This is a genomic window from Arundinibacter roseus, assembly GCF_004348825.1.
Lineage (GTDB): Bacteria > Bacteroidota > Bacteroidia > Cytophagales > Spirosomataceae > Arundinibacter > Arundinibacter roseus.
In genome coordinates, this window is sequence record NZ_SMJU01000010.1 from 1 (window position 1) to 115,343 (window position 115,343).

The 115,343-nt window shown below is 46.0% G+C and carries 97 protein-coding genes, 1 tRNA gene and 2 pseudogenes; 51 read left to right on the forward strand and 49 right to left on the reverse strand.

The genetic code is table 11. The features are described 5' to 3' along the window. Window positions 1-78: 78 nt before the first annotated feature. From EZE20_RS16105 to EZE20_RS16185, 17 genes are all read left to right on the forward strand, one after another. Window positions 79-1,860 carry a hypothetical protein gene (locus EZE20_RS16105; RefSeq protein WP_132119530.1) on the forward strand — a complete coding sequence of 594 codons (1,782 nt, stop codon included), beginning with the start codon at window positions 79-81 and terminating at the stop codon, window positions 1,858-1,860. A 4-nt stretch (window positions 1,861-1,864) separates the two neighbouring features. Beyond that, window positions 1,865-2,251: a hypothetical protein gene (locus EZE20_RS16110; RefSeq protein ID WP_132119532.1), complete on the forward strand. Its 387-nt coding sequence runs from the start codon at window positions 1,865-1,867 to the stop codon at window positions 2,249-2,251. Then, the gene (locus EZE20_RS16115) at window positions 2,248-2,976 is read left to right on the forward strand and encodes a hypothetical protein (protein WP_132119534.1); all 729 of its coding nucleotides are present in this window, start codon (window positions 2,248-2,250) and stop codon (window positions 2,974-2,976) included. The genes EZE20_RS16110 and EZE20_RS16115 overlap by 4 nt, the downstream gene beginning before the upstream one ends. Before the next feature lie 39 nt (window positions 2,977-3,015). Beyond that, window positions 3,016-3,501, forward strand: coding sequence for a DUF5675 family protein (locus EZE20_RS16120; RefSeq protein ID WP_132119536.1), 486 nt, complete (start codon window positions 3,016-3,018; stop codon window positions 3,499-3,501). After that, window positions 3,464-4,261 carry a hypothetical protein gene (locus EZE20_RS16125; RefSeq protein ID WP_132119538.1) on the forward strand — a complete coding sequence of 266 codons (798 nt, stop codon included), beginning with the start codon at window positions 3,464-3,466 and terminating at the stop codon, window positions 4,259-4,261. The genes EZE20_RS16120 and EZE20_RS16125 overlap by 38 nt, the downstream gene beginning before the upstream one ends. Before the next feature lie 48 nt (window positions 4,262-4,309). Continuing rightward, a complete protein-coding gene (locus tag EZE20_RS16130; protein WP_132119540.1) occupies window positions 4,310-6,136 on the forward strand; it encodes an ATP-binding protein in 1,827 nt (608 codons plus the stop codon). Window positions 6,137-6,216: 80 nt separating this feature from the next. Further along, a complete protein-coding gene (locus EZE20_RS16135; RefSeq protein ID WP_132117829.1) occupies window positions 6,217-6,684 on the forward strand; it encodes a hypothetical protein in 468 nt (155 codons plus the stop codon). Next, window positions 6,668-8,674 carry a DUF5977 domain-containing protein gene (locus EZE20_RS16140; RefSeq protein ID WP_132119542.1) on the forward strand — a complete coding sequence of 669 codons (2,007 nt, stop codon included), beginning with the start codon at window positions 6,668-6,670 and terminating at the stop codon, window positions 8,672-8,674. Before EZE20_RS16135 ends, EZE20_RS16140 begins: the two co-directional genes overlap by 17 nt. 2 nt (window positions 8,675-8,676) lie before the next feature. Then, window positions 8,677-9,207, forward strand: coding sequence for a hypothetical protein (locus tag EZE20_RS16145; RefSeq protein ID WP_132119544.1), 531 nt, complete (start codon window positions 8,677-8,679; stop codon window positions 9,205-9,207). Between the two features lie 304 nt (window positions 9,208-9,511). Further along, the gene (locus EZE20_RS16150; protein ID WP_165933495.1) at window positions 9,512-10,495 is read left to right on the forward strand and encodes a 3-oxoacyl-ACP synthase III family protein; all 984 of its coding nucleotides are present in this window, start codon (window positions 9,512-9,514) and stop codon (window positions 10,493-10,495) included. Then, window positions 10,492-11,085, forward strand: a complete 594-nt coding sequence (locus tag EZE20_RS16155) for a GNAT family N-acetyltransferase (RefSeq protein ID WP_132119548.1) — start codon at window positions 10,492-10,494, stop codon at window positions 11,083-11,085. Before EZE20_RS16150 ends, EZE20_RS16155 begins: the two co-directional genes overlap by 4 nt. 194 nt (window positions 11,086-11,279) lie before the next feature. Beyond that, window positions 11,280-12,458, forward strand: a complete 1,179-nt coding sequence (locus tag EZE20_RS16160; protein ID WP_132119550.1) for a putative phage abortive infection protein — start codon at window positions 11,280-11,282, stop codon at window positions 12,456-12,458. A 177-nt stretch (window positions 12,459-12,635) separates the two neighbouring features. Then, window positions 12,636-13,799: an ATP-binding protein gene (locus EZE20_RS16165; protein ID WP_132119552.1), complete on the forward strand. Its 1,164-nt coding sequence runs from the start codon at window positions 12,636-12,638 to the stop codon at window positions 13,797-13,799. An 882-nt stretch (window positions 13,800-14,681) separates the two neighbouring features. Further along, window positions 14,682-15,728 carry a DUF2806 domain-containing protein gene (locus EZE20_RS16170; RefSeq protein WP_132119554.1) on the forward strand — a complete coding sequence of 349 codons (1,047 nt, stop codon included), beginning with the start codon at window positions 14,682-14,684 and terminating at the stop codon, window positions 15,726-15,728. Between the two features lie 177 nt (window positions 15,729-15,905). Next, window positions 15,906-16,772 carry a hypothetical protein gene (locus EZE20_RS16175; protein WP_132119556.1) on the forward strand — a complete coding sequence of 289 codons (867 nt, stop codon included), beginning with the start codon at window positions 15,906-15,908 and terminating at the stop codon, window positions 16,770-16,772. A gap of 512 nt (window positions 16,773-17,284) precedes the next feature. Beyond that, complete coding sequence (locus EZE20_RS16180) at window positions 17,285-17,662, forward strand: hypothetical protein (RefSeq protein WP_199879910.1); 378 nt, start codon at window positions 17,285-17,287, stop codon at window positions 17,660-17,662. A 145-nt stretch (window positions 17,663-17,807) separates the two neighbouring features. Continuing rightward, on the forward strand, window positions 17,808-18,371 hold the full coding sequence (locus EZE20_RS16185; RefSeq protein ID WP_132119558.1) for a recombinase family protein: 564 nt from the start codon (window positions 17,808-17,810) through the stop codon (window positions 18,369-18,371). 125 nt (window positions 18,372-18,496) lie between these two features. Here EZE20_RS16185 and EZE20_RS16190 read toward each other — a convergent pair whose 3' ends face one another. Further along, window positions 18,497-18,943, reverse strand: a complete 447-nt coding sequence (locus EZE20_RS16190; RefSeq protein WP_132119560.1) for a peptidase associated/transthyretin-like domain-containing protein — start codon at window positions 18,941-18,943, stop codon at window positions 18,497-18,499. Window positions 18,944-19,034: 91 nt separating this feature from the next. Next, the gene (locus tag EZE20_RS16195) at window positions 19,035-19,460 is read right to left on the reverse strand and encodes a hypothetical protein (protein ID WP_132119562.1); all 426 of its coding nucleotides are present in this window, start codon (window positions 19,458-19,460) and stop codon (window positions 19,035-19,037) included. A 169-nt stretch (window positions 19,461-19,629) separates the two neighbouring features. Between EZE20_RS16195 and EZE20_RS16200 the strand changes: the two genes are divergently transcribed. Further along, entirely contained in the window at window positions 19,630-23,682 is a 4,053-nt protein-coding gene (locus EZE20_RS16200) for a phage tail tape measure protein (RefSeq protein WP_132119564.1), read from the forward strand. Between the two features lie 13 nt (window positions 23,683-23,695). Further along, window positions 23,696-25,105, forward strand: coding sequence for a hypothetical protein (locus EZE20_RS16205; RefSeq protein ID WP_132119565.1), 1,410 nt, complete (start codon window positions 23,696-23,698; stop codon window positions 25,103-25,105). A 61-nt stretch (window positions 25,106-25,166) separates the two neighbouring features. On the opposite strand, the gene EZE20_RS16210 is transcribed toward EZE20_RS16205, so the two are convergent. The 5 genes from EZE20_RS16210 to rpoN form a co-directional block, all read right to left on the reverse strand. Further along, window positions 25,167-26,345, reverse strand: a complete 1,179-nt coding sequence (locus tag EZE20_RS16210; protein WP_132119567.1) for a site-specific integrase — start codon at window positions 26,343-26,345, stop codon at window positions 25,167-25,169. A gap of 180 nt (window positions 26,346-26,525) precedes the next feature. Continuing rightward, a tRNA-Arg gene (locus EZE20_RS16215) sits at window positions 26,526-26,599 on the reverse strand. Window positions 26,600-26,690: 91 nt separating this feature from the next. After that, entirely contained in the window at window positions 26,691-27,470 is a 780-nt protein-coding gene (locus EZE20_RS16220) for an enoyl-CoA hydratase/isomerase family protein (protein ID WP_132119569.1), read from the reverse strand. 40 nt (window positions 27,471-27,510) lie between these two features. Further along, entirely contained in the window at window positions 27,511-28,149 is a 639-nt protein-coding gene (locus EZE20_RS16225) for a hypothetical protein (RefSeq protein WP_132119571.1), read from the reverse strand. Between the two features lie 89 nt (window positions 28,150-28,238). Beyond that, a complete protein-coding gene (rpoN, locus tag EZE20_RS16230; protein WP_132119573.1) occupies window positions 28,239-29,690 on the reverse strand; it encodes an RNA polymerase factor sigma-54 in 1,452 nt (483 codons plus the stop codon). Window positions 29,691-30,008: 318 nt separating this feature from the next. On the opposite strand from rpoN, the gene asnS reads away from it, so the two are divergent. The 5 genes from asnS to EZE20_RS16255 all read left to right on the forward strand — a co-directional run bounded on the left by asnS (window position 30,009) and on the right by EZE20_RS16255 (window position 35,330). Then, window positions 30,009-31,445, forward strand: coding sequence for an asparagine--tRNA ligase (gene asnS, locus EZE20_RS16235; RefSeq protein ID WP_132119575.1), 1,437 nt, complete (start codon window positions 30,009-30,011; stop codon window positions 31,443-31,445). An 11-nt stretch (window positions 31,446-31,456) separates the two neighbouring features. Continuing rightward, complete coding sequence (locus EZE20_RS16240; RefSeq protein ID WP_132119577.1) at window positions 31,457-32,542, forward strand: complex I subunit 1/NuoH family protein; 1,086 nt, start codon at window positions 31,457-31,459, stop codon at window positions 32,540-32,542. Between the two features lie 109 nt (window positions 32,543-32,651). Beyond that, complete coding sequence (locus tag EZE20_RS16245; protein WP_132119579.1) at window positions 32,652-33,419, forward strand: hypothetical protein; 768 nt, start codon at window positions 32,652-32,654, stop codon at window positions 33,417-33,419. A gap of 167 nt (window positions 33,420-33,586) precedes the next feature. After that, entirely contained in the window at window positions 33,587-34,651 is a 1,065-nt protein-coding gene (gene hemH / locus EZE20_RS16250) for a ferrochelatase (protein WP_132119581.1), read from the forward strand. 94 nt (window positions 34,652-34,745) lie between these two features. Further along, a complete protein-coding gene (locus EZE20_RS16255; RefSeq protein ID WP_132119583.1) occupies window positions 34,746-35,330 on the forward strand; it encodes an NADPH-dependent FMN reductase in 585 nt (194 codons plus the stop codon). A 15-nt stretch (window positions 35,331-35,345) separates the two neighbouring features. On the opposite strand, the gene EZE20_RS16260 is transcribed toward EZE20_RS16255, so the two are convergent. The 5 genes from EZE20_RS16260 to EZE20_RS16280 form a co-directional block, all read right to left on the reverse strand. Continuing rightward, window positions 35,346-36,494 (reverse strand): cysteine desulfurase family protein, encoded by a 1,149-nt coding sequence (locus tag EZE20_RS16260; protein WP_132119585.1) that lies wholly within the window; start codon window positions 36,492-36,494, stop codon window positions 35,346-35,348. Window positions 36,495-36,677: 183 nt separating this feature from the next. After that, window positions 36,678-38,078: a phosphoglucosamine mutase gene (gene glmM, locus EZE20_RS16265; protein ID WP_132119587.1), complete on the reverse strand. Its 1,401-nt coding sequence runs from the start codon at window positions 38,076-38,078 to the stop codon at window positions 36,678-36,680. Window positions 38,079-38,133: 55 nt separating this feature from the next. Further along, on the reverse strand, window positions 38,134-38,985 hold the full coding sequence (locus EZE20_RS16270) for a transglutaminase family protein (RefSeq protein ID WP_132119589.1): 852 nt from the start codon (window positions 38,983-38,985) through the stop codon (window positions 38,134-38,136). Continuing rightward, window positions 38,982-39,716 (reverse strand): peptidase, encoded by a 735-nt coding sequence (locus EZE20_RS16275; RefSeq protein WP_132119591.1) that lies wholly within the window; start codon window positions 39,714-39,716, stop codon window positions 38,982-38,984. Before EZE20_RS16275 ends, EZE20_RS16270 begins: the two co-directional genes overlap by 4 nt. 142 nt (window positions 39,717-39,858) lie before the next feature. Next, window positions 39,859-40,887 (reverse strand): alpha-E domain-containing protein, encoded by a 1,029-nt coding sequence (locus tag EZE20_RS16280; protein WP_132119593.1) that lies wholly within the window; start codon window positions 40,885-40,887, stop codon window positions 39,859-39,861. Window positions 40,888-41,185: 298 nt separating this feature from the next. On the opposite strand from EZE20_RS16280, the gene EZE20_RS16285 reads away from it, so the two are divergent. Next, window positions 41,186-42,760, forward strand: a complete 1,575-nt coding sequence (locus tag EZE20_RS16285; protein ID WP_132119595.1) for a helicase HerA-like domain-containing protein — start codon at window positions 41,186-41,188, stop codon at window positions 42,758-42,760. A 181-nt stretch (window positions 42,761-42,941) separates the two neighbouring features. On the opposite strand, the gene EZE20_RS16290 is transcribed toward EZE20_RS16285, so the two are convergent. The 5 genes from EZE20_RS16290 to EZE20_RS16310 form a co-directional block, all read right to left on the reverse strand. Further along, window positions 42,942-43,970, reverse strand: a complete 1,029-nt coding sequence (locus tag EZE20_RS16290; RefSeq protein ID WP_132119597.1) for a methionine synthase — start codon at window positions 43,968-43,970, stop codon at window positions 42,942-42,944. 43 nt (window positions 43,971-44,013) lie between these two features. Further along, window positions 44,014-44,793, reverse strand: coding sequence for a sugar isomerase domain-containing protein (locus EZE20_RS16295; protein ID WP_132119599.1), 780 nt, complete (start codon window positions 44,791-44,793; stop codon window positions 44,014-44,016). 9 nt (window positions 44,794-44,802) lie between these two features. Beyond that, on the reverse strand, window positions 44,803-45,600 hold the full coding sequence (gene blaOXA, locus EZE20_RS16300) for a class D beta-lactamase (RefSeq protein WP_132119601.1): 798 nt from the start codon (window positions 45,598-45,600) through the stop codon (window positions 44,803-44,805). A gap of 106 nt (window positions 45,601-45,706) precedes the next feature. Next, the gene (locus EZE20_RS16305) at window positions 45,707-46,594 is read right to left on the reverse strand and encodes an ROK family protein (RefSeq protein ID WP_132119603.1); all 888 of its coding nucleotides are present in this window, start codon (window positions 46,592-46,594) and stop codon (window positions 45,707-45,709) included. Between the two features lie 178 nt (window positions 46,595-46,772). Next, on the reverse strand, window positions 46,773-47,561 hold the full coding sequence (locus EZE20_RS16310; protein WP_132119605.1) for an SDR family NAD(P)-dependent oxidoreductase: 789 nt from the start codon (window positions 47,559-47,561) through the stop codon (window positions 46,773-46,775). 67 nt (window positions 47,562-47,628) lie between these two features. Between EZE20_RS16310 and EZE20_RS24545 the strand changes: the two genes are divergently transcribed. The 3 genes from EZE20_RS24545 to EZE20_RS16320 all read left to right on the forward strand — a co-directional run bounded on the left by EZE20_RS24545 (window position 47,629) and on the right by EZE20_RS16320 (window position 49,529). Then, a complete protein-coding gene (locus EZE20_RS24545; RefSeq protein ID WP_262709659.1) occupies window positions 47,629-47,754 on the forward strand; it encodes a hypothetical protein in 126 nt (41 codons plus the stop codon). Window positions 47,755-47,948: 194 nt separating this feature from the next. Beyond that, the gene (locus EZE20_RS16315) at window positions 47,949-48,977 is read left to right on the forward strand and encodes a DUF6268 family outer membrane beta-barrel protein (RefSeq protein WP_132119607.1); all 1,029 of its coding nucleotides are present in this window, start codon (window positions 47,949-47,951) and stop codon (window positions 48,975-48,977) included. A 48-nt stretch (window positions 48,978-49,025) separates the two neighbouring features. Further along, window positions 49,026-49,529 (forward strand): DUF2147 domain-containing protein, encoded by a 504-nt coding sequence (locus EZE20_RS16320; protein ID WP_132119609.1) that lies wholly within the window; start codon window positions 49,026-49,028, stop codon window positions 49,527-49,529. Window positions 49,530-49,616: 87 nt separating this feature from the next. Here EZE20_RS16320 and EZE20_RS16325 read toward each other — a convergent pair whose 3' ends face one another. From EZE20_RS16325 to uvrA, 3 genes are all read right to left on the reverse strand, one after another. Next, window positions 49,617-50,096 (reverse strand): hypothetical protein, encoded by a 480-nt coding sequence (locus EZE20_RS16325; RefSeq protein WP_132119611.1) that lies wholly within the window; start codon window positions 50,094-50,096, stop codon window positions 49,617-49,619. A gap of 130 nt (window positions 50,097-50,226) precedes the next feature. After that, window positions 50,227-51,063, reverse strand: a complete 837-nt coding sequence (locus tag EZE20_RS16330) for a fumarylacetoacetate hydrolase family protein (protein WP_132119613.1) — start codon at window positions 51,061-51,063, stop codon at window positions 50,227-50,229. Window positions 51,064-51,136: 73 nt separating this feature from the next. Next, the gene (gene uvrA / locus EZE20_RS16335; protein ID WP_132119615.1) at window positions 51,137-53,992 is read right to left on the reverse strand and encodes an excinuclease ABC subunit UvrA; all 2,856 of its coding nucleotides are present in this window, start codon (window positions 53,990-53,992) and stop codon (window positions 51,137-51,139) included. Window positions 53,993-54,243: 251 nt separating this feature from the next. Here uvrA and rpmH point away from each other — a divergent pair, with 251 nt between their 5' ends. The 6 genes from rpmH (at window position 54,244) to EZE20_RS16365 (ending at window position 58,563) form a co-directional block, all read left to right on the forward strand. Continuing rightward, window positions 54,244-54,402, forward strand: coding sequence for a 50S ribosomal protein L34 (rpmH, locus tag EZE20_RS16340; protein ID WP_132119617.1), 159 nt, complete (start codon window positions 54,244-54,246; stop codon window positions 54,400-54,402). An 88-nt stretch (window positions 54,403-54,490) separates the two neighbouring features. Then, window positions 54,491-54,901: a ribonuclease P protein component gene (gene rnpA, locus EZE20_RS16345; RefSeq protein ID WP_132119619.1), complete on the forward strand. Its 411-nt coding sequence runs from the start codon at window positions 54,491-54,493 to the stop codon at window positions 54,899-54,901. 42 nt (window positions 54,902-54,943) lie between these two features. After that, window positions 54,944-56,599 carry a S41 family peptidase gene (locus EZE20_RS16350; RefSeq protein ID WP_132119621.1) on the forward strand — a complete coding sequence of 552 codons (1,656 nt, stop codon included), beginning with the start codon at window positions 54,944-54,946 and terminating at the stop codon, window positions 56,597-56,599. Between the two features lie 55 nt (window positions 56,600-56,654). Then, window positions 56,655-57,356 carry a tRNA (adenosine(37)-N6)-threonylcarbamoyltransferase complex dimerization subunit type 1 TsaB gene (gene tsaB / locus EZE20_RS16355; RefSeq protein WP_132119623.1) on the forward strand — a complete coding sequence of 234 codons (702 nt, stop codon included), beginning with the start codon at window positions 56,655-56,657 and terminating at the stop codon, window positions 57,354-57,356. A gap of 101 nt (window positions 57,357-57,457) precedes the next feature. Next, window positions 57,458-57,973, forward strand: coding sequence for a DUF2480 family protein (locus tag EZE20_RS16360; protein WP_132119625.1), 516 nt, complete (start codon window positions 57,458-57,460; stop codon window positions 57,971-57,973). Window positions 57,974-58,071: 98 nt separating this feature from the next. After that, window positions 58,072-58,563, forward strand: a complete 492-nt coding sequence (locus tag EZE20_RS16365) for a DUF1440 domain-containing protein (protein WP_132119627.1) — start codon at window positions 58,072-58,074, stop codon at window positions 58,561-58,563. On the opposite strand, the gene EZE20_RS16370 is transcribed toward EZE20_RS16365, so the two are convergent. The 4 genes from EZE20_RS16370 to EZE20_RS16385 form a co-directional block, all read right to left on the reverse strand. Further along, complete coding sequence (locus EZE20_RS16370) at window positions 58,532-59,131, reverse strand: ribonuclease HII (RefSeq protein ID WP_132119629.1); 600 nt, start codon at window positions 59,129-59,131, stop codon at window positions 58,532-58,534. The two genes, EZE20_RS16365 and EZE20_RS16370, sit on opposite strands and share 32 nt — an antisense overlap. Further along, window positions 59,131-60,150 carry a vWA domain-containing protein gene (locus tag EZE20_RS16375; protein ID WP_132119631.1) on the reverse strand — a complete coding sequence of 340 codons (1,020 nt, stop codon included), beginning with the start codon at window positions 60,148-60,150 and terminating at the stop codon, window positions 59,131-59,133. The genes EZE20_RS16370 and EZE20_RS16375 overlap by 1 nt, the downstream gene beginning before the upstream one ends. An 11-nt stretch (window positions 60,151-60,161) precedes the next feature. Then, a complete protein-coding gene (locus EZE20_RS16380; RefSeq protein ID WP_228713812.1) occupies window positions 60,162-61,106 on the reverse strand; it encodes a hypothetical protein in 945 nt (314 codons plus the stop codon). Window positions 61,107-61,173: 67 nt separating this feature from the next. Continuing rightward, a complete protein-coding gene (locus EZE20_RS16385; protein ID WP_132119633.1) occupies window positions 61,174-62,061 on the reverse strand; it encodes a DUF58 domain-containing protein in 888 nt (295 codons plus the stop codon). Window positions 62,062-62,142: 81 nt separating this feature from the next. Between EZE20_RS16385 and EZE20_RS16390 the strand changes: the two genes are divergently transcribed. The 3 genes from EZE20_RS16390 to EZE20_RS16400 all read left to right on the forward strand — a co-directional run bounded on the left by EZE20_RS16390 (window position 62,143) and on the right by EZE20_RS16400 (window position 66,656). Next, window positions 62,143-62,514, forward strand: a complete 372-nt coding sequence (locus EZE20_RS16390) for a DUF4296 domain-containing protein (RefSeq protein ID WP_132119635.1) — start codon at window positions 62,143-62,145, stop codon at window positions 62,512-62,514. Window positions 62,515-62,638: 124 nt separating this feature from the next. Further along, window positions 62,639-63,424 carry a polyprenol monophosphomannose synthase gene (locus EZE20_RS16395; RefSeq protein ID WP_132119637.1) on the forward strand — a complete coding sequence of 262 codons (786 nt, stop codon included), beginning with the start codon at window positions 62,639-62,641 and terminating at the stop codon, window positions 63,422-63,424. A 217-nt stretch (window positions 63,425-63,641) separates the two neighbouring features. After that, the gene (locus EZE20_RS16400; protein ID WP_132119639.1) at window positions 63,642-66,656 is read left to right on the forward strand and encodes a S8 family serine peptidase; all 3,015 of its coding nucleotides are present in this window, start codon (window positions 63,642-63,644) and stop codon (window positions 66,654-66,656) included. A 20-nt stretch (window positions 66,657-66,676) separates the two neighbouring features. On the opposite strand, the gene EZE20_RS16405 is transcribed toward EZE20_RS16400, so the two are convergent. From EZE20_RS16405 to EZE20_RS16420, 4 genes are all read right to left on the reverse strand, one after another. Continuing rightward, a complete protein-coding gene (locus tag EZE20_RS16405) occupies window positions 66,677-69,376 on the reverse strand; it encodes a TonB-dependent receptor (protein ID WP_165933496.1) in 2,700 nt (899 codons plus the stop codon). Between the two features lie 401 nt (window positions 69,377-69,777). Beyond that, window positions 69,778-71,247 carry a M48 family metalloprotease gene (locus EZE20_RS16410; protein ID WP_132119643.1) on the reverse strand — a complete coding sequence of 490 codons (1,470 nt, stop codon included), beginning with the start codon at window positions 71,245-71,247 and terminating at the stop codon, window positions 69,778-69,780. Window positions 71,248-71,302: 55 nt separating this feature from the next. Beyond that, window positions 71,303-72,520: a serine hydrolase domain-containing protein gene (locus EZE20_RS16415; RefSeq protein ID WP_132119645.1), complete on the reverse strand. Its 1,218-nt coding sequence runs from the start codon at window positions 72,518-72,520 to the stop codon at window positions 71,303-71,305. 107 nt (window positions 72,521-72,627) lie between these two features. Next, window positions 72,628-73,317: a porin family protein gene (locus tag EZE20_RS16420; protein ID WP_165933497.1), complete on the reverse strand. Its 690-nt coding sequence runs from the start codon at window positions 73,315-73,317 to the stop codon at window positions 72,628-72,630. A 227-nt stretch (window positions 73,318-73,544) separates the two neighbouring features. Here EZE20_RS16420 and EZE20_RS16425 point away from each other — a divergent pair, with 227 nt between their 5' ends. The 8 genes from EZE20_RS16425 to EZE20_RS16460 all read left to right on the forward strand — a co-directional run bounded on the left by EZE20_RS16425 (window position 73,545) and on the right by EZE20_RS16460 (window position 84,120). Continuing rightward, a complete protein-coding gene (locus EZE20_RS16425) occupies window positions 73,545-74,366 on the forward strand; it encodes a lysophospholipid acyltransferase family protein (RefSeq protein ID WP_132119649.1) in 822 nt (273 codons plus the stop codon). Between the two features lie 85 nt (window positions 74,367-74,451). Beyond that, window positions 74,452-76,791: a penicillin-binding protein 1A gene (locus EZE20_RS16430; RefSeq protein WP_132119651.1), complete on the forward strand. Its 2,340-nt coding sequence runs from the start codon at window positions 74,452-74,454 to the stop codon at window positions 76,789-76,791. A gap of 141 nt (window positions 76,792-76,932) precedes the next feature. Then, window positions 76,933-77,394 (forward strand): (2Fe-2S)-binding protein, encoded by a 462-nt coding sequence (locus EZE20_RS16435; RefSeq protein WP_132119653.1) that lies wholly within the window; start codon window positions 76,933-76,935, stop codon window positions 77,392-77,394. A 2-nt stretch (window positions 77,395-77,396) separates the two neighbouring features. Continuing rightward, window positions 77,397-79,562 carry a xanthine dehydrogenase family protein molybdopterin-binding subunit gene (locus tag EZE20_RS16440; RefSeq protein WP_132119655.1) on the forward strand — a complete coding sequence of 722 codons (2,166 nt, stop codon included), beginning with the start codon at window positions 77,397-77,399 and terminating at the stop codon, window positions 79,560-79,562. A gap of 138 nt (window positions 79,563-79,700) precedes the next feature. Next, complete coding sequence (locus EZE20_RS16445) at window positions 79,701-80,681, forward strand: NAD(P)H-quinone oxidoreductase (RefSeq protein ID WP_132119657.1); 981 nt, start codon at window positions 79,701-79,703, stop codon at window positions 80,679-80,681. 90 nt (window positions 80,682-80,771) lie between these two features. Further along, window positions 80,772-81,968, forward strand: coding sequence for a M20 metallopeptidase family protein (locus EZE20_RS16450; protein WP_132119659.1), 1,197 nt, complete (start codon window positions 80,772-80,774; stop codon window positions 81,966-81,968). Continuing rightward, entirely contained in the window at window positions 81,965-82,852 is an 888-nt protein-coding gene (locus EZE20_RS16455) for a hypothetical protein (RefSeq protein ID WP_132119661.1), read from the forward strand. The genes EZE20_RS16450 and EZE20_RS16455 overlap by 4 nt, the downstream gene beginning before the upstream one ends. A gap of 125 nt (window positions 82,853-82,977) precedes the next feature. Then, window positions 82,978-84,120 carry a DEAD/DEAH box helicase gene (locus tag EZE20_RS16460; RefSeq protein ID WP_132119663.1) on the forward strand — a complete coding sequence of 381 codons (1,143 nt, stop codon included), beginning with the start codon at window positions 82,978-82,980 and terminating at the stop codon, window positions 84,118-84,120. A gap of 206 nt (window positions 84,121-84,326) precedes the next feature. On the opposite strand, the gene EZE20_RS16465 is transcribed toward EZE20_RS16460, so the two are convergent. Both EZE20_RS16465 and EZE20_RS16470 read right to left on the reverse strand, forming a co-directional pair. Next, window positions 84,327-86,399 carry a protein-disulfide reductase DsbD family protein gene (locus tag EZE20_RS16465; RefSeq protein ID WP_132119665.1) on the reverse strand — a complete coding sequence of 691 codons (2,073 nt, stop codon included), beginning with the start codon at window positions 86,397-86,399 and terminating at the stop codon, window positions 84,327-84,329. Window positions 86,400-86,558: 159 nt separating this feature from the next. Next, window positions 86,559-87,374: a phytanoyl-CoA dioxygenase family protein gene (locus tag EZE20_RS16470; RefSeq protein WP_132119667.1), complete on the reverse strand. Its 816-nt coding sequence runs from the start codon at window positions 87,372-87,374 to the stop codon at window positions 86,559-86,561. Between the two features lie 144 nt (window positions 87,375-87,518). Here EZE20_RS16470 and EZE20_RS16475 point away from each other — a divergent pair, with 144 nt between their 5' ends. The 3 genes and pseudogenes from EZE20_RS16475 to tnpA all read left to right on the forward strand — a co-directional run bounded on the left by EZE20_RS16475 (window position 87,519) and on the right by tnpA (window position 89,352). Continuing rightward, window positions 87,519-88,400, forward strand: coding sequence for a helix-turn-helix domain-containing protein (locus tag EZE20_RS16475; protein ID WP_132119669.1), 882 nt, complete (start codon window positions 87,519-87,521; stop codon window positions 88,398-88,400). A gap of 119 nt (window positions 88,401-88,519) precedes the next feature. Beyond that, a complete protein-coding gene (locus tag EZE20_RS16480; protein ID WP_132119671.1) occupies window positions 88,520-88,762 on the forward strand; it encodes a hypothetical protein in 243 nt (80 codons plus the stop codon). A gap of 128 nt (window positions 88,763-88,890) precedes the next feature. After that, window positions 88,891-89,352 (forward strand): annotated as a pseudogene (tnpA, locus tag EZE20_RS24725) (IS200/IS605 family transposase). A 465-nt stretch (window positions 89,353-89,817) separates the two neighbouring features. Here tnpA and EZE20_RS16490 read toward each other — a convergent pair. The 4 genes from EZE20_RS16490 to EZE20_RS16500 form a co-directional block, all read right to left on the reverse strand. Then, entirely contained in the window at window positions 89,818-90,147 is a 330-nt protein-coding gene (locus EZE20_RS16490) for a hypothetical protein (RefSeq protein WP_132119673.1), read from the reverse strand. A 118-nt stretch (window positions 90,148-90,265) separates the two neighbouring features. After that, entirely contained in the window at window positions 90,266-91,381 is a 1,116-nt protein-coding gene (locus tag EZE20_RS24420) for a YjbH domain-containing protein (protein ID WP_228713814.1), read from the reverse strand. Beyond that, window positions 91,365-92,168 (reverse strand): YjbH domain-containing protein, encoded by an 804-nt coding sequence (locus EZE20_RS24425; RefSeq protein WP_228713817.1) that lies wholly within the window; start codon window positions 92,166-92,168, stop codon window positions 91,365-91,367. Before EZE20_RS24425 ends, EZE20_RS24420 begins: the two co-directional genes overlap by 17 nt. Before the next feature lie 119 nt (window positions 92,169-92,287). Beyond that, window positions 92,288-93,316, reverse strand: a complete 1,029-nt coding sequence (locus EZE20_RS16500) for a RodZ family helix-turn-helix domain-containing protein (RefSeq protein WP_132119675.1) — start codon at window positions 93,314-93,316, stop codon at window positions 92,288-92,290. Window positions 93,317-93,423: 107 nt separating this feature from the next. Between EZE20_RS16500 and EZE20_RS16505 the strand changes: the two genes are divergently transcribed. Further along, entirely contained in the window at window positions 93,424-93,681 is a 258-nt protein-coding gene (locus EZE20_RS16505) for a hypothetical protein (RefSeq protein WP_132119677.1), read from the forward strand. Here the strand turns inward: EZE20_RS16505 and EZE20_RS16510 are convergent. The 10 genes and pseudogenes from EZE20_RS16510 to EZE20_RS16555 form a co-directional block, all read right to left on the reverse strand. Continuing rightward, entirely contained in the window at window positions 93,663-95,030 is a 1,368-nt protein-coding gene (locus EZE20_RS16510; RefSeq protein WP_132119679.1) for a sugar transferase, read from the reverse strand. The two genes, EZE20_RS16505 and EZE20_RS16510, sit on opposite strands and share 19 nt — an antisense overlap. A gap of 846 nt (window positions 95,031-95,876) precedes the next feature. After that, entirely contained in the window at window positions 95,877-96,974 is a 1,098-nt protein-coding gene (locus EZE20_RS16515) for a glycosyltransferase (protein WP_132119681.1), read from the reverse strand. A gap of 141 nt (window positions 96,975-97,115) precedes the next feature. Beyond that, complete coding sequence (locus EZE20_RS16520; protein ID WP_132119683.1) at window positions 97,116-98,282, reverse strand: glycosyltransferase family 4 protein; 1,167 nt, start codon at window positions 98,280-98,282, stop codon at window positions 97,116-97,118. A 14-nt stretch (window positions 98,283-98,296) separates the two neighbouring features. Beyond that, a complete protein-coding gene (locus tag EZE20_RS16525; RefSeq protein WP_132119685.1) occupies window positions 98,297-99,403 on the reverse strand; it encodes a glycosyltransferase in 1,107 nt (368 codons plus the stop codon). Next, the gene (locus tag EZE20_RS24650; protein WP_132119687.1) at window positions 99,400-100,509 is read right to left on the reverse strand and encodes an EpsG family protein; all 1,110 of its coding nucleotides are present in this window, start codon (window positions 100,507-100,509) and stop codon (window positions 99,400-99,402) included. Before EZE20_RS24650 ends, EZE20_RS16525 begins: the two co-directional genes overlap by 4 nt. Before the next feature lie 65 nt (window positions 100,510-100,574). Next, the gene (locus EZE20_RS16535; RefSeq protein WP_207104705.1) at window positions 100,575-101,756 is read right to left on the reverse strand and encodes a polysaccharide pyruvyl transferase family protein; all 1,182 of its coding nucleotides are present in this window, start codon (window positions 101,754-101,756) and stop codon (window positions 100,575-100,577) included. Window positions 101,757-101,869: 113 nt separating this feature from the next. After that, window positions 101,870-103,438: a lipopolysaccharide biosynthesis protein gene (locus EZE20_RS16540; RefSeq protein ID WP_199879911.1), complete on the reverse strand. Its 1,569-nt coding sequence runs from the start codon at window positions 103,436-103,438 to the stop codon at window positions 101,870-101,872. 103 nt (window positions 103,439-103,541) lie between these two features. Further along, a complete protein-coding gene (locus EZE20_RS16545) occupies window positions 103,542-105,074 on the reverse strand; it encodes a Coenzyme F420 hydrogenase/dehydrogenase, beta subunit C-terminal domain (protein WP_199879912.1) in 1,533 nt (510 codons plus the stop codon). Between the two features lie 927 nt (window positions 105,075-106,001). After that, window positions 106,002-106,693, reverse strand: a pseudogene (gmd, locus tag EZE20_RS16550) (GDP-mannose 4,6-dehydratase); the annotation flags it as partial. Between the two features lie 451 nt (window positions 106,694-107,144). Next, on the reverse strand, window positions 107,145-108,149 hold the full coding sequence (locus tag EZE20_RS16555) for a mannose-1-phosphate guanylyltransferase (protein WP_132119691.1): 1,005 nt from the start codon (window positions 108,147-108,149) through the stop codon (window positions 107,145-107,147). Window positions 108,150-108,411: 262 nt separating this feature from the next. Here EZE20_RS16555 and EZE20_RS24075 point away from each other — a divergent pair, with 262 nt between their 5' ends. Both EZE20_RS24075 and EZE20_RS16560 read left to right on the forward strand, forming a co-directional pair. Next, complete coding sequence (locus tag EZE20_RS24075) at window positions 108,412-108,570, forward strand: hypothetical protein (RefSeq protein WP_165933498.1); 159 nt, start codon at window positions 108,412-108,414, stop codon at window positions 108,568-108,570. Window positions 108,571-108,954: 384 nt separating this feature from the next. Then, the gene (locus EZE20_RS16560; protein WP_132119693.1) at window positions 108,955-109,170 is read left to right on the forward strand and encodes a hypothetical protein; all 216 of its coding nucleotides are present in this window, start codon (window positions 108,955-108,957) and stop codon (window positions 109,168-109,170) included. Window positions 109,171-109,353: 183 nt separating this feature from the next. Here the strand turns inward: EZE20_RS16560 and EZE20_RS16565 are convergent, their stop codons facing one another. The 5 genes from EZE20_RS16565 to EZE20_RS16585 all read right to left on the reverse strand — a co-directional run bounded on the left by EZE20_RS16565 (window position 109,354) and on the right by EZE20_RS16585 (window position 115,281). Continuing rightward, window positions 109,354-111,717, reverse strand: a complete 2,364-nt coding sequence (locus tag EZE20_RS16565) for a GumC family protein (RefSeq protein ID WP_132119695.1) — start codon at window positions 111,715-111,717, stop codon at window positions 109,354-109,356. Between the two features lie 79 nt (window positions 111,718-111,796). Next, the gene (locus EZE20_RS16570) at window positions 111,797-112,615 is read right to left on the reverse strand and encodes a polysaccharide biosynthesis/export family protein (RefSeq protein ID WP_132119697.1); all 819 of its coding nucleotides are present in this window, start codon (window positions 112,613-112,615) and stop codon (window positions 111,797-111,799) included. Window positions 112,616-112,853: 238 nt separating this feature from the next. Continuing rightward, window positions 112,854-113,588 carry a tyrosine-protein phosphatase gene (locus EZE20_RS16575; protein WP_132119699.1) on the reverse strand — a complete coding sequence of 245 codons (735 nt, stop codon included), beginning with the start codon at window positions 113,586-113,588 and terminating at the stop codon, window positions 112,854-112,856. A 183-nt stretch (window positions 113,589-113,771) separates the two neighbouring features. Beyond that, complete coding sequence (locus tag EZE20_RS16580; protein WP_132119701.1) at window positions 113,772-114,662, reverse strand: trypsin-like peptidase domain-containing protein; 891 nt, start codon at window positions 114,660-114,662, stop codon at window positions 113,772-113,774. A gap of 70 nt (window positions 114,663-114,732) precedes the next feature. After that, window positions 114,733-115,281, reverse strand: a complete 549-nt coding sequence (locus EZE20_RS16585; protein ID WP_132119703.1) for a DUF2911 domain-containing protein — start codon at window positions 115,279-115,281, stop codon at window positions 114,733-114,735. Window positions 115,282-115,343 lie beyond the last annotated feature (62 nt).

Below are 115,343 nucleotides of genomic sequence, written 5' to 3' on the forward strand. Positions count from 1 at the left end.
ACCGGAAACGAAACGGCAGTAGAATCAACAATAGCCCCGAAAAAAAGTACTACGGATTTTAATTTTTAACTACTAGCTATGAAAAAAATGTTGTGGGGGCTACTGCTCCTGTTGGGCCCTGTGGCCGGTCATTCTCAAACCACGCTGACTTTCCCCAAGGGTAAAATTGCCAGTCAGGACTGGGTGAAAACTTATGTGGATTCTGTCCTGAATCGTCCGGGCTTACCGCCTACTATTCCCGTAACGCCTCCGGTGATCACGGATCCTGACTTGCTGCCCTGTGAAGCCGGTCCCGAAATCAGAAGCATTTTTGAAATCAGTCAAACCACGGCACGGATCCAGTTTCACGGAAAGAATGTGTTCGGCCTGAATTTTCAGATTAGCAAGGCGGGCCAGCTCGTCCGCTCCGGACAGATCAAGCCCAGCTCGAGCGTAATTCAGGTTCAGTACTCCCGACTTGAACCGGGGATTTACACCCTTACCCTATCGGGCAGTACCTGCACAGGTTCAGATCAAAAAGATTTTTTGATTCCCGCAAAAGAAACCGGCGTAGTGATTCCTGACAGAGTGGTTCCACCGGTCTCTGCGGAGCGTGGAACCTACGAATTATTCATGAACCTCACCGGCTTTGGCTACGAGCCTTCTGCCCAGAATGGTCTTCATCACGACTGGCCTGAGCGTATCGACGCCTTTCAGTACGAATGGGGCTATGGCATCACCGGCATCAGGCTCAATATCCGGTGGAATGAGTGGGAACCGACTCAGGGCAATTTTACCAGGCAGGGCTTGCAAAAAGTGATTGCCTATTGCCGCGCGCGCGGGCTAAAACTATCCGTCCTGTTTTGGCCATGGAGAAAAGAAGGCGACAATTTTATTCCGGAAGGTCACTACGTCACCGGTCACAGGGGGAAACAACACGAATTTGAGACAGATAAGCGCATGGGCTCATTGGCTTCCGGGCTGATGAATGCAAAAATTTATACCGCCGTCCGGGAGTTATCCGCTGAACTAAATACTTATGAAGGAGCCTACTACCTAAGCATTGGAACGGCAAGTGCCGAAGAATTCACCAATCCGGTTGTCGGTGAAGGCTATGGCGGTGCCAAAGAAATCACTGGTTTTGAGCCCGTATTTCAGGAAGGATTCCGAAAATTCAGGCAGGCAAAAAATTTGCCCTACGCCCGGCCCTACATCGTGGAATGGGAAAATGGTGCGGCACTGGACATGGGCACGGACCTTGGAAAAGACTTTGCCCGGTTTATATCCCTGACGCTCACCCGGTATTTTGAGAACTTCACCAAAGCTGTGAAGGATGGATCCTCAGGAAAAATTCTTTCGGTGTATTCGTATCCGGACGCCGGATCCCCTCAGAACGCCTGGTACCTGCATGCTAATTTTGCCAGCCAGGCCGCTAGTGCCGATGGAATGTTTGGCACGGATGGAAATGACCGCTGGGATAATTCCCGCAAGCTGCTGGTCAATGCGGTTAATCTGGGTATGGGAAAAATCAGCATGAATGAATTTGATCCCTTTGATCTTTCAAGCGACGGCTACTGCACCGGTATCAATCTGGGACAGCTTGAACGGGAGTTTGAGAAAAGCTACGTGGCCGGCGTTCAGGTCATTCACCTGAGCATGTCCTTCTGTCCGGCTGAAATTCGTGGGATGGAGCCGCACCTGCGCTATTTGTCTGAAAAGTATATCGGTAAACCTTACGTTCGTCCGGACCGGCCCGTAACGGAAGTTTCCATAACTCCTGCCTACTGGCAGGGGAAAGATATTTTTGCCCCCGCCTGGACGGGCACGAATTACCTGCGGCCGGTGGATGATGAATTTTGGGGAGAAGCCCGCAAAGACTGAGCACATGAACACAGCTCGAATAGCCGCCATTCTTCTAACCGTCCTTACTATGGCTTTGAGTATAGCCCTTTACAAAGCGTGCAGGAAAACAACTTCCAAAACCCCGCTTGAACAATCGGCCGACAGCCTGACCCACTATTCCAATAAAGCACGTATTGCACATGATTCCGTCAACTATTATGATCAGAAGTATGCAGCCGCCAGGATTTCTCACGATAGTCTGGCGCAGCTTATTTTTCGTGGCAGTCCTGCTCTGGCTTTCAAACGGGACAGTCTGCGGGCAGTTATCGAAGCCCGTATCCGGGCAGCAGATTCAGGACGCGCTTCTGGACAGCCTGATCCTGTACGAAAGTCTGAAACCCATGCACCGCATTCAAACCAGGGCCAATGAGAACCTTAGAGAAGAAAACCGTAGCCTGCGAAACGAGCTGCGATTTACAAACCTGTTGCGACTGCTGGAAAAACGCGCCTTTGAAGGTGCCCTTGAAAATGAAAAAAAGAAACGAAAATGGATACTATGGCGGGGCAGAGCGGAAGGATTTGCGGCAGGCCTATTGGTCCCCTTTCCTTAACCGCAATTTTTTTATGAAAAACTACCTTGAAAGTATCGCCCTGGCGGGTAAGAATTACTGCATTTTTTTGATCGATAATCCATGGACAACCTTTGCTGCTCTGTTTTTAGGCCTGGGTATTTGGCTGGTGGAATTTGTGGAGATCTACATCTTCGCCGATTTCCGGTATTTAACCTCCCTGTTTTTGATGATTGCCTACGATACCATGGCAGGCATTAAACGGGTGAAGTATCTGCATAACCTAAACCCGGGAGTGAATCCCGCGCCAAATTCAAAAGTATTCAAGGATAAGACGTTCTCAAAAATCACGTACTACCTGATCATGCTTGGCTCCCTGCATGGGCTGGCTCACTTCCAGGTCAAAGATCAGGAGGTGACCGTATTTCATGCATTTGAATATGCTGCGCTGGTGGCCATGATGGTCGCAGAATTTTGGTCGGTGCAGGAAAACTACGCGGCCATTGGCAAAAAGACCATCTTTCTTCTGGCCTGGCAGAAGCTTGCCGAGTACCTACCCAGCGGCACCAAAAAGCCGGAAGTGTAAGAATTTTTCCATGTATCGTATTTTATTTTCCAAAAGTGTATGGAAATTTTCCAAAAGCGAATCTTAAAAAAAGAGAACAGTACCCTTTCCAAATACTGGGTGAATGGTGTTTGGAAAGGCTACATTCTTGAAGACAAGGACCGGGGACTAAAGTCCACCATGACACTGGTTGAACTGCTGAAAATCAAGGTCCATAGTCAAACGGCAATTCCGACCGGACGGTTTGAAGTGAAGCTGCGAACCTCACCGGCCTTCAAAAGAAAATTGCCCTGGCTTCAAAACGTGCCGGCCTTCGAGTACATCTATGCTCACAAGGGAAACTGGATCCGGGACACCCGGGGATGTTTGATTGTAGGTTTGTCCTACGGGCAGGAGGATGGGGAGTACTGCGTACGGGATAGCAAAAAAGCCTTTGACCCGCTGTTTGATGAAATAGTGGCGGCATTGGACAGAAAAGAAAAAGTGTGGTGGGAAATCGTTGAAGCCTATGAAGAAGAGAAAAAACCTGCCGAAATGCTGGTCTGATTGCAACCGGAATCAGATTTTAAAGGCACTGCCAATAGTGCTGACTATCAAAGCCAATGAAGATCCTGCGGCTATCCTGCGCCTGATGGATCATTTGGCAGAAATCCTGAGCGGTATTTCAGAAGTAGGCTCACTCCCCGTGCTGGCCCGGCAGGATCTGTATTCCAGTCTTGTCTGGGCTATTTCCGAGCCGCTTAAACAAAAGCCCTTTGACTATCTAAGGGTCGGACATCGCCGGTACTATTTGCCAGAGCCCAATTATGCCGACAGCTCAACGATTGAAGTAGCCATGGCCAACATTCAGTACCTGGCTTTTAGTAATCCGAAGACTCCAAATCCACAAGCACTCTTTGAATTTTTGGGCACCATCCTGCGCCCACGCCGACTGGGCTGGCGGATCCGGCAATGGCTTCCCTCCTACAACGGTGAGAACCGGGAGGTCTTCAATTCGCTGCGAGCGCAGCAGCGCGCCAAACGATTCAGGAAGCTGAATTTTCAGCACATCATACCGGTACTGCTTTACTGGCAGGAAATGAATAATGCCTTTATCCAGCGTTATGAGAAGCTTTACGAATCGGATGAAAGCACCCGGCAGCTCTTTCAAAATGGAGAAGGCTGGCTTTCAACCATTGAAGATGTGGCCGAAAACCGCGTTCACGGCAATTTTGACGCCGTGTGTGAAACCAATATTCATACCATTTGGCTATATTTATCGCACAAGAAGGTGAAGATGGATGAGAGGTCAAGATTAGAAAAATAAAATCAAATTTAAAAAGTAATTCAATCTTCCAACAATTATAAATTCATTATGAAATTAAAACTCTCCAGAAAATTTAAATCTCTTGAACCATTTGAAATAGAGTGCCCTGATTTAACTATCATTACTGGGATAAATGGTTCTGGGAAAAGTCAATTACTTGAAGGGATCTTAAATAAAGAAATAAAAATATTAGGTTGTGATGAAAAAGATTTTTTACCAATTAAACTATTTAAAAATTATGATTTCACAATGGTCATTGAGGATAAAAATTTTAACTCAGATAATTTACATTTCAGAGCAAAAGATTTATATTCATTATATTCTAGGCATTTGAATATTTATGAATTTTCATATAACTCACCTGATGCAGAAGTTAAGAAAAATTTAATTGAAACATTTCCAGAAAACGAAAAAATAATTGAAATCGCAGATAAGGCCAAAAAAAATATAATTGAATTAACTGAACAAGACTTTATAAATTTTCTTCCATTAAATGCAAATAATGACCTTGAAGATATATTTAATAAAGGATTAAATTATATATTTCAAAAATATTATTATTTTTTAGAACAAAATCATTACGCTGAATTTTTGAGCAATAAAAATACTTCAGATGAAATAAAATTTTTATCTGATGATGATTTCTCACGAATATATGGAGAAAAGCCTTGGGATATAGTAAATAAATTATTATCAAATTCAAGATTAAATCTACAAGTTAATTACCCAAAATATCCAGACAAAATAAGTTCATTTAGTGCCAAATTCGTAAACAAATCAGGAGTCGAAATTAATTCAAATGAACTTTCATCTGGCGAAAAGGTACTTATTTCTTTCTATTTGGCTGTGTTTAACTCCAACCTTGACTTACCGTATCCCAAACTACTTCTTTTAGATGAGCCAGATTCTTCACTTCATCCTGAAATGTCAAAAATTTTCCTAAATTTAATAATTGAAGATATCGTGGCGAGAAAAGGAATTAAAGTAATAATTGCAACTCATTCTGCATCAACGGTTGCTTTTGCTCCTGAAGATTCAATTTTTTCAATTAATAAAGATCTTCGTTCAATTGAAAAAATTTCAAAGAGCAAAGCCTTAAAAAATCTAACTTATGGGGTCCCTTCATTTAGTATAAATTACGAAAATAGAAGGCAAGTATTTGTGGAAAGCGAAAATGATGTCAAATACTTTGAAAAAATTTATGAATGTCTAAGAAAAATATTAGAACCTGAAATTTCACTAGGTTTTATCTCTTCTGGGAATAGTAAAATCAATTCAAACGGGATTGGAATTGCAAATTGTGATCAAGTAAAAAATATAACTAACCTTTTAAGGAGCTATGGGAATAGTCAAATTTGGGGAATAATTGATTCAGACAATAAATTACACAAACCTGAAATCGGTATAGTAATTCTTGGAAAAGGTAAAAGATATAGTATTGAAAATTATATTTTAGATCCTATCTTAATAGCTATTTTTTTACTTAAACAAAACATTGTAACAAACATTGAATTAGGATTACATGAGGTTGATAAATACGGGGAGGTTAAATACTTCGATAGTATAAAATTGCAGAAAATAGCAAATTTTGTAATTGAATCTATTGTACCAATGATTAAATCAAGTGATTCTTCTATATCAACTTGTAAATTAATTAATGGAATGGAAATTGAAATTCCAAATTGGTATTTAAAATATCAAGGGCATGATTTAGAAAAAATAATTAGATCAACATTTGCACCATTAAATGAATTTTGTAAAAACAAAGAAGATGCACTAAAATTACAAATTTTAAATCATATAGTTAATGAATTCCCTCAATTTCTTTCCAGTGATGTATTAGAAACATTTAAGGATGTTCAATCGTTAGATTAAAATAAAACCTTCATTTTTTCTGTCCTACTCCCACTCCTTTCTACTCCCTACGTTTGTAGCCTACCAAATCCCATGGAGGTATGCTACGCAGTGCTGATTTTGAATCCTATATCAATTATTTCAAGCAGTTTGCCCAGCTCAGCCCGGACATAGAGTACTTTCTCTATGGAGGTGTTGAGTTGGGTATACAGTACGCCACCGGAGCGGATGGCTTCAATTACCCTTTTATGTGGCTTGAACAGCCTGAAATTATTTCGGATGACAACGATGCCAGTCAGCTGACCGAGATTTACTACGGCGGCGTGAGTATCATCTTCGCTCCGCCACTTGACAGGCCACAGGAGCAAATTCAGGCTGAGATTGATTCGATCCGGATCATTTACAAACTCCAAAAGCAAATGCGGGCCGACAACCGGTCCAAAGGCTTTGTGCATTGCAACCTAGCCAAAATGCGGAAGTCGGCCGTCGATCGTGCCTGGGCAAATAACCACCATGGGTGGAGACTCGAATTTGAACTTCACCTGAACGCAAATGGATTACTTAGCTAGTATTACGCCCAAAGATCTGGCGCTCTCGAAAAACCCGATCATCATCAATGTGGATCCGGCCAATCCGGCGACCTTTCCCGTTCGGGCCGCCCTTCGCTATTTGCTGGACGTCTACACGCCGAAATTTTTTCAGGCGTCGGAATACGCCCTGCTCACTACGCTCGAAGCCTCGGAAGAACCCCCCAAAAACTTTGCCGATGTGGTTACCTACGCAGGTGCCTACTTTGATCTGGCCGAGCTGCTTCACTCTCAGCTGATGAGCTGCCCGCCAATGTTTGGTCAGCAGGTGATTTCGGTCTGCGATACGCTGACTTCATCTTTTTATACAAAAGCCCGAAGGTTTGAGGGTGAAACGCTGATTGATGAGTCTCTTTTCCCAACCGGCACCGTTTTCAGGGCCGGTATCGGCCCTGCGGACTACGCCGATTTTCAGGCTACCTTTTTCACCCGCTACACCCAGGGGCGGAAATTTCTGACCTATAAACCCAATGGTCTGGGTATCCGACCGGATCAACCTGAATTCCTGACATTCCTGACCAATTTCAGTCCAACCCCAACTGAACTGCATCTTCGGGTTCAGGTACAATTTGAAGATTTTACCCGGCAGACGTTTACAGCCAAAACCTTGTCCGGCATCACAGCCATGACGGCCTATTGCATTCCGGTGGGGGTACAAGCACTTGGAATCATGAATCTGGCCAAACCAGTCCTACGATATGAGGTCTGGCTATCCAATGAAAATGAAGAACGGCTTTCAGAAACCCGGACTTATACCCTGGATACTACGCACCATCGACAGGTCCGTTACATGATTTTTGAAAATAGCTTAGGAGCATTTGACACGATCGCCTTTACCGGCAGCGGCAGTGAAACCCTGATTGTCGCGCGCCAACTCGCCGACCGGTTCACAGGCTTTGACTTTCTGCCCACATCGAGCGAGCAGGTGATCAACCGGGTTACGGGTGAACGGCAGCTGTCAGTAGCCTTTGGCTATCCGGCCCATCAGGCCAAGGCTCAGCGGGAGTGGTGGCAGGAGCTATATTTTTCAGAGCAGTTTTATCTGATCACCGATCGGGAAATGATTCCGCTACTGCCCATGACAGAATCGTATCTGCCGCTGGATGACGCTGAAACCCTTATCAACCGGTCCATTACGTTTCGGTACACCAACGCCGAGCGTTCGTACAGCAAATTGCCGATACTGCCCCCGGTACCGGCCCGGCCAACCTCATGGCGTGGGGATGCCCCGGCGTGTGAAACAAACGCAGTTTCGGGTCTTCGAACCAATCTGAAAAGGTATGGTTTACTGGTGAAATACTACTTGGATACGGGCGAAGATGTAAAGCCTTATACCCAAAAGCCCAACAATCCCGGAACGGAAGGCTACATAGGATCCTGGATCAGTGCCGATTGTGCGCCTGGTTTAACCACATTTCTAAGTGAAGAAATCAGCGGAATGTCTTCCTTTATGAAAGTGGTTTGTCCAGACGGCTACGTAGGTACCCGCTGGCTGATCACAATTCCGGCCGGTGTGTACGGTTCGGAGAGCAGTCAGACAGACGCCAATGCCAGGGCTCAGGCAGCCTGGACAGCATTGGACACGCAAAGCAACGCCAATTTGTACGGAAGCTGCGTGTTGGCAACTCCGATCCCGCTTGGACTCAGGAATGATTGCCCCGGCGATGGAATCGGTTTTACGGGTGCAGCCTATAATCCGATAGCAGCTGTCCGCAACAATGAGGTGGAAGTAATCGCCAATACAGCTTACAGCATCGATGTACGCTACGCGGCTGGTGGTCTCGTAGCAGGCACCTACACGCTGGACATCAAGGCCTCTTTTGCGTCGGCTCCTACCCTGCCCTACAAGATCAGGATCCCGACTAAAAATCTGACCAGTCCGGTCCTGAATGGAAATCAGACGTTTCGTTTTGCCAATGTTCCGGTAGCCTGGGGCGATGATGAACTAATAATAGTAATTGAACCCGCCTGAGCATGATTGCAGATGACTTGAATCAGGAGATCATTGACCTGGCCACGGAAATAACCCGTGATGCCGTAGGCTATTTTGAAAAAGCCATTGAGCGAAGCGGGTTACTATTGACCTCGGAGCTCAGAAATAGCTTTGAGTACCAGATCAACCATCAGGCCGGGCAGCTGGCCGTCTCCGGAGACATCTACTTTAAAGGCTATGGCCGGATGAAGGACATGCGCTCGCTTACGTACCTGAACATGCCGTCAGTCGATGTACTGGAAGAGTATGTGGAAAAGGTAGGGCTGGACAAATTTGCCTTTGTGAACCGGTTTGGGCAACGAAAAATCCCAACCAAGCAATCAGACGCCCGGCATATTGCCTGGGCCATTGCCATGCACAAAAAACGAATCGGCACCGTCCGTAGAAAACGCAACTCTACCTGGTACAATCGTACGAAAGTGGATTTTATGAATGTAATGCGGCGGCGAATGATAGAACGGACGCAGGTACTGGTAATGAAGGCTTTGAAAAAGCAGGCAGAAAGTGAGTAGATGTGTGGAGCTTCTTCCTTAGAATGGTTCTAAATTTCTACAATAGTATCTGTATACAAGGCTGTTGTGTTATCTTGTCACCGTATGAGATTCATTCAAAACGTTGGTCTAGTTGGCTGAAATATAGCTAAGTCATGTAATAGAATCATATTCCATATTATTCAACCAATTTACCTAATCTTTTGCGGTTATACCTCGATTTTGAGGTATAACCGCAATTGAGTTTCGTATATATAGATTTTAGCGGCAAGCATTTCGACCGTGCTACACGTATAAACTGATAGACAAAAAAGACAAACAACCAGTGGGAGTAAAAATTACAAGTTGGGGACATTTCATACCGCAGACAAGTCTGACAAATTCCGAGTTGTCAAAACGTTTTAACGTAACCACTGACTGGATACTTGAACGGACAGGAATTGAAGAACGAAAATATTTTTCAGACGGAGCTACATCTGATATGATTGTAAAAGCTGCTTTAAGTTGCTTACAACAAACCAACCTATCAGCAACTGACATTGACTGCATAATAGTTGCAACCATGACACCTGACCACTACTGTCCATCGACAGCGACTTTTGTTCACCAAAAACTTGGGACAAATAACGCTTGGGGTTTTGATTTAATGGCGGCTTGTAGTGGTTATTTATATGCCTTACAGCTTGCGACTTCACTTATCAATTCCAATAGCTACAAAACAGTATTGGTTTGTGGTGCTGACAAAATGAGTAGTTGCATTGACCCTAGCGACAGGAAAACAGTTCTAGTTCTTGCTGACGGTGCAGGTGTTTCATTACTCCAACAATCTTCAAACGACAACGACATAGTTGACACAATATGCAAGTTAGATAGTTCTCACTCCTCTGACATTACAATGATTGCAAGCGGTAGCAAAGTTCCATCAACTATTGAAAACATTTCACAAGGCAAACACTATTTACGTTTTGAAAGGAAAACGATTTTTGACACAGCAATATCATTAATGCTAAGTGTAGCAGAAGAGGTTTTAAGCAAAAACAGATTAAAATTTGAGGACATTGATTTCATTGTTCCACATCAAGCTAACAAGCGTATAATTGAAACTTTGGCAAAGAAATTTGATTTGCCAATTGAGAAATTTATAATAAATGTTGAACAAATTGGCAACACAAGTGCAGCTACAATACCAATTGCAATTTCCCAAGCATTAGAAGACAAAAAACTAAAAGGCAATGAAAAATTGCTTTTAGTTTCTGTTGGTGCAGGATATACCTATTCAGCAAGTTTAATAAACCTAAACCATGTATGAAAAAAATTGACTTCAAATTACATCAGTCAATCAATGAAGAAATGATTGAAACACGATTTAATTGTTTTAATGAGATATTACACTACTATAAAAACATCGAAAGTTCAAGAGAAACTTACGACAAAAATAGTACTCATCTTGGGTTTTACATTGATGGAAATTTTGCAGGCTATACAAGATTTACAGAATGCCCTAATAATTACATGGCTTTGGAAAAACTATCTGATATCAAACTTTCCAATGATAAAAACACACTAGAAATGGGTAGAACATTTGTTCTTCCAGATTACAGAGAATTTAAGTTACTGAACGTAATTCTCGGCATTGGTTTGAATATATGCAGACAAATCGGTTACAAAAAAGTAATTGGGAATGTTTCATTTGAAAATCACATAAAAATGCCATCGACATTAGGTTTTGAATTCACTAATGAATTAGCAGACTTCAGAATGCAATTTAGTGACAAAGGAAAACACACTTTTTATTTATTAGAGTGTGACTTGGAAAAAACAAATGCAATGAGACAAAGTGAGTTACAAAGACTTCAGAAAATCTTATTAACAAAAGATTATGAGTTTGAAATTTACTAATGAGGGCAGTATGCAAGCCGCTAACATAGGTTTGGCAATATTGCGGTTGAAGTGCTTCTATGAAACATTTGTACAAGGTTCAACATTAGGAATTCTTATAAAATTTTTTGCTAAACATCCGTCACATCTCCAAGCCCAAAAAAGTTCGATCCAATGCATAGAAAACTCACCTCAAAAATATTTATTTGAAATTAATGAATAAACTAATAATTAGAATTTCCTGGATTTTAATAATTTTAGGAGGACTTATATCTTTTATTTTTATTTATTACACAAAGACTGATGGATATGTTTTTTGGGGTAATGAAAAAATAGATTTTGCCACAACAGGACAATTTGGAGATTTTTTAGGTGGCGTAGTTGGAACTGCATTTTCCTTAGCAGGTACTTTTTTAATATACTTGTCTTTTAAAGAACAAACAACTTCCAATAAAAAAGAAGGATTTGAAACTACTTTTTTTGAATTAGTCAATTTACACCGTGAAAATGTAAATCAGATTAATTATACCAAGTATGACAATGGAACATTAAGAAAAGCTGAACACAGGAAGGTTTTTAGGCTAATATTTCAAGAATTCTTAGAGTGTTTTAAAGAAGTTAAGAAATTTTCAAATTCAAAAAATATTGAAGATTATATTAAACCGAAATACAATTTAACTCTTAAAGAAATAATTAAAAAAAACAACCTGAAATGCGATTTAATTGAAATTGCATTAATTGACATTGCATATTCAATTGTATTTTTTGGAGTTGGAGAAGATGGTGAAATAATACTTAAAGACAGATTTAAAAGAAAGTACAATTCGTTATTTTTCTATCAACTATTAAAGTATATTAAGCTGAAACCAAAAAAAGAAAATGAAAAAAGATATGAAATTTGGGAAAATTTGTTGAAGTTAAATTTTAAAGAATATAAATCTGTTAATTTGGAATATTATAAATATAGACAACATAATACAATTGAAACTTTATCTGAAGAAGCCAAAAAGTTAATATATAAAACAGAATTCAATAAATATTACGGTGGACATCAACATAGACTTGGACATTATTTCAGGCACTTATTCCAATGCTATAAATATCTAAATTATGATAGTGATTTAACTGAAAATGAGAAATACTTCTATGGAAAGACTTTAAGAGCTCAATTATCAACTTATGAACAAGCACTCATTTTCATTAACAGCATTTCCTCATTAGGACAAAAATGGGAACTTACACCTGAAATTGATTTATTAAAAAAGCATTCTGATATTGCAAATAGTAAGCTAATCACGAAATATAATATTATTAAGAATTTACCAGGACACCATTTACTTGGAATAAGATATAAAAGTTATTATCCAGAAGTTAAATATGAAACAGAAGAATAGTACAAATAAAAGCACTGACAACAAACAAGGGTTTAAACGTAAGGCAGGCAGAAGTACTAAATCCAATCTTGGTGCATCTAATGAAGTTTTATGCTGAAAATCTTGCCTTCGCTAAGAGATTAAACATAAGCTGATAAATTTTCTGAACAACAGGACCAAAAATTTTGAATATTTTTTATGAATTTAAAGGAACTAAAAGAACAAATTTCCACAACTATTCAAAATTTAAAAGACCATGGAAAATTTCCAAAAGAAAATAATCTATATGATTATAAAATGGAACTAAATTTTTATGGATTGACAGAATGTGTGGAAGTTTTTATGAGGAATTTTGCAAAAGATATTTTATCTTTTGCAAACTCAAATGGTGGAATAATTTTACTCGGAATAAAAGAAGATAAAAGGACTGGAACTTTGGAAGATATTGGATTAGATGTAAACAATATTGAACTTCTTAACCAAATAGATTTGAGTTTAGTTTCCCAGAAATTCAACAAGGTTGCTAAAGTCGGGGTAGATTTAGATTTGCAATCATTTCAAATAGGGACAAGAAATTTTTTTTACCTTTTAATTGAAAAACAAAATCAAATAATAATCCCAATTAATGATTATAAAGATTATAATATAAAGAAAGGAGAAATAATTTACAGAGTTTCTGGAAATAATGAAATTGCAAACTCAACTACTCAAGATTTCAATAAATTCATACAAATCAAAGCAAACGAAAAAAACAAGGAGTTTATGGAAATATGGTCGAAACTTCTACCAGAAATGTTTGATATAAACCCAAGAGAAGTTTTAATTCTTAATCCAAAGAATAATACTGTTTACGGATATAACTCAAAAGAAAATTTGCTTTCAAGTAGCGAAATTGAAATTGATCAAACGGAGAACGGCATATTTAACATAATTCTTAATGCAATTTCTGCGGGTGATATTGGGAAGATTTCAAATGACGAAGGCAAGCCAATTTATAAAATCGTAGGAGAGTTAAGGAGCAAAACACCAAGAGACTTTATATATTTTTCTTCTTTATTGGACAAAATAAAGGCCAAATCAAATTACAATATATCTTCAATTCAATTAAAATGTGTATTTAAATATTTTAATTGGATTGCAGATGAGAAACTTCCAATTGAAAATCCCGACGAAACTCAAATAAACAATGAATTTAATCAGCTTATTTGGGTTGAAGTACTTGATAAGACTCATAAAATTGTTTTTTCTAAAAATGCAATTAATCCAATTATTGAAGCTATAAATGACAATAAAAAGCATAATTCGATTTTTGGAAAATCATTAGGAATCAAAACAGTGAAATCAAAATCAAAGACCAAATAATATGTCAGCTTACAAGAATTTTGTGTTAGAAGGGTTGAAGTTCAAAATTCAAGTTTTGAACCTCTATTAAAATTTGTATATCCGCTTATCCTTTGGGCTATAAAATCCAGCCTGAACGAAAAGCACGAGAACGTAAGTAGTTGTTTCAAAACTACAATTTGAACAACTCCTAACACCAATCAAAGTTCAATAATAACTTTGAATACCATTTTCACTTTCAGACCGGACAGCATGCCGACTCCAGAGACATCTATAATGATGGCAATGTTTGGCCGAAGCACATGTTTTACCTTGCCTGAATATACCTTCCTGCGATGTATCGGAGGATTATGAGGATAAGTTGGATTGGATAGATTTGCATTTGCAATCCGGTGTAGGCATTGGAAGATCTCGACCAAACTATTAGACGCCTGGTAAATTACCTGGGTCATTGGCATGCACAAAAAGCGAATCGGCACCATCTGGAGAAAACCGAACTCTACCTAGTACAACCGTACGAAAGTGGATTTTATGTATATGATGCAGCGGTAGATGATGGAACTGTCGCAGGTGTTGGTACTGAGGGCTTTGAAGGTGAAGGCGGAAGGTGAATATAAGTAAGCATTATTCTTCTTAGACAATTTCTAAATTGTCACAATGGCATCAGGATATAAGACTATTGTGTTATCTTGTAACTGTGTAAGAACCAATCAAAACTTAAACTGTATTTGGCAAAATTTGTGTAAAAAATGCAATGGTTTCATACCGTAATATTACGTTCCAACCCTAAATGATAGAGGTTATTCCTCAAACTTGATGTGTAACCGTAAACGAGTTTCGTATAAATGGATGTTACATTCAACCTCCTGACGACAACAACAATGACAACTAAAAAATTAAACAATGAAATTAAACGACATTTTAGGACTTGGGAAAGTATTACCTATTGACAAACTAATTGACATTGTCTCAAATTCGTTTGGAAAAATATCAAAATCATATTTCGACAAAAAGGATGTCGACACCAAAGCATACGAAATTGAAAAGCTTGCAGAAGCAAGAGCAAAAGAAATGAAAATAATAGCGACTGCAATAAAGGCGAATTTTCAGTTGACAGGCGGTATTGAGTATAAAGAAGAAAAACTCGAAATTAGTTCGCAAAAAGTATTGCCAATCGAACATCAACAAACTATTTTAGTTAATCCTCAGCTTGAGGATAGAACTTCTGAAAGGGTAAACTTTCAAGAAGCAAAAAAGCAACTTAACATTGAAAACGTGACAACATATGCTGCTGAAGAGCTAAAGAACGAACAACCTGTAACAGATGAGCCTGTAGACGAAGATTGGAGTACAAGGTTTTTTCGAATTGTTGAAGACGTTTCAAATGAAGAAATGCAAGCATTATGGGGTAAAATACTGGCAGGAGAAATTAAACAACCAAAATCCTATTCATTACGAACTCTTGAACTGATTCGAAATTTATCAAAAAATGAAGCTGATATTTTTATGAAAGTAGCTAATTTTGCAGTTAAATGTGGAAATGAAAATTACATATTTAAAGGTAAAGATAGTAAACTTCTAAAAGAAAAATATAATATTTCATATAGAGATACCGCTTTATTAACTGAGATAGGCATTTTACAACCTGGGAGTTTTGTAAATTATCAATTATTCCAACATCCTGCAAATAGTCAGCACATTTTTACTTCTGGAAATATTGTTATTATTGCAAAAATCAAAGCTAATACTCCTACAATAAAAATGCCTGTAAATGTTTTTAGTAATGCAGGTAATGAACTTTTAAAACTGATTAATTCAAATCCGCCAATGGACTATTTAACTTCAATTGCAAATTCAATAAAAAATGAAAATACGGATGTGAAGTATGCTTATATTTTAGCATTTGAAGGAGACGGCATAACACATACCCAACCATTACAAGATTTTTAATAATTAACAGATAAAGGTCTGCAGGGAGCATCGGTTTAGCAATATGGCAGCAAAAGTATTACCATAAAACATTTATCCTATGTTCAATAGCAGTAATTCTATTGAACTTTTGTGCTAAATATACCCCACATCACTAGGTCGAAAATCGACCAATAGGCGCATTTATAAAAATACACAATGGAGACATTTGGAGATAAATTATATAGACGAGTTATTGTAGCAAAAAACAATCTCTTTCTGCAAGGAGAAATTGCTCAATTGACATATCAATCCTTTCACAGGTACGTTCAATTAATAAATGAAACAGAAGAAACAGAGATAGAAATTACCTATCCAATTGGTTACAGTCCAGACAACACTCCTATTCACACTACTGTAAACTATTCAAAAGAACACTTAATTGATCGATACCAATTTCTTGGGCTCAATCAGTTGCCAATTAATGGACTTTATCAATTGGTGACTACAATTGAAGCATTATTAGGTGATATACTAAGAAATACATTAGTTGAGTTCCCAGTTAAGATTTCCAATAAACGTAAGTTGGACTTTGAATTGGTACTTGAAGCAAAATCGCTTGACGAGATAAAAACAGCACTTGTTAACTCGATTATTAATGAACTATCTTATAAATCCCCAAAGGATTTTGCAGAAGAATTTACAAAATACGTAGGAATTAATCTTTTAGAAAAACCGACTTTTCATAAATATATTGAACTGAAAGCTACAAGAGACATTTACATTCATAATCAAGGTGTAGCTAATGAAATTTATTTATCAAAGGCAGACTCTTTCGCAAGAGTAAAATCAGGACAATATTTACCAGTAGATATTCAGTATTTTTTACAATCATACGAATGTTGTTTACAGATCACAGAAATACTAGAAGATACATTAAATAAAATTTGGCCAAGCTTAGAATACAATAAAAACAAAACACAGAATTTAGAAGTCCAAAAATCAACTGCAATTGAACAAGCAATTGAACGGGTAGAACTTATCGAAAACCAAGAAGAACCTAAATTGAACAAAAAAAGAAAGTAGGGCAGGTGATTCAAAAGAAAAAATAACTTTACCTAACCGGCCTTTGGCGGCATTAGTAGTTTCGTGATTATGGGAATATTCTACATTGGATCAACATTTGGAATGCTTTGACACATTTGCACTAAGAAACCGCCGTCAGCTCCAAGTGCCAAAACGTTAGTAACAATACTGAAACAGCATATGGTAAATAACCTGAACTCAGGATTAACTTTGAATATCAGGTAAATTATCAAGCCGGGCATTTAGCCGTCACCATGGTCATATACTTTAAAGGCTGCCGGATGAAAGATATTTGCTCCCTATTACAAATGGTAATGATCATTTCAATTAGATAGTCAAGCAAAGGTTCATCTCGGTAACATTTGGGCTGGATAAGAATTCCGATATTACTGCTCTTCTAAAAACAGTATCGACGGAGCCTACACCTGGTTGAGGTTTAAAGAGCTGATATAAGGATTGTGAGAAAAGTAATATGTAAATCCAATTAAATTTCAACTTAAATCAAATTTAAAATGACCATTATTCAGTTCAAAAAGATTACTCTTTTCAGCTTGTTACTATTTGCTTACTCAATTACAGGCGCAACGGCGCAAACAGTCAATGATGTTCCTATTTCTGAAATTAATGTCGAGTACATTCAGATTGTAGGCACATCCAGACTATTTAGTAACAAGGCTACAATTGAAATTGATTTTGGGCAGCGCAATAAGGCATTAGTTCTTAAGGATACGCAGGTTAGAGACTCCGATAATAAATTGGTCGAATTTAACTCAATGATTGATGCACTTAATTTTATGAGCGCTAACGGGTATGAGTTTGTACAGGCCTTTGCGATTACCGTAAATAATCAAAATGTTTATCATTATTTGATGAAGAAAAAGAAGGCATAGTTTCGGTCCATAAAGCCATACCTTTCTGAACCCTGCCCACCGGCAGGGTTCTTTGTTTCTGTGGCCTGCCAAAGTAGGGTTCAAAAAGTAGGTTCAGTTCAAAAAGAAAAGTTAACTTTATGAACCCTACTAAATGACACTACTCATGAACCAAATCTTTGGATACGCACGCGTATCCACGGCAGACCAAAACACAGACACACAAATTGAAGCCCTCCAAAATTTCGGCTGCCATCGCATCTTTCAGGAAAAAATTTCCGGACTCGCCACCCAGCGCCCCGCCCTGGACGAAATGCTTTCCCTGCTCCGCGAAGGTGATACCGTTGTAGTCTCCCGTTTTTCCCGCCTCGGGAGAAGTCGGGATCACCTCATAAATCTGATTGGTGAGTTTGCCCAGCGAGGCATAATTTTCAAAGCCCTTGATTTGGGCATAGATTCCAGCACCGCAGCAGGCAAATTGGTCATAGGCATCTTTGCCGCCCTGGCAGAATATGATCGGGAGATGATTCTTGAAAAGACCCGCGCCGGCCAAATACTGGCCAAGGCAAAAGGCAAGCACATTGGCCGGCCATCCGGAGCAAATCAAGAGAACTACATCAAAGTAAAGAAAGCCATCGACAAAGGTCTGTCCGTATCCGAAATCGTACAGCTGACCGGCATCAGCATTTCCAGCGTAAAACGATACCGAAAAGAAATTTCCAGACCCTAAGTTTTTGAATTTTTCTGTATCATGAAGCTGTTTGGAGCTGTATCGTATTTTGCAGTTACTTATTCCTAATCTGGTGGGCGCAGCTACTCACCAAATGTAATGGCCGAAAGAATTAAGGTATGGGTTTACCTAAAAATTAAGGTAAAATCGTACGTTGTTTTAGATCCAATCTTAACAGGACAGCAAGTTGAGCCTGTATTCATATCTCTTTGATTATAGGTATAATCCTTGTACTTATTAGAAAAGGCAAGACTATGATTAAAAGAAATACCCACTGAGACACGTTTATACTCTTTAGGTACATCAACAACAAGTTCAAAATTGCCATCGGCGTCTGTATAAGTAACATCACCTATTGGAATTCCACCTCGAATAAATCCGATAGATGTCATAAATACCCTTGCACTATCAACTGGCTCTTCTGCCTCATTGATAACGCGACCCGTAACGGTAGTGACGCGCTTTCCGGGACCACCAAGTTGGCACTCAGTAAGGCCTAGTATCATCATTGACATCAACAGCAAGTTTACTTTGTTACTCCAATTCATTCGTCTTTTCATCAATGCTTTCATAGTTGATTTGATTGGCGGGTAGGAAAGTTTCTTGTAGCTAATTGATCTTTCTCGGCTAAGCTCCTGTAACCGGGAACACGTTTCTTCCAAATTATTTATTGATCAGTAGAAAGTCGTAATGAGTCTTTGAGCCGATCGCGGCCGAACAACAACTGTTTGTTTGCTGGCTATTTTCAAAAACTTTCATACCGGAATAATTTTCTGTGAATTTAGGATTTTGATCATAAGGAATGCCTACTGTTACAGCGCCATACCCCTTTGGCACATCAAGAGTGAAGGAATAATTACCGTCTTGATCCGAGAACGTTTCTGCCAAAGTAATTCCAGCTTTTGAAAAACCAGAGGAACCTAGAAAAATCAAAATACTATCTACCGGTTGTTTTGCTTCATCAATTACCCTACCATACACCGTAGTAACTCTGCGTAACCTAATTTCGCAACTGGTGGAAAAGGTCGATAGTATAATCAGTAAAATATAGAAAATAAGCGATAAGCCCTGGGTCTGTTTCAATTTCATACTGGGTGGATTTTAGAAACTTTGTAAATGTAAAAAATTGGTAACTTAGAAAGGCAACCTTATCAAAAATTTGGCACCAGATTTTTCTCATTCCTGAGCTCAGTTTTTCTGTCCTTCCCTCCCCCGTTTCCTACATTGATATTCGTACACTACCTAGTGTACGATAGCCATGAATTTAGAGGAAGTAGCCCGCCTGAGGCTCGAAATCCTGGGTGACGAAGCCCAAAAGACCGTTCAGAACCTGGAATCAGGCCTTAAAGATGTTAACTCCGAGCTCCGTCTTATGGAGCTAAATGGGGAAAAGGGCTCTGAGGCCTGGAAAGAACTCAAAAAGGTTCAGGCGGATGTGAAGGATGAAATTAAAGACCTCACCAAAGCTCTTGACATCAATGATGCCTCCTGGCGGGAGCTTTCCAGCCTTAGTAAACAGCTTGGGCGAGATCTTGCCAACCTGAAAATCGGCTCGGAAGAATGGGTCGATAAGCTCAAAGAGATTGCCCAGGTTGAAGACCGCATGAAAGACGTGCGGACTGAAATGCGGAAGATCAAGGACGAAGGGGAAGACCAAAAAGGCTTCTGGGACACTTTCAAAGGCACCTTTTTTGGAGCCTTTGCCGCAGACATACTCATGCAGGCAGGGCAAGCTATCTGGGATTTTGGTAAAAAAGCCATTCAAACTGCCGCCGAATACTCCGACTCTTTTGCGGATATTCAAAAAACCACCGGTCAAACCAACGCCGAAGTTCGTGAGCTCAACCAGCAGCTTCAAGGCATCAATACCCGAACCGCTCAGCTCGACCTTTTGAATATTGCTCAGGTAGGTGGGCAAATCGGCATTGCGAAAGAAGAAATGTTTGGCTTCGTCGATGCGATCGACAAAGCGGTGGTTGCCCTGGGTGATGAATTCAGCGGGGGTGCTGAGCAGGTAGCCAAAGAAATGGGTGTGCTGGCTAACCTGTTCAAAGAAACCAAAGATTTGGAAGCCGGCGAAGCGATTCTCCGGATCGGCTCCGCAGTCAACGAACTTGGCGCGGCCGGCCTGGCCACCGGTCCCTATTTATCAGATTTCACCGCCCGCCTTGGAGCATTAGGTGATTTAGCTCCGAAAGTTACTGAGTCACTTGCCTTCGGTTCCATCTTCGAGGAGCTGGGCTTAACCTCCGAAATCGCCGCGTCCGGATTAACCAAGGTGCTGACCGTTGGAGCTACCGAATCGGAGAAATTTGCCCGGGGCATGAACCTGGCCAAAAGTGAGGTAGAAAACCTGATCAATACCAATCCAAACGAATTTATCCTGAAACTTGCCGAAAGCTTTGAGGGGCTTTCGACCACCGAGGTAGCCGCCAAGATGAAAGATCTTGGGCTGAACTCTCAGGAAGCTATCAAAGTGATGGGCGTTCTGGCTGAAAACACGGATCTGGTCCGGGAAAAGCAAGAGCTTTCAAGTAAAGCCTTTCAGGAAGCTACGTCCCTTACCGATGAATTCAACATCAAAAATGATACGCTGGCGGCTAAACTTGATAAAGCGGACAAGGCTATTGAAGAAATTAGCTTTGGTCTTGGCGATGGGCTCTCCCCCATTGTAGGCCGGATAGTCGATGGGTTCATGGGTTTTCTAACCGTCATGGAAGACGTCATACTTGGTACCATTCCGATTCTGGATGTATTCGTCAGCCTTGGTGAAGTACTTTTCAGTACGGTTGGCTCCATTTTTCAGACTGTTGGCGCATTTCTGGGTTTGAAATCAGAAGGCATGAGTACCATTTCCGTCATGGAAGGCCTGGCCATTGTCTTTAAACTAATCGGTACCGTACTTGGCGGCGGACTAGCCATAATTCAAGCTGTCATGGATGGATTGCGTGGATTGGCAAGCATGGATTTCACCGACCTGACCACCAATCTGGAAGCTAATTTTAAGCGCATAGGTTCAATGTGGGAAACCAGCCAGAAAGACATCGAAAAATCTTCAGAAAAGACTCAGACAACCATCACCAAAAATTCAACCAAGGCAGAAACGGATATTACCAAAGGGGTAATCAAAGAAGTTGATACCAGGGCAGCCTATTCCTCCAATGCTTCCAAAAAAACTGCCGATGATCGTGTAAAGGCCAATGAGGATGCCTTGAAAAACATTGCCAAACTGGAAGTAACGGCTATTGCTGATGATTTGAAAAGGAATATAGCCAATGAAAATGCCAAGTACGCCGAAGAGAAAAAGCGTATCGAGAAGTCAAAGGCGGACGCCGGACTGAAAGCCAAGTGGCTGGAAGCCCTTGAAAAAGAGCATACCGCTAAAATTGAGAAAATCAATGGCGATTTTCGGACAAAGAAAGAAAAGGCTGATCAGCAAACGGCTCAGAAGATTGACGCCATGGAAGCCAAATATCAGGCCGATGATCTGAAAAGAAAGATTGCCTCCATCGAAGCTTCGGCCAAAAAAGATCTGGAAGAAGCCCAAAAGCTGGTGAAGGATAAGGATCAGCTGGCCAAACTGGAAGTTGCCATCAATACAAAAAAAGAACAGGATATTGCCGCTACCCGCGACAAGTTCCGGAAGGAAACGGAAGTTAAAGAAAAAGCGGCCCGTGATCTTAAACTGAAAGAGGAAAAATCGCTCTTTGATTCAGAATTTAAAGCTTTTCAGGCCAAGACCGAAGCACAGCTGGCCAATACCCAGGAAGGATCCAACGCTCAATTACAGGTCAAGATCAACTCCCTGACGCAGGAGTACGAGTATCGAAAGCGGAAGCTTTTGATGGAAGCTGCGGACGAAAAGGCTCGTCTGGCTGAAAGTATCAAGGATTCGGATGCCAGGGCAGCGGCTATCAAGAATATTGATGATCGGCTGACTTCGCAGCTAAAAACCAATGATGCCAATCTGCAGGCAGAAAAGACCAGGCTCCTGGCTGAACAGCACCAGAACCGGCTAACCAATACCACGCAGTTCTTTACTGCTCTGGAAGGTTTGGCCAAAGGGGACTTTAATTCTTTTACAAATTTTCTGTTACAAAAGGTCTCGAACGAACAGGCTGCCAACCAAACCAGGCTGAGAGACTTTGCCACAAAAGGAGCTGAAACGCTGGAAATAGCCGGCCAGGTGGTGCAGGGTATGCAGCAGCTGAACCAAGCATTTCTTGAATCGCAGCTGAGAAAGATTGAGCGTGAAAAAAACTCTCAACTGGCCAGCTGGGAGGAGCAGTACAAATCGGGCAAAATTTCCAAAATCGAATACCAGGTAGGCGTTGACCGGATCAATGCTCAGGCAGCTGAAAAAGAACGAGCCGAGAAGCTGAAAGCCTGGAAACGCGATCAGGCGATGCAAATCGGGATGGCCATTATTAATGCGGCAGCGGCAGCATTGAAATCTCTGGCTACCATGGGCTGGCCATTGGGGCTTATCGGCGTAGCCGCTTCGGCCGTGACTGCTGGGATCCAGATTGCCATGATCAAAAAACAACAGCCTCCCAGTTTTGCGGAAGGTGGTACGCTTCCTGGGAAAAAATATGTTCGTAACGCCGGTGTTCCGGAAGGTCCGGGACATGGATCCAGTTACGGAAAATCGGGTATTGCTTTGATCAGACGCGATACCCAGCAGGAAGTAGGTGAAATGGAAGGGGATGAACCAATTATGATCCTTTCCCGAAATACCTATAAGAACAACCGAGGGACAATTGACAAATTACTGCACAGCTCGTTGCACCGCAATGGCGCTCCCATCTTTGCCCGGGATGGAGCATGGCTTGGCGAAGCTCCTATTGAGCCGCTAAGCTATGGTCAGAGCTACCTTTTTGGAAGCAAGAAAAAGAAAAAAGCCTATGATGCCCAGATGCAGGCCCAATACGATGCGGATCAGGCCGCCAAGAATGGTACAACTGCCAGTGGATATGAGGACTATGCCTACGAGGAATATAATTATGACGATGGTGGCGCCGGTGGCGATTACGGGGATTATGGAGACTATGGTGGAAGCGCCGACTATGGAGATGCCAGTGCCACCAATGCGACCACGAGCGCCCAAATCAGGGAAAGTCAGCTGATGATGGAGAATATTGCCAAAAACACCGCTCAAACGGTTGGTGCGATCAAGGAGCTGGCCGGCAAAATTGATCAATCCAATTCCCTTTTGAACGACATACGAAACAAGCCAACCGGACCGAGCCTGCATGAAATTCAGGGTGCCGTGGCGTCGGCCACCGCCAATTCTGCTAAATCTGACCTCTAATCGAATTTTATCAATGCTTCAAATACGAATAAATGGCCACCGGCTGGATCTTAATCCACAGCAAACTATTGTGCTGGAACGCTACAATCCGATTTTTGATTTTGATGTAGTGCGTGGATCCAAGGTTCTGGACTTCATGGTCCCTTTCAGTACGGTGAATGACCGGATTTTTGGCTACGCCCGGTTGCCTCAGGTACGATTTACAAATGAGGTTTTTTTCTGCGAAAAGTATGAAGGATCCGAGCTCCTGGAACGTGGCTACGTCTATCTTTTGGGAGTTTCCGAAACCGGATACTCCATTTCGTACAGTCAAAATCTGGGTGAAATATTCGGAGATTACCAGCGAACGCCACTCAATCAAATTGATTTGGGGGAGGAATCAATTCCGGAAGAATTCACAGCGTCCGCAAATCACCTTACTGATGCTTACTGTTTGCCGGTCATCTCTAATCCGGCATTTTATGGTACCACCCTCCCACCCGATTTTGCTGGCACTATAAATACTTATGAAACTGGCTCATATTTGGCCAATACTCCGAAAGTCCCGATGCTATTTTTGCGGTGGGTCTTCAAACAGATTGAGATTCTATGCAATTTCAAGATCAAGGGTCAGTTCGTGGATGATCCGGTCATGCAGCGCCTGATTCTGGTCAATACTTTCTCATTGGATTCTGCAACGGTTATTAATTACAGCAATCACCTTCCGGAGCTGACGATTCCTGACCTTTTGAAAGAGCTGCGGAAGCTCTTTAACCTGGCTTTGTTTTTCGATGTACGAAACAGGATCCTGACGATTCAGTATGTAGACAACTTGATTCAACAGGAGCCAATATTAGACTGGTCTCGAAAGTTTGCACCGGTGGCCACGCGCGCACCAGAAAGCGCCCGGCGCCTGGAACTGGACTGGGAAGTCGATAGTAATGACGGACGAATGAAAGTGCGGCCGGAAGATTTTCAGCTGTATCAATCGGCTGGCGACTCAGCACTTTTTGCCATTAAATCCAAATTCAGTACCCTCGACCCGGACCCGATCAGCGGCCGGCCGACCATGGAGCAGCCGGGGATCAGCCCCATCAACAACCAAATGAACAACAAGTTTGCGCCCCGGCTCCTATTCTGGAAGGGAGTCATTGAAGGTGAGCCAACGGCTGGAAACGCAGAAGGCGAGTACCGACTTGCCTGGCACGGTTCTTCAAATTTGGCAACAACCTTTTGGTCGGAATATGAAAGTTTCCGGGCCCGGACAGATCGGCGACTGCTCTACGGTGATCTGACGTCATCAGATGTGGCCAGGATCGATCTGCATCGAACGGCTGGCGAACCCATGAAGGTCTATATTCAAGGCAGAAATTATCTCATCGGGGCGCAGCGGATTGGGCTGCCCCTGCGGGGGCTTTCGGAGGTGGAGCTTTGGGGGGTGTAGATTAACAAAAATAATTGATTTTATGCCCGTTACGAAAACCGTAACGGGCATAAAATTTAAACTAAAACTGCATCTCAGCATCTACGCTTTCATCTGTAATTTCCGCATAATGCTTGACAAACTCCGTAGACGTGTGTCCCAGGAGCGTAGCCACTGTTTCATACCTCATTCGGAGTACATTCAGGCAATAATTTGCAAAAGTCTTTCGAGCGATCTTTGTGCTTAGGTAAACATTAAGTCCTACATAGGCGCCGATAGTTTTGATTACAAGATTTCGTTTGGCATTATTACGGGTTGGCAGACCTTCTAACCCTCCATACTTCTGAAGTATTGCCACCGCAATTGGGTGGAGTGGCATCGAATAACGCTTATCCTTTTTGCCTCCAACGGACTTTACCCGATAACCCGTAAGCCACAAACGACCATTTCGTTCCTCGATTGTGAATTCTTTATTGGTATAATCGGTATGATGCTGACCGGTGTAGCAACAAAAGACAAAAGCATCACGCTCCGTTTCAAGCAACTCTTTGGTATTTTCCCGAAGGGGTAAATTGGAAAAATCAAACTGTATCAATTTTGCTACTTGCTCTTGGGTAAGGTGAGTTGTATCATAAGTAGTATCTTTTTTGAGTGGAATTTTTTCGAGTGGATTCTTTTCAATTACACCTTTGGCATCAGCATATTTAACGAGCGTTTTGAGAAGTTGAGCATTCTTTACGGCATAATTGGTGCTGTACTGATTCTTGAGCCATCGTAAGAAGCGAAGAAAAACTTCATCAGAGATGTCTTCTACCAATGGGTCCGATTGACCAATTTCCTTGAAAAATCGCATTATGTTGTTTTTATACTTCCGGTCTGCTTTCTCTGAATTTTCAGATACCACTTGAATAGTTTTTTTCTCCTGTATATATCTTTCAAAAAGCTCTGATAAATTTTGAAGGCTCTTAGCACCAAAGACGAGTGACACGAGCTTGCGAGCAGTGATTGATTCTTCATCTCTACGCAATTCAAGATACGCTGCATCAAAATCTTGCTTAACCTGGGTGAGTCGGGCATTAGAAATTTGACTGGATTCATTATTTGGTGTAACTCGTTGTCTCTTAGAGTCCCAGTCTTTTTTTTGGATCCTTATTGCCAGTGACTTTTCAGGAGCACGTACCCCATTGACCGTCACACGGCAATAAATGGCCCCCATACTCTTGTCACGCTTTGAGGTACGAAGGCGGAAAAGGATTTCCATCCGATAGTGTTTTTTTAGTAGTCATTTGAGCAAAATGTTTGGTTTATGTAGTCAATAGTAACCAAACTAAACTTAAAAACGTAGGTGTACCCGCAAAAAAAAAGGTGTACCCGAATGGGTACACCTTACACCACCTAACGTGGAAAAAACGGTCTTTCTGCTCATTTAGCAGGTATTCTGTGGTCTCGTAGGGATTCGAACCCCAAACCTCCTGATCCGTAGTCAGGTGCTCTATCCAATTGAGCTACGAAACCTTCCGTGTTGAATCGGACTGCAAAAATAGGGGATGAGTTGTGTTTTACCAAATACTAATCCCTACTATTTTGAAAAAAGTTGCAGTTTTTTTTAGATCCCCTGATAGTCAGGCTTTCTTTTTTGCAAAAAAGCCATAATTCCTTCACCCGCATCCTTAGTTTCGCTGAGTCGGTCCTGTTCTACGGCTTCCAGATTGAGCATTGTTTCCAAATCTGAGGCCATCGAACGGTTCATGGCAAGTTTCATCGCACCAATTGCCTGCGTGGGTGCCTGCCGGTAGTAGGCTACGCTTTCGGCCACAGCGGCGTCAAGTTCGGCAGCCGATACTGCTCGGTGAATTAACCCCAGCTGTGCGGCCTCTGCGGCATAGACCCGACGCCCGGTTGAGGCTATTTCAAACGCCCGGCTCATACCGATCAGACGAGGCAGGAAAAAAGTCGAGCCGGCATCGGGCATCAGGCCAATATTGACAAAAATCTGACTTAAATACGCTTCTTCGGACGCAATCACGAGGTCGCAGGCCAGCGCCAGCGAACAACCCGCACCAGCCGCCAGGCCGTTGAGTCGGCACAATACCGGTTTGGGAAGGTTGCGCAAGGCCAAAATCATAGGATTATAGCGGCTCCGCAGAGCATCGCCCAGGCTCGTTGCCTCGCCCATACCGGCTTTCAGGTCGGCACCGGAGCAAAATGCCTTGTCGCCCGCCCCGGTCAGCACCACCACCCGAACGGTAGAATCCTGCCCGGCCGCAAGTACAGCCGTGGTGATATCCTGGATTAGGCCCGGGCTCAGCGCATTGTGTACCTGTGGGCGATTCAGGAGAAGAGTTGCTACGCCATCACTGACGGTATATTTTATATTTTCGTACATAATGCCTGGTTTTTTGCGAGAAAAAAATTGGGTGAAATCCTTAAAAGAAAAGAAGTATACCTGCTATACTGACAACAAGTCCTACGCCCAGCCCCGCACCAATTTGCCCGGGCGTGTGGGCATTCAGGCGCAGACGTGCGCTCATGAGCAACCCCGTGAGCAGTACCGCTACGAGCAACGGATAAAACAGCGCCGCGTCGCCGAAGCGCGTCAGGATTCCTCCCAATGCGCCCAAACAGCCCCCCATTCCGGTAGCGTGGGCGCTGATTTTCCAGCTCAAACTAACCAGAGCGACTACCCCCAAAGAGAAAGTTATGCAACCCAGCACGACCGCAATTTGGGGTGCCAGCTCACTAATTGGCTGAAATCGCCAGCCGAAAAGGTAGGTACTCAGCGTGTAAATCAGCAAGGTGGCCAGGTACGGCAGGCGGCGATCTTTGAGTGTTTCGAGATGAAGACTTTCGATGTATCCGAGCCGGTAAAAATAAAAAACCAGCAGTGAGGGAGCCAAGAACGTATTCAGAAAAAGGAGAAGCAGTAGGCTCATTTGAGCAGGAAAGCCCAAAGCACTGACGCCCAAAAGCTCCGGTACTAACAGGATGAGTGTTCCAAATAAATAGGTCGGAAGAAGTAGCGGATGCAGCAAAACCGATAAGACGGTAGCAAGACGGGTGTTCAAATGATCGGGTACTTTTTAGATTTCAGACCATAAAATTAATCCGAATTGCCAACAAGACCAACGAACACCACTATATCTCTGCAAAAGGTTCAAATTTGTTTTCGTAAACGAGCGACCGGAATGTTGAGCTGCTCGCGGTACTTGGCTACCGTACGGCGGGCAATATTGTAGCCTTTTTCATTCAAAAGCTTTTCCAGTTTATCATCCGAAAACGGCTTCCGTTTGGGCTCATGATCAATCAGTTCCTTCAAAATAGTTTTAACTTCCCGGCTGCTGACGTCCTCGCCCGAGTCGGTTGCAATGCCTTCCGAAAAGAAGTATTTGAGAGGATATAAGCCAAATTCCGTTTGCACGCACTTGCTGCTTGCCACGCGCGACACCGTTGACACGTCCATATCGATGATTGTCGCAATGTCTTTCAATATCATCGGGCGCAGTTTGCCTTCATCTCCTTCCCGAAAAAACTCATACTGATAGTTCAAAATCGCCGTCATTGTGCGCATCAGCGTGGCTTGCCGCTGCTTGATGGCATCAATAAACCATTTGGCCGAGTCCAGTTTCTGTTTTACGAAAGTTGCCGTTTCGCGTACATTTTTATTGGTTTTATCACTCTTGGAATACGTATCAAGCATCTCGGCGAAGGAACGATTCACCCGCAGTTCGGGGGCATTGCGGGAATTAAGACTGACTTCCAGCCGTCCGTTGTTATTGATCAGAATAAAATCAGGAGTTAAGTAGTGCGAGCGGTCGTCGTCTCCCTCAACTGAGCCGGGTTTGGGGTTCAGGCGTGTAATGAGCGTGAGCACATCGAAGGCTTCCTGTTGGCTCATGCCCAGCCTTTTCTGAATTTTTTCGTAATGTTTTTTAGAAAATTCTTCAAAATAATGCTCAATCACCTGCAACGCCAGCTGAACGATGAGATCAGACTGATTTTTTCGGCGCAACTGCAATAGCAGACATTCCTGCAAATTACTTGCTCCAATCCCGGCCGGTTCGAGGCTTTGGATCTTTTTCAAGACGCATTTGAGCTCCGTTTCAGTAGTATATACTCCCTGCGTAAAGGCGAGGTCGCTCACAATTGATTTGAGCGGTCGGCGCAGGTAGCCGTCATTTTCAATACTCCCTAACAGGTGCAGACCGAGCATTCGCTCCTGTTCCTGCAAATTCATGAATCCAAACTGCTGATAAAGGCTATCGTGCAGGGTCAGACGGGTAGCCACCGGAAACTCCCGATCTTCTTCGTTGCCAAAGGCACCGTCGCCGTACATTTTATAGCCGCCCAGTTCATCATGATTGATATAACTTTCCAGCTCCAATTCCTCATGCGAATGTTCTCCAAATTCCCCGTCATCGCCTCTTTCATCGTCATATTCCGATGCAGTATTCTCTTCCTGTCCTTCTTCAAGGGCAGGATTTACCTCCATTTCTTCTTTGATCCGGGTATCTAGCTCGGCCGTAGGAATCTGCAATAGCTTTATAAACTGAATCTGCTGAGGAGACAGTTTTTGCAGGAGTCCCTGATTAATGATCAGCTTTTGCATGAATTAGTAGTTGTTGGTCATACGCATTTTTAGGTGTTCGTCCACTTTCCTTCCCCTCAATATCCTTTTTCCTAGTTAAGAGCCTTATCAATAGCTATGCCAATTTAGACTATAATGTTATAAATAAGTATTAAAAAAAATTAAAAAGTATACATTTTATTGACAATCAATGAATTAAATAACTAAATTTTTTAAATAAATAGGGAGATCTAGTCTTCAATCAACCTAAAGCACTTCGTACGATTCCCGGCGATAGCCGTAGGTTTTCGGCATGTAATTCGTAATTTTGCGCCCTGATTAATTGAAAAAAGTATACGTATGGGTCCTGTACAGATCAAACAGATTTTACAAAGCACCGAAATCGGTCAAACCGTTGAAGTCAAAGCGTGGGTACGCACCAAGCGCGAAAGCAAGAATGCCATTTTTATAGCGCTCAACGACGGCTCCACGATTCATAATTTACAGGCCGTCGCCGAACCCGGTCAACTGCCCGACGACACCCTCCGCCTCATCACCACGGGATCCTGCCTGCGAATCGAAGGAACACTCGTAGCCTCTCAGGGCTCCGGTCAGGCAGTAGAGGTAAAAATTGAGCATGTGCAGGTCTATGGCACAGCCGACCCGGACGAATATCCGCTGCAACCCAAAAAACATTCGCTCGAATTTTTACGGGAAATTGCTCACCTGCGCCCCCGAACCAACACGTTCAGCGCTATTTTGAGGGTGCGGCATGCCCTCGCTTTTGCGGTGCATAAATACTATAACGACAACGGATTCTTTTATCTGCATACGCCAATCATTACGGCTTCTGACGCCGAAGGCGCCGGGGAAATGTTCCGCGTTACAACGCTGGATATGAACAAACCACCCCGTACGGAAGACGGCGCAATTGACTACAAGGAAGATTTCTTTGGTCGCGAAACCAACCTCACCGTTTCAGGACAGCTTGAAGGAGAACTTGGGGCAATGGCCCTTTCCAAAATCTATACGTTTGGTCCGACGTTTCGTGCCGAAAATTCAAATACGACCCGCCACCTCGCTGAATTTTGGATGATTGAGCCCGAAATGGCCTTTTTTGAGCTGAAAGACAACATGGATCTGGCCGAAGATTTTGTCAAATCGGTTATTTCTACGGCACTCGAACAATGCGCTGATGACCTGGCTTTTTTACAAAATCGCCTGGCAGAAGAAGAAAAAAACAAGCCTCAGAACGAACGTTCCATGCCTTTGCTGGAAAAGTTAAAATTTGTGGTTGAAAATCCGTTTGAGCGCCTGACCTACACAGAAGCAATTGATATTCTGGTTAAATCAAAACCACATAAAGAGAAGAAGTTTCAGTATCACGTCGAATGGGGCATTGACCTCCAAAGCGAACACGAGCGTTATTTGGTAGAAAAGCATTTTAAAAAACCAGTAATTCTGACCAACTACCCCCGTGCGATCAAGGCATTTTACATGAAACTCGACGAAGATGGCAAAACCGTACGTGCCATGGACGTGCTGTTTCCCGGAATCGGCGAAATCATTGGCGGCAGTCAGCGGGAAGAAAATTATGACATTTTGCTCGAACGCGTGCAGGAAGTGGGCATTGAGCCCGAAAGCCTGTGGTGGTACCTCGAAACCCGCAAATTTGGCACGGCTCCGCACGCTGGTTTTGGCCTCGGTTTTGAGCGTCTCGTGCAGTTTGTGACGGGCATGGGCAACATCCGCGACGTAATTCCTTTCCCACGTTTCCCTAAAAGCGCTGAATTTTAATCGTAGTCCGCATGTTTGCAACACTCCTTATTTTTTTACTGATGGTACCGGGTTTTGTGGTGGTTGGCGTATACCTTGAACGCAAGGTATCGGCTTTCATTCAGGACCGGATGGGACCTATGGAGGTAGGAAAATGGGGATTGTTGCAGCTGATTGCTGATCTTCTCAAACTATTACAAAAAGAAGATATTGTACCCAAAGCCGCCGACAAATGGCTGTTTCTGGCGGCGCCTTTCGTGATTTTTGCGGCCGTTTTTGCGGCCTATGCCGTGTTGCCGCTTGCCCCCGGCCTGAGCGGTTCGGGTGCTGCGGTTGGTGTTTTTTACCTGCTCACGATTTTGTCGGTCGATGTCATCGGAATCCTGATGGCGGGCTGGGGCTCCAATAATAAATATTCACTTTTTGGCGCAATGCGCTCGGTGGCGCAGATTGTTTCCTACGAAATTCCGTTGGGACTGGCCATTTTGTGCGTCGTGATGCTATCCCAAACCCTTGATTTACAGGAAATCAGTTTTCAGCAAGGCATTTATTCTCCTGACCCTATCTATCTTTTTGGATTACGCGACCTGGGCATTGATGTGACACAAACGGGTGGAGTTTTATCCTGGAATATTGTTCGCAATCCATTTCTTTTACTGGCATACGTTGTTTTTTTTATTGCCTCACTCGCCGAATGCAACCGGGCTCCTTTTGATTTGCCCGAGGGCGAATCGGAGCTCGTGGGTGGCTTTCATACCGAATATTCCGGCATGCGCTACGCCCTGCTGATGCTGTCCGAATATGGCATGATGCTGCTGGTTTCACTGTTGGGCGCTATTCTGTTTTTGGGCAGCTGGAACACTCCCTTTCCAAATATCGGAGCTATTCGCCTGGCCGATTGGACAAGCGGCGAGCCGGGTACCTGGATGGGCTATTTGTCGGGTGCGTTCTGGCTTCTGACCAAAGCGTTACTGGCAGTGCTGGTACAGATGTGGGTGCGCTGGACACTCCCGCGACTGCGCGTAGACCAACTGATGTATCTGGGCTGGAAAGTACTCACGCCCGTCGGGTTGGTGCTGTTCTTCGTCTCGGGTGTCTGGCGATTGCTGGGTGTTTAAACAACATGCTGTACGCTTTCTAACTTTCTTTTGCACAAAATGCACCGTTCACTGGTTATAGGAAAGTACCATATGCTCTTTTGAAACCAAAATCACCAAATCGTTCGTCATGAAAACATTCTCCTTCTTTGTTCTGCTGTTGCTGAGCAGCCTGAGTTTTTCGGCCTCAGCCCAAAAAAATGCAAATCCACCCGCCGATGGCTTCAACCTCAGTGGGTCTGACGCCAAAGCCGTAGCCCTGGCTGATGACGTAATGGAAGCGCTCGGCGGGCGTAAAAATTGGGATAAAACCCGGTTCATTACCTGGAATTTTTTCGGAAACCGTCGCCTCACCTGGGATAAATGGACGGGCGATGTGCGCATTGATTATCTCAAAACCGATCAGATCACGCTGGTGAATATTAATACAAAAGCAGGAAAAGTGATGAAAAACGGACAGGAATTGACTCAACCCGATTCCGTGGCGAAGTATCTCAGCCAAGGCCACAGCGCCTGGATCAACGATGCATATTGGCTGGTGATGCCCTATAAATTAAAAGACTCGGGTGTTACGCTGAAATACGTAGGTCCAGAAAAAACCGAAGACGGAGCCGATGCCGAAAAAATTCAACTGACTTTTGAGCGTGTGGGCGATACTCCCCAAAATAAATACCACGTCTGGATTAGTCCGGAATCGAATTTGGTAACTCAGTGGGCTTATTTTGCGAAGGCTGACAGTGAAAAACCAAATTTTGTTTTGCCCTGGAAAAACTATAAACAGCACGGAAAAATCATGCTTTCCGGAGATCGTGGGCAGCGTCAACTGACGGATATTCAGGTGTTCAGCAAGTTGCCGTCTACTGTTTTTACTTCTTTTGAAAAACCTTCTCTTAACTAATCAGGTATTATAAGAGCTGTTTGCTGCTAGGCTATTAGATGTTAGTTTTGACAAAATACTGATTTAAAGATAGTTACCTGTATTTTTAAAGAACAAATTGTAAACTAACTTTGCCTCCTGATTACTTATTTTATACATATTTGTATACTAATGTTTGACTAACATCCATGACTACTGATTCACTTACTAGTACCTCTCCTGCTTTGCACACGTCCATTGGAAAAACGGGGGTTTTGATTGTCAATTTAGGTACACCCGATAGCCCCAATACGCCGGATGTCCGCAAGTATCTGCGTGAATTTCTGATGGATGGTCGGGTAATCGACATTCCATTTATTCCGCGATGGATGCTCGTTAACCTAATTATTGCTCCTTTTCGCGCCCCAAAGTCGGCCAAAATCTATAAAGAACTGTGGACCGAAGATGGCTCACCTCTAAAGACCTACGGCTATTCGGTTGAAAAAATGCTTCAGCAAATGCTGGGCGATCAATATGTAGTCAAATTGGCGATGCGGTATCAGAGTCCGGGTATCGAGGACGGCCTGAAAGAGTTTCAGCAAATGGGGCTTTCGTCGCTGACGGTTATCCCATTTTTTCCGCAGTATGCCTCGGCCACCACGGGTTCGGTGTATGAAGAGGTGATGCGCGTCCTAAAAGGCTGGCAGATTATGCCCGAACTACGGTTTGTAAATCGGTTCCTGGATCACCCTAAATTTATTGAAGGATTTGCACGTCCGGCCAGAAAATACATGGCTGAGCATACCTACGACCACTTTTTGTTTAGCTACCACGGTGTTCCCGAGCGTCAGATCAGAAAAGGCGATCCTACCAAGGCACAGTGTAAATTGGGTAGCTGCTGCGATACGCTCAACCAACACAATCAGTTTTGTTACCGGGCACAGTGCTTCGAAACTACCCGTTTGCTCGTCAAAGCGCTTGACCTGAAAGAAGGTACGTACACGACCTGTTTTCAGTCGCGGCTGGGAAGCGATCCCTGGATTAAGCCATACTCAGACGATGTAATCAAGGATTTGGCCAAACGCGGCGTCAAAAGCGTACTGGCGTTTTCGCCTGCGTTTGTGTCTGACTGCCTCGAAACAACCATTGAAGTGGGCGATGAATACCGCGAATTATTTGAAGAAAACGGCGGTGAACACTGGCAATTGGTCGAAAGCCTGAACGATAGTCAGCTTTGGGTAGAAGTACTTGCCGATCTTGTTCAGAAGAACTGACGTATCAATCGGCTCGGCGGCTGGCACTGTTTTTATACTTTCTGTTGGAAACGTACCAACAGAAAGTTCTTTTTTTTAACCTAACTTATTTCTTGTGAAAATAGCCTTAATTTCAACCTCACCCCGTAAAGAAAGCAGTTCACTAAAAGTAGCCCGATATTTACAGACACAATTTCCTGAATCAAAAGCAGAAGACATACAACTGGTTGATTTTGAAGAAATTGATATCCCGATGGTTGGTCGGGGCAGTTTGGATAAAAATCAATTGACCCCATTTCAGGAACGATTACTTAGCACCTGGGGAAAAGCAGATCTCGTCATTTTTACGATTCCCGAATACAACTGGATCACAAGCGGAGAGCTCATCAATGCGCTGCATCAGGTAAGCGGCAAGCCTTTTGCAGAGCTTTTTCAAAACAAAGTGTTCGGCCTTGTGGGTGTGTCCTCGGGCCGGGGTGGACGCCGTCCCTGCCTGGAAATCAACGTAGTACTAAATAAGCTGATTAGTTTTCAGAATCAATATTCGGTTATTTCTCCAAAAATATATGAATCGCACGACACGGGTAAAAACCTGGACGAAAACGGGAAATCAACCGGAAACGAGATTTACGAAAAAGGTATAGCTGATTTTGTCAACTATACCCTTGGAATTGCCAAAAAATGGCACGGAATTCAATAAATCTGAGGCAGGAATTTACCCCAAAATAACTTCTTTTTTATACAAATCGGCGAGCGTAGCCACGGCGTAGTCAACCTCTGCGCGGGTATTGTATTTTCCAAAAGAAAATCGAACATTGCCCCGCTCAGGAGCGACGTTCAGGGCACCCAACACGTGCGAGCCAACGTCTGAACCGCTCGAACAGGCACTTCCGCCTGAAACCGAAATTCCGGCAATATCAAGGTTAAACAGCAGCATATCATTGAGTTCGGACGGAGGAAGGCTCACGCTTAGTACTGTATACAGACTTTGGTCGGCAGTAGTCGAAAGACCATTGAAACGAACATCCGGAATGGAAGCCCGCAACTGCCCGATCATGTATTGTTTGAGTTCCTGAATATGTTGTTGGTGCTGATCCATGTCGCGGTAGGCAATTTCGAGCGCCCGCGCCATGCCCACAATGCCGTACACGTTTTCGGTTCCGCCGCGCATGTTCCGTTCCTGCGAGCCGCCGTGTACAAAAGGCATGATGCGCATACCCGGACGAACGTAAAGAAAACCCACCCCTTTGGGGCCGTGAAATTTGTGGGCCGCTCCCACCAGAAAATGCGTTTTAAGTTCCTGCACGTTGTGACGGTAGTGGCCCATTGTCTGTACCGTATCGCTGTGAAAAATAGCGTTGTACGTTTCACAAAGCTCCCCTACTGCCTGTAAATCAAGCAAATTTCCGATTTCATTATTCCCGTGCATGAGCGATACCAACGAGCGGGGTTTGGTCCGTAGCAATTCTTCGAGGTGTTCCAGATCGACGCAACCGTCCGCATCAAGCCTAACCATACTTAGCTCAATGTGTCCGAGTTTCTGCAAATGTTCGAGGGTATGCAGCACGGCATGATGCTCCACCGGCGACGTAATGGCGTGCGTAAGTCCGAAGGTATCAATGCTGCACCGAATGGCCGTATTGTCCGCTTCGGTCCCACCCGAAGTGAAGAATATTTCGGCAGGCGCTGCGCCTAGCAGTCCGGCAATGGACTTACGGGCCCGCTCAATAGCCGACCGGACCGTACGCCCATGTCCATGAATAGACGACGGGTTTCCGAAGTTGTCGGTCAAAAGGGGCATCATGGCATCCAGAACTTCGGGATCCAGGCGGGTAGTTGCGGCATTGTCGAAATATACTTTCACGGGTGTATCTGTTATTTGGAATAAACGAATCTGTGCCTTTTTGGATTCAGCAACAGATCATTAACTTAAAAAAATACAAATATACGGGAAAGATCAAAAAGGGGCCGGACGGAAAGCAAAAAAAGCATGTGCAGGAATTAGCTGCACATGCTTTTTGGTATTTTTCTACTTCAAAAAATAGATTCAGGAAGCTTCGGAAATAGCTTCTTTAATATCCGAAATAATTTTATTGGCCAGATTATCAGCCGTAGCATAGGTTTCTGACTCCGAATAAATTCGAATAATCGGCTCCGTATTGGACTTCCGCAAGTGTACCCACTCCTTATCAAACTCGATCCGAACACCGTCGATCGTATTGATAGGCTGCCGGGAATAGCGATTTTTGATTTTTTCCAAAATCAAATCCACATTTACATCGGGTGTTAATTCTATTTTATTTTTAGAAATATTGTATTTCGGATACGTGGAACGCAAAAACGAAACAGACTTTCCAAATTTGGCCAGGTGCGTCAGAAATAGCGCTATGCCCACGAGCGCATCGCGGCCATAGTGCAACTCGGGATAAATGACGCCGCCGTTTCCTTCACCACCAATCACCGCCTGCTGCTCTTTCATCAGCGTTACTACGTTTACTTCACCAACAGCTGCGGCAAAATAGCTTCCACCGGCTTTTTCGGTAATATCCCGCAGAGCAATCGTGGACGAAAGGTTAGACACGGTATTTCCCACCTTATTTTTCAGAATATAATCAGCTACCGCCACCAGCGTATACTCTTCGCCAAAAGGAGTTCCATCTTCACAGATCAGCGCCAAACGGTCTACGTCCGGGTCAACGACTATTCCTAAATGGAAAGATCCGTTTTTCATTTCCCGGCGAATATCCCGCAGGTGTTCAGGCAGCGGCTCCGGATTGTGGGCAAAGTTTCCGGTAGGCTCGCAGTTCAGTTTCAGAATATTTTCAGTATTAACCCCAAGCGCTTCGAGCAACATCGGCACCGCAATGCCTCCGGTAGAATTGACGGCATCGACAACAATTTTAAAGTTTGCCGCAGCTACCGCCTCCCGGTCTACCAGGGGCAAAGCCAGAATTTGTTCAATATGCCAGGCCAGATAGCAATCGTCGGTGCGGTAGCTTCCGAGTTTTTTTACCTCTACAAAGTCAAAATCTTCGGTATCGGCAAGGCGCAGAATTTCTGCCCCTTCTTCTCCTGAAATAAATTCTCCCAGATGATTAAGCAATTTTAGCGCGTTCCATTGAATAGGATTATGGCTTGCGGTCAGGATAATCCCGCCCGCGGCCTTCTCAGCCGGAACGGCCATTTCTACGGTAGGCGTGGTCGACAGCCCCAGATCAATTACGTCCCAGCCGACGCCCTGCAAGGTCGCTGACACCAGCCGACTGACCATGTCGCCAGACAGGCGGGCGTCACGGCCCAGCACAATTGTCGTGCCTTCGGGCTGTGTGCGGCGCAGCCAGGTAGCATAGGCAGCGGCAAATTTCACAACATCAATTGGAGTAAGGGATTCACCAGGTTTTCCACCAATAATTCCCCTAATTCCGGAAATAGATTTAATAAGCGTCACAGATTCGATTGCATTAGTGAAGAGACAAAAATAGGCATTTTCTCAGGGTCTTTTTTTAAGAAATCCCATCAACTTCTTCAATCTCTACGTAAGTGGTTAGAAAGGAAGAGGCTGACCCTCGAAAAGAGCCCATCACAGGTGCAAGCTGATCGTAGTCTGCCGAGGCCGCCAGGCAAATGTGGTTGTTGATCATTGCCCGGCCTTCGGTAGGATCAAAGCCGCGCCAGCCCGCACCGGGCAGATACACTTCTACCCATGCGTGCAGCTCGTGCGCCTGCGTCGGATTGCCGTAGAGGTAGCCACTCACAAAACGGGCGGCTATCCCCAAACTTCGGCAGACGGTGATAAACAAACTTGAAAAATCGCGGCAGGAGCCACTAAGCGCACGGAGGGTTTCGTCGGGAGGAAAAGCCCGGCCTTCGGTACGCTGCTGATAGCTGAATGTTTGGTTGATGTAGCGGCTTAGTTCGGTCATGAAGGGAACCGTGGCCCACTGCACACTTGCGGCAATTTGTCGGGCAAACTGCTCTAGGTAGGGGGTAAGTTCCTGTCGGCCCAAATAAGGCGCCAAATATCTGCTTTGGCGCTCCGAATAGCGGAAGGGAATATTCTTTGCTTCGAAAGGATACAGTACAAAATCAAATACGTTGAAAGCATCGGAGCGAAGCGTCATGTTTGCTTCTACGCTGAGCCGCTGCGTAGTATCGGCAAAATAGGCGACCTGCTGAACGTTCCCTTCGGCATCTACGTTCCGAACGACTTTTGAAGGCAAAGGATTGATTATGAGCGAATAATCCAAAACCCTTTGATGAGGATAGGACTTAGGATACAGGTAAAGCAAATGCGGATCCAGCGCGACGGGCTTGTCATATTCATAGGTCAGCAAATGCTTTACGTGTAGATTCATGACGGTTCGAGTGATTTGGAAAAAACAGGCTCCATCCATTCAACGGGGAGTTTCTGTACAGAATTTTTGAGCAACGCGCTCCATTGTTTGGCTATATAATCCAGATCGTCTTTTTCAAATCGATGTTCCAGGATGCGAAAAGTATCCTTTTCATAAATTGTTACATCAATCGGATAATCTACGTCGTTGGAACTAACTCTTGTGGAATCAAACGAAAGAAATCCAATTTTGAGCGCATCCTGCATGCTCGAATCGTAGCGCAAACTGCGGTACAACAGTGGCTTGCCATAGCCGGAATTCCCAATGATAAAAAAGGGAGACCCGGGTCCTACTTCCACCCAATTCCCCTCCGGGTACAGCAAAAAGAGCTTGTGCTCCTCGTCGTTTTCGAGCTGTCCGCCCACGATAGAAAACAGGTTAAACGCAAGCCCGGCCTCCGTCAGGGACGAACGATCTTCTTCGGCCACCCGGCGCACCTGAGCGCCAAAGGCGTTTACAGCCTTGTAAAGTTTATTGAAGCTTGAATCCTGCTCCTCCAATACCTCTTTAAAATACGTAATCGCTTTGTCACGCACCGACCGCAAGCCGGATGTCATGATAAACATCGAGTGCTTTTCGAGCTGATGCACCGATACTTTTTTATTGGTAGATACTTCCGTGCCGGAGGTAAGGCGTGTATCGGCAATTGCGACTAAGCCCGAGGCTACTTTGATACCAAGGCAATAGGTCATAATTTGAAATGCTAAAAAAGGGCTACAAAAAAACTAACTGTCAGAAGAGCCTGAACGATTGGCGGTTCAGACCGCTGTTAAGATCCACATAGTATTTTCTAACTATGAGTTTCTAAACTGCGAAGGTACAGAAAAGTTTTGGTCAGTTGAGCCTGTATGCCTGGAATTGCCCACTGCTTTGGCTCTGCTGCTGTCCTCTTCCCTGCGTTTGCATCTGAATGGGCTTTGCGTCAAAATACATATTAAAAATTGCATTATCTACCTCATTGTTAAGTTGTTGAAAATGATCGAGGTAGTGATGAAGTCCGGTTTTGAAAATATCTTCAATGTCCGTAAAATCTATTTCGGTACGTAGTTTGCTGATTTCTTTTTCGGCTGCATTGGTGAAGCCCCGCTCGGGAGTAGAACCCGCAATGGCAAAAAGCGAAAGCTCCGCCTGCCGCACGCAGTACGCAATCGAGCGCGGAAATAACTTATCCAAAATCAAAAAGGCTACGATGTTCATCGGCGTCAGCGCGGCGTGTGTCTGACGATACATATTATAGGCGCTCACCGATTTTAGTACGGCCGTCCACATCATTAGATCAAGCGTTGAGCCTACGGAGCCGTTGTCCTGCAATAGCGTAAAGTATTTTACATCCAAAAAGCGCGACGACTTGTCGGCGCGTTCGATATGCCGCCCCAAACGTCCAAAGTGCCAGGCCTCGTTGCGGGTAATCGTAGAGTCTACAACCCCATGAAACAGCTGACACCTGCGTTTGATTTCGGCAAAAAACTCCTGCATCAAATCCAGGTTACGGAAATTATCGGGGGAGGTTTCGCGGAGCATCAGGTAAAAACTATTGATACTCTCCCACATTTCTTTCGAGATCGTTTCGCGAATCGTACGGGCATTTTCGCGCGCTTCATACAGACAACTCACAATCGAATTTGGATTGCGCTTGTCAAATGTCATAAAATAGATAACGTCTTCCCGGGTTGCTTTTTCATAAAATTCATAAAACAGAAAATTGTCAGCCGTGGCGGTAAGAAGGGGCTCCCACTGCTCGTCCACGTCGGGAGGCAGGTCCAGGGCCATATTAAAATTCACTCCCACAAAACGGGCGTAGTTTTCTACCCGCTCCATGTAGCGGTTCATCCAGTAAATTGAGTTTGCAACGCGGCTCAGCATAGTACTTAAAGATTTGTAATTTTCGAATATGCTCAAAATTTCTAAAAATAGTATTCTGAAAAAACAAAATACTATTCGGTCTTTATAAAAAAATAGAAAATATTTTACCTGAATAAATAAATTACATAATATTCAAAAAATAGTGCAAACACAGAACTAACCTGCCTTCGGCACAGCCCGAAATAGGGAAGCCGTTTCCTAAGTTTCTGAATCTACGCCTTTCAAAGGAATTGGAATGTAAACAAAATTTCTATTTTTGACTAAATTTTTCGGTATTCATTAAACCCTTTCGCACACTGTGACACACAAAGAAAAATTTATTGAAGCTATTCAAAAGTCGTATAGCACTACCCTGCCGGGCATTCATCTCGGCTCAGGAATACTTGATGGCGAGGTTGTAACTGACGCCCGCGTGACCATCCCGCTGCGGATGATGAACCGCCACGGGCTCATTGCGGGTGCCACAGGTTCTGGTAAAACCCGTACGTTGCAGGTCCTCGCCGAGCAACTCTCCGACGCCGGAGTGCCTGTATTTATGTCCGACATCAAAGGTGATTTGTCAGGAATGGCGCAGGCCGGTACTACCAACGCCCGCCTTGAAGAACGCGCCACAGCCCTTGGCATGAGTTTCAAACCGGACGCTTTTCCCATTGAACTTTACTCCCTGAGCGGGAATCTTGGCGCGCAGATGCGGGCTACAATTCTGGAATTTGGCCCGGCGCTGTTAGCTAAAATTCTGGATCTGAACGATACTCAATCGGGTGTTTTGTCTATTTTATTTAAATATGCCGATGATAAGCAGCTCCCAATGATTGATCTGAACGATCTGAAAAAGGTGTTGGCGTATCTGTCAGAAGGTGCAGGAGCCGCCGAAATCAAGGCTGACTACGGAAGTATTTCATCAGCTTCTGCGGGTACAATTCTCCGGAAAATTGTGGCCGTCGAGCAGCAGGGTATGGCAAGTATTTTCGGTGAAAAATCGTTTGACATTGATGATCTGATTAATCGTGTGGACGGTCGTGGGGTCATAAGCCTGCTCAACGTGTCGGACGTTCAGGACAAGCCGGCACTCTTTTCTACCTTCATGCTCAGCCTGTTGGCCGAATTGTACCAAACCCTTCCCGAAGCCGGCGACCTGGACAAACCCAAGCTTGTATTTTTTCTGGATGAAGCACATTTGCTCTTTAACGATGCCCCCAAGGCATTTATGGAACAAATTGAAAAAGTGGTGCGACTCATTCGTTCCAAGGGTGTGGGAATTTTCTTTTGTACGCAAATGGCGCAGGATATTCCCGACAGCGTACTATCGCAACTTGGAAATAGGGTACAGCATGTCCTGCGTGCCTTTACTCCCAAAGACGCCGAAGGGCTCAAAAAGACGGTAAAAACGTATCCCCGTTCTGACTTTTACGAAATAGATCAGGTACTGACCACCCTCGGAATCGGGCAGGCGCTCATCACGGTGCTGAACGAAAAAGGGATTCCTACCGAAGTAGCTGCCACGCACCTCGTTCCGCCGCGCTCCATCATGGGACCGCTTACCACAAGCGACTACGAGCAGCACGTGCGGGCATCGGATGTGTACAAAAAATATAAAGACCCTATTGATCCGGAAAGTGCCTACGAAATTCTGAGCCGTCGCATGGAAGAAACCGCCCGCGCGCAGCAACAGGCCGAAGAAGCCAAAGCCGCCGCCAAGGCAGCGCCCCGCAAAGCAGCCGTTCGGGAAGAAAAAGGGATGTTTGAAGAAGCACTTGCGTCGCCCCTCGCCAAGCAAATCGGACGGGAAGTGGTACGGGGCGTATTCGGGATGCTATTCGGAAAGTCCACTACCTCACGAAGCAAGAAATCGGGCGGGCTTTTTGGGTTTTAAATAAAAAGAGCTGTTAGCGATTAGCTTCTTAGCTTTTAGTATATTCAATCAATTGATTATCATACAATTGATTGCTTGCAGCAGTAATCATGATTGCCCGATTGCTAACTTATTTACAGAAAAAAGCGTCGTTTCGCCTTGCTTGAAACGACGCTTTTTCCGTAAAAATCCTGGCTATATTTTATAAACTTCCCCGAACGAGTTTTGCCCCGTCACACATCGCTTTCAGTTTGAGCCGGGTAGCCCAGCGAGCAGTTTGGCTCAGCCCACAGTCGGGCGCTACGGCCAGTTTTTCGGCAGGCACAAAAGGAAGTACTTTCCGGATTCGTTCTTCCACATCTGCCGGGGTTTCGATGTAGTAGCTTTTCACATCAATTACGCCAACGGCCACGTCAAACCGTTCGGCAAAGCGTTCGAGCAAATGTACTTCGGCAAAATTCAGGATGGCCATTTCTGAATGCAGCTCATCCACAGTCATATCCATAAAATCGGGCAACATGGGCGCAATCGTTTTTTTACCTACCGAACGCCCTTTGTAATTACCAAAACACAGGTGCATCGACAAACGGGTGCGGCCCACTCCGGGTGCAACGGTGCGGTTAAAAATATCAACAAACCGCTTGGTATCCTCGCGGTACGCATAACAACTCATGGAAGGTTCGTCGATACAGATTTCGGGACACCCCAGCGCTACCAATGCTTCAATTTCGCGGCTTACGAGCGGCAGCAGCGCTTCGGTCACTTCCCAGCGATCTTTGTAAAAAGTCCCAGGATTGAGCCTTCCGGCCAGCGTATACGGCCCCGGAATCGACATTTTGACGCGTTGGCCTTCGGGCGCCAGTCGTTTCAGGCGGAGGTATTCTTCCACCACACCCAGTCCTTTGGGCGCGGATAGAAGCGACACAATGCTGTTTTTGCCGCGCTGATCATGCGCCGGCGGACCAAATACCCGGGTTTCGGAAGCGTCATTTTGAATGCCTTCAATAAACCCATAAAACGAAAGATTAAAATCAAGACGGGTTTGTTCTCCGTCCGTAATCACATCGAGGCCAGCCGTTACCTGATCATGAATAGCCGCAACCACGGCATCATCTATCATTTCGGACAGATCCGAGGGACCCAGTTTGTCCAGATGTCCACTCGCAAATTCGAGCCATCCTGGAAATGGCATTGAGCCCACAACGGTAGTTTTGACAGGTATTGGTTGCATAAATATCTTTCTTATAAAGAGTTAGAAAAAAAACAGCAGCGTACTACTTTCCAACGTGCTGATACAACCGGGCAAGGCGGTGCGCATGTTCGTCGTAGGCGGCTTCAAAAAGCTCAACGGCTTTTTCGGCCCCCACCACCACCCCGGCACTGAGTACCTTGGGAGGCTGTCCGGCTTCGGTAAGTAGTCGGGCTACCTCTACTTTCAAACAGTTGATGAGCAACGCGCCGCCCACGGTACTGCCGGGCGCTACGGGCGTATCGAGGCCCGGCACCCGCACCATGGCATCGCCCACGGGCGCGCCTGTATCCAGAATACAATCCGCAAAATCGCTTAATTTTTTACCGTCGGTTCGTTTGGAGGTACTTTGTTCGGAGTGTTCTCGCGTAAGCAGGGCGACTACTTTTATCCCTTTCTGCTGAAACAATTCGGCCATTTCGATCGGCACCACATTGCAGCCGCTCGACGAAACGATGAGGGCCGTGTCCTGCTCCGAAAGATCAAAATTACGCAGGATGCGTTCGGCAAGTCCGGGTACATTTTCCAGAAACATAGCCTGCCGCTGTCCGTTCGCACCCACCACGAGGTTATGAAACGTAAGCGACAATTCCACGATGGGATTAAAGCCCGGAAAAGAACCGTAGCGCGGCCACATTTCTTCCACCATGATGCGGCTGTGTCCGCTCCCAAATACGTGGACCATTCGTCCGGCCAAAATCGTATCGGCAAACCAGCCGGCTGCCTCACGAATCGTTGCCGATTGTTGTTCAACCACCCGAATAATCGTACTGCATTTGGTAAGGTAGTCTTGAATTACATCCATACGATTTTTTTACAAAATAGCTAATTCAGTTAAAATAGAACGGGTAATGCTCTTGCGGGCAGTGCCAAAATTATCTTTTCGGGCGGCGTCAGGCTGATATAAACGGGTGGCAAAAAAATAGACATTCCCTTTGGTTTCTATATAGCCCACATACCAGCCGGTGTGCGTAGGTTTCGTATCGGCCCAGCCGGTTTTGGCGCGCAACACATAGGTGTCTGTTTTTTCTTCAATCATCAGCTCCTTGCCGATTTGGTAAGTTCGCGGACTTAATGGAAAGGTTTCAAGATGTAGTTTTTTCAAAAAATCCAGTTGATTTTTGGGAGATATACGCAGGCTCTCGCCCAGCCAAAAGGTCGTCAGACCACTGCTGATATCCTGATTGCCGTAGTCGAATTTTTTCAGAAAATCCGTATACTTTTTCTCTCCGATGCGCCGGGCCATTTCCTGATAAAACCAGACCGTCGAATTCTTGTAAGCCTGCACCATGTCATGATCTTTCTCCCAGGTTTTGAGCCACTTGGCCGTTCCGTCCCAGGGCAGCACCTCGTATTGGTCGCGCACCACTTTTGTTTCGAGGGCAATCAGCGAATTGGGAATTTTGAACGTAGAAGCCGGTGAAGTTAATTTTTCAAAATCATTCAAATTCGTCGTATAGTAGGTATTTTTTTGAAGATCATACAGAGTAAAACTGCCCATAAACCCGGCCTGCTCAAAAAAACGGTCAAACGCAGCCGGAAGTTTTTCCTGCGCCCATGCCGGAAAAGTAAGGAGCAGTAAGCTCAGGTAAGCACCAATACGGAGTATCATTTTTAGTAAACTTATTAGTAAGTAAAGAGCCAGGAAACGCAGAAATCTACCGTAGGTTTTGACCACACCTTTCTACAAAAAACGGCAAGCCTATATTCGCTGAGCCTTACACGTTTCGTTGCAAAGCAAAGCCAGCCGCGCCAATTGCCCCGGCCATATCGCCAAAGTGGGCCTGAACGAGCGGTGTACTTTTGCCGCCGGGGCGCCATTCGTAAATATCCATGAATTGACGCAAGGGTTCAAAAAGGGCGTCATCAGCTAATGTTATGCCCCTGGCTAGCACGATACACTCTGGCGACAGGGCATTAACTATGGAGCAAAGCGCCACCGCCAGCGAACGGACAGAGTTGAGCCACAGGTAAGTAGCAAACACATCGCCCGCCCGGTAGGCTTCTACGAGCTCCCAGGTAGAGGTAAATCGTCCGCGGCTCCGGCGTTCGATGGAATAGTTCCCAATAGCGTATTCAAGGCTGCCGGGCAGGCCCGCAATGCTGCACTCGTCGTCCGTTGCGTTGACGGTGATGTGGCCCAGGTGACCCGCCATTTGGGATAATCCCTGATAGAGTTTGCCATGAATCAGAATTCCACCGCCAACGCCTGTACCTAGCGTAAGAAGCACCACATGCTGGTAATTTTTGGCAGCGCCAAAAGAAGTTTCGGCCATGAGCGCCGCGTGGGCGTCATTTACAACCGAAGTCGGCAGACCCAGGTAGTCGGCCCACACGAAGTTTTCGAGACCCGGCAGGCGGTTGGGCAAAAAGGAGATGCATTGGTTGGATACATCCGGTAAGCCCGGAGCCGACAACCCAACGGCGGCAATAGGCTGCTGCCAATAGTTCTGAAAATAACGCACCATGCTCAGGACATTGCCACGCCACAGCCCGTCCGGGTCGTCTTTGGTAGGAATATAATGCTGTTTGAGCACCTCCCCCAGCTCATTGACCAGAACGCCTTTGATGTTGGTTCCTCCTAAATCTATACCGATAAAAACCATAAGGTTAGCCGTAAGAGCCCGGTTTGGCCGGGCGTTTTATAGGTGGCAGTACATAAATATTTTCAGCGAGACGGTACCTGAGTAGTTGTGAACATTTAGCAATTAGCTTACTCATCTATTTAATTATCAGATAAATAATCAATCACATGCAGGCTAACCGCTAAATGCTCATACCTGCTTAATATTGGCCTTCGGCAATGCTCCAGCCTCCGTCCACATTCAGTACCTGTCCGGTGGTGAAGCGGGCAAAATCAGACATAAAGTAAACCGCCGCTCCGTCCAGATCTGTCGCCAGGCCGATTCTACCGCCGTCGAGAGGCTGTTTTGTTTTTATAAATTCCTTAATAGTTTCATCCTGAGCGGCCCGCTGTGCCATCGGCGTATCGACCAAAGCGGGTGCCAGCACGTTGATCCGGATGTTATTTTTGGCATAATAGGCCGCCGTAGACTTTGAAAAGCCTACCACAGCTGCTTTTGCGGCAGCGTAGGCATGCGTCGTAAAATGCAGAGGCGAGGGTGAGTTGCCTAGTACAGAACCCATATTCAGGATCACGCCTCCACGATTCATTCCCAGAAAGGTCCGAATTGCTGCCTGATTGGACAGCATCATGGCGGTCAGGTTCAGATTCAGGGTGGTGTTCCAGCCGTCGAGCGTAAGCTCATGCAGCGGGCCGTCGCCATATTTTCGTCCGCTGCCACCAGCTACATGGTAGAGCCCGTCGAAACTGCCAAATTCACGAATACAAAGCTGAATAGCGTCCAGTGCGGTTTGGGGTTGCGTGGCATCGCCCTGCTTGGCTCGCGCCTGATAGCCCAAATCCACCTCGGCCATTAAGCAACTTTCCGGATTTCGCCCCACCACTACCACATTCGCTCCATGGTTTACAAACGCCTTGGCCGCCGAGAATCCGAGCCCGGTTGTGCCACCTACCACCACAATGGATTTATTTGAAAGCCAGTTTTCCACGTATTATGTTTTTCTTTTTGGTTAGGAATAATTAAGAAGCACAAGATTAAGAAAACTTTGACTACTCATGAAACAACCACTCAGAAATTATCCGACAAATCGGCATATAGTATTCAGCTGGGCCAAAGACTGCTATTTTTCACAAAAATTTGAGCTTTTTAAAAATCAGCTGCCGGGGATCAACTCAGAGTAAATGCTGCAGCGGCTGCCGCTAACGCACACTCATCCACACGGCTGTTACCGACCTCAAGTCTAATTACCACTTTGATGTTGACCGAATTGTTTATTTTATATTTTTGCACCAATTCATTCAAAAAACCCCTTCATCACATGCCTTTTATTTCTTTCTCTAAATGTCGGAAATGTCTGATTGCGATTTTGTTGAGTATGGCGTTACCCTATGGGCTTTTCGCTCAAACTGACGACGATGATTTTGATCCTGATGCCTTTGAAATGGCCGACGAAACACCCATAAAGCGCTTTTGTACCAACAAAATCACGAACCTCAGCCCCACCCGTCTGGTCGGTATCAGTTTTGATTACCTGGCAGGGTACACCATGTCATCCCAAGCCGCTGAGGGCTTGGGCGCCACAGAAGCGGCCAGGTATTCGCCTTACGATGCGTCTGTCAATCGCAACAGCGGCTTACGGCTGGACTCCAACATCCCGCTCATATCCAAAAACAATATAATCGTTAATTTAACGGCTTCCTATTGGGAAAGCCGCTACGACATTGAAGAGTCTACCGTTAGCCCGGGTCATCAGATTGCCCTCAATCATGCCCGTCATCCACTCCGCACCAGTACCCTTGGAACCCTGATTTTTAAACCATTAGACGAAAAACACTTTCTGATTTTTCAGGCAGAAGCCGCCCTGAACGGCAACTACAACTTTGGCACTATTAAGCCGGACTTTGGACTAATGAAATACAGCGCGACCGCTATCTATGGCTGGAAATACGACGATAACCGGAACTTCGGGTTGGGAGTTACGCGCACGTACCGGGGGGGCAGGGTATTGCACATACCGGTGCTGCTCTGGAACAGAACCTTTAACGACCGCTGGGGAATGGAATTGCTGCTACCCGCTCGTGGGCATGCCCGCTATAACTTCTCGACCAAATCCATGCTGATGTTTGGCTATGAACTCGAAGGGCAGAGTTACCACGTACAGTCAGCACCCAACAGCAACACTACCTACGGATTTTCGCAAATGGAACTCAGAAAATCTGAGATTCGCGCCCGGGTATCCTGGGACAAAAGTCTGACTGATTTTATCTGGTTCAATATTCAGGCAGGTGTGCGCCCGATGTATCGCTACGATCTGGCCCCGAAAGAAAATGCCGACGCCTTTATATCCAACCGAATGGGCATGCCGTTGTACTTTCGGATTGGTCTGAACCTGGTCAGTCCATAGTTAAAATCCCTTAATTATTTTTTTAATACACTTAAAATCAACCCGACTATGAACATTTCCAAAATACTGTTTGCCGCCTGTGCGGTACTTTTTTGCACACTCACCACAGCTACCGCGCAAAGCCTTGACAACCCGTCCGATATTATCGTGGGCAATTGGCAGCCAAGCAATGGACAATCTGTTGTTCAGATTTATAAAGGAAAAGAAGCCGCCGGAGAAGATCCCAAAAAATACTATGGGCGTGTTATCTGGCTGAAAGAACCTAACGACCCGGATACAGGGCAACCGAAGCTTGACAAGAATAATCCGGAAGAAGGCCAACGCAAGAATCCGCGCAAAGGGTTGGTAATCATGAAGGGTGTGGAATTTACAGGCTCAAAGAATGAGCTTACCTGGGGAGAAGGAACGATCTATGACCCTAACAATGGCTCTACGTATTCGTTTGAGGCTACGATCTCTACCAAAAACCTGAATGTATTGGAAGGCCGCGGCTATATTGGCGTATCACTGTTTGGCCGTACCGACACCTGGAAGCGGATGGTTAAGAAATAGGAATTTCCCTCAATCATTTGTAAAGTCAGCTTCTGCATTAAGTTTGCAGGAGCTGACTTTTTTTGTGGAGCTTTTGAGTGACCAAAGTCAAAAGAATGCCTCAGGAAACAATGCTTTGATACACCAATAGATTAATGTGGCCAAAAGGCTCGATAGGCCAGCCCATGCCAGCAGCCAATGTGCTATTTTTTGTAGATGGAGCTGCGTAAGTTCTTCATTTTCAACGACAAATCCTGCTCGGTTGAGTACGTAAACGGATAGTTTTGATAGAATACTCACTATAAAAATTGAAAGTAGGAATTTATTAAAAATATCTGGATCAACTCTGTTAAAAGTTAAGTACACAATAACGGGAAGTACCAATAAAAGATTTACAAGAGTTGCGAAATCAAACCACTTGTGAAGGCGAGTTACTGAATGACTGATTAAAATCAAACCCGCTGTAATAAGGATAATTAAAAGTTGTATTTCGAGCAGCGTTCCCTGCGGATACAGCAAGACAATTCCATACACTACTATTCCTACGCTATAATGACTCGCACCCTGTAATGCTTTTATTGTGGTCATGGGAGTTTCTAATTGACGATTAAACCTGTATACGAAACGACTAAACGTCCGTCACTTTTGCTTTAATCAAAATTCCCCGCCAGTCATCACACAACTGGCAGGGAAGAATAAAATCAGACTAAAAGACCCATCACGCCACCGTATTGACCAAAGTCCCGATGGGTTCGATGGTAATAAAGATCTTGTCGCCCGATTGCAGCGTAAAATCAGTGGGAGGGATAATTCCCGTGCCGGTCATCAGGTATACGCCTTGCGGAAAACTCATTTCCCGAAACAGGTATCCCAGCAACTCCTGCGGCTGACGCTTCATCTGCGACAGTTCGACGGTATTGCCAAATACCTCTTCTCCATCACGTATAATGGCAATACTGATTTCGGTTTGAGGAGAGAGCGGCTCGGCCGGCACGTACAGGCACGGCCCCAAAGCAGCGCTGCCGTCGTATGACTTGGCCTGCGGCAAATACAGCGGATTTTCACCCTCGATGCTCCGGGAACTCATGTCGTTGCCAATCGTGTAGCCTACTAAGGTGCCCGAAGAAGTAGCAAAAAGCGTAAGCTCAGGTTCAGGCACATCCCAGCCCGAATCTTTGCGGATACGCACCTGCCCCGAATCGCCGACGACGCGCCACGCATTGGATTTAAAGAAAAGCTCGGGGCGGTCGGCTGAGTATACGCGGTCATAAAAGCTCCCGCCGCCCGCTTTTTCGGATTCTTCCATACGAGCCTCGCGGCTGCGGAAGTAGGTGACACCCGAAGCCCACAACTCCTGCGTGCCCACGGGGGGCAGCAGCTCAGGCATCGGCAGGGCGTCGGTAAAGGGCAAAAGCAGCAGGCTTTCGGTTTGGGTTACGAGCCAGTCGTAGAGGTTGTCACGGTTCACAACCGCATCCCAGTTGGTCTCGTGCAGGCGATAGTATTGGTCTTCTTTTTCTAAAAGAATGCCATGATGGGTACGATACAATTTCATGCGTAGGCAAATAGTTAGTTTTTGCCTACATAAGACCAAAAAACGGCTACTTTACTCACAGCAGGTACTCCTTTCAGGCGGGCAATTTTCCTTTCAGGAAGTCAGCAGTAAAGTTATTTTCCAGAAGAATCATCTGCTCGGGTGTGCCGGCGAAGGTAATATATCCACCGCCATCGCCTCCTTCCGGACCGAGGTCCACGATCCAGTCGGCACATTTGATTACTTCCATATTATGTTCAATAATAATGACGCTATCTCCCTGATTCACAAGCGCATTGATGGCTTTCAATAATTTTTTTATGTCGTGAAAATGCAGGCCGGTGGTGGGTTCATCAAAGATAAAAAGTGTTTTCCCTTTGCCCGAACTGCCTTTGCCCAAAAAGGACGCCAACTTGACCCGCTGCGCTTCGCCACCAGAAAGCGTATTGGACGACTGCCCCAGCGTAACGTAGCCTAGCCCTACTTCCTGCAAAGGCAATAGTTTTTCAACCAGACGATCTTCTGAGCCTCTGAAAAATGCGATGGAGTCATCTACGGTCATGTCCAGAATATCGGCAATATCTTTTCCATTGTACTTCACATCCAGCACTTCCTGCTTGAACCGCCTGCCGCCACAGCCTTCGCATTTGAGGTAAATATCGGCCATAAACTGCATTTCGATTTTTACCTGACCTTCGCCCTGACAAACCTCGCAGCGCCCGCCGTCTACATTGAACGAAAAGTGCGACGGCTTGTAGCCACGGGCTTTGGCTACGGGCAGATCCGCCATCATCTGCCGGATGTGATCGTAGGCTTTAATGTACGTTACAGGATTGGAACGGGAGGATTTTCCGATAGGATTCTGGTCAATCATCTCGACGGATTCGATGCGGTCCAGGCTACCCGAAAGCTCATCAAATTTTCCTACCTCATCGTTGTATTCCCCACGGGCACGCATCAGGGCCGGGTACAGGAGTTTACGAATCAGCGTTGATTTACCGGAACCACTCACGCCCGTCACAACGTTGAGCACACCCAACGGAAAACGCACGCTTACATCTTTCAGGTTATTTTCCGAAGCACCTTTCATTTCCAGAAAATACGTGGACGTACGACGGAACTCAGGCACCGGAATAGAATCCTGACCCAGCAAAAAGTCCAGCGTATACGAATGTCCCAGCTCACGAACCGACAGTCCGCCCTGCACTTTGATTTCTTCCCAATTTCCCTGAAACATCACGTGCCCACCCTTGGTACCTGCCTCGGGCCCAATGTCGATAATCTGATCGGCCGCGTGCATTACTTCTTCTTCGTGCTCCACCACAATGACCGTGTTGCCCATGTCACGAAGCGCTTCCAGTACACCTACCAGCCGACGGGTGTCGCGCGGGTGCAGGCCAATGCTGGGTTCGTCCAGAATATACATAGAGCCCACCAACGCACTGCCGAGCGAGGTAGCAAGTTTAATTCGCTGAAACTCACCACCCGAAAGCGAATTAGTGAGGCGGTTGAGCGTGAGGTAGCCCAATCCCACCCGAACCATGTAATCCAACCGATTTTTGATTTCAATCAAAATTCGTTTGGAAACCTGCTGTTCGTGTTCGGTCAGGACGAGTTCTTCAAAAAAGGTCAGGACTTCGGTGATGGGTTTCAGCACCAAATCGGTGATAGATGCCCCGCCTACTTTGACATAGGCGGCATCTTTGCGGAGCCTTGAACCCCGGCAATCCGGGCAGGTAGTGCGGCCGCGGTAGCGCGACAACATCACACGGTATTGTACTTTGTGGGTTTGCGTTTCGAGTTCTTCAAAGAAATCATTTAGCCCTTTAAAAAAGGAATTTCCCGTCCAAAGCAGTTCTTTCTCCGCTTTACTCAAATCTTTATAGGGACGATGAATCGGGAAGTCGAACCGGATGCCGTTGCGAAGCAGTGGTTTGAGCCATTCGCTCATTTTTTCGGTGCGCCAGGGGGCAATCGCTCCTTCAAAAACGGATAACGATTTATCGGGAATCACCAGGTCGGGATCCAGTCCCAGCACTTTTCCGAACCCTTCACAGCGCTTACATGCACCGTAGGGATTATTAAAACTAAAAAGATTAACTCCCGGCTCTTCAAACCGAATGCCGTCGAGTTCAAATTTATCAGAGAACACCCGTCGCTCACCTCCCGAAATTTCAATAATACAAATGCCTTCTCCTTCAAAAAAAGCCGTTTGAACCGAATCCGACAGTCGATACTGCGTATCCTCATCGTCATGCTGAACCGTGGCACGGTCAATCAGAATAAACCATTCGTCGGCATCGGCTGCATCGGTTTCTTCGGTCAGCACATCTTCAATGTACACAGTTTCGCCCTGCCTCACCACACGGTTATAGCCTTTGGAAAGCAGAATCGTCAGTTCTTCCCTTCGGCTGCGGCCCTCGCGAACGAGCAGCGGTGCCAACACAAGCACGCGGGTTTCGACCGGATGCGTGAGCATATAATCGACCACGTCGGTCACGGTATCTTTACGCACAATTTCTCCCGAAACCGGCGAATAAGTCACACCTGTACGTGCAAAAAGCAGTTTGAGGTAATCGTAGATTTCGGTAGTGGTGCCCACCGTGGAGCGAGGATTGCGGGTATTGACCTTTTGCTCAATGGCGATTGCGGGCGATACTCCTTTAATGTACTCCACCTCCGGTTTTTCCATGCGGCCCAAAAACTGCCGGGCGTAGCTGCTGAGACTTTCCACGTACATGCGTTGCCCTTCGGCAAACAGCGTATCAAAAGCAAGCGACGATTTGCCGGAGCCCGACAGGCCCGTAATCACCACCAACTTGTTGCGGGGAATAGCTACATCAATATTTTTAAGGTTATGAACACGAGCACCCTTAATGAGGATGTATTGGCGGGGATCGAGTTCATCAAAAAGAAGCTTCTCTTCGGGAAGTTCGGGTTGATTGATCATAAAACGAACGTACGGCGGGGCTGGGTTAGAAAAAGCCCTATCTGAAATGAAACCCAAAATTCGCTCTTTTAGTTTGCCTTTCCTATCCCAAAACCTAACACGCAGGCAGGCAAAGGCCTATCGTAAAAAACATCCGTGCCATAGCAGGTAAAATATTCAAATGTATTTGGCATCCTTCTTAAAAATTACCTACCTTTGCAGACCCAAATCAGAAATAGAGGAATTTTTATAGCTATAATTTTGATAATGAGATGAAACGTACATACCAACCTTCAAATCGGAAGAGAAGAAATAAGCATGGCTTCCGCGAAAGGATGTCTACTGCAAACGGTCGCAAGGTCGTAACTGCTCGTCGCAAGAAAGGTCGCTGGAAACTGACTGTATCCGACGAAAAGCGTCACAAGCAATAATTTTAAGTTTGTAAGTTTGGATAGTTGGACCGTTTGTTGAGTTCTCTTGACACGACTTTACAACGGGCACTCTACCTATTGATAACTCTTGAAACAAACTTTTAAGAAAGACGAACGCTTGAGCAGTCGTCAAACGATTGACAGGCTTTTTAAAAGAGGTAGTACGGAGGTGCACACGTTCTACCTCTTTCCTTTTAGGGTGCTTTATCTGTACGAGGCCCCTACCGCCGTACCTGTGCTTCCACAGGTACTTTTTTCGGTTTCCAAACGGAATTTCAAAAAAGCCGTTGACCGTAACCTCATTCGCCGGCGCTGCCGCGAAGCCTACCGCCTTCACAAAGCTGTTTTCCTGGCCAATCCTGAACGTACGCCTCCGGCTTCCGTTGCTTTTTTGTATCTTGCAAAAGAAAAAACTGCTTACGACGTTATTGACAAAGCGATGATTAAGATTTTGCAAAAATTGGCAACAATACCTCATCCCTCGCCTACCCGTGAGTAGTCTGATACCTACCTGCGCTCATTTATACCTTTTAGCTAATCCATGAAAAAGTACTTCCGATCATTTTGGCTTGCCATTCCGGTTGTGGCCGGGCTCGTGTTTTTTTCTTTCCGGCAGGACGACCGTCTGTTTGAAATAGCGCGCAATTTGGATATTTATGCCACCCTGTTCAAAGAATTGAACGCTTACTATGTAGACGAAATTAACCCCAACCGGCTCATCAAAAACAGCATTGATGGAATGCTAAAAAACCTCGATCCGTATACGGTTTACTATGCCGAAGATGATATTGAGGACTACATGACGATGACTACCGGAAAGTACAACGGCATTGGGGCACTCGTTAATTCTGCTGATAACAAACACATTATCATGATGGTGTATGAAGATACCCCTGCGCAGAAAGCGGGCTTGCAGCTGGGAGATGAAATTATGAAAATTGATGGAATCGATCTCTCTACGCTTGCTGATTCTGATCCCGGAAAACTTCTGCGCGGACAAACCAACTCAACCGTAAAGCTGACAATTAAACGTTTTGGCTCCCAAAAACCACTCGAAATTCCGGTCAGCCGGGACGTGGTGAAGGTAACGAATGTGCCCTACTACGGCATGATTTCTGACGAAGTAGGCTACATCGACCTGAAAGATTTTACGGCCACTGCCTCCCGCGAAGTTCGGAATGCATTTCAGGAATTGAAAGGGAAAGGCATGAAAAAGCTCGTGCTTGACGTCCGCGAAAACCCCGGCGGATTGCTCAACATGGCTATCGAAATATCAAACGTATTTATACCCAAAGGTGAAGAAATTGTTTCTACCAAAGGAAAAGTAACCGAATGGAACAAAACCTATTCGGCCTATAATCCGGCATTGGATACCGAAATTCCGATTGCGGTACTGACCAACAATCGCAGTGCTTCGGCAGCCGAAATCGTTTCGGGTGTGATTCAGGATTACGACCGGGGTGTGCTCATTGGGCAAAGAACCTACGGCAAGGGGCTCGTTCAAACCACGCGGGATCTTTCGTATAACACCAAAATGAAGGTTACGACGGCCAAGTATTACATTCCGAGCGGACGATGCATTCAGGCGATTGATTACAGCCACCGCAACGAGGATGGCAGTGTGGGGAAGGTGCCCGATTCGCTGATGACGGCATTTACTACCAAAAACGGACGGGTGGTATATGACGGTGGCGGGGTTTTGCCTGATATTCTGACTGAAAAAGCTACCTATTCGCCGTTGGCAATTGCGCTTGTGCGTAACCGGTTGTTTTTTGACTATGCTGTTAAATACCATTTTGAACATCCTGCTATTAAGCCCGCTCGCGAATTTTCTCTTACGGACGCCGAGTATCAGGCGTTTGTAAAATGGCTCGATGACAAAGAATATGACTACACCACGCAGGTAGAAAAAGACCTGGCTACGCTGGAAGCATCCGCCAAAAAAGAACAGTCTTTCGGGAATATTCAGGAGCAGTTCAAAGCCTTGCAGGCCAAGCTTTCACACAACAAAGACAACGACCTGCAACTGCGCAAAACAGAAATCAAGGCGCTGCTGGAAGAAGAAATTGTTAAACATTACTACCTCGAAAAAGGAATGAAGGAAGCGTCGTTTTCCAATGACCCCGAAATAAAGGCGGCTTTGGATCTTTTTAAAGACATGACCAAGTACAACAATCTCCTGAAATCTCCTAAATAAGAACTCCTTACGAATCGGTTGGTGCCCGCAGGCAGCAACCGATTTTTTATATTCCATGCTCATTCTCAGTTTAGATACCTCCATCCGTGGCTGCTCAGTGGCACTGCATGCCAACGGCCTGCTGCTTGCTGCCTACGAATTACACACGGAGCGCTCTTCGTCGTCGATGCTTACCACGTTGATTAAAAATGTGGTGGAACAGGCCGGGTACACTCTTCAGGCACTGGACGCCATAGCCGTCGCCAAAGGGCCGGGCTCGTATACAGGATTGCGGGTGGGTGTTTCGACGGCCAAAGGATTATGCTACGCTCTGGACAAACCCCTGATCGGCATTCCGACGCTGATGGGCATGGCTGCACAACTTGCCCCCTTGTATCCTGCCAACTATTTATTTTGTCCCATGATCGACGCCCGGCGGATGGAAGTGTATGCTGCCGTATACGACACCGATTTGCAAACTGTGATGCCTACGCAGGCCGTTATTTTGGACGAACTTTCCATCATCGACGTACTGAATACGCAGCAGCCCATCATTTTTTTTGGCGACGGCGCACACAAAGCCAAAGCCGGGCTGAGTGTACACCCTCAGGCCTTTTTCCCTTCGGTAGAAATTCAGCCCTCTGCCCGTACCATTGGCCCATTGGCTACGGAGGCTTTTCAGCAGCAACAGTTTGAAGACGTTGCTTCGTTTGAGCCGTACTACCTCAAAGATTTTATGGGCACCAAGCCCCGTAAGAAAATGATTCTTCCCGATTGACGCAATTCTTTTGCTTCCAAAACTCTTTCTTTTCCGAACATTTCTAAAAGCGGCTGTGTTTTCCGGGTATTGATCGTATGAACTGACTGTCCGAAAAATATATGGAAACCGAAGAAATCATCAATCGTGTAGCAGGGAGTAGCCTGCTTTCGCTAGACCTCGAAGAATACTACCACCCCGGCGAACGTGTGGTGTATGACTTAAAAGACAACCTTTTTCAAGGGTTAATTTTGCGCGAAAAAGATTTCCGGGAATTTTTGAAAACCCACGACTGGACCGCCTATCAAAATAAAAATGTAGCGATCATTTGTAGTGAGGACGCTATTGTGCCTACATGGGCCTACATGCTGCTCGCCGTAAAACTGCAACAGTATGCGCACTGCCTGGTATTTGGAAGTCTGGAAGAACTGGAACGAAAATTATTTGACGAAGCTATTGCCGCATTGGATATTGAATTTTACCGGGCTAAGAAAGTCGTCGTAAAAGGGTGTAGTAAATTTCCGGTACCTACGTCTGCTTATGTCGAAATAAGTCGGCGCCTGCAACCGGTGGTGCAAAGCCTGATGTTTGGCGAACCCTGCAGCACCGTTCCACTTTACAAAAAACCAAAAGAATAATTTAATCAGCCTTATTCGGCATACTTTTTTAGGGTAGTAGGTTTCAGAAAACAGACCTGTTTTCTATAAAGTCCACTCATCTCAAAAAAGTATAGACAATGAATGAAGCTATCTGGAAAGGAATTCTGGCCGGGGCCGTGGCAGGCCTTGTTGGCACAGCCATTAAAACCATATGGGAGGAAGTTGCCCCTTCCCGCCCCTCATCCATAGACTCGCCTCCCGTTGTACTGACCGAACGGGTAACGCAGGAAACAACCGGACATGTACTGCCCGAATCCCAAAAGCCAGCCGTTGAACAATCGGCTCATTGGATATTTGGCACCGGAATCGGCGCTTTGTATGGCGGTGTTACGGAGGCATTTCCACAGGCACAGAAGGGCATGGGCAGTATGTTGGGTGTAGCGCTTTACGGAGCTACGCACGGCTCTGTACTACCGATGCTCAACACCGAACCGTGGCCACTGCATAAACCCTTAAAGTTTGCCACGAGCGAATTTAGCGGCCATATTCTCTACGGCCTAACCGTTGAATTTACCAGAAAAATAGTCCGCCAATGGCTCAACAGTCGCTCGTCGACGGTCGGGCTGTGAGGCGAAAGCTAAGTCGATGATGGCTCGTGATGCCATGCGTCAAAATTGCGTTTCGGTGGAAAGACGTGGGGTAACCTACGTTTTTCTCCCAGCCATAGTGGGGAAAATCTTCGGCAAGCCGTTCCATCAGGTCGTCGCGATAGGTTTTGGCCAAAACGGAAGCCGCCGCAATCGACAGGAACAGGGTATCGCCTTTGATGATGCAGGTGTGCGGAATTTGCGGATAGGGCGTAAACCGATTCCCATCAACCAAAAGATGTTCAGGAAGAACTGTAAGTTGCTCCACAGCCCGATGCATGGCCAGAAAACTTGCTTTCAAAATATTGATTTTGTCAATTTCCTGCGGCGAAACCTCCGCTACGGCCCATGACAGGGCGGCTTGCGTAATTTCTTCCCGCAATAGAATTCTCTGGGCTTTGGTCAGTTGCTTGGAGTCAGTCAGAAACGGGTGGGTAAAATCGGGCGGTAGAATTACTGCCGCTGCCACCACCGGCCCGGCAAGGCATCCTCTTCCCACTTCGTCGAGGCCTGCTTCTATGAGCCCTTTTGTATAATAGGAGTGCAGCATTAATCTTCCAGTATATTACTCATGAAGGTACTTTTGGTAGCGAGGGCAATGAGCAGCAGCAGCATGGCCCAGTACAAATATACCCGATAGTAATCCTTTACGTCCCGATAAACGACGTTCCTGAATCGAACTTTTTCGAGCGCATTTATTTGGGTAAACACCGTACCAAGCATGGTATTGTCCGTTGCTTTGAAATATTTTCCGTCACCGGCTGCGGCTATTTTCTGCAATTCTCCCTCATCCACCTGCGCACCCGGCCCGTTCAGGCTGTCTCTAAGTGCCTGTTTACGGGTACTTCCTACCGAAATAGTGTAGATGCGCACACCGAAGGCTTTGGCCAGTCGGGCAGCTGTAATCGGATCAAGATTGCCGGAAGTATTATCGCCGTCACTGATTAAAATTGCCACTTTACTCTGACTTTTGGACTCCCGCATGCGGTTTACACCCACCGCCAGAGCGCTGCCAATTGCCGTTCCGGCGGTTCGAATCATGTTGGCATTTATTTCATCCAAAAACCCATAAAGCAGTTCATAATCAGTTGTAAGTGGACATAAAGAATACGCTTCTCCGGCAAAAATAATCAGGCCGATTCGATCCTGCAACCGTCCGCTGATGAAGTTTCGGGCCACTTGCCGGGCAGCGGTCAGGCGGTCGGGTTTGAGATCTTTTTCCAACATAGAATCCGAAATATCAAGCAAAAGCATAATATCAATTCCTTCCGAAAAACGATCGGTACGCTCGGTAATTACCTGCGGGCGAGCCAGCGCCATCAGGATACACAGCAAAGCCAACGCCACACAGACGGGCTGCACGTACCGCAGCCGGGTCAGCAGGTTTTCGCGGTTGGCAGTAGCCTCGTACGGGATGGCCAAAAACTGCCGGGAGCGGCGGTGAAAAACATTGCGTAACCAGAAAAGCACAAAAATGGCCGGAATGGCGTACAAAAAATAAGGATGCGCCCAATGAAACGTCCGCAGCACATTCCAGCCAAACCACCGGAGGGAAATCCACTCTTCCATAGGCTATTAATTTATTGGATTGTCTCTTTATTTTTTCGTGAAATTTCCAGTCTTCGCTGCCGATACAGGCGCTGCGCTACATTTTTGAGCACTTGCAGCGACGGATCCATTTTCTCTGATTTTACCTGTCCATAAATAATCCGGTCAATATCTTTCAGAGCGTTTTCCAGCGCTTCGTCCGGAATATTGTCCACAATTTCCCGCGTGGTGTAGGTAGCAAATGGTTTTTTCTCCACCCGTTCCAGGTAATTTTTCCAGAGAACCACCGCCTTTTCTGCCTCTACCGTACTGTCGCGTTCGCGGGCCGTACGGTTAAAGCGGTTAAACGCCCGGACAAATTCGCTGTGCCGCCGATGCAGCTGGAAAATCCGCCACTGCCGGAGAATCCCCGTTCCGAACAACCAGTAAATGATAAAACTCACAAACCCCAACGTCAGCAAGGCTGCCAGAAACACGGGATAGTTGAACTGACGCTGCAAAAATCCGATCTCAGTTTCGGGCAGCAGCGACAGCGTATCGGGCCGGGACGTGGCAGGCAATGTCAGCTTCAAATACACCGTGTCGGGTGCAGTATACACGGCGGTGCAGTCTACATCGGCCAAAACGTACACCGGAAGGCGCAGCACTTGCCTGGGTTTTACCTCAAATGCCACAAGGGTGTAAATCGTGCTGTCGAGGCTTCCGCTTGTATCGGTGCGGGTGGTGTAAAATTCCTGATGAAGAAACGTAAATGGAGAAAAATCATAGGAAGAATCCGGAAAAAAAACCTCGGTTTCGGCTCCGTGTCGGTAACTGAATGCATATGAAAATGGCTTTCCTACCACAATCGTATCGTTCAGGAATACCCCCTGTGGTAGATTTTCTTTCTCCTGTCCATGAACCGCAACAACTTTTGTACACAAAAGTCCCAGACAAATCAGGAAAGACCAGAAGGAAGGGGAAATTTTGAGCGACATCAGAAACAAAGACAGGTGAACAAATTATAAAAATGATATTTTGAAAAATTTTTGGATCAAAATCTGTTTAGGTTCGACTGCTTCCGCTTACGTACCGCCTTACCCGGAACAGCCGGATCAGCACAGGTACGTAGTCTTCTCCGGCATCGAGTGACAGATAATCGGCTTTATTTTGGCGGCACAGTTTTTCAAGCGTTTCGCGCCGCCGCTGAAAACGCTCCCACATATCTACCCGATACCTTTGTGAGGAGGTATTGACCCACACTTTGGTGTCTTTTTCGGCATCATAAATCGGGATAATACCCAACTGAGGCAAATTGGTTTCGCGTTGATCGTGAATATGGATCACGATCAGATCGTGCTTACGGGCCAAAGCTTTCAGGTTATGCTCGTAATTAGTGTCAATAAAGTCAGAAATCAGAAAAACGAGACTTCTTCTTTTCAGGACATTCAGTGAAAGCAGGATTGCCGCCGACAAGTCCGTTCGGGGAGACTCAGGAACGAGTTTGAACAACTCAGAAATCAGTCCGTAGCCGTGTTTCATGCCGTCAGACGGGCGAATGTACCGTTCTTTCTGATCCGAAAAACAAAGCAATCCAACCCGGCTTGCCTCCTGAATAGCCGAAAGAGCCAATACTCCACAAATTTCTTTGGCGGCATCAATTTTCAATCGGGCCTGATCACCCACTTTTTGAGAAGCGCTCACATCAACCATGAAGAACACGGTCTGTTCTTTTTCTTCCTTAAAAATTTTTATGTACGTGCCATGCCCTTTGGCCGAGGTGTTCCAGTCAATCGTCCGCACATCATCGCCATATTGGTATAGCCGCAGGTCATCAAATTCCAGCCCCGAACCCTTAAAGACCGAATGAAAGTTGCCCTGTCGCTCGCTGTTGACCGCTTTTCGGATGCGGATTTCGTACTGCCGAAGCTTTGTTAAAAACTCTTGAAACATAGAATTTGTCCGTTGTGCAAAAGATTCACGACCTTTGTGACGTTAGACCATGCAGACAAATATAGATAATTTGACAGGATCATGCCGCAAAGCTTACATTCTCTGAAACGTATTCTACAAACCACCGGGCTTGTGCTTGGCCTGTTGGCGTGTAATTCGGAAGAAAAACCTCCGGCTGATTTACTGGAAGAAGAGAAAATGGCGCAAATCTTGTCGGAGGTACATATGGCAGAAGCACGGGTTACACAGATGCAACTTCGTTCGCTGGATTCGTCGGTGATTGTTTTTGAAAAATTGCAGGATCAAATTTGGAAAAAATTCAAGGTAGATACCGCACTTTACCGCAAGAGCTATGCTTTCTATACTTCGCATCCATTTTACCTTACCCGTATTTATGAACGCGTCGATACCCTGCTCGCAGCCCGTGCAAAAGCTGATTCAACCAAACGATAATACCTGCTTAACGAATTTCTGGAATTGTTTTTGATAGAGGACTGTTACAAAAACACAGAAGAGCAAACTCCAATTCTGACTGAATTTTATCCTAATTTAAAACCCTAAAAGTACCTGAATACCCGTGGCTGATTCCATCGTTATCATACCAACCTACAATGAAATTGAGAATATTGAGGCAATCATTCGAAAAGTTTGCAGCCTTTCAAAATTCTTTGATATCCTTATTGTAGATGATGGCTCCCCCGACGGAACGGCTCAGAAGGTAAAGGAACTCCAAATTGAACTAGGCAACAGGTTACATATTTTAGAGCGCCGGGGTAAATTAGGACTTGGTACTGCCTATATTCATGGCTTTAAATGGGCTTTACAGGAAGGCTATACTTACCTGTTTGAAATGGACGCAGACTTCTCCCACAACCCCGAAGATCTGGTGCGCTTGTACGCCGCCTGTGCCGAAGAAAACCACGATGTTGCCATTGGTTCACGATACATCAAAGGCGTAAACGTCGTTAATTGGCCGATGGGCCGGGTTCTTATGTCCTACTTTGCAGGTCATTATGTGCGCTTTATAACCGGTATGCCCATTATGGACCCCACTGCCGGCTTTGTGTGCTATCACCGCCGGGTACTCCAAACGCTCCGCCTGGATCAAATCCGATTTGTAGGATACGCCTTTCAAATCGAAATGAAATTTGAAGCCTGGAAATATGGATTCAGATTTAAAGAAGTACCTATCATTTTTACAGATCGTACCCGTGGCGAATCCAAAATGTCAGCTGGAATCTTTAAAGAAGCAATCTTTGGGGTTATGAGTCTGAAAATCAATAGTTTTTTCAAACGTTACATTCCACAGGATGCGGTCTCGGCCACTACTGCACCCGCGCTGAGAGATCCGGTTACAGAATAAACCTCCGTTTACACATTTTTTTATCTTCCTGCCCTTATTCACCAAAGGTTGTTTCTATCTTTGGTAGTAAGTTCGTGCTTTGCCTCTCGATTTCCCCTCTATGTATGGAAAAGACTACTGACCGGAAACGGTACAGTTTTTGCTCTATTTTCAATGGTTTGCTTATAGATACATGTTCATTCAGCTGTAAGCCGTGCGTTTGATTCAGGATTCGTGCATGAAAAAAAAAATTACCAAACAAAAAAAAATACACACACTCTGGCTTCTTAACGCCATTTCCCTGCCGTTTCTGGTTTGGGGCTTTACTTCTGTTGCCCACGCACAATCATCTTCTCCTGCTTTTCCCGACAAATACATCCGGCAGTACGAACGTCAGCATCAACGGCTTTTACAGCTTGCAAAAAAGAAAGACTGGCCGCTCCAACTACGGCAGAATACTCATCGCATCTTCACACTCCAACGACTCGATGCACTCGGTCAACCGGTTTATTACGGTGTGCATACCTCGCCGCTTTCGGCAGGCACCCGCACCACGGCACTTTACGAAGGAGGCGGATTAGGATTAGCCCTTAGTGGCAGTAGCCCGGCGTTACGTGGCAAACTGGCGATGTGGGACGGAGGCAAAGTTCGGGCAGATCACCGCGAGCTAACCGGAAAAATTACCCAAACAGACATACAGATGACCTCTGTAACAAGCGACCACGCCACGCACATGGCAGGTACAATGGTGGGCAAAGGAATTTATCAACAGGCAACAGGAATGGCCTTCGGTGCCGGATTGCAGGTGTGGGACTTTGGCAACGATCTCACCGAAATTGCCCGGCATGCTCCCTCTCTGCTCGTGTCCAATCATGCCTACGGGCCGGTAGCAGGATGGGTACTTAATCCGAGCCGTCCCGGTGCATCTAATGATGACAAATGGGAATGGTGGGGCACGCCTGCGGTGGATGCAAAGACCGACTACCGCTTTGGTTTTTATGAGGAAACTGTGAGTGAAACTGACCGGATTACGTATAATTTCCCGTACCTCCTCATGGTGCGCTCGGCAGACAATAAGCGCATTGAAAATGGCCCGCCCGCCGGAACGAGCTATTTCCTTAAAAACAGCAACACAAAAAGCACTCTCCCACGCGACCGAAACGACGGCTATGATATTATTCCCGGCGAAGCCAACGCCAAAAACGTACTCACCGTAGGCTCAGCAGATGGCGGGTCTATCACCTATGCCGTTGCGCCATATAGCGGCTGGGGACCGACCGACGACGGACGGATCAAACCCGATTTGCTGGGCATTGGCAGTAATGTTCTGTCAAGCGTGGGCACTGATACGGACGCTTACGGAGTACTTACGGGTACGTCCATGGCAAGTGCCAATGTATCGGGTTCGTTGTTTCTTTTGCAGGAATTATACCATCAGCAAAAGGGTCGTTTTATGCTCGCCTCTACGCTCAAAGCCCTGGCGTTGCATACGGCCACAAAGCCTCAGAATAAGATTACTCCTGATTATACCTATGGATGGGGATTGCTCAATGCTGAAAAAGCCGCAAAAGTGATTCTGAATCAGGAAGGAAAGGCTGTTTTATCGGAAAAAGTACTGCAACAGGGCGAAACGCTTACCCAACGCTTTATCGCCTCCGGCAATGAACCTTTGGTCGTCACGATTTGCTGGACGGACCCCGAAGCAACGCCTATTCCTGTCAGCAGCCGTAACGTCAACAACCGAAGTCCACGGCTTGTCAATGATTTGGATATGCTGATGCTGGAAGGCTTCAACTCACATCAACCGTGGGTTCTTGATCCCGAAAACCCAGAAAAACCGGCTCAGCCGGGCAACAACTTTCGAGACAATATAGAGCAAATTTATATTCCAAATCCTGTCAAAGGACGCGCCTATACGCTCACGATTACCCACAAAAATACGCTCAAAAATAACCGTCAGCCGTTTTCGCTCGTAGCAACCGGCACCGCCAAACCCGACTGCGAACTTGGCGCCGCATTGACACCCGGCCTTGATACTACGCTCTGTGTTGGAAAAACCATTTTACTCTCAGCAAACGCCGGTACCGATTTTCAGTACGAATGGTTTCAGAATGGAAGCGTTATTAAAAAGGGCACCGAACGCTTTCTGGAAATCACAAGACCCGGTAGCTATGCCGTTCGTGTAAGCGGGCAAGGCTGCACGGCGATTTCCAAATCGGTTACGGTACGAAGCTCAACGCTCTTTTCAGCTATTGATAAAACGGGACCTTTGCTGGTTTGCGACAGCAAAGGCGTTGAATTGGCCTCCAATACGGGGAATACTTACAGGTATCAGTGGCTGCGGAACGGCAGCCCGATAAGCGGAGCCACCAACGCCCGTTTTCAGGCTGCTGAAAGCGGAACGTATCAGGTTCAGATTCGGGATCAGCAATGTGTGGCTACTTCGCCCGGTACAGCAGTCGAAGTCACGCCCGTGGAAGCGTATCTAACGCCTTCTGTCAGCGCGCCCATCTGCAACGGTCAACCGGCGATTTTGAAGGCACCACAAAAAAACGGGTATAGTTACCGCTGGTATTTCAATAATTCGCTACTTTCTGGCGCAACTCAGGCTTCATATCCCGCCCCTCAGCCGGGACGCTACGCAGTGGAAGTTCGGCACGGAGCCTGCCTTGTGAAGTCAACGGACGTGGTGGTACAGCGCGTGCAGGTTGCAGCGGCCATTACGCCTCCCTCCAACACACTCATTCCGCCCGGCGGAAGCCTGGCTTTGCAGGCAAACTACGAAATCGGAAATCGGTATAAATGGTATCGAAACGATAGTCTGATACTTAATGAAACAGCCCCGCTTCTGACTGTCAGAGAAGGAGGTACGTATAGAGTTTCCGTAGAAAATACTGGCTGCCTTGCCGAATCAAAGCCGATTACACTTAGAGGAAACATCGGAAATATACCTTCCAATTCGAGCATTCCCCTGCAACCTTTGAATCTCGAAGACACGCTTTCTATCCTGACGGTTTTTCCCAACCCGGCTACCGAAACGGTGGCGGTAGCGCTTCGTATTCAAGGTTTTATCATTGACCCCACCGCCTCTATTCTTACCCTTCAGGGAGAGGTTGTCCGGCAGCAGGCACTCAGGCCGGAGCGTGACTACCTCAAAACGATTTTTGATCTCCGGTCGCTTCCGGCCGGCATGTACCTGCTCAAAGTTCGGGTGGGTACCCGAAATTACTCGAAGCTTTTCTTTAAGAGGTAAACACTTACCCGGGAATGGTTTTACCGCCTTTCAAAATCCTTTTCACTCGTAGCGCCACCGCTAAAATGCCGAAGGTTGTAGGTAAAAGTCAACATGAAATAGCGTTGCAGCACATTGGACTGAACATCTTCTACAAAAATATCCGTCACATTCCGGCGAATGCTGATATTTTGTCTTAATAAATCGTATACACTCAGGCTGATTTCGCCCCGCTGATTGGCAAAAACCTTCTTGCCAATACTCATATTCCAGATCATGTAGTTGGTGTTAAAACCCGCCGAAAGACCTGTGTTTAGCTGATGCATAAGATCCGTGCGATACACCAATCCCTTCCAGGCCACCCACGTCAGGCGCATGCGGGTACTTTGGTTGAAGTAGTTCTCGGTCGTTTTGCGCAGCGAACGTTGTACGGTATTATAGCCGGAACGCGTAGATACATAAAAATCAAGTGATTCGCTGATGTTGCTGCTTACTGAAATGCCCAAACGAAAATTGGCGGTTGAAGTATAGTTTACCAACGAATCAATCAAACTCGGAAGTTTGGTATAATTAACAAAACCAAAAAGACTAAGTTTAGACTTGATAAATTCGAGTGGCTGACCAAAATTCAGAAACGTTTGGGCGGTCCAATACCCATCCAAATTGACCGGACGTGATAGCTGAGAGCCTATTTGCAGCGTATCCTGAGCCGTAAGTGCAATCGGGCGGCGAGCTGTGAGCGTACTCGTGCCTATGTAGTTAGGAACCGCCGAGGCTTCTACCATCGCAAAAAACGTATGATTGTTTTCCGGGTTTTGGGTTCGGTAGCGGCCCCGCACCCGGTTTTGTATCGATTGTACAAGATTGGGATTTCCGGTTCGAACGTACAGCGGATTGGTTACATTAAACACACTTTGCAGCTGCCCTACCGACGGTGCATCGGTCCAGCTTCGGTAGTCGATTTCGATATTTTTTGTTTTGGAAAATTTATACTCAAACCTCAAACCCGGCAACACGTTGGTAAACGTACGGTTGATGTCAAACTCCGCCGGATACACCTGCGTATTTTCCAGGCGGGCGCGCTGATACTCGCCTTCAATCTGAAACCGCAGTTTTTCGGTCCGGTACTGATAACTTAGCTGCGTTTCTTCGGTGAAGTAATCGCTCCTAAACGTATTACTCAGCCCTATATTCAGGTTGGAATAGTCTCCCAAAAATTCATTAAAATCAAACAATCGCCGATCTGAATCGTCGTAGCGATTGCCGCGTTCGTGTTCAATTTCCATGCGTCCGTTTTTGCCAATCGGCTCAGTGTACGAAATTTCACCTTCCCACGAAAAACCGTCTCCATCAAAATCAGTAAATTGATTTAATATATTGGACCGCTCCGGCTCCCGAAAGTAGGTGTTGTCGGCCAGGCGAAAATTCTCCGAATTATTTATACTAAAACCAGTGTTCAGCCGGAATGTAACACTTCGTCCTTTTTTGGAAAACCCGTGGCTATACAGCACCGTATTCCGAAAATTAACGGATTCGCTTGTAGAATTGGCCGTGTTTTCGGTTTGGTTCAACGGACTGATTACGTTTTCGGTACGGCCCAAAAAGTACGAAAAATCATCGGCGGAGCGAATCGTTAAATTCGGACGAATCAGGATTCGGTTTTTTTCATTGACCTTATAATCAATCCGCATATTGGCCTGATGCACCTTGTCTTTCTCGGTGCTGCGGTTATTTTCGTTATAAAAACGCCCCGAATCGGCCGGACTGATGAACTGCTGAAACCGGGTCTGCACGCCAAAGTTCTGCTGCTGCGTAAACGAATAACTCCCGCTTGCTTCAATTTTTTCGGCCCACATATCCGAAAAATTCACGCCCAGCAAATTTGTCTTTATAATTCCGTTTCGGGGACGGTCCCCGCGCTGACTACCCGGCTCAGCCGTAAAACTCGTGGTGTTGATGTTGTTGCTCAAACCGGTCAGCGTAAATCGGCGATCTTCGTTAAACAGGTTGATGCTTGCACCCGTGAGATATCGGTCGTCGGTGCCGTAGCCGCCCGAAATTTTACCAAACTGCCCTTTTCTGCGGTTGGGTTTGGTTACAATATTGATCGTTTTCAATTGATCATTATCATCAAAACCGCTCATTTCGGCTTTGTCACTTTTCTTGTCGAAAATTTGGATATTGGCAATTACTTCTGCCGGTAGGCTTTGAAGCGCGGTAGCTACGTCGGTTCCAAAGTAGGGTTTTCCGTCAATCAAAATCTGCTGCACATCTTCTCCCTGTGCCTGTATTTTTCCGTCTTCCATCGTTACGCCCGGCAGCTTTTGAATCAACTCCTGAGCGTTGGCATCGGCGGCGGTTTTGAACGCTGCTGCGTTAAACTGCGTCGTATCTCCCAGCTGCACAGCCGTGGCCACCTGCCCTACCACCTGCACCTCCTGTAAGTTATTGACCTCTTCTATAAGCAAAAGTACCCCTAAATCAATTGCCTGATTATCAACATCTACTGCTTTGGAAATGGGTTTAAACCCCAAATAATTAATTTTGACCAGATACGGGCCAGGAGCAATTTTTTCAAATTTAAACTCGCCGTTCCCGTCTGTCATTACGCCGTTTAGCGGTTGTTCGTCGGTTGCTTTTTGAATAGAGACAATCGCCCCCGGCATTACCGATTTGTCGGTAGCATTTTGTACAATACCCTGAATAGTGATGCGCTGCGCAAAAGATTCAAAGGAAAACATACAGACTCCTATCAGTACAGCGAGTATTCCCCTCCCGGCTTTCCTTTTTTTATTCAATAACATGTTGTGTAAATTAGTTTTTCTTCCTCTGCCTGAGAAATGTAGATTTGATCAAAAAGTAGCGATGTGTATGCCAGTTACTGAACAAAGGGTTGCGCGTTCTGTTTTTACCCAATTCATATCTTAGTGTGATCTTTGAAAGGCACATTGGAGCGGGTAACGGGCCGCTCCTACGGGAGCTCAAATACAATCAAATTCATAAAAGGCTACAAACGGGTAGCTCCTACGGAGCATTTCTAAGGACAGGTGAACTCGTTCATCAACAGCTACAAACAAAAGCAGGAGCCATCTCCACGATAGAGATGACTCCTGCTTTATTTTTTATTAATTTTTTCAGGAAACTATTTTCCCAGCGTTTTAATCAACATTCCTTTGGTAACCTGATCGTTGAGTTCCATACCGTTTAGCACCGACAACTCCTTCATTTTGTTGGCGGGCATGCGGTAATCCTGCAAAGCGGCCTGCAAGGTACCGTTGCGCTGTACGGCTTTGATCTGAATACGGTCGGGTTTGCGGTTGAGTTTTTCTGGATCAGTAAGACTTCTGAACCCCTGCGCCACTCCCTTAAAGGTAGACGCATAGGTATTGAACGTTGCCTGATACGTCATGCCATGAACGGCATAAATCAGCCCGCCGTACTGAATCAGCCAAGTAGCCAATTGCACCGTATTTTCGGGCGTTTGTGCCTGTTGTGGTTGTCCCTGCTGTTGCTGTGGCGGGGCCTGTTTCGACACCATCACGAGCGCCGGATTTCCATTAATCGTCGTTTTCTGACTTTCAAGGGCCTGCAAATTAAATTGTTTGAGTACCTCCTGCCCGGCTTCTTCGAGCGTTTTTCCCTGCGCCAGCGTCAGAATCATCATCGCCTTGCCATCTTTGGGCGCCATCTGAAACTGCTGTGGTGAATTCTCGTAGCCCCAATCGCGAGGCACGGGCATCTGGAATTTTAATTCGGGATGATAAAAAACCATATTTTCCACAAAACCCTGCTTGGGATCTTCGCCGTAAATTATGCCATCGATCCGGCGAAGGTACTCATCCCGATTGACCTGATACGTTCCGGGCATTTTTTGCTGATACTCCGTTGCCAACGCCTTTACCTTCACCTGTCTGTCGCCCGGATCGGGGTGAGTAGATTGAAAGGTCGGGATTACGTGGCCGCTTTCATCGCTGAGTTTTTTTAGAGTACCAAAAAAATCAGCCATTTCACGGGCATCGTAGCCGATTTTACTCGAATAGCCCACACCAATTTCATCTGATTCTGTTTCATGTGCCCGGCTATAACTCAATAGAATACTACCTACTAGTCCCTGAACACCCTGAGCCATTTGAGGAAATGCAACAGCCCCGAGAATTACTCCTAGTTGGCCTATACCTTGCTTAGTTTGCTGCCGGGCCGAGTGCCGGGCCGTGATGTGTCCGATTTCGTGGCCCAACACCCCGGCAAATTCTGCTTCGTTGTTGAAGTGCGCCATGATCCCCCGCGTAAAATATACGTAGCCTCCCGGCACGGCAAAGGCATTCACTACCGGAGAGTCCACAATGTGAAACTGATAGGAAAGGTTAGGGAGATGTGAAATAGCCCCCATTGCTTTTCCTTTAACATTGATAAAATCCTGTAAATTTTTATCCTCATAAAGTCCCATCGTGGCCACAATTGACGGGTGCGCCTGCTGACCCGTAGCTAATTCTTTTTCCGGAGACATAAAAACGAGTTCTTTTTTGCCCGTTACGGGGTTTCGCGAGCAGCCGGAAAACGCAAGTGCGCCGGTAGCCAACAGGCAGTATGCCATTAGTTTAGGTACTTTCATAGTTGATCTGTCAAACGTTTAAATCGGTATGTGTATGAATTAGAATAAAAAATGGTCATTTGGTCATGCTTTCGAGCAGCTTTTTAACTACCCCATCCATTGCTTTGTTGTCGATCCACCGCACTACCATCACGAGCTCATGCTCAGGGTCTACATAGATCATATTGGTGCCGTTGCCGATATGCACAAAGGCCAATTCGGGGGCTGAGGGCAGAAATTTTTTGTCCGTATTCAGGAAAAAATTCATGTAGCCATAGGTCGGTTGAGCCTTCGTTGGTGTAGTTGCCTGCCTGATCCATTGCTCCGACAAAAGCTGCCTGCCGTTCCAGCGGCCTTTGTGCATCGTTAAAAGACCATACCGGGCCATATCATACGCATGAATGAACATTCCGCCGCCCCAATGTCCGCCCCCGCTCACGGCCTGAACGGCCTGTCCGTCGAGCACAATCCAGCTGTTGCGGTAGCCCGTCCAGCGCCAGGTATTGGACGCACCGATAGGGTCCATAATTAACTCTTTGAGCACCTGTGGGAGCGGCCGCCGCCACACGCTCGTTGCCGCCAGTGCCAGAGCGTTTACACGCACGTCGTTGTATTCGTACACGCTGCCGGGCGTTTGTCGGGCGCGGGTTTGCCAGTCGGCAGGCGTTGCCGAAGGGCGGTCGGCCCATTCGGGTTTGCCCCAGAGCGTGCCTTCCCAATCGCTCGTTTGCCGCAGCATGTGGTCCCAGGACAGGCTCCGGTTGTGCGGGCTGTCAAACGGTCTGAGCAGTTCAGGAGTACCCAGCAGCTCCGCCGGGCGCTGCACCTGCGCGGGCGTGTACAGTTCAATAGGCGGTACGTAAGGCGCCACGCTATCCTGCACATTCCGAATCAATTGACGATCGACGGCCAGGCCGACTACGGTAGATAAAAAGCTTTTGGTTACGCTGTGCGCCATGTCGCAGCGCAGCGGGTCGCCCCATTCGGCCACGACATAGCCGCGCCGAATCACCAGCCCGGTGGGATCTCCCCGGGTTTCAAAGGGGCCGGTACCTTCGCCAAAGGGTTCTTTGCCAAACGTTTGGGCCTGTGAAATTTCCATATTCCGGGGCGCTGCACTTTCCTGCGCCTGCGCATAGGCTACGAGCTCAGCCAGTTTAGTAGCAGACATTCCTGCTTCCGCAGGCGGCATCCGCTGCCAGCTATGGGCCGGAGGAAAATAGGGAGTGGCGGATTGGCCTGAAACCTGCTGAACAGCGAGCGAAAAAACCAAAACCAGAAGCAACAGGCGCATACGATAGGGTAAGATTTGAGGGCGAAGCTAAGATTTTATTCAGCCAAAAATAATAAAAAATGGCCGTCCCCCACGGAACGACCATTTTATTCAGGAACGAAAAGGGTTTAGAAAGAGACTTTATAGCCAAGCGACATGATGACGCCCTGATTCCGAACATTGGTTTGCAGCAGCGGCACGCTCACCACCCGGCTGATTCCCTGCTGATAGCGGGCTTCGAGCATCAGCTCACCGGCACCGGCTTTGAAACTAAGACCTGCCCCCCCTACGGCACTAAATTCAAAGCGGTTGTAGCCCAGCGCATCCAGCGACACATTGGTACGAATCGGGCGAAACTCAATCACGGCCTGCGGACGGGTAACAAGTTGCGCGTGAGTGGCGTAGCCAACGGAAGGTCCGGCAATAGCGTACAGTTTAACGAGTTCGTTTCCGGCGGCGACTTTCAACAGCAGCGGTGCTTCTACGTAGCTTACGCGGTAGGAAGATTTTATACCCAAAGCCACCGGAAAATTACCCAAATTGAGATCAGTCCCTTCGCGCACCATAAAACCTTTTTGTGAAAACACCAGTTCAGGACGAAACGCCACGTGATTTGAAAGTTCGTTTTCGGCAAACAGCGCCACCTGCAGACCGGGCGACCATTTCAGGTCCGGCGTTATGGCCGAAATCAACTCGGGAGTAGAAACCGACCCGACGTATGCACCGCCCCGTAGTCCCACAGACCATTGTGCCTGCGCCAGAGAAACAAAAGAAACGATGAAAATAAAGGAAAGGAAAAAGCTGCGATTGGTTTTCATGGCATTAAAATTTAATAGATTTGAAGTTGTAAGGCTCGTTTCAGATACGAAGCGTTTGCTGCGCATTCGGTGGGTTAGAGTTCGATGCCCGCAGGTGGTTTAAGCGGCTATTGGTGCCTTAACAATCGTTAACACATGAGGAGAAAGCGACGTTATTCTTACTTTTGCCCCCGAAAGTTCGTGTCTGTTTTTTATACAATCCCTTCGGCATACCTATACCTGACCCTATGATACGACCCAAAACCACATTCAGCGCATTGCCCCGGTGGCTGTCCAAACTGGATTTTCTGGGATTATTTGAGAAAGATCCTTTTGGCAACTGGCTCATTGTAAGAAGATTGATGATCACAATCATCGGCTGGTCGACCTACTACCGCTACACGGCGGTGAATAAAATCAAGATTCGGGGCACCGAGCACCTGCACAACCTGCCCGACCACGGGGTGCTGTTTCTGGCCAATCATCAGACCTACTTTGCGGACGTGATTGCCTTCTACCACATTTTTTGTGCCGTGAAGTGGGGCTATAAAGACACCATTTCTCCGCCTTTTTACCTGTTTTCGCCCCGGGTTCGCAATTACTACGTAGCGGCTTCCGAAACCATGAACGAAGGCGGAATGCTCCCGAAACTGTTCAGCATGGGCGGAGCCATTATGGTGGAGCGTTCGTGGCGTGCCAAAGGAGAAAACGTGCAGCGAAATCTGGATCATGGCGCACAGGACAAAATCCGAATGGGGCTGGATCATGGCTGGGTCGTGAGTTTTCCGCAGGGTACCACAAAACCCTACGCCCCTGTTCGCAAGGGTACGGCCCATCTCATCAAAGAACATCAGCCCATTGTGGTTCCGGTGGTTATTAATGGATTTCGCCGGGCGTTTGATAAGAAAGGACTCCGATTTAAGAAAAGAAATACCACGCTGACCGTACAGTTCAAACCACCCATGCATTTTTTGCCGGACGAGTCGGTCGAAAGTATGGTGGCACGCGTAACGGTGGCGATCGAACAGCAGGTGCCCAAAGAAAAGTTAACCTGGCTGTCCGACGAATAGTGTTTATTTAAGTACTTAGGCACGAATTTTTTAGTAAAAGCGGAGTCAACTCAACTCTTGTAAAGCCTTGAAAAACGTGCTTTCTATGCTCCGATTTTTTTACCAGAAAAAAATAAAACCCTTTTTTTTAACCAACGAATCGCCTCCGCGCATACGCTACTTTCGGCTGGCTTTTAGTCTGGCAGCCGGGCTGGGTGTGTTGCTATTTGGTGCATTGGGACTCTTCTTTTTCCTGATTTTTTCCGGTTTTTTTGGTAAAATCCCTACACAGGCTGAGCTAAAATTAAGACAAAACGAAACGGCTTCGGAAGTGTACTCGGCAGACAGCGTGCTGTTGGGTAGGTACTTTATCTTTGATCGCACCAACGTATCTTACGCCAGTATCTCACCCAATGTCATCAAAGCCCTGATTGCTACGGAAGACGTCCGTTTCTACGAACACAGCGGGGTTGATTCTCGTAGTTTGATGAGGGTATTGGTCAAAAGTATTTTGCTGCAACGCGAAAGTTCCGGCGGCGGCAGTACGATTACGCAGCAGTTGGCCAAAAACCTGTACCCCCGAAAGTCCTATCGTTTTTTTGAAATTCCGATTAATAAAGTAAAAGAAATGATTACGGCCCGACGGCTGGAAAACGTGTATTCCAAGGAAGAAATCCTGGAACTGTACCTCAATACGGTTTCGTTTGGAGGCACTATTTTCGGGATCGAGCGTGCCGCCCGGACGTTCTTTGATGTACCAGCCCGAAGGCTTAAAACCGAGCAGGCGGCCGTGCTTGTCGGCATGCTCAAAGCCACCACGTCGTACCACCCGCGCTACCATCCCCAGCGCTCCCAAACTCGACGTAATGTAGTTATTAATCAAATGGTTACTTACGGAGAACTTCCGAAAAATGTGGCCGATTCGTTAAAAAAATTACCGCTCATCACCGCAAAGGTTTCCCGCGAACGGGAAGAAAATCTGGCGCCTTACTTTCGGGAACAACTACGGGTGGAACTCGCCGAATGGTGCGAAAGCCAAACAAAACCCAACGGCGAACCGTACAATCTGTACGCCGATGGGTTGAAAATTTATACTACCCTCGATGCCAGCATGCAGCGCGTAGCCGAGCGGGCCGTACGGGTACGAATGGCAGCGCTCCAAAAGCAGTTTGACGCGCACTGGCGCGGACGCCTGCCCTGGGGCACCGACAGCAGCGTGGTCGAAAACGCCCTGCGACGCTTACCCCGCTACAAGGCGATGCAGGAGGCGGGTTTATCCGAAAAAGAAATCCGGGAGCGCTTGTCGAAAGCCGTCCCTATGACGCTGTTTAGCTGGAACGGCCCCGTCAAAAAAACGATCAGTGCGATGGACTCGCTAGCCTACTACCAAAAATTTCTGAACACCGGGCTGATCAGTCTTGATCCGGCCACCGGTTTTGTAAAAGCCTGGGTAGGAGGAATTAATCACGCTCTTTTCAACTATGACCACGTGCTGTCAAGGCGACAGGTGGGCTCGACGTTTAAACCGATTGTGTACGCCGCCGCGCTGGAAAAAGGGATTCAACCCTGCGATTATCTCGAAAATAAATTGACCACCTATGCCCAATACGAAAACTGGGCTCCGGCCAATTCGGACAATCAGTATGGAGGAAAATACTCTATGCAGGGCGCCCTGGCGCAGTCGGTCAATACTATTTCGGCACAGTTGATTTTGAAGGTTGGGATTCCGTCCACGATTCGGCTGGCCAAATCCATGGGAATTCGCAGTGAGCTGCCCACGGTGCCCTCCCTGGCGCTGGGTACGGCCAATATCTCACTACTCGAAATGGCCACAGCTTACACAGCCTTCGCCAATGACGGGCAGGCCACTGAGCCCGTATACGTGACCCAAATCATTGACCGAAGCGGGCGTGTGATTCGTCAAAACAAATCACAACCTGCGCAACAGGTACTTTCCTCCGAAAGTGCCGCCCTGATGCTTTCCATGATGCAGGCCGTGGTCAACGAAGGCAGTGCGGCTTCGCTGCGGTCGGGCTTTGGGCTTACGCTGGACATTGCCGGAAAAACCGGAACGACACAGAATCAGACGGATGGCTGGTTTATCGGCATTGTGCCGGGGCTTGTTACGGGAGTTTGGGTAGGTGGCGAAAGTCCGTTGGTCCGCTTTCGCACCCTGGAACTGGGTCAGGGCGCCCGCACGGCACTTCCCGTTTGGGGAGAATACATGGCCGGAATTCAGCGCGGGAACCTGCGGGAAGGCAGTACCCGATTTGAGCCGCTACCCCCCGAGCTACAAAGTCGCCTGGATTGTATGTCGTTTGTAGCAGAAGAGGAAAAGACTGATTTTTTTGAAAAAATTCTGGAAGCTCTGCCCTTTACCCGCGGCACCAAAGAAGACCGAAAAGAACGCCGCCGCCTGAAACGGGAACGACGAAAAAACGGGTAAAGGTTTTCTACAAAAAAATACTTCTACAAAGCTTGCTTAATACATTGTCAATCAGACTTTTCTGTAAATTTTAAACAAAAAACAGGAACATTATTCCGATGATTGTGTTAAATTAGCCTGAAACTAAACTCTTATACACTCATGGCCCAATACACGTTACAGATCAACGGCCAAAAGCTTCAGGCAGATGTAGAGCCCGACACCCCGTTGCTGTGGGTTCTGCGCGATCATCTGGGGCTGGTAGGAACCAAATACGGATGCGGCATTGCGCAATGTGGCGCGTGTACCGTTCACCTAAACGATCAGGCAACCCGCTCCTGCGTCCTACCGGTTTCGGCGGTTGGCACCTCAAAAATTACGACGATCGAAGGTCTTTCCAAAGACGGAGATCACCCCGTACAGCAAGCCTGGGACGAAGTTGACGTGCCGCAGTGCGGTTACTGTCAGTCCGGACAAATCATGACCGCTGCTGCTCTGCTCAAACGTACTCCGAAACCGAATGAAAAGGAAATCGAAAACGCCATGAACGGCAACCTCTGCCGCTGTGGAACCTACCATCGCATTCATGAAGCAGTCAAAGTAGCCGCTACCAAAACCAACTAGCCATGTCAATCGTACCCCATACAAACAGACGGGATTTCTTAAAGCTGGCGGCTGCTTCGGGCGGCGGTCTGCTCATAGGATTCAACTGGACCAACGCGCAGGCGCAGCCCGCCGTGCTGGACGCTACTTCTGCCGAGGCATTGGCGGCGTCTATTGAATTTAACAGCTATCTGTCCATTTCGCCGCAGGGCGTTGTTACAATTTTTTCTCCCAATCCGGAAGTAGGTCAGGGCATCAAAACGGCCTTCCCGATTGTGGTAGCCGAAGAGCTGGATGTGGACTGGAAGCAGGTAAAAGTAGCACAGGCACCGCTGGATACAGTGAAATTTCAGCGGCAGGTGGCCGGAGGAAGCGGCTCAATTCCGCACTCCTGGAAACGCCTGCGGCAGGCCGGAGCTACCACCCGGCAGCTATTTATCAACACCGCCGCCAAGCGCTGGGGCGTGGATGCCACGGCTTGCACCACCAACAGCGGAACGGTGATTCATACCGCTTCGGGCAAGAAACTTACTTACGGAGAACTCGCCGAAGAAGCCTCCAAAATGCCCACACCCACGGACGTGCCGCTAAAAGATCCCAAGGATTTTAAACTGATCGGAAGTACGATTCGGAATGTTGACAACAAAGAAATCATTACCGGAAAGCCCCTTTTTGGCGTTGATTTTTACCGGGATGGCATGCTTTTCGCCGTCATCAAACGTCCTGAGGCGTTTGGACTTAAACTAAAATCGGTCGATGCTGTTGCGGCCAAAGCTATGCCCGGCATTGTGGATGTAGTTACGTTCGATAACAGCGTGGCCGTTCTCGGAAAATCAACCTGGCAGGTGCTGAAAGCCCGCGAAGCGCTGAAAGTAACCTACGAAAAAGAAGCCGCACTGGAAAGCACCGCCGATCATGACCGAATTTTTGATGAGCTGCTCAACGGCAGCACAGCCACCGTTCGCCGGCAGGATGGCGACGTAGAAGCAGCGTTCAAAAATGCCGCCAAGGTGATCAAAAGCGAGTATCAATGCCCGTTTTTGCCCCACAGCCCCATGGAGCCGATGAACTTCTTTGCACACGTGCGACCCGATGGCGCTGAGCTAATCGGCCCTACCCAAACCCCTGAACGTGCCCGGGGCGATGCCGCTAAGTTTCTGAATCTGCCGCAGGAAAAAATTACGGTAGAAATGACCCGCATGGGCGGAGGATTCGGGCGTCGCCTCGCCACTGATTTTGTGATGGAAGCTGTAAAAGTATCGGCCCTTGCCAAAGCACCCGTCAAGGTTATGTGGACCCGCGAAGACGATATGACCGGCGGTGACTACCGCCCGGCGGTGAAGTATCGCTTTGAGGCCGCTTTGGATGCAGAGGGAACTATGATTGGCTACAAACTCCGGGGCGCAGGTATCAATGCCGGAAACCCAACCCGCGAGCACAATTTCCCTTCCGGGACCGTCGCAAATTTGCTCATTGATTCCGCAGAACATAAATCGCCCATAACTACCGGCCCGTGGCGCGCACCAATTACTAATTTTCTGGCCTATGCCGAGCAGGCATTTCTGGATGAGGTAGCCACCGCTGCCGGAAAAGATCCGATTGCGTTTCGTCTGGATTTGTTGGAAAAAGCAAAAAAATCGCCCGTTGGTGATGTTAAATATGACATCGACCGGATGATTGCCGTGACCAAACTAGCCGCCGAAAAGGCCAATTGGGGAAAAGCCAAAACCGCCGATGGCAAAGCCGTAGCGCAGGGCTTCAGCCTGTACTATTCTCACCTTTCCTACGTAGCCCAAATCGGGGAGGTTACCATGAAAAATGGCAAGCCCGAGCTGACAAAAATCATCGCCGCCGTAGACTGCGGCATCGTGATCAATCAAAGTGGCGCACGGCAACAGGTGATGGGCGGTGTGGTCGATGGCATTGGCCATGCGATGTACGGCAACCTGAGTTTTAAGGACGGAGCACCGGAGCAGGCAAACTTCAATACCTACAAAATGATTCGTATGGCGAATGTTCCTGCGGTGGAGGTACATTTTGTCGATAACGGCATTGAACCCACCGGGCTCGGAGAACCCGCCCTGCCGCCTACGGGAGGTGCGGTGGCCAACGCCATCTTCAAAGCTACCGGCAAGCGGTTGTACAAGCAGCCGTTTGTAGAGCAGGATGTGTTGAAGGGGCTTTCGTAAAACCAGTTTCTGTTTTTTTGTAAAGAATAATTCGTTAAAAATTATAGGTAGGGCCTGATCCTTTTGAGGGTTAGGTCCTATTTTTTTATGGTAAATTCCGCAGGTCCTTACCTCCCACTCACGTAACTGAATGTACCTATGCTGGCAATCCAACTAAAAGAATTCGGCTCGGCCGATCAATTATACATTACTGAATTTCCGACTCCCGTTCCGACGGGACAGGAGATTCGCGTGGCCGTACACGCCACGGCGCTCAACCGCGCGGACATCATGCAGCGCGAAGGCCACTACCCGCCGCCCGAAGGTGAAAGCCCGATTTTAGGACTCGAAATGGCTGGCGTTGTCGAATCCGTAGGCGCCGACGTGACCCGCTGGAAACCCGGCGATCGGGTATTTGGCCTGTTGCCCGGTGGCGGCTATGCCGAGTTTGCCGTGATGCATCAGGATATGGCGATGCCGATTCCACCTGACTGGACGTTTGTAGAAACAGCAGCTGTACCTGAGGTATTTTTGACCGCTTTTCAGGCATTGCAGTGGGTCGGGAAACTCAAAGCGGGCGAAACCGTATTGCTGCATGCCGGAGCAAGCGGCGTCGGCACGGCTGCGATTCAGGTCGCCCGGCTGATGGGCGCCACAATTCTGGTTACGGCTTCGGCGGGGAAGCATGAGTTGTGTCTGCGTTTGGGTGCCAAACATGCCATTGATTACCGCAAGGGCCCTTTTCTGCCCGAGCTACTCGATCAAACCGAAGGTAAAGGCGTACACCTGATCATTGACCCAATCGGCGGTGATTACTTTGACCAAAACATTCAGGCTCTGCAACGCGACGGGCGACTCGTGATGCTGGCTGTGATGGGCGGCGGCAAAACCTCGGCAAACATTGGCCCCATCGTGTTTAAGCGTTTACAGATATTGGGTACCACGCTGCGTTCCCGTACGCGGGCCTATCAGATTGCCCTCACGCAGGAATTTATGGCTTTTGGCTATGACCATCTGGTCAGTAAAGCGCTCACGCCAATTGTCGATCAAGTATTTGACTGGCACAATGTGGCCGAAGCGCACCGCTACATGGAAGCTAATCTTAGCGCCGGAAAGGTAATTTTGCAGATTAAAGACTGACCCGTCGGTTTTTTGTACTTTTGTATCTTTCTTTTTGATAAAAAAATCAGTTGCCTATATACAGTTCCCACAAATACTTTTTGATTACTCATGGATCTCCTGCAAAAAATACAAACCCTCAGCAAAGAATACGTAGCCGATGTAACAGCTCATCGGCATCACCTGCACCAACATCCCGAACTTTCGTTTCACGAACACAAAACCGCCCGCTTTGTGGCCGATCAGCTCACGGCCCTGGGACTTTCGCCGCAGGAAGGCGTGGCCGGAACGGGCGTCGTCGCGTTGATTGAAGGCCGCAATCCCGACAGCCGGGTCGTTGGCCTGCGTGCTGATATGGACGCACTGCCCATTCACGAAGCCAATGATGTACCCTACAAATCGCAGGTACCGGGCGTAATGCACGCCTGTGGGCACGATGTTCATACCTCGTCGCTGTTGGGTACAGCTCGTATTTTGACACAACTAAAAGAGGAGTTTGAGGGAACCATTAAACTGGTGTTTCAACCTGCCGAAGAAAAAGCTCCCGGGGGTGCTTCGCTCATGATTCAGGAAGGTGTGCTGGAAAATCCCCGCCCGGCGGGGATGCTCGGCCAACACGTAGCGCCCAACGTGCCCGTGGGTAAAATCGGTTTTCGGGAAGGCATGTATATGGCAAGTACCGACGAGCTGTACCTGACCGTGAAAGGCAAAGGCGGCCACGGCGCCATGCCCGACCAACTCATTGATCCCGTGCTGATTGCCTCACACATCATCGTAGCGTTGCAGCAAATCATCAGCCGAAACCGCAAGCCCGCCAATCCATCGGTGCTGTCGTTTGGGCGGTTTATTGCCGATGGGGTGACCAATGTCATTCCCAACGAAGTGACTATTCAGGGAACGTGGCGCTGCATGGACGAGGAGTGGCGGGCCGACGGCCTGCGCCGCATGGTAAAAATGGCCGAAGGAATAGCCGACGCCATGGGCGGACGCTGTGAATTTGAGGTCGTAAAGGGCTATCCTTTTCTTAAAAACCATCCCGAACTTACCCGCCGAACCAAAGCCGCTGCCGTAGCCTACATGGGTGCGGAGAATGTGGTGGATCTGGATTTATGGATGGCCGGAGAAGATTTTGCCTTTTATTCACAAGTGGTTGATTCCTGCTTTTACCGCCTTGGTACGCGCAACGAAGCGCGCGGCATTGTTTCGGGAGTACACACGCCGACGTTCGATATTGACGAAAAAGCCCTCGAAATCGGTCCCGGACTGATGAGTTGGCTGGCGCTGGAAGAACTTCGTCAGAGCCGATGAAACGAGCCTCGCTTCTTGTTCTGCTTCTGGGAATTTATGTACCGCTTTTTGGTCAATCCTTACACGTGACCGTACTAAATGCCCTGACCGACGAGCCCGTACCTTACGTACTTATTTCGGAACCTTCCCACCAAAACGCCGCACACACCCGAGCGCTGGGAACGGCCCAACTACCCGTACGGCCGGATACAATTTTCGTGTCGGCACCGGGCTATTTGCCCACTGAAATAGCTACCAATGGCCGGGATTCTGTTTTGGTTAAATTAGAGGAAAAACCATTGGTGGTACAGGAAATTGGCTTTACAGGACGCAAACGTCCACAGGTTGTTCGGACCGGTACGCGCCACAAGCGGTCGCAGGGGCGGCTGACGCTGTGCGATTCGCCCGATGCGTTTCAGTTTGCGCTCTTTATTCCTACGCCCGAAAAACAACGGGGAATTTTACATAAAGTATTTTTTTATCTTGAAAAAGAAGGAAAACCACGCACACCCGTCCGCATCCGGATTTACCAGAACAACGACGGAAAACCAGGTGCTGATCTGCTGGATGAAAGCGTGGTGATTACGCCCAAGCGCTGGAAACGCTGGAAGGAGGTGTCTATGGGAAAATATAACATTCCGCTTCCGGTCAATGGATTTTTTGTAGCGATGGACTGGATCTATTCTTCGGAAAGTGTCTACCAGCAAACGATGCGGTTCAAGGGTGGAAAAACGGAAACGAGTCGCTGCGTAGGTGCCGTTCCGGGCCTGACTACCGAGGAGGATCAATGTCTGACGTGGGTACGCGACAATGGCGGGGCCTGGATGCCGTGGGTCTGCCGCTGGCAAGGAGGAACCAATAGCTACAACGCCATGATCCGGGCCGAATGGCTGCTGTATCGCTGATGGATTTATTTCAGTTTTTGCGCCATTGCACCAACGACGGCTAACTTTTTTTCAAGAAATAACTCAGACAACCCACACGACGTTTTCGTAATCGACTACCAATATTCCATTTACAGCATAAACGCATGTCATTTACAACCCTTGGCCTTTCCGAACCGCTCCTGAAAGCAATTTCTATTCAACAGTATACACAGCCCTATCCTATTCAGCGGGAGGCTATTCCGGTTATTTTAAAAGGCCACGACCTGCTGGGAATTGCCAAAACGGGTTCCGGAAAAACGGCGAGTTTCGTGCTGCCCATTCTGGAATGGTTTCAAACCAAAGGTGCTCCCAAAAACCGCTCGATTCGTGTGTTGGTACTGGTTCCTACGCGCGAACTGGCCCTACAAGTGGTGGATGTGTTTCAACTGTTTGGACAAAATCTCCCGCGCCGGGTAAAGGCAATGGCGGTGTACGGCGGCGTGTCGATTAACCCGCAGATGATCGGATTGCAGCATGTGGAAATTCTGGTGGCCACGCCGGGGCGTCTGTTGGATTTGCTTTCGCACAAAGCTCTCTCAATTTCTGAAACCGAAATACTGGTGCTGGATGAAGCCGATAAAATGCTGAATATGGGCTTTGCGGACGAAATGAAGGACATCTTTTTTCTTCTACCCAAAAAACGACAAAGCATCCTTTTTTCAGCCACGCTGGGCGACGACGTGGAGGCGATACATCAGGGAATTTTAAAAAATCCGGTCAAGATCGACATCCCGGAAGAGGAGCAAAATCTCGACCTGATTACCCAAACAGCTTATTTTGTTGATCCCGAGCGCAAAGGACCGCTGCTGCGCTACCTCATCAAAACCCGGGAAATGAAGCAGGTACTGGTTTTTGTGTCGGCCACCCGGACGGCCGACAACCTGGTAGAAAAACTACTCAAAAACGGCATTCAGGCTGCGGCCATGCACAGCCAGAAAAGTCAGGGAGCACGGGTAGAGACTTTGCAGAAATTTAAATCAGGAAAACTGACCGTTCTGGTAGCTACCGATCTGGTTTCCCGGGGAATTGACATTGAATTTTTGCCCTACGTCATCAATTTTGAATTACCGCGCTCTCCCAAAGACTACATCCACCGCATCGGGCGTACGGGACGCGCCGGAGCATCGGGAGAGGCTATCTCGCTGATTATCCCCGCCGACACGCATCATTTCAAAATTATCCAAAAAAAAATGGGAAAACGCGTAGAAATGTTCGAATCCTACGACCTCGAACTCACAGGCTATTAAAAAAATCTACAATCCAAAAAGCCCTGCAAGGGCGAAATCCATCAGCGATGGGTGCAGCCCATTGAATAGAAAACGCGTACAAATGCTCGAATCCTACGACCTCGAACTCACAGGTTATTAAACTAACCAAAAAATCCAAAAAGCCCTGAAAGGGCGAAATCCATCAGCGATGGGTGCAGCCCATTGAACAGAAAGGGCCTACCATTTTACCGAAAAGCCACCTTCCCCCGTTCCAGAAAATCCACAAAGTGAGCCGGATTCAGGTCATAATTGATCGGTTCGACCAGCAGCTTGCCTTCCGAATCTACCAGGCAGTAGTGCGGCTGTGCGTTGTTATTAAACTTAGTAATCTGTAAATCACCATTTTGAGCACCGATGGTTTTCTTTACTTTATTATCATAAGAAGACGTATACCAATCTGCTTCCGGCAATTCCGTTTTATCATCCACATACAGAGCAACCACCACATAGTCGTCGCGCAGGCGTTGCAGCACGGCCGGATCTGACCACACGCGCGCTTCCATTTCGCGGCAATTGACGCAGCCGTGGCCCGTAAAATCAATAAACACCGGTTTATTGACCTTTTTGGCATAGGCAAGCCCCTGCTCGTAGTCAAAAAACCCTTCCAGGCCATGCGGCAACTCAAACAGATTGCCATACTTCGGCACCTCTCCCAACGAAGAAGTAGACGAAAGTACCGCCGACGATTTACTCAGGTCAAAATCGTGGGTAGCCTGCGGGGGAAGATAGCCGGCCATAGCTTTGAGCGGCGCTCCCCACATGCCCGGCACCAGGTACACCACAAACGTAAAGGTCACGATGGACAGCAGAATCCGGCCTACGCTCACGGTTTCGAGCGGAGAGTCGTGCGGGGTGCGGATTTTCCCCAATAAATAAAAACCAAGCAGAGAGAAAATAACGATCCAGAACGCCAGGAAAATCTCCCGGTCGAGCAGGTTCCAGTGGTACACCTGATCGGCGATGCTCAGGAATTTCAGCGCGAGGGCGAGTTCCAGAAAACCCAGCACCACTTTCACCGTATTGAGCCAGCCACCCGACTTCGGCAGACTTTTGAGCCATTGCGGAAAAAGGGCAAAGAGCGTAAACGGAATGGCAAAAGCCGACGAAAAAGCCACCATGCCCACAATGGGTTTGAGCACCTCGCCCCCTGCCGAAGCGACCAGCAAACTACCCACGATGGGACCGGTACACGAAAACGAAACCAGAACGAGCGTAAAGGCCATAAAGAAAATTCCGGCCCAGTCGCCCCGGTCGGCGCGGGCGTCGATGCGGTTGATAAACGCACTGGGCAGCACAATTTCAAAAAGCCCCAGGAACGAGAGACCGAAGATAAAAAACACCAGAAAAAACAGCACGTTGGGCACCCAATGTGTGCTCAGGAAATTGGCGAAAGCCGGACCGTTGATGCGCGAAACCACGGTACCAATCAGCGTATAAATCAGAATAATAGAAAGACCATACGCCAGTGCTTTCACTTTTCCCCCTTTTTGTTTGGTAAAAAAACTGACCGTCATCGGAATAATCGGAAACACGCAGGGAGTAAGCAGAGCCACCAAACCCGACAAAAACGCGGCCAACGCAAAGCCCCACAGCGAGGAATCAGGCGCTGATTTAGTGGGAGCAGTTGTGCCTTTGGAACGGGTAGTTTCGGATATAGAATCAGGGACAAAGGTTTGCGGAGCGGATTCGGCAGGCGAAATTTCGGCGGCAGAGTCAGCGACAGTCACAGCGGTTTCGGTTTTTGCTTCGGTGGGGGCCGCTTCCGGCATCAGTCCGTTGCCCGCAGCTACTTTCAGCCCGCTAAATGTAAAGTCCTGATCACCCATGACACAAAGACCGGATACTTCTGAACAAGTCTGATACTGCACGGATGCCTTCAAAACAGGATTTTCTTTCAAAATCCGGACCGTTTGCCGAAACTCCGCTTTACCCACAAAATAGGTAATATCACCCTGCCATACCTCGTCAAATTTCTTCTTTGGATTAACTGGTTTTAACTTCCCTATTTTCTCAAACGTCGCGTTGGGTTCAAGGGTAATCTCCGTCAGAATGGGTCCCAAATCAGGGTCAAAGTCAGACGAATACATGTACCAGGCAGGATCAATGGTCGCCCGAAAAATCAGGTCTACGGTTTCTCCGGCTTTGACAGAAGTTTTGGAAAGCGTGTGTGTCCAGGTAGCGTGTCGCTGTACCTGTGCGGTGGTTAGCTGCGTAATTAGAAAGAGGAAGGCTGCGCAAGCCGTCAGGAATCGATTCATGATTGAGAGTCTATGTGCTTATGCTGTCGATGATTTCTTGCAAAAATACAAGGATAGACAGAAGTCTGCGTACCTTGTGTAGTGTATCAAACAAATTAAGACAAAAAAAATTCGCTGCCCCTGATGCCGGAACAGCGAATGAATAGTTGTCTGCGTGGCTTAGTAACTAAACAAAACCGGGTTCAGCGCGCTGTCCGGTATTGCGCCAACGGGGCGGCTGTCGAGCCACGTGCGCCAGTCGGCCTCCTGATATTCGTTGCGGGGCTGCATGATCCGCTGATCCTGATCCATGTAAATCATCGTCATTACCTTACGCGGTGCGTCTGACGCATTGGCCCCGGCCCGGTGAAACAGCCAACCGGCATGGTAGCTAACTTCGCCCAGTTCAAACGGAGTTTCATGGAGTGTAAACTGCGTAAGCTGCTGCGCCATCAGTGCCTCACTTTCATCGCTGATTTGCAGATCACGCCCGATTTCAACCAACTGACTTTTTTCCGCAAACGCCAACGGGCCCATGTGCATGGGCGTCGCCTGCAGCGGAATCCAGGCCGTAATGGTGTTTGGCGACGCCAACGGCCAATAAAACTGATCGGCGTGCCAGGGCGTAATGCCGCCCGAAGGCTCCTTGTACAGCGCCTGATCGTGGTAGAGCCGCACGCCGCGTACCTGCATCAGGTCCGTAGCGATTTTGGCCAGGCATTTTGAAAACACAAACTCTTTCACTTCGTCATGCTCCCGCCACAGATTCATAATCTGCAAAAAAGCCTTTTCGTAGGTCGTGCGCTCTTCCATCGGTTTGATGAGCGTGTTGAGCCGGAATACCTGCTCCGTGATGAGGTCGCCATAGTAGCTCAGGACCTCCGCAGACAGCACATTTTTGAGTTTTACGTAGCCGTATTCCTGGTAAAAGGCAATCGCCTCCGCGGGCACGGTCCAGGGCTCGTTCAATTCGTGCAGCAAATCAGATTTGTTCATAGGGTTTAGTTTGTATATGTTTTTTCTGATACAAATATCCGACGGCTACCTCTGTGTTTTGCTGCTGTTTTTTTCAGGAAAGTATAGTATTTTGATTTATTTATATTAAAATTCAAGATAATTATATCAAAATCAGTAACTCACATGCAGCCATCCCTGGAAAAAATTGACCTCCAACAGGAACGTTCCCTCCTGATCCGGCATATTTCACTCCCCTATTTCAATGCACCCTACCACTTTCATCCCGAATATGAACTAACCTACATTCTGCGTGGCTCCGGACAGCGGTTTGTGGGCGACAGCGTTGAGCGGTTCAGCGAAGGTGATTGGATTTTATTGGGGCCAAATCTGCCTCATTTCTGGCAAAGCGATGAGGTATTTTATGAACCCCATTCCTCCAAACGCTGCGAGGCACTCGTGGTGCAGTTTTCATCGGTTCTGCTGGACAAAACCATCCGGGCTTTACCCGAATTCTCAACCGTCGCTACCTTCCTTGATCAGGCCGGACGGGGTATTTCATTTGATGCCAATCCCCGTCATCTTTCGCCCGAGGCGGAACTCCTCCCGCTGCTAACCGACACGCCCACCGAACAAATTCTGCGCGTATTGCAGCTCCTCTGTCGTTTATCGGCACAGCCCACCCATCGGTTCCTGACCGCTGCGGCCTATTCGACACAGCCCAACACGACCGAAACCGAACGCATGGCACGCATCCTTACGCACAGCATGCAGCATTTTCGGAGGCCGCTTGCCCTCTCCGAGATTGCGGAGGTGGCGCACCTCAGCGAGGCCGCCTTCTGCCGCTACTTCCGGCAGCGCACCCACAAAACATTTGTCACCTACCTGACCGAGTTACGCATCAGCCACGCCCGACAGCTGCTCCGGCGCTCGGAGCTAAGCGTCAGTCAGGTAGCGCTGGAATCCGGGTTTCAGAATGCTGCCCATTTTCACCGGGTATTTTTGCGGCTAACCCAACAAAGCCCCCTCCAATTCCGGCAGGCATTTATTAGTAGTAAAAAACGGTAACGAGAATCGTCGTTGGAGTAAACGAAAAAAGGTGCGCCGCGTATAATGCCGCACAGGCACCGTAGGTGCCAAACCGTTTGTAGAAAATCAGCATTCCAACAAAAATCCCAGCGCCGTAGGTGCGAACCGAAAACAACGCACACGGAATGCCGGGCTTGAAACGGGTCGCTCCTACGGAGCTAAATGGAACCTTGACCGTATCCTTACTACAAACGGAAAGCTCCTACGGAGCTAGATGGTGCCAGGCATGGAATCCACCACCGCAAAAATGCACCGTAGGTGCCAAACCGTTTGTAGAAAATCAGCATGCCAACAAAAATCCCAGCGCCGTAGGTGCGAACCGAAAAGGGATTAATCAATAAAAAACATTCTTCTTGCGAGACAAATACTCCATCTAACCGTCTTATAAATAACCCAATAGCCCGTCCTTTGTGAGCCATAATTTTTCAGCAATTAAAATAGATGCCGTCTCTAAACCAAATCATAATACATGGCAAATACCTATTCACAACTGTATATTCAAATCGTCTTTGCTGTAAAAGGCAGACAAAACCTGATTGCCAGGCAACATCGGGAAGATCTGCACAAATACATTACCGGCATCGTGCAGAAGCGAGATCAGAAAATGCTTTCTATTTTTTCTATGCCTGACCATACACATATGTTGATTGGGCTGAAACCCAAGATTGCCATATCTGAGTTAGTAAGAGATATCAAGTCAGGTTCTTCAAAATATATTAATGATAACCGCTAGATTCGTGGGAAATTTAATTGGCAGGAAGGGTTCGGGGCTTTTTCATATTCCCGAAATCAAATTGATCCGGTAATTAAATATATCCTGAACCAGGAGGAACACCACAAAAAACAATCATTTAAAGAGGAATATCTGAATTTATTGAATGAATTTGAAATCGAATACGACGAAAAATTTCTATTCGATTGGATTGATTGACAAATATTTCCGGCGAATGATATAATAGCAAAATTGGTCTAGGGTGGGTCGCTCCTACGGAGCTAAATGGAACCTTGACCGTAACATTACTACAAACGGAAAGCTCCTACGGAGCTAGATGGTGCCAGGCATGAAATACCCCACCGCAAAAATGCACCGTAGGTGCCAAACCGTTTGTAGAAAATCAGCATTCCAACAAAAATCCCAGCGCCGAAGGTACGGACCGAAAACGACGCACACGGAATGCCGGGCTTGAAACGGGTCGCTCCTACGGAGCTAAATGGAACCTTGACTGTAACGTTGCTACAAACGGAAAGCTCCTACGGAGCTAGATGGTGCCAGGCATGAAATACCCCACCGCAAAAATGCACCGTAGGTGCCAAACCGTTTGTAGAAAATCAGCATGCCAACAAAAATCCCAGCGCCGTAGGTGCGGACCGGAAACGACCGTATAATCGTAAATTTCTATTCGAATTCGTGGGAGAGGCGTGATAGGATCTTGTGAATGCCACTGATGATTTCCTGACATTCTTTCTCGGTGATGCTCTCCACCTGAGTCAGCATGGTGTTTTTTAGAAATTGCTGCCCTTTCAAAGCTACCGTCGTGGAATAACCCAATTTTTCCCGAATCCCCGTCCACTCCGGGGCAAGCTCATCGGAGAAGTACTTAGGGTCCAAAATGTGGAAATAGGCAGCCTGCGTAACGATTGTTTCTTTAATGGATTGGTGCGGTTGCTGGAGGTTGTCTACCAGCTTTTTAAGTTCCGTGTAAGCAAATATATTAGACTTTTTCATCAGGTATAGAAGGGTAAATGTGCGAAGTTACTTTTAAATGTATCTATTTATGTAAACACTTAATAGCGACATCTTCTATATTCTTGTATGTATACAACAAATTGTTTTATAACTACTATTAATCTTTGGTAAAACGCCGCATTTGGTTGCTCAGGTACCCCCGGTGATACTGCCGCAGGCGCTCATCCAGCTGATAGCCGAGGCGGTAACGCTCCCCAATATTGTATCCTCTTGTATACGTATATTCCCACCGAAACTCCTCGCTCGTCCGCAGCCGGGCCCGCGGGCCCTGTACGATTTTTCCGGGAGGAATCGGAACCGCAAAATTGAACCCCAATGTGGCTCCATTTTTTGTTTTCGTAGCGTATAGTGCAATTTCTACATTCGTAAACTGCCGGATCATATCCATTCGGACGCCCCGGTCGTCGGCCAGAAACTGCCCGCCAGAGGCCTTTATCGTCAGGTCGTGTGCCCGCCAGCGGTAGGCTATATTACCCAAAACAAGTAACTCATTTAACCCTTCGTAGTAAATGCCGCCGCGCGGAAAGTAGTAGAAGCCCGTGAGCCCCGCTTCCAGCCCGTACGACCAGGCGGCGGTCAGGTTGGCGTGCTGATACTGCACGTTCAGGCCGTAGCGGTCGGTATGGAAAAAGCCCGCCGAAGCGCTGATGAAGTTATGCCCGTCCAGCGCCAGAAACTGATTCAAAAACGTGGGTGCCGGGCGGATGATGTCCGGGCGGCGGTCCAGGTCGTTGACGATAGGAAACAGCACCCCGTAGTTGAGCACCATGCCCCGCCACAGGTACAGCTGACTTTGCAGCAGCACGCTCGTGCGGCTTTCCACGGGATTACGGAAGTTGCCGAAAATCGCCACAAACTCGGGATGAATGCGGAAATCAAAGCGGTAGGTGAGCGGGTTGATGCGATGCTGCGCGTGGTAGGCACGGCGCTCGTCGCGGCTCAGGGCCCGAAAACTCAGCCCGTCTCCGTCCGTGCGGTAGCCCCCTACGGGAATCCCCTGCACCAGCGGAATATACTCCCGCGCGGGTTGTTTGGGCAGAGCCGTTTTTAGCTCCATGATCCCCACCAGCGGATTGCGGTAGAGTCGCTGCTCGTAGTACACCCACCCGCCCGTGCTGTCTACGTGCAGGTTGTCGGCATTTTCCAGCTGTGCATGCAGGGCCGGACTACTCAGCAGGGCCGCGACCATCAGCAGTTTACTTATCCTGTTCATACAATTTTTTCAGCCGTTTGGAAGGGTTTAGTAACGAAAACTGCCAGGAAGTCCCCAGCGTCACCTGATCAAAGTTAATCAGCCCGGCCTGTACGTTCCAGCGCTTGAACAGCGTGCCGTACAGCCCAATATTCACAAATTTAGAATCAAATTCGGCCATCACGCCCACTTTGTCCCGAAACGCTAGCTGCACCCCGCCAAAGGGCCCTACCAGGTAGTGGTTGTTGTAGCGGTACTCACTTTTTTTCTGCCACTTGAAACCCTCAAAAATACTCGCTGAGGTCAGGTTGCCGACGTTCCGATAGAAAAAATACGGACTCCCCAGCCCGGCCGTTACTTTCAGGTCCCAGTCCGGCTGTAGCTTCAGGCTTTTGGTCGCCACGATCACATGCGTGAGCATTGCCGCATCAATCGTAAACGGCGATGACATTACAATCGCCACTGACGGGCGCTTTTTGGTTTCGGTCAGCAGCAGGTAGCGGACGTCCAGCTGCCGGTCGCCCAGGGCTTCCCGCACCGGAAACTGATCCGTGCTGATGAGCTGCAAAAAGTTCATATTGATTTCCAGCCGTTTCAAAATCGTCAGGTTGGCGTAGACGATCCGCTCCGCATTGCGGCCCCGCCGCCGCAGGCCGTAGTCGATGGGGTTGTAGGCCACACCCAGGCGCAGCGCCCCGTCTTCGGTAGCGGTGGCCGTCGGAATGTACATCAATCCCGATTTTCCCGAAATATTCACCTGCGCCCAACCCGGAACGCTCAGGCCCCAAAGCAAAAGAAAGGATAGCATACACCTACCCTTTCTTTCTCTCCATCGTTTTTTGTGTACCATGAAGTTTCTTTTTCCTAAAAAAATACCGGAGACCTGCCGCCCGCCCTGTGCGTCCCGGCAGGCCCCCTGATTAGACCTTAGTTACCACCACCCTGATTGTGGCAGCTTTCGCCTAATTCAATTCTTTTGGCTTGTGCTGCGGCCAAAGCAGTCTGATAGGCCGCCGTAGAAGCTGCCAAATCCGCATCACGTGCTGCTGCCGCTGCCGCTGTTTTGGCGGTCAAGGTAGCCGCACAGGCTGCTACGTCGGCTGCCTGCAGGGTATTCAGTGAGGTCAGGTAGCCCAGCAACTGAATGTTTACCAATGCCTTCAACACAGGGTACAAAGCCGCAGGAATTACCGCCTGCGCGGCGTCAATATCCGCCATTGCCTGCGCTGCCTGCGCCTGTCCTGCTGCACGCAAAGCTGCATACTTGGCCGGAATGCCGCTTGCACAACTTGTCTGCTCGGCTGCCAAAGGCGCAATTGCCGCACTGTAGGCTGCCGCTACTTTGGCATCTTCTGCCGCTTTCGCTGCGTCCAGTTTCACTTTCACCGCTTCGTATACCGCTGCTGCTGCCTGTACACAGGCATCTTCTACCAGCACGCCTTCTACTTCTTCAATGCCTTCAACCGCACCCGAACGTCCGCCAACCGGCGCACCGTTCACCGTGGGCAACGTAAATTGGGGCAGATACTGCGCCAGGGCCGGATCAGCCGCTACTTTGGTCATTACCGTTTGCAATTCGGCGGGCAACGCACCACCGGCCGCAACGGCCGCAATCGTGGCGGGAGTTACTGTCGACAAAGTCGTTACTTCCGCAGGCGTCAGCGCCGCCGTTACTTCACCCGCTGCCGTATTGACCGACGCAGGCACCGTGCCGGACGACAAACTACCCATCGCACCCGCTACTTCCGTAGCTTTGGCCGAAGCCGTAATCGTCGACGGCGTGGTTGTTACCGCCGCAGGCTGCGTCAGGGTAATCGGCGTTACCGTAATCGCGTTGATTTCATCCACCAATTCCGAGTCCGGCTCGGTTGGGAAAGGCTCGTCTTTTTTACAATTGTACATGACCAGCGTCAGCGCCAGTACATATACCACTAAGGAACTACTACGTTTTTTCATGAGTGAATTGTCTAAGGTGATCGATTGATTGTTATTGGTTTGTATTGATTGGTTGTTAATAGCCTAATTTTTTTAGTATGGTGGTGTTTTCACCCACACCATGGACTGTGTCTCATCATAGCCGTCAGGTTAATGGCCTCGGACTGGGCCGCCAGTGCGGAGGCATTCCTTTTCTGTCGGCTCCGTGGGCTGTATCCGCTCCATGGACTCCCGGGCTCCGTGGGCTGTGTCTCACAGCCCCAAAACCCCCACTTCCCCTTCCCATTCCGTGGGCTGCCTCTCACAGCCCCAAAACCCCCACTTCCCCTTCCCATTCCGTGGGCTGTGTCTCACAGCCCCAAAACCCCTACTTCCCCTTCCCGTAAATCATCACCTGCATCGTCAGCAGAATCAGGTACAGGTCATACCACACGCTGTACTTGCGCAGGTACTGCAGGTCAAACTTCATGCGGGTCAGGTTTTGGTTCAGGTTGTCGGCGTAGCCTACTTTCAGTTGCCCAATCGACGTAATGCCGGGCTTGACCGTCAGTAGTTTTTTGAAATGAATCGGATCCGCCGCCATCAGCATATCTACGTCGTAGCGGTAGAGCGGCCGCGGCCCCACCACCGACATATCCCCCCGCAGCACGTTTATAAACTGCGGCAACTCGTCGAGCCGGGTTTTGCGCAAAATCCGTCCGATTGGCGTTACGCGCGGGTCGTGGTGGCCCTGCGAATGCTGCAGGCCCATTTTGTCCGCGTCGGTGTACATTGTCCGAAACTTGTAAATCATAAAGGGCTTGCCCCAACGCCCCGTCCGTTCCTGCTTGAAGAATACCGGACCCGGCGACAGAATCTTGACCGCCACAGCAACAAAAGCAAACACCGGAGCCCCGAGAAGCATCACCAATATGGAAAACGCCAGGTCAAAAGCCCGCTTGTAGGTTTCGTCCTGCTGATTGCTGTACGGCTTGGTCGATACCTCAATCACCGGAACCACGTCGTGGTACTGCATCGTGGCCATGTGCGTCATGAAGCCCCGGAAGTCGGGAACGAGGCGAATCTGCGCTTGCTGCCGCTCGCCCATCAGGATGATGCCCTGCACCTGCTCGGGCGAAAGCGATTTCAGGCAGCAGTACACTATCTCCGGCTGCGTGCTTTCGAGCATCGCTTCCAGGCGCTGCAGTTCTTCGTCCGCACTGCGGCTGCCAAACTCAAACGTCCCTTTGAAGCGCAGGCCCAAATCCCGCCGTTGCTCGTAGCGCTGCCGCAAAATACCGTTCAGCTCGCTGCTGCCGATCGTCACAAAGCCGCTGCCGTTGTGGCCCGCCTGCCGGTAGCTCCGCAGCCACTTCAAAATAAAGAGCCGCGCCAACCCGCCCGTCAGGGCCAGCCCGATGATCGTGCTGCCCAAAATGAAGCGCGACACGTCTTCGCCGTATTTGGTAAAATACAGCACACCCGCCATAATCAGCAGCTGAAACATGATGGCTTTCAGAAACCGACGAATCAGTTCCTCGGCCGTGAGTTCCAGCCGCGTCAGCGGGTAGGTTTGTAGAAGATAGGTAATGCCCAGCCACGAAAGGTTGAGCGTCAATTGCAGAATAAGATAGGTGTCGCTGATGTCCTGCGCACGGAAGTAGTTCCAGTACGCAAATCCGAACACAAAGTTCAGCAGAGCGATGTCAATCCATCGCGTGTAGGTAGCCAAACGGCTTTGGTAGTACTGTTTCATAACGGGGGACTGTTGAGTTAAGGACGGTCGTGTATGTGGACGAAAGAGCAGTATAACTTTTTACTCATTCGTTTACAAATATTAAAAATTTAATAGTAACTATTATCCGATTTTTCAATTATTTTTTTATTTCACTCATTTTTTCCTGTTAAGGATAACACTTTCTACATTTTGTTCTATTCTTCCCCTAAACCCCTTGCTTTGAACAGGATACAAGAGCCGAATGTAGGAAAAACTATACGATTAACACAAAAATGTAGTCTTTCTTTTTTCCTATTTATCAAACGGTCATACGCCTTCCTCTACGAACTTGTACTATACTCCTATAAAATTAGATTAAAGCAAACACCCGCATTTTTCAACCCGAACTCACCCTCCTCTCCGAAGAATATCTAGGCCAAACGGATAAAAACGCGGACTGTCCGATGATCCGGACATGTGTGTATAGGCAGGCAGGCCTCTCGGCCCGGGGCGTAAGATAGCGGGTGTAGAAAAATAGCAACGACTTGAAATTGTACTACAACCGGGGCGCAAGGTAAAGGGCTTTGCGCTATTTTCCTATGATGTGAAGGTTAAGTTTTTGATCCAATGGGTGACTGCGTACTTTTGGCGTGTGAAGAGGGCTTTTTTAGGGGTAGAAATGGCTAACACCAGCACCAAAACCTGAGAAGGGTATATATATATTCGCTGTTCGCGGATGAAATAAACCTATGTAACCATAGGTTTTCAAACAAGCTGTCTTATCAGTAGAATAAATCCGCACTAAAAATTTTCCTCACTTTGGTTTTGTTAAGCACTAAGTATTCAAAAAATGATTGAGTCACAAATAATAAAGAAAAAAATTGCTCAAAGGTGGGATTCTACAAATTCAAAAAATGAACTTTGAAAATTTTCCTTTGAAAATTTTAATGCATTCTTTCTAATTTCAATTGGATCGAAAGTTTGTACTAAATCTTCAAATCGATTTACTGCATCAATGATAGAATCAGAAGATTGTACATCAAAAAATAAACCAGATACACCATCTTTGATACTCTCCAAGGCTCCGCCTTGGGAAAAAGCAATAACAGGTGTTCCACAGGCTTGCGCTTCAACTGGCACTATTCCAAAATCCTCCTCAGCTGCAAAAACAAATGCTTTCGCACGGCTCATAAAGTCATAAAGTACAGGAAATGGCTGAAAACCCAGGAAATCAATATTATCAAAATTTTTGGTGGTCAACTTCTTATAGTCAGGACCATCACCAATAATAATAAGCTTTTTATCAGGCATACGTGAGAAGGCACTAACTATAATATCTATTCGCTTATAAGGTACTAGCCTTGAACATGTAAAATAAAATTCTTCCTTTTCGGTGACTACCTGAAACCTATTCAAATCGACAGGAGGATAAATTGTAAATGAATCTCTTCGATATACTCGTTGAATTCGTCTACCAATAAAGTCAGAATTACTAATAAAATAATCTACTCGATTTGATGCAATAACATCCCAAGTCCTAAGTTTACGTAAAAAATATTTAGCAACAAATCCCTTTAAACCAGAAGTCAGCCTTTGCTCCTTAAGATATTGAAAATACAAATCCCAGGCATATCGAACTGGTGAATGACAGTAACAAATATGTCGTTGCTTACCATTTGTGAGTACACCTTTTGCAACACAATAAGAGGATGACAAAATTAAATCAAATGAAGATAGATCAAAACTTTCGATTGCGCTTGAAAAAAAAGGTAAATAATTACGATAATGTTTTTGTGCAAAAGGTAGTTTATGAATAAAGGAAACATGTAACCTAGACTTGTCAATTTGTAATTCATTAATAACTTTATCACTATAGGTAAGTGTAAATAATGAAGCAGAAGGAAAAAGTTCTAAAATTGATTTTAAAACAAGCTCGGCTCCTCCAAGTTCTGTAAGCCAATCGTGAATTATGGCAACCTTCATTAGCTATAAAATTTTTCGTAAAAAAAGTACTAAATGTATTATAGAAAAATAACATTAGAAATGGCTGGAAAATAAATTTAATATGATAAATAAATATAACAAAAAAAATTTATTCAAATATAGTCCAAATATTTATTGAAACTATATAAGGATATTAGAATAAATATCTAAATAGGCACTAGCAATTGATTTTTTAGAATATCTATTAAAAGTACTCAAAAAGTTTTCATTCTTGATTGAAAATCCACAATTAAAAAAATCATTTAACAAACAGCAAAGATCATTGGAATCGTTAGTAGAAAAGCTTTTACTAATTCCATCTACAATAAGTTCAACAAGACCACCATTATTTGAAACAAAAACAGGGCATGACATAGAATATGCTTCAATTACAACTCTACCAAATGGTTCGTTCCATAAAGAAGGTACAACAAGAAGATCAATACTTTTAAGAAATTTTGAAGATTCAACTTTACCCAAAAAAAATATGGATGAACTTTCAAAGGTACTTCTCAATTGCTGAATATATTTATCATCACCAGAACCAGCAATTAATAAAATACTTTTTTCATTTTTAGCCAGATTGAAAGATTCAATAAGTAGTTCAATTCCCTTTTCTTTGCTAATTCTACCAAGATATCCAACAGTATTATAGTTATTAACTTTGCGTTCATAAAAATCATCTGAAACAGGATTTGGTAAAGTAGTCTTTATCATAGCATTAATAAAGTATCCTCGCTTGCAATGTTCATTCAATATAAAATTACTGATTCCTACTACAGCATTAACATTTGAAGATAGAAGTTTTTTTGGAATTGAGAATACAAAACAAATAGAACATTGATCAATGCATGGTTTATCTTCTAACATCATAGATTGTTGTGGACATAACAAATAATAGTCTCTAAGGGTGTGAACAATTTTCAATTTTAGGGTAGATGCGACATCCCAGATTATGGTTGATATTCCACAAAGATTATGGGTATGAATTATATCTGGGTTGAGTTCACTAATCAAATTGGTAAGAATCTTTTTGTAACTAATATTATAAATATCGATGAAATGCCAAACAATTTTTTTTAAAACATACTTATTACGTTCAGGATATTTCCAATAAATATTGTTATTTTCTAGGTATTTAATTGTTACATCATTAATAATTACATCTTCTTTATATTTATCTAAAGTGGTTAAAACAACCACATCATGGCCCATATCAGATAAACTTTCAGCTAAAATTTGAGTTGAAATTTCTGCACCTCCAACAATATAGGGATAATATAAGGTGGCAACAATCAATATCTTCATAAGAATAACTAGCTCTAATGTTTATATATTATTTTCAAATTCGAACTATATCTATAAGACATTGAATTTACAATAGAGGGTAAATCATAACCGTTTTTAATAATCCAATCTGAAGCATTATAACGTGAGTGACAAGGATACTTCTCAAGTATAAATTCAGCCCATTTAGAACACCCAATCTCTAAGGGTAAAGAGTAGATAAAGTCAGAGAAAAGTACTTCTTTGGGAACTTTATTTGATGTGAATGAGGGTAAGGAACTTGCTTGTGCCTCTACCAAAACAATTCCGAGACCTTCATAACGACTTGGCATCACAAAAACATCAAAAGCTTGCATAAGGTTAGAGATATCTTTTCTTAATCCTAAGAATAAAACATATTTATCGAGCCCTAACTCTGAAACCAATTCTTTAATCTTTTGTTCCAGTTCTCCACTGCCAACTAAAATTAGGATAGCATCAGGTTGTAATTTAACAATATCTGCAAAAGTATAGATTAAAAACTCAGGAAATTTTTGATAGGTAAAACGTGCAACAGAACCAACGACAAAATTACTAGAAACATTTAGTTTACGTCTCATCTTTTCACGAACATTGCTCTGAAATATAAATTCTTCATAGTTAATTGCATTTTTTAATACGAATCCATAATGTGCGAACTTATTCCCAAACAAACACAACAAAGCATCTTGACTACAACCCCAACGATCTGTACAAACCAAGTTAAGAACTATCCGCATGATTTTATGTACAAAATTATCATACAGAAGGAAGGCCATGTGAGCATGCGCAATCCTGATCTTTACACCACAAAGTTTGGAAATGAACAGATAAATACAAGAAGGCAATTCAATATGGGAATGGACAATATCGTATTTATTGTTCCACAAAAATTTAAAAATAAATAAAAATCTAAAAAGATAATTTTTCGGCATGTATACTATTTCGCAACCTAATTTAATTAAATCATCATGTAAAAATTGTTTATCAATATTGTTTTCTATCGGCATAAAATCAATTTGAAATAGGTTATTATCTATACCTTTTGTATAATCCAATAATAGTTTTCCGACTCCACCACCATTGATTCCAGTTACAATATGCAAAACTTTTATACGTTTCATTTTATGTTTAATAAAGATGATGTATATGGTATCGTGCCAGCATGATTATATTGTAAACTAAGGTAAATATAGTTTATTAACAAGAAAACAATTATAAACGAATAAATTAATATGTGACTAAATTTTAAATGTTTAATGAAAATACAAGTTACAATTATAATAACCATATACAAGTAATCTGCAACCCTTGTCGCTACGTCAGTAAAACTACCCATAAGTATAAATAATAAACAAATAGGTAAATATATTCGTAGGATATTTACTGAATTATCAATTGCAAAAATCTTACTCCTCTTTAGAAACAATAGGAAATAAATTAGTATGCAAAATATTACATCAGTTTTGTGAGTTTTGAAATCTTGCATAATATAAGCATTGTACTTTACACTTAAAATACCTGATGATGTCATGAAAACTACTAAATATGCATAAAAATTATAAAGAACAATAGAAACTAAAATTACAATAATCTGTAATCTAAAAATATGTTTTTCCTGAGAATTTATTAGTAATTGAAGTGGATAAATAACAACAAGTAATAGAGCTGAATTATGAAATCCAATAGCCAATAGAACGAAAATATAATATTTGAAAGGCTTATTTGTTAGTACGTATTTATAAGAATATAGAAATAAAACAACAGAAAATGCTTGCCTTAAAAAACATAATGATTCATTAAAGTATAGTAAGAAAAAAATTAGAATAAATAAATGAGGTGGGAAGCTATCTCTATAATCATAAGCAGTTAAATAGACCAAAGTCATTAAAATAAAATGTACAATGAACAAATAAATATTGAAATCATTTGTAAATCTTGTTACAACAAAGTTTAATAGAAGATACAAAACTTCTATTTCATTACTGAAGGAGTATAATTGATTAGTGTAGTATTGTAAAAACGTATTACTTTGGGTAGCATTATAGAATGTCTTAGTACCATACAACAGCACATCGGTTCCTACTGAATCATTTCTACATCCTGCAAGAACTACGGGTGCTAAGAATGCAAATACCAATAAAATTGAAGCGCTTACTTTGTCCTTGGTTTTGAAGGCTAAATAAGTACATAAAGTAGAAAATAAAAAGACCAATAGATATAATATCATATTAATTATTAATGCAGAATTATTAAGGATATAAACTATAAAATTATTTCAAATTCATAATTGTATTAATCATTCTTATTTTTAAAATACAAACAATTCTTTAAATAATTTATAGATTGTTTTCTTAAATATCCAACTTTTTTGTTTACTTCCACCCAGTCAATTTGCATCTTTAAACATTTTTCTGCATTCTCATTTACCCAAGCTATTTTAAAATCTAATCCAATCTTATTTAGAAAATTTTCTACACGTACATTTCCCGTTGAATGTTTACCCTTCAAAGGAATAAAAACAAAATTCTTGTTCATCAATATACAGAACACTACTCCATGAAATGATGTAGTAACAACATACTCAGAATGGTAAATAAGAGATAGCCATTCTTCAATTGAAGGATAAATATACTTAGCTTGTCCTAGTATCTCTCTACCGGGTATATAACCACTTGAAGCAGCCGCAACTATTCCCATATTACTTAATTTGTTCAATTCCAAAAACTCATCCCAGTACATTTCTGCGCTTGTAGCAACATTAAGATGATATACAAACATATAAGGTCCAGGAACTAGCGAAGTCTTAGATATTAGATTACAATAACTTTTATTTGTTAGCAAAACAGTAGGATCTACGGCTTCTATGGCATCAAAACCTACCTTTCTACAAATATCAACTCCATTGCTCTCACGAACCGAAATATGGTCAAATCTTCCTAGCTGCTTCTTTAAAGGATCTTCCAATGATGTAGGGTAACTTTTCATTGCAAAACTTGCGGCATATGCGACTCTTAACGTCTTTTCAGATCCAAAGTTTAAAAAGTATGTCTCATTTTCATTATTGTCTAGTAGCTTTGCCCATACTTGATCACTTCCTACAATATAACAATCAGCAGGAGGAGGATTTCTTCGGAGTTCGTTTAATGATTTATAAACAATTTCTGTTTTGTTTATATATTTACTTTTGAAATCATCAAACCTTCTTTGCCTATTTTTTAATTCTATTGCTTTTTTAAAACTTTTATTTTTTCTATTCTTTACTATATCAAATATTTTATTAATTAATGGATATATAAGGATAATTTTAAGAAATACTTTTTTTTTATTCCTCCTTATTGGGGCATTTGTATGATCATATCTTATTAAAAAAGGTTCATATCCATTATCAGATAGATACTTCTGTAGTGCATAACATTGCAATACTTGACCATAATTATCATTTGATCTCCAAAATGTTAAAATGCCAATTTTCATATTAATATTTTCTAAAAATAGTAAATTAGTAGCTTTCACTAAATATTTGTATGTATGAGAATATCCAAAAATACTCAGTTTAAGGATATAAGATATTTTGCTAATCAATATTATTATTTCATGGATCTATAAATAGAGGTTTGATACTTTTTTTTTGCATAAACAGAGAATTTGGAATTATTTAAAATATGGATTATTGTTCTTCGTTCATCGCTTCTTAAACCAAAGATTAAGATCACTAATGCAGTTGAGAAAAAGTTAATAAACACTCCAAATATCAACTCAGGAGTTGTATTTATGGAAAATAATTTAAATTGATAGATCGAAAAAACAAATAAAATAAGTGTTACATTAAGAATTGGCCATAAAACTTCTCTAAAGAAATTAAAAATAGATAGATTTACCAAAGGTGCGATAATTGCTAATCTTACAAATAATGTAATTATTGAAATTGCGATATTAATGTACATAGTTATCTCAGGAGGATATCCTAACTTAAGAAATAAATATGATATTGGTAACGTTAATATAAGTAAGCCGCCAACAATTGATTGATATTTTTTTATCTTTCCAGACGCTTGAGCTGCTGTCATTAGAGGCCCAGAAATACAATCAATAGTTGTAATAATTATGACTAATCGAGTAAAAATCACGGTATGTCTAGGTACCACTTGTATCCAGAGATTAAGAATATATTCAGTATAAATTAGTGTAGGAACAGCAAGTAAAAAAATCAAGAAGAATGATAATTTTGCACTTTTTTGAATTAATTTATGCATAAAATATTTGTTGTCGTCTGCATACGATTTAATTATTTGTGGATTTACTGCCATCTGGAAATTTACTACAAGTTGATTTAATGCAGCGCTTATTTGATAAGAGATTCCTCGGGCAGCATTTACATTTGGACCAAAAAATAAATTTAAAAGAATATTAATACCTTGTCCCAACATCACACCTGCAAAGTTGCCCCAAAGATTCCAGCTTGCATAATTCAACAATTTTTTGAAAAGTTGTTTGTCCTGTACATTTATGTATGTGCATGCTGGTATCATGCGTTTGCAATAAACTTTATAAATACCTCTAATAATTATTGTAATTAAAAATATAAATATTGCATACAATTTAAGTTTATCAAACTGAAATATATCTAATATAAATACACTGATTAATTTCAGTAACACCTCTAGTATACTTATATATGCAAAGATTGTCATTCGTTCATGGGCAATTATTGATGCATTATACGGTACACTTATGACACTTATCAAAAAACTTAGAACAGAAAATTGATAAACCCAATTAGCAGACTCTAATCTTCCTATTGGAATAACCATTTTAAAATTTAAAAACCACAAACCAATTGTTTCCGCCAAAATCATTATAACCATTGCAATTAAAATATGAATTTTAACGGCTACACTGAATACTATTTGCAACTTTTTATAATCTTTCTTGCCTAATTCAAATGATAAGAATCTTTGAGTGGCAGATGACATTGATGAATTTAAAAATGATAAAACTAAAACAATCCCTCCAACTACACTGTATACACCAAAGTCTTCTACTCCCAATATGTTCAAGATAATTCTTGACATATATAGAGTTACAGCCATAGTAACAATCATTCTGAAATATAATAGAATTGTATTTTTAGCTATTAGCTTACTATTTTCTTTCATTCCATTTTTTCATAAGTCAAATAATTATTGAAATCAATTATATTATTTCTATATTCAATTTGACGTAATACATTTTATATCCTATTTTAATTGATAGACAGGCTCATTTAAGTTTAAAAAATTTGTAATTTCTTATTTTACTTATTAGTCTATTTTTAATAAATGTTAACTTATTTTCAATCCTCTTAAATATAGAAGTTTTATACCTTTTATTGTATTCATTTAGATAAGGCACCATTCCCTTGACGAAAACTTCAAAATTATTGTCTAAGAGAGCTTTACTAAATTGTAAATGGCTTTCATCGGCTAAAATTTGTCTCAAATTTTGAATTTTTTCTACATTTAATGTCAAGATATTTTTAGCCTTAACTCTTTTTATGGGACGCCATTTTCCACATTCATCTTGCTTCATCAATCTATATGCCAACCCTTCTCTCCTATGACTAATTCCAGAATTTTGTGATTTTATTACCTCTTCTTCAGTAATTTCTTCAAACTTTACCTTTAAATTTTTACGGGCTAAATTAACAACATTATTAATAATTTGATTTCGTATGATTAGAATGTTTGTCCCCTCGCTTTCATGTATATATTGTGGTAACCATGCGTCTCCTATGGTGATGTCAGCTGTTTCAGCCATTACGTCATCACAAAAGTCACAAGCTTTGTATTTAAAAAATCCATGTCCCCAATTTGTACCAAACAATTTTGCAACAGGTTGTGTTACTTTTGTTATTTTAACTCCATTTATCATTCCTGATACAGTAATGCCATATTGATTTGCCCCATACCCTTTCAATTTTGTTCGAAAATCCACAGACAATAGATTTTTTGGATGGATACCATTTTGCCAAGCTAGCATTTCCGCAAATCTAGTGCTCTTAAGATGTCCACACACTAACCCAATGCAAAATACTATTCTTTTTTTATAAATTTCTTCCTCTTCCATTAATAAACGAACAGCTTTTATAAAACATGGTAATCCTATTAATGCATATTTGCCTGGATGCTCCTTTACTAATCTTAAGACTTCTGATAATTCAATGGGATAATATTTAGATTTTGCACCGCTCAAAATTTCCTTTTTGCTTTTCGATATACTATAGTGAAATAATCTTTTATCTTCTTTGGTTGGAATTCTGTTTTTAACATGTAAAACACCATCAATTAACCCTTTATCGTATAATTCATTTAATATCCATGATCCAGCACCGCCTGAACTTCCTCGTTCTCTATATCCATCACTTAAAACGTAGCCCGCATATGATTTAATGTAATGGCCTAATTTATCGCTATATAATGATTTACTATTTTTATATAATACTTCACCAATTTGATCCTCATTTTTGCTTTCTTCTGAAAAGGGGCATATCTTGTTTAATTTCTCTTCAATTTCATTTGTAAAAACATTGTTTCTATCAGCTACAAATTTTGAATGATCATCTAGTTTAATATTGTACGGAGAATCCTTAATTACTGCACAGACTCCGCAACCTATACAATATCCTCCTTTTATTACAGTATCTTCAATATTTAAATTTCTACTTTCCATAGTATTTATATTACATCTTTTCATTTGATATCTTGAATTGAGCAAAAATTTTCCAATGCCTTTTGCGTTGTTTAATTTGTTCAAACACATAGTTTAAATAATATTAAAAAATGACATTTGCTAATCAACTCAGTATTTTTCAAATAATAATTTAATGAAATGCAAGTCACAATTTAATTTAGCGGATCGGTATTTATTTTTTTTGACTCTTTATTTTTGAGGCAGTTGCATTTTCAAGTATGTTGCCTTTCATTAATTAATATTTATAATCATATAATCATTTAAAAACTCGATAATTATTTGATCATAAATATCTATTTTAATGATTTACTTACTTTATATATCCTATACTTTTATAGTGTTTTTGGTAATCCTGTAAATATCCCTGATTTTTATATGTTATTTTTTTACTTTTTAATCTTCAATAACAGATTTTAATTTACATCGATTTTTATTTTGTTTGTAATTCACATTTACCATACTATCAAAGTAAAGCTTTTAAATTTGTTGTTTTAATAACAAGGATTCCTTAAAAAATTATTTTATTAATTGTATACCTATCGATTATACCTATTTTTTAGATTAATGCACGTCCCTTAATATATTTTTTGACGTTTAGTTTTCTAATTAGCTAAATAACAATCTGAATAATTTACAAATAGAATCATTAACAATAAATAAATTCTTTTACAAGTAGACCAATTATAGTATCATAAAAACGGTTATCTACCTCAATGGGTCGCTATGGATGATTATCGATTGTACATTGTTGATCCCCCTCCGTCATCTTATCCTAGCTCATGTTAAATGCATCAAATATTTGTTGTCAACTGATTCTACGGTCCACGGTGGTAATTTCTTCTGGGTTATTGCCGTTCATTGATGGTTATTTTCTCCTATCTACTCAATGGTTTGCTAACAAAATACCACATTCAGGTTTTAATAAACGTTTCAATTACAAAGCCATTCGGTGTATTTTGTGGCAAAACTAAGATTTATATTTTACTTCATATTATTGGCGTGTCCCCAATCGCGCTCGGAGTCGATGTTGCCCATGTAGAGGCAGTCCTGCAGGCCCAGTACGATTTTGGCGGCGGCGCGGGTATCTTGCGCGTCACGAAGGTTTCGCCCCGCAGCGGAGACTCGTGGTTAAACAGAATGCCGTTGCAGGCGTACATATTGTAGGCTTCGCGGTAGTTGACGGTGATCCAGTAGGCGTAGAGCTTCGCCACGGCATAGGGCGAGCGGGGGTAAAAGGGCGTACTTTCGGACTGCGGCACCGCCTGCACGAGGCCGTAGAGCTCGGAGGTAGAGGCCTGATAGATGCGGGTCTTCTTTGTCAGGCCCAGCAAACGCACGGCTTCCAGGATACGTAAGGTGCCGATGCCGTCGGCATTTGCGGTATATTCGGGCTCGTCGAAGCTCACCTTCACGTGGCTCATCGCGGCGAGGTTATAGATTTCGTCGGGCTGCACCTCCTGAATGATCCGGGTGAGGTTCATGGAGTCGGTGAGGTCGCCGTAGTGCAAAATAAAGCGGGGGTTTGCCACGTGCGGGTCCTCGTAGAGGTGGTCGATGCGGTCGGTGTTGAAGAGGGAGGTGCGGCGTTTGATGCCGTGTACGGTGTAGCCCTTGCTCAGGAGCAGTTCACTCAAATACGCCCCGTCCTGTCCGGTTACCCCGGTTATTAATGCCGTTTTCATTTCTTGTATCTTTTGAGAATTAGAAAATTTCCTGTGTCTATTCGTGCTCTATTTTCCTACTCCCTTTTCAGATGGTGAAAGTATTCCCTTTTCATGTAGGAAGCAATAGTTTTTTATCGTTCGTTATGATGAGCGGTGATGGCCTTCGACGGGTACGCCCGCCGCAACGCTCAGGCTGACATTTGACACTTGTCATGCTGAGCGGAGTCGAAGCATAATTGACGGCCTTCGACTACCCTCAGGCTGACATTCTACTCAGGCTGACATTCTACTCAGGCTGACATTTGGCACTTGTCATGCTGAGCGGAGTCGAAGCATAATCGACGGCCTTCGACTACCCTCAGGCTGACATTCTACTCAGGCTGACATTCTGCTCAGGCTGACATTTGGCACTTGTCATGCTGAGCGGTGCGGCGGGCGCTCCCGCGGCGGGCGCTCCCGACAAAGCATTTCACTCCACTAACTCGGGGTGTTCGCGTTCGAGGCGTTCGTAGAGTTGCTTCACGTGCTGTGCCTGCGCTTTGTCGATGACGAGCAGGGCGTCGGGCGTTTCGACGAGCACCACATTTTCCAGGCCGATAAACTCCACGTGCCGTTTGCTGCCCAATACGAGGTTGTTTTGCACAAAGGAGGCCTCGGGGGAGTTTGCCAGAAAGTACTCCCACAGCGCCTCAAAAGAGCCCAAATCCGACCATCCCAACTCCGCCGGGATGACGTTAATGTTGGTGCAGCGCTCCATGACGGCGTAGTCGACGCTTTGCGAGGGAATGCGCAGGCTTTCGGCTTCGGGCAAAAAAGCGCCGTCTCGGGCGTCCCAGGCAATGCGGGCACGGTCGTAAATCTCCGGTTCGTAGCGGTGGAGTTCAGTCAGAAACTGATCGGCCCGAAAGCAGAACATGCCGCTGTTCCAGAGAAAGCGCCCGCTGTCGCAAAAGGCCTGCGCCGTAGCGGCATCGGGTTTCTCGCGGAAAGAGCGCACCTCGCGTCCGTCGGCCTCAATGTAGCCGTAGCCCGTTTCGGGACGCTTGGGTACAAGTCCAAATGTAACCATTTTTTTAGTATACGCCAATTCCGTCGCTTCTTCTACGGCGCGTTGGTAAGCGTGGGCATCGGTGATGATATGGTCTGAGGGGGTAATGAGCAGCACGCTTTCGGGGGGCACGGCAAAGGCGGCAAAGGCGATGGCGGCGGCGGTGTTGCGGGGGGTAGCCTCGATGATTTCGGTGTAGTCGGCGATGCCGGCTTCGGCCAAATCGGCCCGGGAAAGCAAGAAGTTGTTTTTGTTGCCCACCACAAGCGTATGCTGACACAGCGCCTGATTGCGTTCAAGGGTCAGCTGAAAGAGCGATTTACCGCCGAACAGCCGCAGGTATTGCTTGGGTTGGGATTTGCGGGAAATAGGCCACAAACGACTGCCTACTCCTCCGGAGAGAACGACGTGGTAGGGTAATTTCATAAGGGGACGCTGAGCAGAGTTTTCTTAAAATTTTACAATTTATTGACTCAACCAATATTTACTAAACTCCTGAAAATTAGGAGCTTAGTGTCTACTATTAAATTATTAGTGTGTAAATAAATCTTAAATTCTGAATCTAAGGTAAAAGCCTTTTGTCACTTATGCAAGTCCTTTTTTTAAATTATATAAAAAATACAGTTTTTTCCTGTAAAGGTGTTAGGGCAGGGACGCAAAATTTTTTCGTCCCTACGTTCGTCCCCGCATGGAATGCCCGGCATGGAATGTCCCGCATGGAATGTCCCGCATGGGCCGCTCCTACGGAGCTGGTTGGAATCATGGCGGCGACCTTGCTACAAACGGGCCGCCTCTACGAGGCTATTTTATGTCCGGCATGGGCTGCCCCGCATGGAATGCCCCGTAGGGGCCAAACCGTTTGTAGTAAACCCGCATTCCGATCATGAACATAGCGCCGTAGGTGCGGACCAAAAACAAACAAAATGCCGTAAACGGGTCGCCCGGCATGGAATGCCCCGTAGGGGCCAAACCGTTTGTAAAAACCCGAATCCCAATCAATAAAAAAGCGCCGTAGGTGCGGACCGAAAACAAAACAAAATGCCGTAAACGGGTCGTCCCGCATGGGCCGCTCCTACGGAGCTGGTTGGAATTATGGCGGTGACGTTGCTACAAACGGGGCGCCTCTATGAGGCTATTTTATGTCCGGCATGGGCTGCCCCGCATGGAATGCCCCGTAGGGGCCAAACCGTTTGTAAAAACCCGAATCCCAATCAATAAAAAAGCGCCGTAGGTGCGGACCAAAAACAAACAAAATGCCGTAAACGGGTCGCCCGGCATGGAATGCCCGGCATGGGCCGCTCCTACGGAGCTGGTTGGAATTATGGCGGCGACGTTACTACAAACGGGGCGCCTCTACGAGGCTATTTTATGTCCGGCATGGGCTGCCCCGCATGGAATGCCCCGTAGGGGCCAAACCGTTTGTAAAAACCCGAATCCCAATCAATAAAAAAGCGCCGTAGGTGCGGACCAAAAATGGAATGCCCCGAATGGAATGCCCGGCATGAAACCTCAGACATCATCGAAGGCCGACAAAAAAGCCGAAACATCGAAAGGATGCTTCGGCTTTGAATGATTGTCAATCTATTCAGGCAATGACCTAACCGATTAACAGACGCAAAATAGTACGTCTCTACGCCTTCCCGACCATGCGCTTCATGCGGTACATGACATCCCGCATGCGGCCTTCCTTTTCGTCAGCGTAGTAGCCGTAGCCATAGCCGCCGTATCCGTAGCCGTAGCCGTAGCCCGCGCCGTAGTTTACGCCGTTGAAGATGATACTCAGGTTGTTGAAGCGTTTGTTTTGCTGCAACTCCGCGATGCGGCGCAGGTGGTCGCGCAGGGTATAGTTGAAGCGCACCACGTAGAGCGTTGCATCGGCATGCTCGGCAATCAGGGCGGCATCGGTCACAAGGCCAAAGGGCGGCGCGTCGATCAGAATGTAATCGTACTTCTGCCGCAATTCCGCCAACAGCTTCGGCAGACGCCCGTTGCTGAGCAACTCCGACGGGTTGGGCGGCACGGGACCGCTCACGAGTACGTCGAGGTTGGGGTGTACCGTAGTGGTTTGAATCAGGTTGTTCAGGTTGCCCTGTCCGATGAAATAGTTGGTGGCTCCGCGGTCGTTGGGAATGCCGAGGCGTTGGTGCAGGGTGGGCTTTCGCAGGTCAAGCCCCACGACGATCACCTTCTTGTCGGAGTAGGCCAAACTTGCCCCGAGGTTGATGGTCACGAAGCTTTTGCCTTCTCCGCCGATGGAGGAAGTAAAGAGCAGCGTGCGGCAGGTGCCGTCGCCCAGATATTGCAGGTTGGTGCGCAGGGCGCGGAACTGCTCGGCTACGGCGCTGCGGCTCGTCATCCGGATGATGCTGTCTTCTTCCTTAGCCTTGGCCGACTTCATCAGGCCGATTTCACCCATTACAGAAGCGCGGGTGGCGGTTTCAATTTCATCGCGGCGCTGCACGGTGTTGTTGAGCATAAACAACAGGTTGATCAGCAGCAGCGGAATCACGAGCCCGGCGGCTCCGGCCCCGAGGGCAATCAGTGCTTTTTTGGGCTTTACGGGTTTTACGGCCGTTTTGGGCGCATCAACAAGGCGGCTGTCCGTCACGGTAGAAGCGTAGGCAAGGGCGGTTTCTTCGCGTTTTTGCAGCAGGTAGAGGTACAGATTTTCCTTGATCGTCTGCTGCCGCTTGATACCTACGTACTCCCGTTCTTTTTGGGGCATCGTGCGGAGTCCCGCCGAAAACTTGGTGTTGATGGATTCCAGGTTTTGCTTGGTGACGGACAATCCCCGGCGCAGGTTTTGGGTATTTTCCCGAATTGCCTGCTTGGTGTTGGCAATCTGCGTGTTGACGGTTTCGAGCAGGGGGTTGTTGGCCTGCGTGGTGCGGGCGTAGCGCTCCTGCTGCAATTGCAGGTCCGTGAGGCGGGTCAGCAGCGATACCAACACGGGGTCGGTAACCATGTAGGTGGGCGGGGCGGCGCTGTTCGCATTGTCCAGAAAACTGTTGACGTCGTTGAGGACGTTCAGCTGCGTGTTTACCTCGTTGAGCTTGGTGTCATTTTCCTGAATGCTTTCCAGGTAAATCTGCGCTTCGGAGCTGATGTCGGTCAGGCCCTGCGAGCTTTTGTAGGAGGCCACGTCGCCTTCAACCTCGCCGAGTTCACCCGTCAGCAGGCTCAGACGGTCTTCAATAAATTTGAGCGTATTGGAGGCCTCGCGGTTTTTGTCGTTCAGGTTACTCTGTACGTATACGTCGAGCAGGGAGTTGAGAATGTCGCGGCCCCGCTGCGGCGACGTGTCGTCCATAGATAGCTCCAGCACCGTACTTTTAACATTCGGTTGCTGCACGGTCAGGCGTTCCTGCACATTTTCGGCCATTTCGGGCAATCCGTGAAAGTGTACCCGGAGGTCGGAGTAGCCCAAATCCGGAATGCTGTCCGCTTTGGTGACGGTAAACAACCCCCACTCGTTGCGCAGCGACTGCCCGAAGGTGCGCAGGGTTTTTTCGTCGTTGAGCCGGAAGTGCAGGGAATCTTCCAGGTGGATGTACATCGGCTCGGTGTAGGCATAGGGCGTCAGGATTTGGGGGGTTACCACAATCGGCGTGCCCTTGTAGAGATCGATGGTATGCAGGCCGTCGGGGGCGTCGTAGGAAATTTCCAGCCCCAGGTTTTCGACCACCTGCGCAATGAGCGTGAGTGAAGCCAACACTTCTATTTCGTTTTCGACGAGCTTGTTGCCGCTGAACTGCGTGAGTTCCGACAGGATGTCGTCACTCCCACCCGCCAAACCTTTTTTCTCATCCTTGATCAAAAGGGTTGCCTTGGTGCTGTACACGGGCTGCGTGATCTGCAGGTAAAAGTAGGCCGCCGTGAGGGTAAGCCCGATAAATACCGGGAAAAGGTACCAATAGCGGAGGTAGCGCCGCAGATATTCCTGCAGGTTAAACTCCTGTTCTTCCAGCTCCATGTATTCTTCTCTTGTGGTCATAGTCTGTGGTTCATAATGTTTAAAAATAGCTCTTCATTTACAGGCAAAGGGCTATTCGGCGGGGAAATGGTAGGTTCAATTAACGGGTTAGATTGATAATTACTAAACTTAACGCAGATATAATGCTAACGTAGAGCGGCATCAGCTGCACCCTTTGGTCAGTAAAAGTCATGCGAGCTTCAATTGGTTCTACATAAATCATATCATTTTTGTGGAGGTAGTAGTAGGGGGAATCAAAAATATCGCGGGAGGTAAGGTCGAGTTTTACGTACTCCCGTTTGCCATTTTCTTCCCGGATAAGCAAAATATTAGTACGTCTTCCGAAAATCGTCAGATCTCCCGCAAGGCTCAGCAACTCGGGCAGGGTGACTTTCTCATCTGGAATGACGTACACCGCCGGACGGTTTACTTCTCCCAACACGGATACCTTAAAATTCAGGGAGCGGATCGTGACGGTAGGTTCGCGCAGGTAGGTGAGCAGGCGCTGCCGGATGGTATCAGAAGCCGTTTGGGCTTTAAGGTCCTTGATATTTATTTTACCCACAAGGGGCATTTCTATATTTCCGTCACTGTCGACAAGGTATCCCAGACTTTGCTGCCGGCTCCCTCCGCCCGTAGCGGAATAGTTCATGGCACTCGTGGTGTACTGATTGGGCACGTTAAAAATCACATCCGACTCAGGGCTAAGGCTACCCACCACAATGGAAAGCAGGTCGTTGGGCTGAATCGTGGGTGTGTAGGACTGCCGGATGGTATCGGTGGAATAGCGCAGCGAATCTCCCTGAAAATACACGATGTTTTTGGGTGAAACGCAGGAAAAAAAGCTGGTAGAGGCCACCGCAAGCACGACGGCACAAACCGCAAGACTGCGGGAAAGGGAGACGTAGAAAAGGGACATGGATAAACGGGATTTACAAAAAAACATAAATTGCTGGTAACTAATTAAAAATCAAACATTTATGTGTAGCGTGTGATAGGTAAGGTGCAGGCATGAACGATATTTCCCCCGAATTTCTCACCAAAAGGCAAGAAAAAAAAATGTAGCCGCTATGAATCAAAGTATTTTCAAATAAATGCTTTAATAAGTCATAGAAACCAGCGAATAGGAAACTAGTGTGTGCACGCTGCAGCCGGGACTAGGAAAGTAGTGTGTGATTTTGAAAGGGATACGTTGTGAGCCATTTGGACTTACGAATCTTCCGGAGCAGATCCAGATGTTGCATCCGGTGAGCATCGGTGCCAAGGTACACAATAAGATTTTCTTTTAAAAGCCATTCACCCATTCGCGCGACATCCTCTCCGTAATAGCCTGTCAATGAGAGGGCATTGAGTTGCAGCTCGCAGCCCTGCGCGGCTAAGCGCCGGTACACCTCGGGTTCGTGATAGAAATAGGTGTAGCGTTCGGGGTGCGCCAATACGGGCGTGTAGCCGTGCTCGAGAATGGAAAACAGGGTTTCGGAGGTGTTCAGCAAGGGGGTGGTGTAGGGCAGTTCCACGAGCACACGGTTTTTGGGCAAGGTCAGCAGAGGTTCCCCGGAATGCAGCAGCTGCGTAAAGTGTTCGTCCAGAAAATACTCGGCCGCCGCGTCAATCGTGGTTTTGATGCCCGCCTCGCGGCACGCCTCCTGCACCGTAGCCAACCCGGCCCGGATGATGTCGGGCGTGTTGCGGTAGCAATCCCAGATGATGTGGGGGGTAGTTACGACATGTTTGAACCCATAGGACTCCATCCGCCGCACCATGTCTACGGCTTCCTGCACCTGCTGCACACCATCGTCGATCCCCGGAATGAGATGCGAATGCAGGTCCATTGCCAGAAAGGACAGGTCCAGCTCGTCAACGGAAGAAGATCTACGTAACCAGTTTAACATATGTTGAAAATAAGCCTGCAATATAGCAATGATTTGAGCGGAAAGGTTTCTTTATCCGCACTTTTGCCAGCAATTTTGATATAGGAGCTGGTAGTATATTAAAAAGAAACGTTTTGGTCTGCTCCACCGTGGGCTGTGAGACACAGCCCACGGTAAAGTAAAGATTCGGACATTGCCTGTGGCTTATTCTTCGTAGAACTTCACGCCTTTCTCCCGCAAAAACTGCTTGATCACATCCACGTGGACGCATTGCCCGACGTTGAGAAAAGGATAGTTGGACACGCGCTGTTTTTTTCCATCCATCACCACTTCCCGGTTGATTTGATCGAAGCCCAAATGCAGGTGGCGGGTGGCGCTTTGCATGCCGAAGATGATGCCGCGCGGATCAAACAACGGCCCGCCGCTTTGGCCACGCAGGCCGGGCGTGCTCAGCTCGATGCCCACAACCTGAGCAGTAGCCGGATCACCGATTTGCCGGGTGACGATGCCGTCGATGGGAAAACTCGGCGATTTGAACCGACCTTCGGAGGTCCAGTCGATGTCGTCGAGCTCGCGGTTGTAGCCAAAGTTGGTAAACTCCGGAAACGGATAGCCCAACCGGCAGAGCGAGCGACCCTGCTTGATTTTGCTGCCGTCGCGCAGAAAGACCGCATGTCCCTGATAGTGTTTGGCGGTATAGTCGTTGAACTGAATGATGGCCAAATCCTGCGTCGGGTGCAGGTGCGTGGTCAGGCTTGTGAAGCCGGAAACGGAGTTGATGAAATTGGACCGCAGGCGGATCGTGGTCTCTTTGGTGATTTTGAATTGTTCTTCGAGCCGGCGTTGGTGGAGGGCGCGGTTTTTATCTTTTTCAAAGCGCCGTAGCTCGGCCCGGAATTTCAGAAAATGACTGTACAGCGGATCGCCCCGCAGGATTTGCTCGGCCACGTGGCGGCAGGTAATGGCGCAGCCGTCTTCATTTACAAAAAACAGCGTGGCCGATCCCGGAATGATTTCTTCGCCTCCGTAGTAGCGGGCAATGAAATGAATGGGGCGGGTAAATTGGTCAACTTTCTCGATAGCCTCGACAAACATATATAAACAGGATAGATAGGGAAGGGTCGCAAAATAACAAAAAACTGCACGTGAAGCCACTGCCGGGTGTCTACTGTACGCGGATCGGAACGACGGCCTCGGTATGATCCCAACTCAGGATCAGATCGGCTCCATGGGTTTGCTCCTCAAAATAGACCGAAAAATTTTCGCGCGCCTCTTCCCGGATGCGGATCGGCACATCTACCCGGACCACATCAAGACCGTCGTTGTATTGGGTACCCCACTGCCCGGTTTCTTCATTAATAACCACCTGCCACCGGGCCGGACCCGGAATAGTCCACAAAGAATAGGTGCCTGCCGGAACGGGCGTTCCGGCTAGTTGTACATCGCTGGAAAAGTGGATGACTGTGGCTTCGTTGGCGCCGGTTCGCCATACTTTGTCGTAAGGGACGAGCGCATTGTCTTTTTCACGCCCAAAAATCAGGCGTTTCTTTTTGGCCGGCTGACAGTACGTTACTTTCACGGCGAGGGAGTCTGAGCTGTACTCGGCTACCGCTTCCGGACTAAATGATTTTGTATATCGCTGTACACTCAGGTACGCCACTATCCCCACCAACACAAACCCAACCCCACTCAGGATGAGTAAATTTTTATTCATTTATGGCAATCAATTTTTAGGTTCAAAGAGAATCCGTGCGGAAAAGCCAAGCGTTTTGGGCA

Excerpts from the sequence above, each read along its gene's own strand:
- EZE20_RS16490 (WP_132119673.1), bottom strand. The coding sequence starts at position 90,147 with ATGAAAAAGTCTAATATATTTGCTTACACGGAACTTAAAAAGCTGGTA.
- EZE20_RS16375 (WP_132119631.1), bottom strand. The coding sequence starts at position 60,150 with ATGGAAGAGTGGATTTCCCTCCGGTGGTTTGGCTGGAATGTGCTGCGG.
- EZE20_RS16370 (WP_132119629.1), bottom strand. The coding sequence starts at position 59,131 with ATGCTGCACTCCTATTATACAAAAGGGCTCATAGAAGCAGGCCTCGAC.
- EZE20_RS16350 (WP_132119621.1), top strand. The coding sequence starts at position 54,944 with ATGAAAAAGTACTTCCGATCATTTTGGCTTGCCATTCCGGTTGTGGCC.
- EZE20_RS24545 (WP_262709659.1), top strand. The coding sequence starts at position 47,629 with ATGAAACAACCACTCAGAAATTATCCGACAAATCGGCATATAGTATTC.
- EZE20_RS16175 (WP_132119556.1), top strand. The coding sequence starts at position 15,906 with ATGGAGACATTTGGAGATAAATTATATAGACGAGTTATTGTAGCAAAA.
- EZE20_RS16205 (WP_132119565.1), top strand. The coding sequence starts at position 23,696 with ATGCTTCAAATACGAATAAATGGCCACCGGCTGGATCTTAATCCACAG.
- EZE20_RS16460 (WP_132119663.1), top strand. The coding sequence starts at position 82,978 with ATGTCATTTACAACCCTTGGCCTTTCCGAACCGCTCCTGAAAGCAATT.
- EZE20_RS16555 (WP_132119691.1), bottom strand. The coding sequence starts at position 108,149 with ATGAAATTACCCTACCACGTCGTTCTCTCCGGAGGAGTAGGCAGTCGT.
- EZE20_RS16435 (WP_132119653.1), top strand. The coding sequence starts at position 76,933 with ATGGCCCAATACACGTTACAGATCAACGGCCAAAAGCTTCAGGCAGAT.
- EZE20_RS16535 (WP_207104705.1), bottom strand. The coding sequence starts at position 101,756 with ATGAAAATTGGCATTTTAACATTTTGGAGATCAAATGATAATTATGGT.
- EZE20_RS16475 (WP_132119669.1), top strand. The coding sequence starts at position 87,519 with ATGCAGCCATCCCTGGAAAAAATTGACCTCCAACAGGAACGTTCCCTC.
- EZE20_RS16585 (WP_132119703.1), bottom strand. The coding sequence starts at position 115,281 with ATGAATAAAAATTTACTCATCCTGAGTGGGGTTGGGTTTGTGTTGGTG.
- EZE20_RS16275 (WP_132119591.1), bottom strand. The coding sequence starts at position 39,716 with ATGACCTATTGCCTTGGTATCAAAGTAGCCTCGGGCTTAGTCGCAATT.
- EZE20_RS16365 (WP_132119627.1), top strand. The coding sequence starts at position 58,072 with ATGAATGAAGCTATCTGGAAAGGAATTCTGGCCGGGGCCGTGGCAGGC.
- EZE20_RS16170 (WP_132119554.1), top strand. The coding sequence starts at position 14,682 with ATGAAATTAAACGACATTTTAGGACTTGGGAAAGTATTACCTATTGAC.
- EZE20_RS16315 (WP_132119607.1), top strand. The coding sequence starts at position 47,949 with ATGGCGTTACCCTATGGGCTTTTCGCTCAAACTGACGACGATGATTTT.
- EZE20_RS16190 (WP_132119560.1), bottom strand. The coding sequence starts at position 18,943 with ATGAAAGCATTGATGAAAAGACGAATGAATTGGAGTAACAAAGTAAAC.
- EZE20_RS16110 (WP_132119532.1), top strand. The coding sequence starts at position 1,865 with ATGAACACAGCTCGAATAGCCGCCATTCTTCTAACCGTCCTTACTATG.
- EZE20_RS16105 (WP_132119530.1), top strand. The coding sequence starts at position 79 with ATGAAAAAAATGTTGTGGGGGCTACTGCTCCTGTTGGGCCCTGTGGCC.
- EZE20_RS16295 (WP_132119599.1), bottom strand. The coding sequence starts at position 44,793 with ATGGATGTAATTCAAGACTACCTTACCAAATGCAGTACGATTATTCGG.
- EZE20_RS16145 (WP_132119544.1), top strand. The coding sequence starts at position 8,677 with ATGATTGCAGATGACTTGAATCAGGAGATCATTGACCTGGCCACGGAA.
- EZE20_RS16520 (WP_132119683.1), bottom strand. The coding sequence starts at position 98,282 with ATGAAGATATTGATTGTTGCCACCTTATATTATCCCTATATTGTTGGA.
- EZE20_RS16525 (WP_132119685.1), bottom strand. The coding sequence starts at position 99,403 with ATGAAACGTATAAAAGTTTTGCATATTGTAACTGGAATCAATGGTGGT.
- EZE20_RS16290 (WP_132119597.1), bottom strand. The coding sequence starts at position 43,970 with ATGCAACCAATACCTGTCAAAACTACCGTTGTGGGCTCAATGCCATTT.
- EZE20_RS16500 (WP_132119675.1), bottom strand. The coding sequence starts at position 93,316 with ATGAAAAAACGTAGTAGTTCCTTAGTGGTATATGTACTGGCGCTGACG.
- EZE20_RS16280 (WP_132119593.1), bottom strand. The coding sequence starts at position 40,887 with ATGCTGAGCCGCGTTGCAAACTCAATTTACTGGATGAACCGCTACATG.
- EZE20_RS16570 (WP_132119697.1), bottom strand. The coding sequence starts at position 112,615 with ATGTCCCTTTTCTACGTCTCCCTTTCCCGCAGTCTTGCGGTTTGTGCC.
- EZE20_RS16165 (WP_132119552.1), top strand. The coding sequence starts at position 12,636 with ATGAATTTAAAGGAACTAAAAGAACAAATTTCCACAACTATTCAAAAT.
- rpmH (WP_132119617.1), top strand. The coding sequence starts at position 54,244 with ATGAAACGTACATACCAACCTTCAAATCGGAAGAGAAGAAATAAGCAT.
- EZE20_RS16160 (WP_132119550.1), top strand. The coding sequence starts at position 11,280 with ATGAATAAACTAATAATTAGAATTTCCTGGATTTTAATAATTTTAGGA.
- EZE20_RS16140 (WP_132119542.1), top strand. The coding sequence starts at position 6,668 with ATGGATTACTTAGCTAGTATTACGCCCAAAGATCTGGCGCTCTCGAAA.
- EZE20_RS16330 (WP_132119613.1), bottom strand. The coding sequence starts at position 51,063 with ATGAAATTGTATCGTACCCATCATGGCATTCTTTTAGAAAAAGAAGAC.
- asnS (WP_132119575.1), top strand. The coding sequence starts at position 30,009 with ATGGGTCCTGTACAGATCAAACAGATTTTACAAAGCACCGAAATCGGT.
- EZE20_RS16565 (WP_132119695.1), bottom strand. The coding sequence starts at position 111,717 with ATGACCACAAGAGAAGAATACATGGAGCTGGAAGAACAGGAGTTTAAC.
- EZE20_RS24075 (WP_165933498.1), top strand. The coding sequence starts at position 108,412 with ATGGAATGCCCGGCATGGAATGTCCCGCATGGAATGTCCCGCATGGGC.
- EZE20_RS16405 (WP_165933496.1), bottom strand. The coding sequence starts at position 69,376 with ATGTTTTCCTTTGAATCTTTTGCGCAGCGCATCACTATTCAGGGTATT.
- tsaB (WP_132119623.1), top strand. The coding sequence starts at position 56,655 with ATGCTCATTCTCAGTTTAGATACCTCCATCCGTGGCTGCTCAGTGGCA.
- EZE20_RS16425 (WP_132119649.1), top strand. The coding sequence starts at position 73,545 with ATGATACGACCCAAAACCACATTCAGCGCATTGCCCCGGTGGCTGTCC.
- EZE20_RS16220 (WP_132119569.1), bottom strand. The coding sequence starts at position 27,470 with ATGTACGAAAATATAAAATATACCGTCAGTGATGGCGTAGCAACTCTT.
- EZE20_RS16380 (WP_228713812.1), bottom strand. The coding sequence starts at position 61,106 with ATGTCGCTCAAAATTTCCCCTTCCTTCTGGTCTTTCCTGATTTGTCTG.
- EZE20_RS16135 (WP_132117829.1), top strand. The coding sequence starts at position 6,217 with ATGCTACGCAGTGCTGATTTTGAATCCTATATCAATTATTTCAAGCAG.
- EZE20_RS16125 (WP_132119538.1), top strand. The coding sequence starts at position 3,464 with ATGAAGAAGAGAAAAAACCTGCCGAAATGCTGGTCTGATTGCAACCGG.
- EZE20_RS16240 (WP_132119577.1), top strand. The coding sequence starts at position 31,457 with ATGTTTGCAACACTCCTTATTTTTTTACTGATGGTACCGGGTTTTGTG.
- EZE20_RS16470 (WP_132119667.1), bottom strand. The coding sequence starts at position 87,374 with ATGAACAAATCTGATTTGCTGCACGAATTGAACGAGCCCTGGACCGTG.
- EZE20_RS24425 (WP_228713817.1), bottom strand. The coding sequence starts at position 92,168 with ATGCTATCCTTTCTTTTGCTTTGGGGCCTGAGCGTTCCGGGTTGGGCG.
- EZE20_RS16540 (WP_199879911.1), bottom strand. The coding sequence starts at position 103,438 with ATGAAAGAAAATAGTAAGCTAATAGCTAAAAATACAATTCTATTATAT.
- EZE20_RS16385 (WP_132119633.1), bottom strand. The coding sequence starts at position 62,061 with ATGTTTCAAGAGTTTTTAACAAAGCTTCGGCAGTACGAAATCCGCATC.
- EZE20_RS24420 (WP_228713814.1), bottom strand. The coding sequence starts at position 91,381 with ATGAACAGGATAAGTAAACTGCTGATGGTCGCGGCCCTGCTGAGTAGT.
- EZE20_RS16360 (WP_132119625.1), top strand. The coding sequence starts at position 57,458 with ATGGAAACCGAAGAAATCATCAATCGTGTAGCAGGGAGTAGCCTGCTT.
- EZE20_RS16320 (WP_132119609.1), top strand. The coding sequence starts at position 49,026 with ATGAACATTTCCAAAATACTGTTTGCCGCCTGTGCGGTACTTTTTTGC.
- blaOXA (WP_132119601.1), bottom strand. The coding sequence starts at position 45,600 with ATGATACTCCGTATTGGTGCTTACCTGAGCTTACTGCTCCTTACTTTT.
- EZE20_RS16445 (WP_132119657.1), top strand. The coding sequence starts at position 79,701 with ATGCTGGCAATCCAACTAAAAGAATTCGGCTCGGCCGATCAATTATAC.
- EZE20_RS16390 (WP_132119635.1), top strand. The coding sequence starts at position 62,143 with ATGCCGCAAAGCTTACATTCTCTGAAACGTATTCTACAAACCACCGGG.
- rpoN (WP_132119573.1), bottom strand. The coding sequence starts at position 29,690 with ATGCAAAAGCTGATCATTAATCAGGGACTCCTGCAAAAACTGTCTCCT.
- EZE20_RS16325 (WP_132119611.1), bottom strand. The coding sequence starts at position 50,096 with ATGACCACAATAAAAGCATTACAGGGTGCGAGTCATTATAGCGTAGGA.
- EZE20_RS16455 (WP_132119661.1), top strand. The coding sequence starts at position 81,965 with ATGAAACGAGCCTCGCTTCTTGTTCTGCTTCTGGGAATTTATGTACCG.
- EZE20_RS16210 (WP_132119567.1), bottom strand. The coding sequence starts at position 26,345 with ATGGAAATCCTTTTCCGCCTTCGTACCTCAAAGCGTGACAAGAGTATG.
- EZE20_RS16415 (WP_132119645.1), bottom strand. The coding sequence starts at position 72,520 with ATGCGCCTGTTGCTTCTGGTTTTGGTTTTTTCGCTCGCTGTTCAGCAG.
- EZE20_RS16195 (WP_132119562.1), bottom strand. The coding sequence starts at position 19,460 with ATGAAATTGAAACAGACCCAGGGCTTATCGCTTATTTTCTATATTTTA.
- EZE20_RS16575 (WP_132119699.1), bottom strand. The coding sequence starts at position 113,588 with ATGTTAAACTGGTTACGTAGATCTTCTTCCGTTGACGAGCTGGACCTG.
- EZE20_RS16400 (WP_132119639.1), top strand. The coding sequence starts at position 63,642 with ATGAAAAAAAAAATTACCAAACAAAAAAAAATACACACACTCTGGCTT.
- EZE20_RS16515 (WP_132119681.1), bottom strand. The coding sequence starts at position 96,974 with ATGAAGGTTGCCATAATTCACGATTGGCTTACAGAACTTGGAGGAGCC.
- EZE20_RS24650 (WP_132119687.1), bottom strand. The coding sequence starts at position 100,509 with ATGATATTATATCTATTGGTCTTTTTATTTTCTACTTTATGTACTTAT.
- uvrA (WP_132119615.1), bottom strand. The coding sequence starts at position 53,992 with ATGATCAATCAACCCGAACTTCCCGAAGAGAAGCTTCTTTTTGATGAA.
- EZE20_RS16430 (WP_132119651.1), top strand. The coding sequence starts at position 74,452 with ATGCTCCGATTTTTTTACCAGAAAAAAATAAAACCCTTTTTTTTAACC.
- EZE20_RS16120 (WP_132119536.1), top strand. The coding sequence starts at position 3,016 with ATGGAAATTTTCCAAAAGCGAATCTTAAAAAAAGAGAACAGTACCCTT.
- EZE20_RS16185 (WP_132119558.1), top strand. The coding sequence starts at position 17,808 with ATGAACCAAATCTTTGGATACGCACGCGTATCCACGGCAGACCAAAAC.
- hemH (WP_132119581.1), top strand. The coding sequence starts at position 33,587 with ATGACTACTGATTCACTTACTAGTACCTCTCCTGCTTTGCACACGTCC.
- EZE20_RS16580 (WP_132119701.1), bottom strand. The coding sequence starts at position 114,662 with ATGTTTGTCGAGGCTATCGAGAAAGTTGACCAATTTACCCGCCCCATT.
- EZE20_RS16130 (WP_132119540.1), top strand. The coding sequence starts at position 4,310 with ATGAAATTAAAACTCTCCAGAAAATTTAAATCTCTTGAACCATTTGAA.
- EZE20_RS16450 (WP_132119659.1), top strand. The coding sequence starts at position 80,772 with ATGGATCTCCTGCAAAAAATACAAACCCTCAGCAAAGAATACGTAGCC.
- EZE20_RS16440 (WP_132119655.1), top strand. The coding sequence starts at position 77,397 with ATGTCAATCGTACCCCATACAAACAGACGGGATTTCTTAAAGCTGGCG.
- EZE20_RS16305 (WP_132119603.1), bottom strand. The coding sequence starts at position 46,594 with ATGGTTTTTATCGGTATAGATTTAGGAGGAACCAACATCAAAGGCGTT.
- EZE20_RS16510 (WP_132119679.1), bottom strand. The coding sequence starts at position 95,030 with ATGAAACAGTACTACCAAAGCCGTTTGGCTACCTACACGCGATGGATT.
- EZE20_RS16245 (WP_132119579.1), top strand. The coding sequence starts at position 32,652 with ATGAAAACATTCTCCTTCTTTGTTCTGCTGTTGCTGAGCAGCCTGAGT.
- EZE20_RS16200 (WP_132119564.1), top strand. The coding sequence starts at position 19,630 with ATGAATTTAGAGGAAGTAGCCCGCCTGAGGCTCGAAATCCTGGGTGAC.
- EZE20_RS16420 (WP_165933497.1), bottom strand. The coding sequence starts at position 73,317 with ATGAAAACCAATCGCAGCTTTTTCCTTTCCTTTATTTTCATCGTTTCT.
- EZE20_RS16155 (WP_132119548.1), top strand. The coding sequence starts at position 10,492 with ATGAAAAAAATTGACTTCAAATTACATCAGTCAATCAATGAAGAAATG.
- EZE20_RS16270 (WP_132119589.1), bottom strand. The coding sequence starts at position 38,985 with ATGAATCTACACGTAAAGCATTTGCTGACCTATGAATATGACAAGCCC.
- EZE20_RS16115 (WP_132119534.1), top strand. The coding sequence starts at position 2,248 with ATGAGAACCTTAGAGAAGAAAACCGTAGCCTGCGAAACGAGCTGCGAT.
- EZE20_RS16465 (WP_132119665.1), bottom strand. The coding sequence starts at position 86,399 with ATGAATCGATTCCTGACGGCTTGCGCAGCCTTCCTCTTTCTAATTACG.
- EZE20_RS16180 (WP_199879910.1), top strand. The coding sequence starts at position 17,285 with ATGACCATTATTCAGTTCAAAAAGATTACTCTTTTCAGCTTGTTACTA.
- EZE20_RS16410 (WP_132119643.1), bottom strand. The coding sequence starts at position 71,247 with ATGAAAGTACCTAAACTAATGGCATACTGCCTGTTGGCTACCGGCGCA.